At 65.7% G+C, this 100,904-nt stretch carries 96 protein-coding genes, 1 tRNA gene, 1 pseudogene and 1 riboswitch (1 of these 99 only partly in view); of the genes and pseudogenes, 59 read left to right on the top strand and 39 right to left on the bottom strand.

Annotation, left to right across the window (positions count from 1 at the left end):
- The 3 genes in view from E4K65_RS23550 to E4K65_RS23560 are tightly spaced (at most 12 nt apart) and all read left to right on the top strand, a layout consistent with a single transcriptional unit that may run on beyond the window.
- A protein-coding gene (locus E4K65_RS23550) for an OpgC domain-containing protein (RefSeq protein WP_135176183.1) crosses the window boundary here: on the top strand, window positions 1-779 show its 3' portion. It extends 469 nt beyond the left edge of the window; only the last 779 of its 1,248 coding nucleotides appear in the window; its start codon lies beyond the left edge, outside the window; it ends in the stop codon at window positions 777-779.
- Window positions 779-1,558, top strand: a complete 780-nt coding sequence (locus E4K65_RS23555) for an SGNH/GDSL hydrolase family protein (protein WP_135176184.1) — start codon at window positions 779-781, stop codon at window positions 1,556-1,558. Before E4K65_RS23550 ends, E4K65_RS23555 begins: the two co-directional genes overlap by 1 nt.
- A gap of 12 nt (window positions 1,559-1,570) precedes the next feature.
- Window positions 1,571-2,560 carry an SGNH/GDSL hydrolase family protein gene (locus E4K65_RS23560; RefSeq protein WP_135176185.1) on the top strand — a complete coding sequence of 330 codons (990 nt, stop codon included), beginning with the start codon at window positions 1,571-1,573 and terminating at the stop codon, window positions 2,558-2,560.
- 147 nt (window positions 2,561-2,707) lie between these two features.
- Here E4K65_RS23560 and E4K65_RS23565 read toward each other — a convergent pair whose 3' ends face one another.
- On the bottom strand, window positions 2,708-3,895 hold the full coding sequence (locus E4K65_RS23565; RefSeq protein WP_135176186.1) for an O-succinylhomoserine sulfhydrylase: 1,188 nt from the start codon (window positions 3,893-3,895) through the stop codon (window positions 2,708-2,710).
- A gap of 75 nt (window positions 3,896-3,970) precedes the next feature.
- Window positions 3,971-4,050, bottom strand: a riboswitch (SAM riboswitch).
- Between the two features lie 157 nt (window positions 4,051-4,207).
- Here E4K65_RS23565 and E4K65_RS23570 point away from each other — a divergent pair.
- From E4K65_RS23570 to E4K65_RS23585, 3 genes are all read left to right on the top strand, one after another.
- Window positions 4,208-5,266, top strand: coding sequence for a 2'-deoxycytidine 5'-triphosphate deaminase (locus tag E4K65_RS23570; protein WP_430649034.1), 1,059 nt, complete (start codon window positions 4,208-4,210; stop codon window positions 5,264-5,266).
- A 188-nt stretch (window positions 5,267-5,454) separates the two neighbouring features.
- Window positions 5,455-6,507, top strand: a complete 1,053-nt coding sequence (locus tag E4K65_RS23580; protein WP_135176187.1) for a hypothetical protein — start codon at window positions 5,455-5,457, stop codon at window positions 6,505-6,507.
- Between the two features lie 167 nt (window positions 6,508-6,674).
- On the top strand, window positions 6,675-8,120 hold the full coding sequence (locus tag E4K65_RS23585; RefSeq protein ID WP_135176188.1) for an MATE family efflux transporter: 1,446 nt from the start codon (window positions 6,675-6,677) through the stop codon (window positions 8,118-8,120).
- Here E4K65_RS23585 and E4K65_RS23590 read toward each other — a convergent pair.
- From E4K65_RS23590 to E4K65_RS23615, 6 genes are all read right to left on the bottom strand, one after another.
- A complete protein-coding gene (locus tag E4K65_RS23590; protein WP_167771072.1) occupies window positions 8,117-8,626 on the bottom strand; it encodes a hypothetical protein in 510 nt (169 codons plus the stop codon). The two genes, E4K65_RS23585 and E4K65_RS23590, sit on opposite strands and share 4 nt — an antisense overlap.
- Window positions 8,627-8,754: 128 nt before the next feature.
- Window positions 8,755-9,156: an SRPBCC family protein gene (locus E4K65_RS23595; RefSeq protein WP_135176190.1), complete on the bottom strand. Its 402-nt coding sequence runs from the start codon at window positions 9,154-9,156 to the stop codon at window positions 8,755-8,757.
- A gap of 148 nt (window positions 9,157-9,304) precedes the next feature.
- Window positions 9,305-9,664 (bottom strand): VOC family protein, encoded by a 360-nt coding sequence (locus E4K65_RS23600; RefSeq protein ID WP_167771073.1) that lies wholly within the window; start codon window positions 9,662-9,664, stop codon window positions 9,305-9,307.
- 103 nt (window positions 9,665-9,767) lie between these two features.
- Window positions 9,768-10,127, bottom strand: coding sequence for a hypothetical protein (locus E4K65_RS23605; RefSeq protein ID WP_135176192.1), 360 nt, complete (start codon window positions 10,125-10,127; stop codon window positions 9,768-9,770).
- Window positions 10,128-10,257: 130 nt separating this feature from the next.
- On the bottom strand, window positions 10,258-11,097 hold the full coding sequence (locus E4K65_RS23610) for a helix-turn-helix transcriptional regulator (protein ID WP_135176193.1): 840 nt from the start codon (window positions 11,095-11,097) through the stop codon (window positions 10,258-10,260).
- 9 nt (window positions 11,098-11,106) lie between these two features.
- Window positions 11,107-11,685, bottom strand: a complete 579-nt coding sequence (locus tag E4K65_RS23615; RefSeq protein WP_135176194.1) for a methylated-DNA--[protein]-cysteine S-methyltransferase — start codon at window positions 11,683-11,685, stop codon at window positions 11,107-11,109.
- A 173-nt stretch (window positions 11,686-11,858) separates the two neighbouring features.
- On the opposite strand from E4K65_RS23615, the gene E4K65_RS23620 reads away from it, so the two are divergent.
- A tRNA-Gly gene (locus E4K65_RS23620) sits at window positions 11,859-11,932 on the top strand.
- Window positions 11,933-12,021: 89 nt separating this feature from the next.
- Here the strand turns inward: E4K65_RS23620 and E4K65_RS23625 are convergent.
- Complete coding sequence (locus E4K65_RS23625) at window positions 12,022-13,014, bottom strand: alpha/beta fold hydrolase (protein ID WP_135176195.1); 993 nt, start codon at window positions 13,012-13,014, stop codon at window positions 12,022-12,024.
- A 173-nt stretch (window positions 13,015-13,187) separates the two neighbouring features.
- Here E4K65_RS23625 and E4K65_RS23630 point away from each other — a divergent pair, with 173 nt between their 5' ends.
- The 11 genes and pseudogenes from E4K65_RS23630 to E4K65_RS23680 all read left to right on the top strand — a co-directional run bounded on the left by E4K65_RS23630 (window position 13,188) and on the right by E4K65_RS23680 (window position 23,569).
- Window positions 13,188-13,769 (top strand): helix-turn-helix domain-containing protein, encoded by a 582-nt coding sequence (locus E4K65_RS23630; protein ID WP_167771074.1) that lies wholly within the window; start codon window positions 13,188-13,190, stop codon window positions 13,767-13,769.
- Window positions 13,769-14,281, top strand: coding sequence for a GNAT family N-acetyltransferase (locus E4K65_RS23635; protein WP_167771075.1), 513 nt, complete (start codon window positions 13,769-13,771; stop codon window positions 14,279-14,281). Before E4K65_RS23630 ends, E4K65_RS23635 begins: the two co-directional genes overlap by 1 nt.
- Window positions 14,282-14,283: 2 nt before the next feature.
- Window positions 14,284-14,746, top strand: a pseudogene (locus E4K65_RS23640) (GNAT family N-acetyltransferase).
- A gap of 103 nt (window positions 14,747-14,849) precedes the next feature.
- On the top strand, window positions 14,850-15,908 hold the full coding sequence (locus tag E4K65_RS23645; RefSeq protein ID WP_135176197.1) for a LacI family DNA-binding transcriptional regulator: 1,059 nt from the start codon (window positions 14,850-14,852) through the stop codon (window positions 15,906-15,908).
- Window positions 15,909-15,988: 80 nt separating this feature from the next.
- A complete protein-coding gene (xylB, locus tag E4K65_RS23650) occupies window positions 15,989-17,443 on the top strand; it encodes a xylulokinase (RefSeq protein WP_135176198.1) in 1,455 nt (484 codons plus the stop codon).
- Complete coding sequence (xylA, locus tag E4K65_RS23655; protein ID WP_135176199.1) at window positions 17,444-18,766, top strand: xylose isomerase; 1,323 nt, start codon at window positions 17,444-17,446, stop codon at window positions 18,764-18,766. It begins immediately after the preceding gene.
- Window positions 18,767-18,779: 13 nt separating this feature from the next.
- The gene (locus E4K65_RS23660) at window positions 18,780-19,538 is read left to right on the top strand and encodes an ATP-binding cassette domain-containing protein (RefSeq protein WP_135176200.1); all 759 of its coding nucleotides are present in this window, start codon (window positions 18,780-18,782) and stop codon (window positions 19,536-19,538) included.
- Window positions 19,538-20,620, top strand: a complete 1,083-nt coding sequence (locus E4K65_RS23665) for an ABC transporter permease (protein ID WP_027542337.1) — start codon at window positions 19,538-19,540, stop codon at window positions 20,618-20,620. The genes E4K65_RS23660 and E4K65_RS23665 overlap by 1 nt, the downstream gene beginning before the upstream one ends.
- A 94-nt stretch (window positions 20,621-20,714) precedes the next feature.
- Window positions 20,715-21,647: a sugar-binding protein gene (locus tag E4K65_RS23670; RefSeq protein WP_135176201.1), complete on the top strand. Its 933-nt coding sequence runs from the start codon at window positions 20,715-20,717 to the stop codon at window positions 21,645-21,647.
- Between the two features lie 92 nt (window positions 21,648-21,739).
- Window positions 21,740-22,717 carry an aldo/keto reductase gene (locus E4K65_RS23675; protein WP_135176202.1) on the top strand — a complete coding sequence of 326 codons (978 nt, stop codon included), beginning with the start codon at window positions 21,740-21,742 and terminating at the stop codon, window positions 22,715-22,717.
- Between the two features lie 3 nt (window positions 22,718-22,720).
- The gene (locus E4K65_RS23680) at window positions 22,721-23,569 is read left to right on the top strand and encodes an amidohydrolase family protein (protein ID WP_135176203.1); all 849 of its coding nucleotides are present in this window, start codon (window positions 22,721-22,723) and stop codon (window positions 23,567-23,569) included.
- 180 nt (window positions 23,570-23,749) lie between these two features.
- Here the strand turns inward: E4K65_RS23680 and E4K65_RS23690 are convergent, their stop codons facing one another.
- From E4K65_RS23690 to E4K65_RS23705, 4 genes are all read right to left on the bottom strand, one after another.
- On the bottom strand, window positions 23,750-24,115 hold the full coding sequence (locus E4K65_RS23690) for a nuclear transport factor 2 family protein (protein ID WP_167771076.1): 366 nt from the start codon (window positions 24,113-24,115) through the stop codon (window positions 23,750-23,752).
- Window positions 24,116-24,272: 157 nt separating this feature from the next.
- On the bottom strand, window positions 24,273-24,623 hold the full coding sequence (locus E4K65_RS23695; protein ID WP_135176206.1) for a RidA family protein: 351 nt from the start codon (window positions 24,621-24,623) through the stop codon (window positions 24,273-24,275).
- A 134-nt stretch (window positions 24,624-24,757) separates the two neighbouring features.
- Window positions 24,758-25,675, bottom strand: coding sequence for a CE1 family esterase (locus E4K65_RS23700; RefSeq protein ID WP_135176207.1), 918 nt, complete (start codon window positions 25,673-25,675; stop codon window positions 24,758-24,760).
- Between the two features lie 3 nt (window positions 25,676-25,678).
- The gene (locus tag E4K65_RS23705) at window positions 25,679-27,337 is read right to left on the bottom strand and encodes an FAD-binding dehydrogenase (protein ID WP_135176208.1); all 1,659 of its coding nucleotides are present in this window, start codon (window positions 27,335-27,337) and stop codon (window positions 25,679-25,681) included.
- A 249-nt stretch (window positions 27,338-27,586) separates the two neighbouring features.
- Here E4K65_RS23705 and E4K65_RS23710 point away from each other — a divergent pair, with 249 nt between their 5' ends.
- From E4K65_RS23710 to E4K65_RS23730, 5 genes are all read left to right on the top strand, one after another.
- Window positions 27,587-28,108 (top strand): hypothetical protein, encoded by a 522-nt coding sequence (locus E4K65_RS23710; RefSeq protein WP_027542345.1) that lies wholly within the window; start codon window positions 27,587-27,589, stop codon window positions 28,106-28,108.
- Between the two features lie 110 nt (window positions 28,109-28,218).
- On the top strand, window positions 28,219-28,413 hold the full coding sequence (locus E4K65_RS23715; RefSeq protein ID WP_135176209.1) for a hypothetical protein: 195 nt from the start codon (window positions 28,219-28,221) through the stop codon (window positions 28,411-28,413).
- A gap of 24 nt (window positions 28,414-28,437) precedes the next feature.
- Window positions 28,438-29,028 carry an SCO family protein gene (locus E4K65_RS23720; RefSeq protein WP_135176210.1) on the top strand — a complete coding sequence of 197 codons (591 nt, stop codon included), beginning with the start codon at window positions 28,438-28,440 and terminating at the stop codon, window positions 29,026-29,028.
- A gap of 116 nt (window positions 29,029-29,144) precedes the next feature.
- Window positions 29,145-30,080 carry an ABC transporter substrate-binding protein gene (locus E4K65_RS23725; protein WP_135176211.1) on the top strand — a complete coding sequence of 312 codons (936 nt, stop codon included), beginning with the start codon at window positions 29,145-29,147 and terminating at the stop codon, window positions 30,078-30,080.
- Window positions 30,081-30,296: 216 nt separating this feature from the next.
- Complete coding sequence (locus E4K65_RS23730) at window positions 30,297-31,940, top strand: lysine--tRNA ligase (protein WP_135176212.1); 1,644 nt, start codon at window positions 30,297-30,299, stop codon at window positions 31,938-31,940.
- 150 nt (window positions 31,941-32,090) lie between these two features.
- Here E4K65_RS23730 and E4K65_RS23735 read toward each other — a convergent pair whose 3' ends face one another.
- Together E4K65_RS23735 and E4K65_RS23740 are read right to left on the bottom strand one after the other, a co-directional pair.
- A complete protein-coding gene (locus E4K65_RS23735) occupies window positions 32,091-32,843 on the bottom strand; it encodes a carbonic anhydrase (protein WP_167771077.1) in 753 nt (250 codons plus the stop codon).
- A gap of 89 nt (window positions 32,844-32,932) precedes the next feature.
- Window positions 32,933-33,586 carry a S24 family peptidase gene (locus E4K65_RS23740; protein WP_135176214.1) on the bottom strand — a complete coding sequence of 218 codons (654 nt, stop codon included), beginning with the start codon at window positions 33,584-33,586 and terminating at the stop codon, window positions 32,933-32,935.
- Between the two features lie 304 nt (window positions 33,587-33,890).
- Between E4K65_RS23740 and E4K65_RS23745 the strand changes: the two genes are divergently transcribed.
- The gene (locus E4K65_RS23745; RefSeq protein ID WP_027542355.1) at window positions 33,891-34,235 is read left to right on the top strand and encodes a DUF952 domain-containing protein; all 345 of its coding nucleotides are present in this window, start codon (window positions 33,891-33,893) and stop codon (window positions 34,233-34,235) included.
- Entirely contained in the window at window positions 34,232-35,329 is a 1,098-nt protein-coding gene (locus tag E4K65_RS23750; RefSeq protein ID WP_135176215.1) for a quinone-dependent dihydroorotate dehydrogenase, read from the top strand. Before E4K65_RS23745 ends, E4K65_RS23750 begins: the two co-directional genes overlap by 4 nt.
- A gap of 119 nt (window positions 35,330-35,448) precedes the next feature.
- Here E4K65_RS23750 and E4K65_RS23755 read toward each other — a convergent pair whose 3' ends face one another.
- The 5 genes from E4K65_RS23755 to E4K65_RS23775 form a co-directional block, all read right to left on the bottom strand.
- Window positions 35,449-36,774 carry an MATE family efflux transporter gene (locus E4K65_RS23755; RefSeq protein WP_135176216.1) on the bottom strand — a complete coding sequence of 442 codons (1,326 nt, stop codon included), beginning with the start codon at window positions 36,772-36,774 and terminating at the stop codon, window positions 35,449-35,451.
- 1 nt (window position 36,775) lies between these two features.
- Window positions 36,776-37,510: an MBL fold metallo-hydrolase gene (locus E4K65_RS23760; RefSeq protein WP_135176217.1), complete on the bottom strand. Its 735-nt coding sequence runs from the start codon at window positions 37,508-37,510 to the stop codon at window positions 36,776-36,778.
- 31 nt (window positions 37,511-37,541) lie between these two features.
- A complete protein-coding gene (locus E4K65_RS23765) occupies window positions 37,542-37,844 on the bottom strand; it encodes a DUF6460 domain-containing protein (protein ID WP_027542359.1) in 303 nt (100 codons plus the stop codon).
- A gap of 114 nt (window positions 37,845-37,958) precedes the next feature.
- Entirely contained in the window at window positions 37,959-39,836 is a 1,878-nt protein-coding gene (locus tag E4K65_RS23770; RefSeq protein WP_135176218.1) for an ATP-dependent DNA ligase, read from the bottom strand.
- Window positions 39,833-40,870, bottom strand: coding sequence for a ligase-associated DNA damage response exonuclease (locus E4K65_RS23775; protein WP_135176219.1), 1,038 nt, complete (start codon window positions 40,868-40,870; stop codon window positions 39,833-39,835). The genes E4K65_RS23770 and E4K65_RS23775 overlap by 4 nt, the downstream gene beginning before the upstream one ends.
- Before the next feature lie 135 nt (window positions 40,871-41,005).
- Here E4K65_RS23775 and E4K65_RS23780 point away from each other — a divergent pair, with 135 nt between their 5' ends.
- The 4 genes from E4K65_RS23780 to pdeM all read left to right on the top strand — a co-directional run bounded on the left by E4K65_RS23780 (window position 41,006) and on the right by pdeM (window position 46,885).
- Complete coding sequence (locus tag E4K65_RS23780; protein ID WP_135176220.1) at window positions 41,006-41,932, top strand: class I SAM-dependent DNA methyltransferase; 927 nt, start codon at window positions 41,006-41,008, stop codon at window positions 41,930-41,932.
- A 115-nt stretch (window positions 41,933-42,047) separates the two neighbouring features.
- Window positions 42,048-43,277 (top strand): ABC transporter substrate-binding protein, encoded by a 1,230-nt coding sequence (locus tag E4K65_RS23785; RefSeq protein ID WP_135176221.1) that lies wholly within the window; start codon window positions 42,048-42,050, stop codon window positions 43,275-43,277.
- A gap of 173 nt (window positions 43,278-43,450) precedes the next feature.
- Window positions 43,451-46,027, top strand: a complete 2,577-nt coding sequence (locus E4K65_RS23790) for a ligase-associated DNA damage response DEXH box helicase (RefSeq protein ID WP_135176222.1) — start codon at window positions 43,451-43,453, stop codon at window positions 46,025-46,027.
- A 159-nt stretch (window positions 46,028-46,186) separates the two neighbouring features.
- Window positions 46,187-46,885 (top strand): ligase-associated DNA damage response endonuclease PdeM, encoded by a 699-nt coding sequence (pdeM, locus tag E4K65_RS23795; RefSeq protein ID WP_135176268.1) that lies wholly within the window; start codon window positions 46,187-46,189, stop codon window positions 46,883-46,885.
- A gap of 214 nt (window positions 46,886-47,099) precedes the next feature.
- Here pdeM and E4K65_RS23800 read toward each other — a convergent pair whose 3' ends face one another.
- The gene (locus E4K65_RS23800; protein ID WP_167771078.1) at window positions 47,100-47,963 is read right to left on the bottom strand and encodes a LysR family transcriptional regulator; all 864 of its coding nucleotides are present in this window, start codon (window positions 47,961-47,963) and stop codon (window positions 47,100-47,102) included.
- Window positions 47,964-48,061: 98 nt separating this feature from the next.
- On the opposite strand from E4K65_RS23800, the gene E4K65_RS23805 reads away from it, so the two are divergent.
- Entirely contained in the window at window positions 48,062-48,976 is a 915-nt protein-coding gene (locus tag E4K65_RS23805) for a DMT family transporter (protein ID WP_135176224.1), read from the top strand.
- A 12-nt stretch (window positions 48,977-48,988) separates the two neighbouring features.
- On the top strand, window positions 48,989-49,765 hold the full coding sequence (locus tag E4K65_RS23810) for an MBL fold metallo-hydrolase (protein ID WP_135176225.1): 777 nt from the start codon (window positions 48,989-48,991) through the stop codon (window positions 49,763-49,765).
- Window positions 49,766-49,898: 133 nt separating this feature from the next.
- On the opposite strand, the gene E4K65_RS23815 is transcribed toward E4K65_RS23810, so the two are convergent.
- The 4 genes from E4K65_RS23815 to E4K65_RS23835 all read right to left on the bottom strand — a co-directional run bounded on the left by E4K65_RS23815 (window position 49,899) and on the right by E4K65_RS23835 (window position 56,298).
- Window positions 49,899-50,669, bottom strand: coding sequence for a TIGR02186 family protein (locus E4K65_RS23815; protein ID WP_135176226.1), 771 nt, complete (start codon window positions 50,667-50,669; stop codon window positions 49,899-49,901).
- A complete protein-coding gene (locus E4K65_RS23820; RefSeq protein WP_135176227.1) occupies window positions 50,666-51,583 on the bottom strand; it encodes a sulfite exporter TauE/SafE family protein in 918 nt (305 codons plus the stop codon). Before E4K65_RS23820 ends, E4K65_RS23815 begins: the two co-directional genes overlap by 4 nt.
- Window positions 51,584-51,898: 315 nt before the next feature.
- Window positions 51,899-55,327 carry a tetratricopeptide repeat protein gene (locus tag E4K65_RS23830; protein WP_167771079.1) on the bottom strand — a complete coding sequence of 1,143 codons (3,429 nt, stop codon included), beginning with the start codon at window positions 55,325-55,327 and terminating at the stop codon, window positions 51,899-51,901.
- Window positions 55,328-55,707: 380 nt separating this feature from the next.
- Entirely contained in the window at window positions 55,708-56,298 is a 591-nt protein-coding gene (locus E4K65_RS23835; RefSeq protein ID WP_135176230.1) for a PadR family transcriptional regulator, read from the bottom strand.
- Between the two features lie 202 nt (window positions 56,299-56,500).
- Here E4K65_RS23835 and E4K65_RS23840 point away from each other — a divergent pair, with 202 nt between their 5' ends.
- The 4 genes from E4K65_RS23840 to E4K65_RS23855 all read left to right on the top strand — a co-directional run bounded on the left by E4K65_RS23840 (window position 56,501) and on the right by E4K65_RS23855 (window position 62,387).
- Window positions 56,501-56,896: a nuclear transport factor 2-like protein gene (locus E4K65_RS23840; protein WP_135176231.1), complete on the top strand. Its 396-nt coding sequence runs from the start codon at window positions 56,501-56,503 to the stop codon at window positions 56,894-56,896.
- Window positions 56,897-56,935: 39 nt separating this feature from the next.
- Window positions 56,936-58,726 (top strand): acyl-CoA dehydrogenase C-terminal domain-containing protein, encoded by a 1,791-nt coding sequence (locus E4K65_RS23845; protein WP_135176232.1) that lies wholly within the window; start codon window positions 56,936-56,938, stop codon window positions 58,724-58,726.
- 70 nt (window positions 58,727-58,796) lie between these two features.
- Entirely contained in the window at window positions 58,797-60,005 is a 1,209-nt protein-coding gene (locus tag E4K65_RS23850) for an acetyl-CoA C-acetyltransferase (RefSeq protein ID WP_027542375.1), read from the top strand.
- A gap of 168 nt (window positions 60,006-60,173) precedes the next feature.
- The gene (locus E4K65_RS23855; protein ID WP_135176233.1) at window positions 60,174-62,387 is read left to right on the top strand and encodes an FAD-dependent oxidoreductase; all 2,214 of its coding nucleotides are present in this window, start codon (window positions 60,174-60,176) and stop codon (window positions 62,385-62,387) included.
- 447 nt (window positions 62,388-62,834) lie between these two features.
- Here the strand turns inward: E4K65_RS23855 and E4K65_RS23865 are convergent, their stop codons facing one another.
- Complete coding sequence (locus E4K65_RS23865; RefSeq protein ID WP_167771080.1) at window positions 62,835-63,143, bottom strand: hypothetical protein; 309 nt, start codon at window positions 63,141-63,143, stop codon at window positions 62,835-62,837.
- 220 nt (window positions 63,144-63,363) lie between these two features.
- Window positions 63,364-63,978 (bottom strand): glutathione transferase GstA, encoded by a 615-nt coding sequence (gene gstA, locus E4K65_RS23870; protein WP_135176234.1) that lies wholly within the window; start codon window positions 63,976-63,978, stop codon window positions 63,364-63,366.
- A gap of 126 nt (window positions 63,979-64,104) precedes the next feature.
- Between gstA and E4K65_RS23875 the strand changes: the two genes are divergently transcribed.
- From E4K65_RS23875 to E4K65_RS23885, 3 genes are all read left to right on the top strand, one after another.
- Window positions 64,105-64,602: a MarR family winged helix-turn-helix transcriptional regulator gene (locus tag E4K65_RS23875; RefSeq protein WP_135176235.1), complete on the top strand. Its 498-nt coding sequence runs from the start codon at window positions 64,105-64,107 to the stop codon at window positions 64,600-64,602.
- 96 nt (window positions 64,603-64,698) lie between these two features.
- Window positions 64,699-66,069, top strand: coding sequence for a glutamate--cysteine ligase (locus tag E4K65_RS23880; protein ID WP_135176236.1), 1,371 nt, complete (start codon window positions 64,699-64,701; stop codon window positions 66,067-66,069).
- A 135-nt stretch (window positions 66,070-66,204) separates the two neighbouring features.
- On the top strand, window positions 66,205-66,777 hold the full coding sequence (locus E4K65_RS23885) for a PAN domain-containing protein (protein ID WP_135176237.1): 573 nt from the start codon (window positions 66,205-66,207) through the stop codon (window positions 66,775-66,777).
- A gap of 117 nt (window positions 66,778-66,894) precedes the next feature.
- On the opposite strand, the gene E4K65_RS23890 is transcribed toward E4K65_RS23885, so the two are convergent.
- The 4 genes from E4K65_RS23890 to E4K65_RS23905 all read right to left on the bottom strand — a co-directional run bounded on the left by E4K65_RS23890 (window position 66,895) and on the right by E4K65_RS23905 (window position 70,542).
- Complete coding sequence (locus E4K65_RS23890; protein WP_135176238.1) at window positions 66,895-67,461, bottom strand: nucleotidyltransferase family protein; 567 nt, start codon at window positions 67,459-67,461, stop codon at window positions 66,895-66,897.
- A 119-nt stretch (window positions 67,462-67,580) separates the two neighbouring features.
- Window positions 67,581-68,360: a signal peptidase I gene (lepB, locus tag E4K65_RS23895; RefSeq protein WP_135176239.1), complete on the bottom strand. Its 780-nt coding sequence runs from the start codon at window positions 68,358-68,360 to the stop codon at window positions 67,581-67,583.
- Window positions 68,357-69,784, bottom strand: a complete 1,428-nt coding sequence (gene tldD, locus E4K65_RS23900) for a metalloprotease TldD (protein WP_135176240.1) — start codon at window positions 69,782-69,784, stop codon at window positions 68,357-68,359. The genes lepB and tldD overlap by 4 nt, the downstream gene beginning before the upstream one ends.
- 224 nt (window positions 69,785-70,008) lie before the next feature.
- Window positions 70,009-70,542 (bottom strand): invasion associated locus B family protein, encoded by a 534-nt coding sequence (locus E4K65_RS23905; RefSeq protein WP_027542385.1) that lies wholly within the window; start codon window positions 70,540-70,542, stop codon window positions 70,009-70,011.
- Between the two features lie 447 nt (window positions 70,543-70,989).
- Here E4K65_RS23905 and coxB point away from each other — a divergent pair, with 447 nt between their 5' ends.
- The 9 genes from coxB to E4K65_RS23950 all read left to right on the top strand — a co-directional run bounded on the left by coxB (window position 70,990) and on the right by E4K65_RS23950 (window position 78,078).
- Window positions 70,990-71,829: a cytochrome c oxidase subunit II gene (gene coxB, locus E4K65_RS23910; protein ID WP_135176241.1), complete on the top strand. Its 840-nt coding sequence runs from the start codon at window positions 70,990-70,992 to the stop codon at window positions 71,827-71,829.
- Window positions 71,830-71,917: 88 nt separating this feature from the next.
- Window positions 71,918-73,543: a cytochrome c oxidase subunit I gene (gene ctaD / locus E4K65_RS23915; RefSeq protein WP_135176242.1), complete on the top strand. Its 1,626-nt coding sequence runs from the start codon at window positions 71,918-71,920 to the stop codon at window positions 73,541-73,543.
- A gap of 60 nt (window positions 73,544-73,603) precedes the next feature.
- Entirely contained in the window at window positions 73,604-74,548 is a 945-nt protein-coding gene (locus tag E4K65_RS23920; protein WP_135176243.1) for a heme o synthase, read from the top strand.
- Window positions 74,545-74,721 (top strand): CoxF protein, encoded by a 177-nt coding sequence (locus E4K65_RS23925; protein ID WP_167771081.1) that lies wholly within the window; start codon window positions 74,545-74,547, stop codon window positions 74,719-74,721. The genes E4K65_RS23920 and E4K65_RS23925 overlap by 4 nt, the downstream gene beginning before the upstream one ends.
- 5 nt (window positions 74,722-74,726) lie before the next feature.
- Window positions 74,727-75,371, top strand: coding sequence for a cytochrome c oxidase assembly protein (locus E4K65_RS23930; RefSeq protein WP_135176244.1), 645 nt, complete (start codon window positions 74,727-74,729; stop codon window positions 75,369-75,371).
- Between the two features lie 79 nt (window positions 75,372-75,450).
- Window positions 75,451-76,347, top strand: a complete 897-nt coding sequence (locus tag E4K65_RS23935) for a cytochrome c oxidase subunit 3 (protein ID WP_135176245.1) — start codon at window positions 75,451-75,453, stop codon at window positions 76,345-76,347.
- Window positions 76,348-76,444: 97 nt separating this feature from the next.
- Window positions 76,445-76,846, top strand: coding sequence for a DUF983 domain-containing protein (locus E4K65_RS23940; protein WP_135176246.1), 402 nt, complete (start codon window positions 76,445-76,447; stop codon window positions 76,844-76,846).
- Window positions 76,843-77,595, top strand: a complete 753-nt coding sequence (locus tag E4K65_RS23945) for an SURF1 family protein (RefSeq protein WP_135176247.1) — start codon at window positions 76,843-76,845, stop codon at window positions 77,593-77,595. Before E4K65_RS23940 ends, E4K65_RS23945 begins: the two co-directional genes overlap by 4 nt.
- A gap of 117 nt (window positions 77,596-77,712) precedes the next feature.
- Window positions 77,713-78,078, top strand: a complete 366-nt coding sequence (locus E4K65_RS23950; RefSeq protein WP_135176248.1) for a nuclear transport factor 2 family protein — start codon at window positions 77,713-77,715, stop codon at window positions 78,076-78,078.
- Here E4K65_RS23950 and E4K65_RS23955 read toward each other — a convergent pair.
- Complete coding sequence (locus tag E4K65_RS23955; RefSeq protein ID WP_135176249.1) at window positions 78,075-79,415, bottom strand: histidine kinase; 1,341 nt, start codon at window positions 79,413-79,415, stop codon at window positions 78,075-78,077. The genes E4K65_RS23950 and E4K65_RS23955 overlap by 4 nt on opposite strands.
- A gap of 86 nt (window positions 79,416-79,501) precedes the next feature.
- Between E4K65_RS23955 and E4K65_RS23960 the strand changes: the two genes are divergently transcribed.
- From E4K65_RS23960 to E4K65_RS23980, 5 genes are all read left to right on the top strand, one after another.
- Window positions 79,502-80,146: a response regulator transcription factor gene (locus tag E4K65_RS23960; protein ID WP_008139927.1), complete on the top strand. Its 645-nt coding sequence runs from the start codon at window positions 79,502-79,504 to the stop codon at window positions 80,144-80,146.
- Window positions 80,147-80,694: 548 nt separating this feature from the next.
- Entirely contained in the window at window positions 80,695-82,113 is a 1,419-nt protein-coding gene (gene thrC, locus E4K65_RS23965) for a threonine synthase (RefSeq protein WP_167771082.1), read from the top strand.
- On the top strand, window positions 82,110-83,399 hold the full coding sequence (locus E4K65_RS23970) for a M16 family metallopeptidase (protein ID WP_135176251.1): 1,290 nt from the start codon (window positions 82,110-82,112) through the stop codon (window positions 83,397-83,399). Before thrC ends, E4K65_RS23970 begins: the two co-directional genes overlap by 4 nt.
- Before the next feature lie 39 nt (window positions 83,400-83,438).
- Entirely contained in the window at window positions 83,439-84,026 is a 588-nt protein-coding gene (locus E4K65_RS23975) for a GNAT family N-acetyltransferase (protein WP_011084002.1), read from the top strand.
- 134 nt (window positions 84,027-84,160) lie between these two features.
- Window positions 84,161-84,814, top strand: a complete 654-nt coding sequence (locus tag E4K65_RS23980; RefSeq protein ID WP_135176252.1) for a hypothetical protein — start codon at window positions 84,161-84,163, stop codon at window positions 84,812-84,814.
- A 217-nt stretch (window positions 84,815-85,031) separates the two neighbouring features.
- On the opposite strand, the gene E4K65_RS23985 is transcribed toward E4K65_RS23980, so the two are convergent.
- The 5 genes from E4K65_RS23985 to E4K65_RS24005 form a co-directional block, all read right to left on the bottom strand.
- The gene (locus tag E4K65_RS23985; RefSeq protein WP_011084004.1) at window positions 85,032-85,517 is read right to left on the bottom strand and encodes a F0F1 ATP synthase subunit B family protein; all 486 of its coding nucleotides are present in this window, start codon (window positions 85,515-85,517) and stop codon (window positions 85,032-85,034) included.
- 5 nt (window positions 85,518-85,522) lie between these two features.
- Window positions 85,523-86,086, bottom strand: coding sequence for a F0F1 ATP synthase subunit B family protein (locus tag E4K65_RS23990; RefSeq protein ID WP_135176253.1), 564 nt, complete (start codon window positions 86,084-86,086; stop codon window positions 85,523-85,525).
- Window positions 86,087-86,148: 62 nt separating this feature from the next.
- A complete protein-coding gene (locus E4K65_RS23995; protein WP_007599451.1) occupies window positions 86,149-86,379 on the bottom strand; it encodes a F0F1 ATP synthase subunit C in 231 nt (76 codons plus the stop codon).
- Window positions 86,380-86,432: 53 nt separating this feature from the next.
- The gene (locus E4K65_RS24000; protein WP_135176254.1) at window positions 86,433-87,182 is read right to left on the bottom strand and encodes a F0F1 ATP synthase subunit A; all 750 of its coding nucleotides are present in this window, start codon (window positions 87,180-87,182) and stop codon (window positions 86,433-86,435) included.
- A gap of 112 nt (window positions 87,183-87,294) precedes the next feature.
- Window positions 87,295-87,669 (bottom strand): AtpZ/AtpI family protein, encoded by a 375-nt coding sequence (locus E4K65_RS24005; RefSeq protein WP_092186451.1) that lies wholly within the window; start codon window positions 87,667-87,669, stop codon window positions 87,295-87,297.
- 75 nt (window positions 87,670-87,744) lie between these two features.
- On the opposite strand from E4K65_RS24005, the gene E4K65_RS47425 reads away from it, so the two are divergent.
- The 3 genes from E4K65_RS47425 (at window position 87,745) to E4K65_RS24020 (ending at window position 89,184) form a co-directional block, all read left to right on the top strand.
- On the top strand, window positions 87,745-87,987 hold the full coding sequence (locus E4K65_RS47425; RefSeq protein ID WP_167771083.1) for a hypothetical protein: 243 nt from the start codon (window positions 87,745-87,747) through the stop codon (window positions 87,985-87,987).
- Window positions 87,988-88,028: 41 nt separating this feature from the next.
- A complete protein-coding gene (locus E4K65_RS24015; protein WP_167771084.1) occupies window positions 88,029-88,550 on the top strand; it encodes a hypothetical protein in 522 nt (173 codons plus the stop codon).
- Between the two features lie 160 nt (window positions 88,551-88,710).
- Window positions 88,711-89,184 (top strand): secondary thiamine-phosphate synthase enzyme YjbQ, encoded by a 474-nt coding sequence (locus E4K65_RS24020; protein WP_025575187.1) that lies wholly within the window; start codon window positions 88,711-88,713, stop codon window positions 89,182-89,184.
- A 65-nt stretch (window positions 89,185-89,249) separates the two neighbouring features.
- On the opposite strand, the gene E4K65_RS24025 is transcribed toward E4K65_RS24020, so the two are convergent.
- Entirely contained in the window at window positions 89,250-90,875 is a 1,626-nt protein-coding gene (locus E4K65_RS24025; protein WP_025575188.1) for an MFS transporter, read from the bottom strand.
- Between the two features lie 333 nt (window positions 90,876-91,208).
- Between E4K65_RS24025 and E4K65_RS24030 the strand changes: the two genes are divergently transcribed.
- Window positions 91,209-91,880, top strand: coding sequence for a response regulator (locus tag E4K65_RS24030; protein ID WP_025575190.1), 672 nt, complete (start codon window positions 91,209-91,211; stop codon window positions 91,878-91,880).
- A 6-nt stretch (window positions 91,881-91,886) separates the two neighbouring features.
- Here E4K65_RS24030 and E4K65_RS24035 read toward each other — a convergent pair whose 3' ends face one another.
- Window positions 91,887-94,727, bottom strand: coding sequence for an ATP-binding protein (locus E4K65_RS24035; protein ID WP_135176257.1), 2,841 nt, complete (start codon window positions 94,725-94,727; stop codon window positions 91,887-91,889).
- A gap of 198 nt (window positions 94,728-94,925) precedes the next feature.
- Between E4K65_RS24035 and E4K65_RS24040 the strand changes: the two genes are divergently transcribed.
- The 3 genes from E4K65_RS24040 to E4K65_RS24050 all read left to right on the top strand — a co-directional run bounded on the left by E4K65_RS24040 (window position 94,926) and on the right by E4K65_RS24050 (window position 97,036).
- Window positions 94,926-95,345, top strand: a complete 420-nt coding sequence (locus E4K65_RS24040) for an organic hydroperoxide resistance protein (protein ID WP_135176258.1) — start codon at window positions 94,926-94,928, stop codon at window positions 95,343-95,345.
- A gap of 35 nt (window positions 95,346-95,380) precedes the next feature.
- A complete protein-coding gene (locus E4K65_RS24045) occupies window positions 95,381-96,409 on the top strand; it encodes an alpha/beta fold hydrolase (protein ID WP_135176259.1) in 1,029 nt (342 codons plus the stop codon).
- A gap of 72 nt (window positions 96,410-96,481) precedes the next feature.
- Window positions 96,482-97,036: a cytochrome P460 family protein gene (locus E4K65_RS24050; protein WP_135176260.1), complete on the top strand. Its 555-nt coding sequence runs from the start codon at window positions 96,482-96,484 to the stop codon at window positions 97,034-97,036.
- A gap of 39 nt (window positions 97,037-97,075) precedes the next feature.
- Here E4K65_RS24050 and E4K65_RS24055 read toward each other — a convergent pair whose 3' ends face one another.
- Window positions 97,076-100,585 carry a PAS domain-containing hybrid sensor histidine kinase/response regulator gene (locus E4K65_RS24055; protein WP_135176261.1) on the bottom strand — a complete coding sequence of 1,170 codons (3,510 nt, stop codon included), beginning with the start codon at window positions 100,583-100,585 and terminating at the stop codon, window positions 97,076-97,078.
- Window positions 100,586-100,904 lie beyond the last annotated feature (319 nt).

A 100,904-nucleotide genomic window follows, 5' to 3' on the forward strand; every position in this document is an offset into this window, starting at 1 on the left:
CCATCGTGCAGGCGCTGCTGCTGCGCTTCCGTCCGGTCAACATGGACGTGCTGCCGCTCTACATCGTGCTGATGCTGGCGCTGCCCGTGATCCTGTGGTCGATGAAGTGGAAGCCCGACGTCACGCTCGGCCTCTCGGTCGTGCTCTACGTGGTCACCTGGCAATACGACCTCTACTTCTCCGCCTATCCGAACGGCTTCTGGGCGTTCAATCCGCTGGCCTGGCAATTGCTTTTCGTCTTCGGTGCATGGTGTGCGCTCGGAGGTGCGCGGCGCATGTCGCGTATTCTGGCTTCACCGGTGACGATGTGGATCGCGATCGCCTATATTGCGGCGGCGTTCTACGTGACGCTGACCTGGTACCTGCCGCAGCTCTCGCATCTGATGCCGAAGCGGCTCGAACAGTGGATGTATCCGATCGACAAGACCGATCTCGACGTGCTGCGCTTCACGCATTTCCTGGCGCTGGCCGCGCTCACCGTGCGCTTCCTGCCGCGCGACTGGCCGGGCCTGAAATCGCCCTGGCTGCGGCCGCTGATCCTGTGCGGCCAGCATTCCCTGGAGATCTTCTGCCTCGGCGTCTTCCTGGCCTTCGCCGGTCATTTCATCCTGGCCGAGGTCTCCGGCGGCGCGGTCATGCATGCGGTGATTAGTCTCTCCGGAATCCTGATCATGTGGGGCGTTGCCTGGGTGATTTCGTGGTACAAGCGCGTAGCTGACAAGAGCGGTGCGAAAACCAAAAACGCCGTCGGCAACGCCGATATGGCGGGAGGGGGCTGATGAAGGCGAAGGTTCTCCTGAGCCTGATCCTGCTATGCGGTGGCCTCGCCGCGCCGTCGGCGCGCGCGGAGGATGCTGCGCAGCCCGCTCCGGCCGCGCCCGCGGCCTGCGAATTACCCTCCTATCTGCTCAGCAGCGAAGCCCAGCTTCCCAAGGTCGCCGACGCCATCAAGGCCGGCAAACCGCTCGAAATCCTGGTCATCGGCAGCCGCTCGACCACGATTCCGGCCTCCGAGGACGCTTCCTATCCGGCGCGCATGCAGGCCATCTTGAAGGACAAGCTGCCGCCGTCGGAAGCGGTGCACGTCTCCGTAGAAATACAGAGCAAGAAGACGGCAGAGGAGGCGGCCGCCAGCTTCGTTAAGCTGATGGAAGCAAAAAGGCCTACTTTGGTCATCTGGCAGACCGGGACCGTGGATGCTATCCGAGCAATCGATCCCGACGATTTTCGCGGCGCGGTGACCGAAGGGGTTTCCGCATTGCAAAATGCAGGGGCTGACGTCGTGTTGATGAACTTGCAGTACAGCCCGCGGACCGAAACCATGATCTCGGTGCCGCCCTATCTCGACAACATGCGGGTGGTGGCACAGGAGCACGACATCCCGCTGTTCGATCGTTTCGCGATCATGCGGCAGTGGAACGATCAGGGTCAGTTCGACCTGTTCAGCCCGTCCCGCGGGCCTGAGCTGGCGAAACAGGTCCATGATTGCCTTGGCCGGGCGTTGGCACAATTCGTGATTGATGCTGCCCATCTGGGGCCGGCCCAGCAGCAAAATTGAGGTCTAGCGTTAATGAGTTCTCTCCGCCCTTTTGGCCTGACGGCATGGCTGGTTGCGCCCGCGGCGGCGGCGGCGCTGTTGGTGCTGACGCCTGCTTCGCAATCGCGCGCGCAGGCTCAAGCCGCGCAGGCGACGCCCGCGCAGACCGCTAGTCCCGCCCCCGCATCGCCCTCCCAGACCACCGTCGCCGCGACGTCCCCCGAACAGCGCGGCATCACCGCGCGCGCCATCGACAAGGTGAAGCAGGTCGCGAAATCCGCCGGCGACGTCTTCAACCGCGTTCCCTGCCTGCCGCCGAAGGGCGGCTCGAAGACGATGGGCTCGCTGCCGCATGTCGCGAACAAGCTCGTCGCCGGCAAGCCTGTCGTGATCGTCGCGTTCGGCTCGTCGTCGACCGCCGGCTATGGTGCGAGCTCGCCCGATTTCAACTATCCGAACCGTCTCGCCGCGCAGCTGCGCCGGCAATATCCGACCGCCGACATCACCGTCATCAATGCCGGCGTCGGCGGCGAGGACGCGCCCGAGATGATGAAGCGCCTCCAGAAGGAGGTGATCGACGTGCATCCGGATATGGTGATCTGGCAGGTCGGCACCAACGCCGTTCTGCGCAATCTCGATCCCGGCGACACCGCCAAGATGGTCGAGGACGGCATCTCGCGCATCCAGGCCGCCGGCGGCGCCGATATCGTGCTGGTCGATCCGCAATATTCGCCGGCCGTCAACCAGCGCAAGGAGAGCGCCGGCAAGATGGTGAAGCTGCTCGGCAAGGTCGCCGAGCTCCGTCACGTCGGCATCTTCCCGCGCTTCGAGGTGATGCGCGACTGGCACGAGAACCAATCGATCCCGGTCGAGAGCTTCGTCATCGCCGACGGCCTGCACATGAACGATTGGGGCTACGCCTGCTTCGCCCAGCTCCTCGGCGACGACATCATCCGCTCCGTCGGCCAGATCAAGCTCGGCGTCAACGTGCCCGGGGATGTGCGGGCGTACCGGCCGATGTAGGCTCGGCGTCGTAGGGTGGGTTAGGCGAAGCCGTAACCCACCATGCATCGACGATTGCGGAACGAAGTTGGTGGGTTACGCCGAGCAGATGCGCTTCGTGCATCTGCAGGGCTAACCCACCCTACGAGTGCGAGTGCTTGGCTCGCCTCACGCCTTCTCCAGCGCCGCCGTCAGATCCTCGATCAGATCGTCCGCATGCTCGAGCCCCGCGGAGAAGCGGATGAAGCCCTCGCTGATGCCGAGCGCGGCGCGGTCTTCCGGCTTCAGGCGCTGATGCGTCGTGGTTGCCGGATGCGTGACGAGGCTCTTGGCGTCGCCGAGATTGTTCGAAATCTTCGCAAGCTTCAGCTCGTTGAGCACGCGGAACGCGGCCGCCTTGCCGCCCTTGACCTCGAAGCCGACCAGCGTCGAGCCGCCGCGCATCTGCTTCTTCACCAGCGCCGCCTGCGGATGATCGGCGCGGCCGGGATAGATCAGCCGCGAGATCTTGGGATGGCTCGCCAGCACCTCGGCGACGCGGGTCGCGGTGTCGGTCTGCGCGCGCACGCGCACGGCCAGCGTCTCCAGGCCCTTGAGCAGAACCCAGGCGTTGAACGGCGAGATCGACGGCCCGGTCTGGCGCATGAAATTGTGGAGGTGCTCGGCGATGAAGGCTTCCGAGGACAGGATGATGCCGCCGAGGCAGCGGCCCTGGCCGTCGATGTGCTTGGTCGCGGAATAGACCACGACGTCGGCCCCGAGCGCGAGCGGGCTCTGCCAGATCGGGGTCGCGAACACGTTGTCGACGACGAGCCGCGCGCCGCCCTTGTGCGCGATCTCGGCGATGCCGGGGATGTCGAGCACGTCGAGCGTCGGATTGGTCGGGCTCTCCAGGAAGAACGTCTTGGTGTTCGGTCGCAAGGCCCGCTGCCACTGGTCGAGATCGAGGCCGTCGACCAGCGTGGTCTCGATGCCGTAGCGCGGCAACAGGTCCTGGATGACGTAGAGGCACGAGCCGAACAGCGCGCGGGAGGCGACCACGTGGTCGCCGGCCTTCAGCGGCGCCAGGATCGCGGTCGTCACCGCGGCCATGCCGGTCGCGGCCGAACGCGCCGCCTCGGCGCCCTCGAGCTCGATCATGCGGCGCTCGAACATCGCGATGGTGGGGTTGGAGTAGCGCGAATAGATGAAGCCGGGGTCCTCGCCCTTGAACCGCGCCTCGCACTCCTCGGCGCTGTTGTAGACGTAGCCTTGCGTCAGGAACAGCGCCTCCGACGTCTCGCCAAATTGCGAGCGCAGGGTGCCGGAATGGACCAGACGGGTTTCGGGACGGTAAGCAGCAGGCGACTTCGACATTAGGTACCTCCGACATGACCGTCTCGTCGAAAACGGTCACAAAAAAACCGGCCTGGATATATCCACGGGCCGGGATCACAGAGGTCCCCGGCCTGTTTAGCGACTTATTTAACGTGGCTGCAAGCCGGCCGGCTCAAATCACCACGGGATAAGTGATGCTCATATTCCGCAATGGCCTTTCCGTCAAGGCGTCCATCGGATAGCCGTAAAAGGCTAGTATTTCCCACATGTCCGGATGCGTTTGACCCCTGACGAGGACCCCGGTTGAGTTTCACGATTGCCGCCGACGCCAATGGTATCCTGCCCGACCGCATGATTGCGGCGATGGCGGAGGGCGGCCTCATCCTGCCCGCCTATGACTTCGTCGAAAGCCAGATCCAGCCGGCGAGCCTCGATTTGCGTCTCGGCGACATCGCCTATCGCGTCCGCGCCAGCTTCCTGCCCGGTCCCGGCGCCACGGTGGCCGAGCGCATCGACGAGTTGAAGCTGCACGAGTTCAGCCTTGCCGACGGCGCGGTGCTGGAAACCAACTGCGTCTACATCGTGCCGCTGCTGGAAAGCCTCGCGCTGCCGCCGGAGATCGTCGCGGCCGCGAACCCGAAGAGCTCGACGGGCCGGCTCGACGTCTTCACCCGCGTGATCGCCGACGGCACCCGCCGCTTCGACATGATCGGCGCCGGCTATCACGGCCCGCTCTATGCCGAGATCAGCCCGAAGACATTTCCGGTGCTGGTGCGCGAGGGCTCGCGCCTGTCGCAGGTGCGCTTCCGCACCGGTGATGCCATCCTCAATGCCGACGAGCTCGATGCGCTGCATGCGTCCGAGCGCCTCGTCGACATCGACGATGCCGATCTGTCCGGCGGCGTCGCCGTCTCCGTCGATCTCTCCGGCGAGAAGGCCAGCGGCTTCGTCGGCTACCGCGCCAAGCGCCACACCGGCGTGGTCGATGTCGATCGCCGCTCCGGCTATTCCGTCGAGGACTTCTGGGAGCCGATCTCGGCCCGTCCCGACGGCAGCCTGATCCTCGATCCCGGCGAGTTCTACATCCTCGCCTCGAAAGAGGCCGTGCAGGTGCCGCCCGACTTTGCCGCTGAGATGGTGCCGTTCGATCCGCTGGTCGGCGAATTCCGCGTGCACTATGCCGGCTTTTTCGATCCGGGCTTCGGCTATGCCGGCGCCGGCGGGCTGGGATCGCGCGCCGTGCTGGAGGTGCGCTCGCGCGAAGTGCCGTTCATCCTCGAGCACGGCCAGATCGTCGGCCGTCTCGTCTACGAGAAGATGCTGGCCCGCCCCGACGCGATGTACGGCCAGCGCATCGGCTCGAACTACCAGGCGCAGGGCCTGAAGCTCTCGAAGCATTTTCGGGTGTAGCCACATCCCCCGCCGTCATTCCCCGCGAAGGCGGGGAATCCAGTACGCCGCGGCGCATCGATTCAATCATTCCCGTCTCGGAATACTGGATCGCCCGCCTTCGCGGGCGATGACGCCGAGCCTGTGGCGTGTTGCGCCGCCCCAGCCGCGATGACACACTCCCGCAAAACAACAAGCCGGGAGCGAACATGACCGCCGCAGCCGACTCCGCGCAGGACGCCCAATGGAAGCGCTGGCGCGCGGTCGCCGATCTCTATCACGCCTATTTCACCGGCCTCATTCTCACAGTCGTCACGCGGCGCGGTACGGCGGATGCCGCGGAGTTCGTCTTCCGCGTGTTCCGTCGCCAGCAGCAGGAGCGTTTCCTGCCGGGGCTTGAGAAGCTCGGCCTCAGCCATCTGCCGCCGGCGGTCGCGGCTGCTCAATATCACTATCTCTCGAACTGGATCGGCGGCGTACATGTCGAATACATGTATGAGAGCGACGTTAAGGCCTGGATCCGCTATCCGCCGCCGCGCTGGATCTGGAAGGGCACCGCGATCTGCGGCGTGCCGGGCGAGGTCTCTCGCGCGATGCTGCGCGGCTGGCACGCCAACAACGGTGTCGCGCTCGGGGATCTGCGCCTCGGCTTCGTCTGCACCAAGCAGAGCGTCGACGGCCAGGACGGGCTCGAAGGCTATTACCATCAATACGACCATCCGCTCGAGCTCGACCAGCGACTGGTGTTCGCACGGCACCTCGAAGCGCCGCTGTTCGACGCGAATGCCGCGCCGGCGCTGCCGGTCGCGAGCTGGCCGAAGCCGCGGCTGGAAAAAGCCTATCGCAACTACGCGATGGAATATGTCCGCACCGCCGCGCCCGTGATGGTGCAGCTGTTCGGCCCGGAAGATGCCGGCTATCTGCTGCATCTCACCGGGAGGCTGATCGGGATGCAGTATTTCGACGAGGTCGCGGCGGCGCTCGCGATGAGCCGCGGCGGTGCGAGGGAATTCGCATCGTTCCTGAACGCGTTGTTCGCCGCGCAGGATGATGCCGCCGAGACGGCGCAGTCGGAGGGCACTTTCGAAATCCGTCAGCAGGGCTGGAAGCTGATGGACGACGTCGCTGATTATCACGTCGCCTGCGCCAAGGTGCTGGAGGGATTGTTCGAGGGATTGGCTGCCGGCTGTGGCCGGCATATCGGCGTCCACATGCGCCCGGCCGCAGGCGGCCGTCCGCCGCTGGTCTGGACGATCGAGTAATTCCACCCACTGAAATGCGCTGCCGCAGGGCACGCCTGCATCAGGCGCAGGAGGAATCGGCGCGTGCCGTGCTAACAAGCCCCTGGCCGCGCCTTTTGCGCGAAGAAATTTATTGGCACACCTAGTCATTGCCGCGCCGCAAATGGCGCTCGTGCCCGGGAGAGGACATGTCCGACATCGCCGAGATCCCGGTCGATGAACAAGAACGCCCGCTGCCGCCGCCCCCGCGTCCCGTGAAGAGCGCGCTGACCGACGGGCCGATCCTGCGCACGCTGCTCTCCCTCGCCTGGCCGAACGTGATCGCGCTGTCGGCCGGCACCTGTACGGTGATCGCCGAGACCTCCTACATCGGCCGGCTCGGCGTCGAGGCGCTCGCCGCGATGGCGCTGGTGTTTCCGACAGTGATCCTGACCATGACGATGTCGGGCGGCGCCATGGGCGGCGCGGTGGCCTCCGCCATTGCTCGGGCGCTCGGCGCCGGCGATCGCGAGCGTGCCGGCACGCTCGCCGCGCATGCGATGCTGATCGGCATCAGCTTCGGTCTCGTCTTCATGCTGGGCATGCTGATCTTCGGACCCAGGGTGCTCGAAATGCTCGGCGGCCGCGGCGATGTGCTCACGCATGCGATCGCCTACACACAGGTGTTTTTCGGCGGCGCCGTGCTGCCCTGGCTGCTCAACACCATGGCGGGCATCCTGCGCGGCACCGGCAACATGAAGCTTCCGTCGTTCCTCATCCTCAACTCCGCGGCCTGGCAGATTCTGCTCGGCGGCACGCTCGGCCTCGGGCTCGGGCCGGTGCCGCAGTTCGGCATGCGCGGCGTCGCGGCCGGCGCGCTGATCGCCTATTGCTTCAACATCTGCATCATGGGCTGGTACCTGTTCTCGGGACGCGCGCGGATCGCACCGAAGCTGCGCGGCTTGCGCATCCAGTGGGCGATGTTCTTCGACATCCTGAAGGTCGGCGCCATCGCCTGCTTCTCGCCGCTGCAATCGGTGCTGACGATCTCGATCTTCACCCACATGCTGGCGAAGTTCGGCACCGCGATCCTCGCCGGCTACGGCATCGGCGCGCGGCTGGAATTCCTGCTGACCTCGATCGCGTTCTCGTTCGGCATCGCATCGGTGCCGATGGTCGGCATGGCCATCGGCGCCGGCCGCATCGCGCGTGCCCGGCGCATTGCCTGGATCGCGGGCGCGAGCGCATTCGTCGCCGTCGGTGCGCCGGCGTGCCTGGTCGCGCTCTTCCCCGATCTCTGGGTCAACATCTTCACCGACAGCGCGACCGTGCGCGCGACCAGCCACCAATACCTGTCGACGGTGGCGCCGTTCTACGCCTTCATCGGGCTCGCCTCGACGATGTATTTCTCCTCGCAAGGCGCGGCCAAGGTGATCGGCCCGGTGCTGGCGCAGACCGTGCGGCTGATCTACATCTCGGCGACCGGCTGGTGGCTGTCGACGCATGACGCCAGCGCGCAGAGCTTCTTCTGGCTGGCCGCGAGCTCGATGGTCGTGCTGGGCCTGCTGTCGTGCTCCAGCGTGGTGCTGACCCGCTGGGGACCGCGCGAGAGCAAGCCCGCGATCAGGCCGGCTCTCTCAGGTGTTGCGGACTAGCGATGCTTGTGGCGGCGGTGGCCGCCACCGCCGCCGACATTGGCGAGCCGCATCAATTGCGGGATCATCGCCATCATGTCGCCGCCACCGGCGCCGCCGAGCATGCCCATGATGTCGCCGCCGCCGAGCCCCGTTGGCATATAGCCCCCACCGCCCATCGGGCTGTAGCCGCCATAATTGGGCGCACCAAAGCCGCCGCCGAGATTGCCGCCGCCGAGGCCACCGAGACTGCCGCCGCCCATCATGCCGCCGAAGCCGCCGCCACCATTCTCCATCATGCGGCTCATCATCGGTCCCATGGTCTGCATCAGCATGGCGAAGCGGCGCTTGCCCATCTTCGCCTTCATCATCTCCAGCATCGGCGCCATCTGGGTCATCATGTCCTCGCCGCCGGCACCTCCGCCGCCACCGAAGCCTGCAAGCTGCGCCTTCGCGGGCGTGCTCGCGACCGAGAACAGCAGCAGCACGGCGGCTGCCTGGCAGATCACCTTGTCCGCACCTCTCATGGCATGCTCCTCGCGTGCGTGGCTTCGCCGGGAGAGCAGAGCCAACCGGACGCACGCAGCCATGGTTACGGCCGAGGAGGGGAGAGCTCTGTGAGAAAAATCACAGAGCTACGGCGACTGGGCCGCCGTTAGGCTGCCGCTGGCGGAAACGCCTTGTGCAAGGCGATCACGGCATCCCTGGTTTGCTCCTGGACGTAAGCCGCAAGCTCGTTCGGCAGCATGTCGATGGTCCAGAGCAAGCGGCTCTTGCCATCGCCGTCGGCGATCACCTGCACCGAGGCGCTGTAGTGCTTCAGCCGCTCGTTGGCGATGGCATAGACGAGGCGCTGTCGCGCATCGTTGCAATCCACCAGCACCTCGCGCGCAACGGAACCGTTGGCGAAGGTGACGATACGTGCATCGCCATCGAGCGTGCAGGCCGTGACGAAGCCCGGCACCAGTCGCCGGTGCAGCGCGCCGAAATCCCGCACCGCGTCCCAGACGTCGCGCGCGGAGGCATTGAGGGGGACGTCGTTGTGGATGGAGGCCATGAGGTAGGTATCCTTGATTTCGATAGGTCGTCGCTACAGAAACCGTCATTGCGAGCGAAGCGAAGCAATCCAGAGATGTTTCCGCGGAAGCAGTCTGGATTGCTTCGTCGCAAGAGCTCCTCGCAATGACGGAGCTGGCGGCTAAAGCTCACACACAAACCGCCTCGACATTGTTGCCGTCCGGATCGATCAGAAACGCCGCGTAATAGGTCGGGCTGTAATCCTTGCGCGGGCCGGCGCCGCCATTGTCACGGCCGCCGCTGTTCAGGCCCTCGCTGTGGAACGCCTTGACCGCGTCATGAGTCGCGGCGCGAAACGCGATATGCGCACCGTCGGCCTTCCGCCCCTTGTTCAGGTGCAGCCACAGCGCCGGCTCGCCCTTCGGCCCGAAGCCGGCATAGCCGTCGCCGCTCGAGCACAGGACGTAGCCGAGCGGCGCCAGCACCGCGGTGTAGAAGCGCGTGGCGGCATCGAGATCGGCTACGCGAAGTCCGATGTGGTCGTACATGTTCGTCTCCATTGCAAAGCGCGCCGCGACTGGCGCACGCCGGAAACGAACCTAGTCAATTGAGGGCAGGCCGCTCTTGGAGAATCTTGCGACCGGCGTCCGGCTAGTTCGCCGGTGCCTCCGCTTGCCACCGGATTACCCGTCTCAGATGATAGACCTGAACCCACATGTTCGCTCCAATCACGCTGATCGTTGCCACGATCAGGGCTGTGAGCTTTTGCGGGGCATGAAGGGCGAGGACGAGCAGGAACACGGAAAGGGCCGCCGTGACGCCGAAGCTGAACCAGAGCCCAACGAGCCGTGGTGCAAACCAGGCCGGCTGACCGTCGCTGTCCCACTGCATCGGAATCCTGCGCGAGCTGATCTGACGGCCGTAATAGAGGGCACAACCCGCGATGAAGGCGAGGCCGACGACAAGCGCGATCAGCGTGGCCGCAATCACGTCACTCGAGGCACAGTTCATCTGCCGGTTCGCCGCGTTGAAGGGGCGCCAAGTCGCCCTTTAGTTGTAGTACCGCGCGATGTACCGCAAGCGCCAGCGCGTCACTCCTGTCTGGTCAACAGACTGTTACCTGCGATGCGGCCGACGTGTCTCAGTTGAGGACGAGGCGTTCCCCGAAGATCCTGCGCTCACCCTTCGACGCCTGCCGGAACTTCGTCGGCGACACGCCGGCGGCGCGATGGAAGGTGCGGACGAAATTGGAGAGATCGCCGAAGCCGACGTCATAGGCGACGTCGGTGACCGCGATGTCGTCCTCGGTGAGCAGGCGCGCGGCGTGTCGCAGCCGCGAGCGCACCAGATATTGATGCGGGGTGACGCCGAGCACCGCCGAGAACAGCCGCAGGAAATGGAACGGGCTCAGTCCCGCCTGCCGCGCGGCCTGTTCGAGGTCGACCTCTTCATGCGAGTTGGCGTCGATCCACAGCGCGGCTTCGACAGCGCGGCGGCGGTCGCGTGCGGTGGGTGTGGCCGGCTTGCGCGCCTTGCCCGAGACGACGTCAACGAAGCGGCCGGCGAGGATCTGGCCGATCTCGTCGAGGCCCAGATCGCTGTTGCCATCTGCCGCCGTCTGGGCGAGTTCGCCCAGCACCATCAGCTCGGGAAGCGGCGGTGTCGCGCCGACCTTCCATATCTCGTGCCGTCCTCCGAGGGCATCGACCAGGTCCTCGCTGAAGAAGAAGCCCAGGCAGACGTCGCCGCTGACATGCTCATGCGTGCAGGTGTATTCCTCGCCGGGCGCGCCGACCAGCATCGAGCCCGCCACCAGCTCGAAGAAGCCGGCGCGGCAATGGCAGCCGAAGCTGCCGGCGCGGACATAGGCGATGGAATGCCCGGTGCGGCACTCCGCAAACGGCGTGTCGTCCGGCCCGGCATCGCAGCGGAACTCGGAGACCGTGATCGAGCGTGTCGTCAGCAGCGTGGTTGCATCCATGCCACCTATCTAGGTGGAGGGCCTCGGCGGGGCAACGGGCAGCAACACCTCGAACAGCGTCTTGCTGGCGACCGGATGGGCGCCCTCGAGTGCCAGCAGCCGCCGCTTGGAGATCACCCCGCCATAGGGCGAGAGCCGGTCGGTGTAATTGCCGGCCTCCAGCGCGCGGTGGCAGGGCACGATCAGCAAGTAGGGATTTTTCGCAACCGCCTGCGCCACCGAATGCGCCGCGCCAGAGGCCCCCAGCGCCTTGGCGATCTCGTGATAGGTGCGCGTCTCTCCGCGCGGGATCGTGCAGGCGTACTCGTAGACCCGGCGGTTGAAGCCGGGCACGCCGCCGGCATCCAGGCTGACGTCGGAAAAGTCGGGATCGTTACCCTGCAGCAGGCCCACGATGCCCTCGATCGCAAGCTCGGCATTCAGCGGAGGCTGCTGCTCGCGCGCCTCGGGATGGACCGCGAAAATCCGGCGGCGGGTGTCGATCTCCCGCGCCTCCGGCAATTGCACGGCCACGACGCCGGTGCTGCTCCAGATGATGCCGCAGCGCCCGATTGCCGTGTCGAATATCGCGTAGCCACGCCCCACCATGCACACGCCCCACTCAGTGCACGTCTCTCCCCAGACACGAGATCATAACACCGCCACAATTCGGCGCACCTGGAATCTTGCTGAAACGTTAAGAAGCGTCCGGCCGGTCGCGCCAAACCGCTTGGCGGGACGCGCCGTCTCGGCTAATCAGGACGGGCGTGAGCATCGCATCCGCGGGCGTAGTTCAATGGTAGAACGGCAGCTTCCCAAGCTGCATACGAGGGTTCGATTCCCTTCGCCCGCTCCATCCTGCTTCGCGCGAAGGCGCTTCGCAGGATTTCTAGTCTTCGGCAACGCGATGCAGGATGCCCTTCGAAGCTTTAGCGGGGAAGGGTGCTAACTTGGCAGGCTTCGCAGAAACTCGACGATCGCTGCGTTCACCTCCGCCGGCCGCTCCTGCTGGGTCCAGTGTCCACAGCCCGGCAGCATCCTGATCTCGCGCAACTGCGGCACAAATTGCTTCATGTTCGCGAGGTGCTCGGCGGCGCCGGGGAAGGCGAGGACCATGTCGTGGTCGCCGGCGATGAAGAGCGAGGGCACCACCACCTTCACGCCCTCGAAAGCCCCCATCAGCTCCCAGTTGCGATCGATGTTGCGGTAGTAGTTGAGCGGCCCGCGGAAACCGCTGCGGGCAAACTCGCCGCCGTAATAATCGAGGTCGGCGGCGCTCAGCCATGACGGCAGCGGCACCGGCACTTTCGGCAACAAGCCGTCCTTGCGCGAGACCATGCCGACGCCGACGGTCCTGCCGGCGCGCTCGGCGTTGGCGCGGATTGCCACGGCTCCTTCGCCGGAGCCGCCAAACAACATGGCGCCGAGCGTTGCGCGCGGATCCCGTTCGAACTCCGCTTCGGCGACCCCCGGCTCCTGGAAGTACAGCTGATAGAACTGCGCATCCGCCGTCTGCGGCATGACACTCGTCGGCCGCGCCGGGCCGCGCTGCCGATAGGGCACGCTGAGGATGGCGGCAGCGCGGAAGCGATCGGGCCGCAGGCGCGCCGTGTGCCAGGCGATCGTCGCGCCCCAGTCATGCCCGACGATGACGGCGTTCTTCGCCTCGAAGGCGTCGAGCACGCCGACGAGATCGCCGACCATGTGGAGGATCGAGTACTGGTCGATCGCGTCGGGCCGGTCGCTCTTGCCGTAGCCGCGCATGTCGGGCGCGACCGCGTGGTAGCCGGCCGCCGCCAGCGCCTCGAGCTGGTGGCGCCAGGAGTACCAGCCTTCCGGAAAGCCGTGGCAGAGCAGCACCATTGGTCCCTTGCCCTGCTCGGCGACGTTGAGGCTGATACCGTTGGCCTTGATCGTCCGCTGCGTCGGCTCGCCCATCTCGTCGCCTCCCGATCATTTGTGGTTGGGGCGCATCCTAATCGGCCCTGCGCGCTCCGCAAAGATTCTAATATATTAGACTGCCGCTCGCGGCGTTCGCCTCCGTCCGCGCTAAGCTACCGCTCGCCCTGATAGGTGCGGTCCTCGTGTCGGGCAATGTTCGGATGAAGACCATGGACCAGCAGAAACTCGATCGCGCGATCGGTCGTCGCTTGAAGACCCTGAGGACGCAGGCGGGCATGACGTTGAACGAACTTGCAGCGCGCTCCGGCGTCAGCCGGGCCATGATCGGGCGGGTGGAGCGGGCGCAGAGCAGTGCGACGGCTTCGCTGCTCGGCAAGCTCTGCGCCGCGCTCGACGTGTCGCTCAGCGACGTGGTGGCGCTGGCCGAAAAGCCGCCGGAGCGCCTGGTGCGCCTTGCCGACCAGCCGCACTGGCGCGATCCCGAGAGCGGCTATCGAAGGCGGCACGCCTCGCCGACGGACGCAGCGAGCGGCCTCGAGATCATCGTCGTCGACCTGCCGGCCGGCGCGCGGGTGCCGTACAGCCCCTGGGGCCGCAATGCGTTTACCCAGCAGCTGCTGATGCTGGAGGGCGCGATCGCCGTGCACATCGACGCCAAGACGGTGCGCCTGCGCGAGGGCGATTGTCTCGATTTCGACGTGATGCGTGCGGTGACCTTCGAGAACGAGACCAGACAGGACGCGCGCTACGTCATCATCACGCGGCGCGGCACTTCTTATGGGAAAATGTGATGCCGATGATCGTGCGGGACGCCATGCTGGAGGATGCCGAAGATATTTTGGCCATCTACAACCATGCCGCAATCAACACCACGGCGGTCTGGACCGACGGCCCGGTTGATCTCGATTCGCGGCGCGCGTGGATCCGCGCGCGCCGGGAAGCCGGCTACCCCGTTCTGGTCGCGATGAAGGGCCGGGATGTGGTCGGCTTCGCGTCCTTCGGCGATTTCCGTCCCTGGCCCGGCTATCGCCACACGGTCGAGAATTCCGTCTATGTCGACGAGCGGCATCATCGCGCGGGCATCGGCCGCGGCCTGATGGTTGCCCTGATCGAGCGGGCCACGGCGTTGAACAAGCACACGATGGTCGCCGCAATCGAGGCCTCGAATTCCGCCTCGATTGCGCTGCACGCCTCGTTCGGCTTTGCCGAGGTTGGCCGCATGCCTGAGGTCGGCTGCAAGTTCGGCCGCTGGCTCGATATGGTCCTCATGCAGATGCGGCTTTCAAGCGGAGTGAGGCCGTGACGATGCAGATCCGGACCGGCGACACGTTCGATCCGCGCGTGATCGCGCTGCTCGACCATCATGTCACGGCAGCGCGGGCGCAGACCGCGCCGGGCAGCGCCCATGCGCTCGATCTGGTAGGCCTTCGCGCGAGCGACGTCGCGTTCTGGACCGGATGGGATGGCGAGACGCTGGTCGCCACCGGCGCGCTGAAGACACTTTCGGCCGCCCATGGCGAGGTGAAGTCGATGCATACGCTTCAGACCACGCGGCGGCGCGGCTTTGGCGGCCAGATGCTCCGCCACATCATCAGTGAAGCCCGCGCGCGACTTGACACGGCTCAGCCTCGAGACCGGCTCGTGGGACTATTTCAGGCCGGCTCACGCGCTGTACCGGGCGCACGGCTTCGTCCGCTGCGGCCCGTTCGAGGGCTATGTCGAGGATCCCAACAGCCTGTTCCTGACGCTGGATCTGAGCGGCAGCTGAGGCCGCCGACGAGGTGGGGCCCGGTGCAACCGGGGCTCGAAAAATCCGACACGCCCCTCAAAATGAGTTGCGTACCTCAAAACACATCTGCTAGCCTTCAGCCATGGCCCAAGAGAGCTACTCAGACACGCTCACTGCCACCGCGCTGACCCTGAAGGACATCGCGCGCGAGGCCGGCGTGAGCTTGGCGACCGTGGACCGGGTCCTGCATAATCGCCCGGGTGTGCGGCCGGACACGGTCCGGCGCGTCAAAGAGACCATCGAGCGCAACTCCTTCCAGCCGCATGTGGCCGCCGCAGAGCTCGCCCGCGGCCGCGCCCGCCGCTTTGCCTTCGTGATGCCGTCCGGACCGAACCCGTTCATGCAGCAGATCGAGGCCTATCTCGGCGAGATGTCGGCGTGGCTCTCGGCACGTCGCCTGAGTGTCGAGATGGTCGCAACCGACGTGTTCGATCCCTCCGTGCTCGCGGTTTCGCTGGAGACACTCTTCGGCGATTACGACGGCGTCGCCGTGGTGGCGCTGGATCATCCCGGCGTCCGCGCCGCGATCAACGATCTCGTCGACGCCGGCACCAAAGTGGTCACGCTGGTGTCGGACGTGCCGACGTCGCGGCGCCACCATTATGTCGGCATCGACAACATTGCCGCGGGGCGCACCGCCGGTGCGCTGGTCGGTCGGCTGGTCGGCGGCCGGTCCGGCAAGGTTGCCATCGTCGCCGGCTCGCAGGGCCTGCGCGATCACGCCGAGCGCATTTTCGGCTTCAACCAGGTGATGGCGTCGGAATTCCCTGGTCTCGCCGTGCTGCCGGTGCTGGAAGGGCGCGACGAGGACGAGCGTTCGGAGCAGCTGCTGGCCCGGCTGTTAGGCAGGCATTCTGACATTGTCGGCCTTTATAACGTCGGCGCCGGCACGCAAGGCGTCGCCAAAGCGTTGAGCGACGCCGGCCGCGACAAGCAGGTGGTGTTCGTCGGGCACGACGTCACGGCGCTGACGCGCCGGCTGCTGTTGCAGGGCGTGATGGATGCCGCGATCTCGCAGAACCCAGGACATGAGGCGCGCGCCGCCGTACGCGTGCTGCTTGCGCTCGCCCGCGGCGAGCCGATCTTGCGCGAACAGGAGAAGATCAGGATCGACATCGTGATGCGGGACAATCTGCCCTAGCGGCAGGCGATTTTCGAAATGGCCCGTGGCGGGGAAGGCGACGCAAGATCGCACGCTGCGAGGTGAATGGGAGGGATGGCGTGTATCTCGGAATGGACATCGGCACGTCCGGTGTGAAGGCGGTGCTCGTGAGCGAAGCCGGCGCGATTCTCGCGACGGCGGCGCGCGAGCTTGCGCTGTCGCATCCCGCGCCGCTGTGGTCCGAGCAGGATCCCGACGCCTGGGTCGACGCGGCGACCGGCGCGGTCGATGATCTCGCATCCCGCCATCCGCGTGAGGTCGCGCGGGTAGCCGGCATCGGACTATCCGGCCAGATGCATGGTGCGACGCTGCTGGGCGAGAACGGCCGCCCATTGCGCCCGGCGATCCTCTGGAACGACGGCCGCTCGCAGGCCGAATGCGCCGAGCTCGAGCGACGCTGTCCGTCACTGCACGCCATCGCCGGCAATCTCGCGATGCCCGGCTTCACCGCGCCAAAGCTGCTCTGGGTCGCGCGGCATGAGCCGGACATCTTCGAGCGCGTCGCAAAAGTGCTGCTGCCGAAGGCCTATGTCCGCTATCGCCTCACCGGCGAAATGGTCGAGGACATGTCGGATGCCGCCGGTACGCTGTGGCTCGACGTCGGCCAGCGCCGCTGGTCGGAGACTCTGCTGCAGGCCACCGGGCTCGATCTGCGCCACATGCCGCGCCTCGTCGAAGGCAGCGAAGTCAGTGCTGTGCTCGCGCCGGACCTGGCGCAGCGCTGGGGCATGGCGAAAGGTGTCGTGGTGGCCGGCGGCGCCGGCGACTGCGCGGCGAGCGCGATCGGGCTCGGCGCCATCGCACCCGGAGATGCGTTTCTGTCGCTGGGAACTTCAGGTGTGGTGTTCCGCGTCACCGATCGCTTTGCACCGGCGCCGGCTTCAGCCGTGCATGCCTTCTGTCACGCGCTGCCCGGGCTCTGGCACCAGATGGGCGTGATGCTGTCGGCGGCGGCCTCGCTCGCCTGGCTCTCCGGCGTGATGGAGACGCCGGCCGCAGCGCTGCTGGCGCCGCTCGGCGAGCGTGTCGATGGGCCGAGCCCGATCAAGTTCCTGCCTTATCTCGACGGCGAGCGCACGCCGCACAACGATGCCGCCGCCAGCGGCGCCTTCGTCGGTTTGCGCGGCGCGACCGGGCGCGGCGAGATCGTGCAGGCCGTGCTCGAAGGCGTCGCCTTCGCCGCGCGCGACAATCTGGCGGCACTGAGCGCGGCGAGCGCGCCGATCGTGGAAGTCGATCTGGTCGGCGGCGGCTCGCGCTCGCCGCTCTGGGCCCAGATCTGCGCCGACGTGCTCGGCATTTCCGTCCATCGCGTCGAGGAAGGCGAGGTGGGGGCCGCGCTCGGCGCCGCGCGGCTCGGGCGCCTTGCCGCCACCGGTGAAGATCCCGCCGAAGTTTGCACGCGCCCGCGCCGACTCGCGAGTTTCGCGCCCCGCGCATCCGTCACCGCCGCCTATGACGATGCCTATCGTCGCTGGCGCGCGCTTTATCCCGCGTTGAAGGAGTCCGCTTAAGTGAACGCGTCAGCCAAATTCTTCGAGGCAAGCACGCCTGTCGCCTTCGCCGGCCAGGATGCCGGACAGGCGCCCGCCTTCCGCTGGTACGACAAGGATCGCCTCGTCCATGGCCGCCGGCTCGAGGATCACCTGCGCTTTGCGGTCTGCTACTGGCACTCCTTCTGCTGGCCGGGCGGCGATCCCTTCGGCGGCGAGACGTTCATGCGGCCCTGGCATCACGGCACCGATGCGATGGCGCAGGCACGGGCCAAGGCCGACGTCGCCTTCGAGCTGTTCCGCCTGCTTGACGTGCCCTTCTTCACCTTCCACGACGTCGATGCGGCGCCCGAAGGTGCTTCGCTCGCGGAGTCCGTCGCCAACCTCAACGCGATCGCCGATCTGTTCGAAGCGAAGATGGCCTCCGCCAAAGTCCGGTTGCTGTGGGGAACCGCCAATCTGTTCACGCATCGCCGCTACATGGCGGGCGCCGCGACCAACCCGGACCCTGACATCTTCACCTATGCCGCCGGCCAGGTCCGTGCCGCGCTGGAGGTGACGCACCGGCTGGGTGGCCAGAACTATGTGCTGTGGGGCGGGCGCGAGGGCTACGAGACGCTGCTCAACACCGATCTCAAGCGCGAGCTCGACCAGCTCGGCCGCTTCGTCTCGCTGGTCGTCGAGCACAAGCACAAGATCGGCTTCAAGGGCCCGATCCTGATCGAGCCGAAGCCGAAGGAGCCGACCAAGCATCAATATGATTTCGACGTCGCCACCTGCTACGGCTTCCTCGCGCGCTACGATCTCCTCAAGGACGTCAAGCTCAACATCGAGCAGAACCACGCCATCCTCGCCGGCCATTCCTTCCATCACGAGGTCGCGCTCGCCGAGGCGCTCGGCGTGTTCGGCTCGCTCGACGTCAACCGTGGCGACGATCTGCTCGGCTGGGACACCGACCAGTTCGCGATGAACGTGCCGGAGCTTGCACTGGTGTTCCACGAGATCCTGAACCGCGGCGGCTTCACCTCCGGCGGGCTCAATTTCGACGCCAAGATCCGGCGTCAGTCGATCGACCCCGACGATCTGATCCACGCCCATGTCGGCTCGATGGACGCCTGCGCGCGCGCCCTCCTCGCCGCCGCCGACATGCTCGATGCGGGCGCCCTCTCCGCGCCGCTTACCAAGCGCTACGAAGGATGGGCGAGCCCCGAGGGCCGCGCCATTCTCGGCGGCCAGCGCTCGCTCGCCGATCTCGCCGATCGTGCGCTCGGCTCCGGCTTCGACCCGCAGCCGCGCTCGGGACGGCAGGAATATCTGGAATCCCTGGTCAACCGCTATGTCTGAGGAAGGCCCGCTGATGACAAATGCTGAAGCAGCGCCGGTGCTCCAACTCTCCGGCATCGGCAAGGAGTTCGGCGCGATTCGCGCGCTGCATGACGTCGACATGCAGGTCTTCCCTGGCGAGGTGGTCGGCCTGATGGGCGACAACGGCGCGGGCAAGTCGACGCTGGTCAAGATCATCGCCGGCAATTTCCGCCCCAGCCATGGCGAGATCCGCTTTGCCGGCAGCGCGGTCCATTTCAATCGGCCGATCGATGCCCGCACGGTCGGCATCGAGGTGGTCTATCAGGACCTTGCACTGGCCGACAATCTGACCGCGGCCGCCAACGTGTTTCTCGGCCGCGAGCTGAAGCGCAAGTTTGGCCCGCTTGCCTTGCTCGACCACAAGGCGATGGCGGCGCGTGCGCTGGAATTGTTCGGCGAGCTGCGATCGGAAACGCGGCCCTACGATCTCGTCAAGCAGATGTCGGGCGGCCAGCGCCAGGCGGTCGCGATCGCGCGGACGCGGCTCTCAAATGCGAGGCTGGTGATGATGGACGAGCCGACCGCTGCGATCTCGGTCCGCCAGGTCGAGCAGGTGCTGAGCCTGATTCACCGGCTGAAGGAGCAGGGCGTCGCGGTCATGTTGATCTCGCACCGCATGCCCGACGTGTTCGCGGTGTGCGACCGCGTGATCGTCATGCGCCGCGGCGAGAAGCGCGCCGACAAGGCGATCCATACGACGTCCCCCGAGGAAGTCACCGCCCTTATCACCGGCGCGAAGGAGGCGGCGTAATGGCCATGCAGTTGGAATCCCCGGTAAGCTTCTCGAATGTCGGCGAGATCAAATGGTGGCGGCGTGGCATCTTCGCCTCCCAGACCGGATACGTCCTGCTAGCGCTCCTGGTGCTGATGGTCGTGATGCATTTTGCCAGCCCCTATTTCTTCACCCAGGGCAATATGCAGAACGTGGCGAAGAACTTTTCCTTTATCGCCATTGCCACCCTGGGCGTCACCTTCGTCATCATTACCGGTGGTATCGATCTCTCAGTCGGCTCGCTGATGTGCTTCTCCGCCATGATCACATCGATGGTCATGTCGGGCCTCTCGACGCCAGGCATGCCCGGCGCGTCGCTGTTCGTGCACCTCGCGGCCGACGGCAAGACCGTGGTGGCGAATCTGCCGGGCCTGATCCTGGTCGTCTCGATCGTTGCGGGGCTCGCGGTCGCGTTTCTCGTCGGGCTCGTCAACGGCTTCTGCATCGCGGTGCTCGGGCTGTCGCCCTTCGTCACCACGCTTGGCATGCTCTCGATTGTGCGCGGCCTCGGTTATGTCGTCTCCAACGGCCGCGGCAGCTTTCCGGGCGGGCCGGACGCCGATTACTTCTATGCGCTCACCTCGGGCGACGTGCTTGGCGTGCCTGCGCCCTTCATCTATCTCGTGATCCTCGCGCTGACGATGGCGGTGGTGCTGCACCACACCTCGTTCGGCCGCCACGTCTTCGCACTCGGCGGCAACGAGAAGGCGGCTGAACTCACCGGCATCCCGGTGGTGCGTGTGAAGATCGAGGTCTATGTGATCTGCGCGCTCGCCGCAGGCCTCCAGGGCATCATCATCTCCGGCTGGCTCGGTTCGGCGCCGGCCAACATGGCCACCTCCTACGAGCTCAACGTGATAGCGGCCGCCGTGATCGGTGGCGCCAATCTGGCCGGCGGCATCGGCGGTCCGCTCGGTGCCATCGTCGGCTGTGTGTTGCTCGAAGTGATCCGTAACGGCCTCGTGCTCGCGCAGGTCAACTCCTATTGGCAGCAGACGCTGGTGGGCGTGATCATCATCCTTGCCGTGCTGGTCGACCGTATCCGCTCGCGCATGACTTAACGAGTTAATCCGGAAGGACAACGAAACATCGTCTATCCGCCTGCCGGACCATCGCATCACAAATGGATAGGCAACAAAGTGTGGAGGGAAAGTAATGAAGAAGCTTCTGTTGGCCGGCGTGACCATCGCGATGATGGCGACCCCGGCATTTGCCCAGACCTACAAGTTCGCCATCGTGCCCAAGGCGATGAACAATCCGTTCTTCGACGTGGCGCGCGACGGCTGCCTGAAGCGAGCCAAGGAACTCGGCAACGTTGAGTGCATCTACAAGGGACCGGTCGAACACGAGCCGGCGACGCAGGCGCAGATCATCCAGGACTTCGTCACGCAGAAGGTGGATGGGCTCGCGATCTCGGTTGCCGACGTCGCGGCCATGACCAAGTCGATCGAGGCAGCAACGGCGGCCGGCATTCCCGTCATCACCTTCGATGCGGACGCGCCGGGCTCCAAGCGCATCGCCTATATCGGCACCAACAACAAGGACTTCGGTCTGGCGCTCGGCAAGCAATTGGCCCAGCTCAAGCCCGAAGGCGGCAAGTATGCGATCGTATCCGGCGGTCCCGGCGCGAAGAACCTTGCCGAGCGTGTCGACGGCGTCCGTGAGTCGCTCAAGGGAACGAAGTGGGTCGAGGTCCAGGGCTCTCCGACCTTCTGCAACGACGATCCCGCGCTCGCGATCCAGCAGATGGCCGATTTGCGCACGGCGACGCCGGATCTCGGCGCCATCGTGCCGATCGGCGGCTGGCCGATGTTTGCACCCGAAGGTTACAAGGCCTTCGTCAACAAGAACAAGAAGGACATCGACGCCGGCAAGTTCACGCTCGTCGTCGCCGATACGCTGAAGATGCAGCTTGAGCTGCTGCGCGACGGCTACTCCAACGCCCTCACCGGCCAGCGCCCGTTCGAAATGGGCGAGAAGTCGATGGACACGCTGCTCGCCATCAAGAAGGGTGGGAAGGTGCCGGAGGTCATCTATACCGGCCTCGATCTCGTGACGAAGGACAACGTTGCGCAGATGCTGAAGTAGGAGCGCCACCAGCCCCGCGCTCCTGCGTGCCTCTCCCGCTTGCGGTTTCCGCAAGCGGGAGAGGTGATTTAGGCTACCGGAAGGAAATTGGGATGAAACGGTCGCGGCTCGGCCCCCTTGATGTCACGTCAATCGGCCTCGGCTCCGCCCCGCTCGGTGGATTGTTTGCACCGGTCAGCGATGCCGATGCGCAAGCGACGCTCGAACGGGGTTGGTCGGCCGGCATCCGCTTCTACGACACCGCGCCGCTCTACGGTTTTGGTCTCGCGGAACGTCGGCTCGGCGCATTCCTGCGGCAACAGCCGCGCGACTCCTACGTCATCTCGACCAAGGTCGGCCGCCTGCTGCGCGCGCCCGATGGCGCTGCCGGCGAGGACGATCACTACAAGAGCGGTCAGCGCGAGCGGCCGGTGTTCGACTTCTCTCATGACGGGGTGATGCGCTCGGTCGAGGAGAGCCTGCTGCGCCTCGGGCTCGACCGCGTCGATGTCCTGCTCGTGCATGATCCCGACGATCATTACGACGACGCCGTCGCCGGCGCCTTCCGCGCGCTCCAGCGCCTGCGCGCGGAGGGCACGGTCAAGGCGATCGGCGCCGGCATGAACCAGTCGGAGATGCTGGCCCGTTTTGCCGAAACCGTGCCGGTGGACTGCTTCCTGCTCGCCGGCCGCTACACGCTGCTCGACCAGGGCGCGCTGGATGCGCTGTTTCCTCTTTGTCAGGCCAAGAACATCGGCATCCTGCTCGGTGGCATCTACAACAGCGGCATTCTGGCCAACCCCCGCACCGGCGCGAAGTTCAACTATGAGGATGCCGACGCGGCGCTGGTCGCGAGGGCGCTCGAGCTCGACGCGCTCTGTCGCAAGCACGGGACCGAGCTGAAGGCCGCCGCGCTCCAGTTCTGCATGGCCCATCCGGCCGTGACGGTCGCCGTGCTGGGCGCGCGCAATGCCGCCGAGGTCGCCGACAACATCGCGATGTCGCAGGCGCCGGTGCCGCCGGCCTTCTGGCAGGAGTTGCGTGCGCGGAAACTCGTCGACGCGCGGGCGCCGCTGCCGGGTGGAGCGTGAGCCATGATCGTCGACGCCCACCAGCATTTCTGGGATCCGGCGCGTGCCGACTATCCCTGGATGGACGCGGCAGAACTCGCGCCGATCCGCCGGCCCTTCGGGCCCGCCGATCTCGCGCCACTTCTGAAAGCGAATGGCATCGATGCGAGCATCGTGGTGCAGTGCCGCTCCGCACTGGAGGAGACTGAGGAATTTTTGCGCATCGCGCATGCAACGCCCTTCGTCGTCGGCGTGGTCGGCTGGGTCGATCTGACCGATGCCGCGCTTGGTGACACGCTCGACCGGCTGCGCGCAGGGCCGGGCGGCGACAAGCTGGTCGGAATCCGCCACCAGGTCCATGACGAGGCCGATCCCGATTGGCTGCTCCGCGAGGACGTCCAGCGCGGGCTCACCGCATTGTTCGCCCGCGATCTCACTTACGATTTCCTCGTCCGCACCCGCGAATTGCCGGCGGCGATCGCAACCGCGCAGGCCTTTCCCAACGCGCGCTTCGTGCTCGACCATGCCGCCAAGCCGCCGATCGCTTCTGGCGGAAGCGCCGAATGGGCCGATCGCATCAAGGCGCTCGCCGCCTGCGGCAATGTCTGGTGCAAGATCTCCGGGCTCGCGACGGAGGCGAAGTGGAATGATTGGGATGCGGAGCGGCTGTTTCCGTTCGTCCAGCACGCCGCAAATTGCTTCGGTGAGGATCGCCTGATCTTCGGCTCCGACTGGCCGGTGTGCCTGCTTGCGGGCAGCTACGGCGAGATCAAGGGCGCGCTGGAGGCGTGTCTGGCGAAGCTAGGCTCCAGTGTGCGCGAGAAGGCGTTCGGCGTGAATGCGAAAGCTGCGTATCGGTTGACGGTTGCATGAGTGAAGCTCGTGCCGAACCAAAGGTGTCGTCCCGGCGCAGGCCGGGACCCATACCGCGTGATCTCTCGGGTTGCCCCAGGCAGCAGCACCGAACGACGAATCTTCGCCAAACCACGCCCTGGGGTTATGGGTCCCGGCCTGCGCCGGGACGACGACAGAGTTTGAGGGAACGCTCGCACCTCACGCGCCCGCGGGCACCTGGTCCAGAAATCCGGTGATGCTGCTGATGCGGCCGTCCTTCAGCACGGCGAAATCGGTGCCCTTGATCGGGCTGTCGACGCCGTCAGGGCCAAGGCCCCAGCTGAAGCGCAGTTGATCGCCGTAGCCGTTGGGCTCGCCGATCAGCTTGAACTTGAAATCGGGAAAGCGCTGTTGCACGCCCGCGATCAGCGCGTCGATGCCGTCCTGGCCGTCGCCCTTCATCAGCGGGTCGACATAGCTCGCATCCGCCGCCCAGTTCTCGCTGAGCAGTTCGCGCCGGCGGCTTGTCGTGCGCTCGTTCCAGAGCTCGATGTAGCGGCGGGCAATGGTGACGTGGTCGGTCATGGTACTCTCCTTCGGTGACGCCGTGTTCGGCTGCTCGTCACTATCGAAGGTTTGCGCGTGCTGATCGATTACCTCCAAGGTCATCGGCGTGCGCAAAAAAATGAAGCGCGATGATGGTCTCATCGCGCTCCATTGGCATGCGACTGGTTCGCGAAGATTACTTCGCCGCCGTCACCATGATCTCGACGGTGTATTGCGGCGCCGCCAGCTTGGCTTCGACGGTGGCGCGGGCCGGGGTGTTGCCGGGGGAGACCCAGGCGTCCCACACCGCGTTCATCTCGCCAAACGTCTTCATGTCGGTGATGTAGATCGTGGCCGAGAGCAGCTTCGACTTGTCGGTGCCGGCCTTGGCGAGATGGCCGTCGATCGTCGCCAGGATGTCCTGGGTCTGCTTCGTCACGCTTTCGCCGCCGGCCTTGTTGGCGACGACACCGGCGAGATAGACGGTGTTGCCGTGCACGACGACCTGGCTCATGCGCGGGCCGGCTTCAAAACGCTGAATGCTCATTTGGGATCTCCTGGTGGAATGGCGGCCCTGTCTAGCGCAGCCCCCCGCGCTCAGCCACCCCAGGCACGCATGCGTTGCCAGGCACGCATGCGTTGCCAGGCACGCATGCGTTGCCGGGCACGCATGCGCATTCCCTAAGGAAACTGACTGAAGAACGTCCAGATCGTCTCGGCGCCGTCGATGTCGCTGTTCTGTGGCCCGAGCAGGCTGGTTGCGACCTTGGGGAAGCGGGCGTCCGGAGCGAAGCCGGGCATGCGATGCCCGCCATGGTTGACGCGATAGAGCACGACGTCGTGCCCCCTGGGGCAGCGCGAGGCGATCCGCGTGACCGTGGACTGGTCCGCGGGCACCCTGTCGGGCATTTCGGTCACGGTGGCATCATCGGCCTCGCAGCCGTTGAGCTTGCGCCAGAATGCCAGCGTCTCCTCGGTCGACCAGAATCCGTCTGCGGCAAAATAGCCCGATCCGCGTCCGCCCTCGTAGGGCACCAGCGGGTCGGCCGTGCCGTTCATGATCAGCATCGGCAGCGGCCGCGACGGATGGCACGTGACCGCGGCTTCGTCGGTGAGGTTCATGATCACGCTCGCACCGGCCGTAAACAGATCGGCGCGCGCGCAGGCAAGCGTCATCGCCATGGCACCGCCATTGGAGATGCCGGCGACATAGACGCGGCCAGGGTCGGCCGTGCCGTTCGCCACCAGTTTCTCGACGAGCTTCGCGATGAAGGCGACGTCGTCGGTGCCCTCGGGCGGGCCACGGAGCGCTGGTCCCGCCTTCGTCCTCGCATCGGCCCAGGCATGGTTGAGCCCGTCCGGAAAGACCACCGCGAAACCTTCGCGCTTTGCGACCTGGGGCCACGCCGTCCGTGCAACCATGTCGGCGCCGCGCTGGGTCTTGCCATGCAGCACGACCACCAGCGGCACAAGTCGCTTCGCCGGCAGTTGCACGGTGTAGGACCGCATCACGCCGTTGACGTCGATGGTGTCGGCCGACGCCGCCGGGGCGGCGGCGAAGCCGGCGAGAAGCGCCCCGATATGCATCCACCGCCGCACGATCTACCCCACCGTCTTCGCCGCCGCGCGGCCCGCGTTGCGGCCCGAGAACAGGCAGCCGCCGAGGAAAGTGCCTTCGAGGGAGCGATAGCCGTGCACGCCGCCGCCGCCGAAGCCCGCTGCTTCGCCGACCGCGTAGAGGCCGGGAATGACGCTGCCCTCGCTGCCGAACACGCGCGAGTCGAGATCGGTCTCGAAGCCGCCGAGCGTCTTGCGGGTGAGGATGTTGAGCTTGACCGCGATCAGCGGTCCGTGTGCGGGATCGAGGATGCGGTGCGGGGAGGCGGTGCGGATCAGCTTGTCGCCGATATAGCGGCGCGCATTGTGGATGTTCATCACCTGCGCATCCTTGACGTAGGGATTGGCGATCTCGCGGTCGCGCGCCTCGATCTGCATCTTGATGTGCTCGAGCCTGAGGAGGTCACTGCCGGCGAGCTTGTTCATGGCCGCAACGAGATCGTCGATCTTGTCACGCACGATGAAGTCGACACCATGGCTTTTGAATGCTTCTACCGGCGCCGGCGCGCCCTTGTTGGTGGCGCGGCGCAGCGTCATGCGCCAGCTCTTGCCGGTGAGGTCAGGGTTCTGCTCCGAGCCCGACAGCGCGAACTCCTTCTTGATGATGCTCTGGGTCAGGATGAACCAGGAATAATCATAGCCCGTCGACATGATGTATTTGAGCTGGCCGAGCGTATCGGAGCCGGGGAACAGCGGCGCCGGCAGCCGCGTGCCCGTGGCGTCGAACCACATGGACGAGGGCCCCGGCAGGATGCGGATGCCGTGGCGTGGCCAGATCGGTGACCAGTTCTGGATGCCCTCGACATAATGCCACATGCGGTCGCGGTTGATCAGCCGCGCGCCCGCCTTCTCCGTGATGCCGATCATGCGGCCGTCGACATGTTCGGGCACGCCGGAGATCATGAATTTCGGCGGCTCGCCAAGTCGCTTGGGCCAGTTCTGCCGCACCAGCTCGTGATTGCCGCCGATGCCGCCGGAGGCGACGATCACGGCCTGCGCCTTCAGTGCAAACTCCCCGATGACATTGCGCGAGGAACTCTTGCCGCGCTCGACGTCGTCAGGCGCGAGAACGGCGCCGCCGACGCCATCCACCGTGCCATTGGTGATGGACAATGCGTCGACGCGGTGGCGGAATTTGAAGGTCAGGCGGCCGCTCTTCATCGCCTCGCGCGCGCGGCGCTCGAACGGCTCGACGATGCCGGGCCCGGTTCCCCAGGTGACGTGGAAGCGCGGCACCGAATTGCCGTGGCCCATCGCGTCATAGCCGCCGCGCTCGGCCCAGCCGACCACGGGGAATATGCGATGCCCCATCGCGCGCAGCCAGTCACGCTTCTTGCCGGCCGCGAACGCCACATAGGCCTCGGCCCATTTGCGCGGCCAGTGATCCTCGTCGCGGTCGAAGCCGGCGGTTCCAAGCCAGTCCTGCATCGCGAGCTCGAAGGAATCCTTGATGCCGAGCCGGCGCTGCTCCGGCGAATCGACCAGGAACAGCCCGCCGAACGACCAGAACGCCTGGCCACCGAGCGACTGCTCGCCTTCCTGGTCGACCACGATCACGCGCTTGCCGGCATCCGCGATCTCGGTTGCGGCCACGAGGCCGGATAGTCCGGCGCCGACAACGATGACGTCTGTCTGTTCAGCCATAAGTTCCCCCCTGTAGTTGCCCGGATTGAAGCCAGCGGTTGTTACTGAGATCAAGGGTGTGGCGCGTAAGACATCATTAACTTGTTCCACTTTGAGATAGAGCCCGGCCAAGTGCAGCGCGGACGCAACACTGGATTTGAATTTGTTTTGAGCGAGCCGGCCTGCCTAGACAAAACCTTGGTTACGACGGACGCTAGCCGTGCATCACCACCTGACGCGCAGATTCGAATTCGACTGGGGCGGGGGACAATGAAGTTTCTGACGGGGTTGCTGGCCGCGGTTGTGCTGATCGCTTGCATGGGGGCTTCTCACGCGGTGGTCCGGATCGCGGATGACCGCGGCGGCCGGATCGGAACCTACGTCGACAAATATCAGGACCTGCGGCAATCAGGCGAAACCGTCATCATCGACGGCCTCTGCGCCTCCGCCTGCACCATCGTCCTTGGCGCCATCCCGCGCGACCGCATCTGCGTGACCTCGAGCGCGACGCTGGGCTTCCACGCCGCCTGGGATTTCGGCGCCAATGGCCGCGCCGTCACCAATTCCGAAGCAACCCAGATGCTTTATGCGATGTACCCCTCGCAGGTGAGGCGCTGGATCAACCAGCGCGGCGGCCTGACCCCGCACATGCTTTTCCTGAGGGGCAAGCAGCTTCAGGCCATGTACAAGCCCTGCTACATGGACGCACAGGCCTCGACGATCAAGCCGACGCGCCGGTCTCTCCCGCAATCGGACGAGCTTGAGTCCGCCCGGGGCCAGCTCCTGCACTGACATCCTCGGCACGACGGGTTTGTTTCAGCCCGCCAGCGGCGCCTTGCCCGCAGGCGGGCTAAAGCTTATCTGAAAGCCTGGGAACCGGGGCCTTCGCCCCGATCATTGTCATGGCTCAACCAGTGCGCCCGGCCCATCCGCTACAGGACAATTCGTCCACTGCCGACCGGACGCCGTCCGTGCTGCTGTTGGCTGGCACAGGTGTCGGCGGTCTGGTCGTGATCGGCGCGCTGGCGCTGTGGTTCCACTACGGCACCCAGGTGTTCTTCGAAATGATCAGGACCGGCTTCATTGCCTGCTTCTGACCCCCGACAGGAAGTCGTCCGCCCATGAGCTCCGCCGCCCGCCCGCTGGTGATCGCGACCGCCTTCGCCGCAAGCCTTGTCGTCGGGCTGCTGATCATGTTCTGGGCCATGGGCGGGGTCAGCAAGGTGGCGCAGCCGGCTGCGATCGGCGGCCCGTTCCAGCTCACCGACCAGAACGGCAAGGCCGTCACCGACAAGAGCCTGAAGGGCAAGCCGACCCTGATCTTCTTCGGCTACACCCATTGCCCCGACGTCTGCCCGACCTCGCTGTTCGAGATCTCGGAAGTGCTGCGCGCGATGGGCAGGGACGCCGACAAGGTCAACGCCATCTTCATCTCGGTCGACCCCGAGCGGGACACGCCGGCGGCGATGAAGGACTATCTGTCGAGCTTCGATCCGCATCTCGAGGGCCTCAGCGGCGATCCCGCCGAGACCGCCAAGGTGATCACCTCCTACCGGGTCTATGCCAAGAAGGTCCCGACCAAGGACGGCGACTACACCATGGACCACACCGCGCTGATCTATCTGATGGACCGCGACGGCCGCTTCGTCTCGCCGTTCAACCTGAAACGGACGCCGGAAGAGGCCGCGGTCGAGCTGAAGCGGTATCTCTGATCTACCCTCCGCCAAAGACCGCCCGGCCTTCACCGTGCCTGCAATCGGCGCTCGCGTTCCCGGGCGGATGGTCTATAAGGCCTCCGATCCCAACGAAATTCGTTCATTTCCGGCCGATGGCTCCATCGCAACAGGCGAAATCGTCCAAATCTGCCCGTGGCTTGCTGACAGGGCTGGCCGTCGGCGCCTGCCTGTTCGCAGCCCTGCCCGGCGCGAAGGCGCAGGCCCCGGCCAAGCAGCCACCGGCGGCGCCTCAGGCCACCCCGCAGGTCGCGCCCCAGGCGGCCCCCCAGGCGGTGCCCGGCTTCTGGGACCCGCGGCGGCGTCCGGAGCGGCCGGACCTGTCGCGCCTGACCGTGATCCGTTTCTTGACCGAGACCGACTATCCGCCGTTCAACTACACCGGCGCCGACGGCAATCCGGCCGGCTTCAACGTCGATCTCGCCCGCGCGCTCTGCGAGGAGATCAAGGTCACCTGCACGGTGCAGATGCGCCGCTTCGAGACGCTGGTCGACGCGCTCACCTCGAACCGGGGCGATGCCATCATCGCCTCGATGGCGGTGAGCCCGCAGCTTCGTGCCCGCGTCGACTTCTCCGATCCCTATTACCGCGTGCCGGCGCGCTTCGCCTCGCGCAAGGATGCGGTGATGCCGGAGATCCGCCCGGAATATCTCGAGGGCAAGAAGGTGGGCGTGATCGGCGGCTCCGCGCATGAGGCCTATCTCAAGGCGATGTTCACCGACGCCGAGCTGCACCCCTATCCCAACGACGACGCGATGCGCGCCGCACTTCGCAAGGGCGAGGTCGACTTCATCTTCGGCGACGCCATCTCGCTCGCCTTCTGGATCAACGGCACGGATTCGGGCGATTGCTGCGCCTTCTCCGGCGGTCCCTTCGTCGAGAGCCGCTTCTTCGGCGAGGGCATCGGCATCGCCGTGCGCAAGGGCAACGACGTGCTGCGCCAGGCCCTGAACTGGGCCCTGTTCCGCGTCTGGGAAAAAGGCCGCTACACCGATCTGTGGCTGCGGTATTTTTCGGTGAGCCCGTTTTAGCTGCGTCGCTGCTCCCTCCGCCGTCATTGCGAGGAGCCCTTGCGACGAAGCAATCCAGACTGTTTCCGCAGTGACAGTCTGGATTGCTTCGCTTCCGCCTTCGCTCTTTGAGCTACGGCGGACAAGTCGCTCGCAATGACGGTGCGAGAGGCAATACCACCCACAAAATTGCATTCTGCCCGGAAATCGCTATTTTCCGCGGCCCGGAGGCCCCTGATGTCCGTTATCGATCTTGCCGCGAACCCGAGCGACCTGCGTGCGCTCGCCGAACAATCCAACGCCTGGCCGTTCGAGCAGGCGAAGGCCATTGTCGCGCGGCTGAAGAAAAGCCCGAAGGACGAGGTGCTGTTCGAGACCGGCTATGGGCCCTCGGGGCTGCCGCATATCGGCACGTTCGGCGAGGTCGCGCGCACCTCGATGGTGCGCCATGCCTTCCGCGTGCTGACCGAGGACAAGATCAAGACGCGCCTGCTCGCCTTCTCCGACGACATGGACGGGTTTCGGAAAGTGCCCGACAACGTGCCGAACAAGGATCTCTTGGCGCAATATCTGGGGCGGCCGCTCACGGCGGTGCCTGACCCGTTCTCGAACGAGCATCCGTCGTTCGGTGACGCCAACAATGCGCGCTTGCGCGCATTCCTGGATCATTTCGGTTTCGACTACGAGTTCGCAAGCTCGACCGTCTATTACAAGTCCGGCCGCTTCGACGCGACGTTGCTCAAGATGCTTGCCGCCTACGACAAGATCATGGACATCATCCTGCCGACGCTTGGGCCCGATCGCCGTGCGAGCTATTCGCCGTTCCTGCCGATCAGCAAGACGTCAGGCGTCGTCCTGCAAGTGCCGATGATCCGCCGCGACGTCGCCGCGGGCACGGTGACCTATGTCGATCCGGACAGCGGCGAAGAGGTCGAGACGCCCGTCACCGGCGGCAACGTCAAGTGCCAGTGGAAGGCCGACTGGGCGATGCGCTGGGTCGCGCTCGGCGTCGACTATGAGATGGCCGGCAAGGACCTGATCGATTCCGTGAAGCTGTCCGGCGCGATCGCCAGGGCGCTCGGCGCCACGCCGCCCGAGGGCTTCAACTACGAGCTCTTCCTCGACGAGAAGGGCCAGAAGATCTCGAAGTCGAAGGGCAACGGCCTCACCATCGACGAATGGCTGCGCTACGCTTCGCCGGAATCGCTGTCACTGTTCATGTACCGCGAGCCGAAGGCGGCGAAGCGGCTGTTTTTCGACGTCATCCCGCGCCAGGTCGACGACTATCAGCAATTCATTGATGGCTTTCCCAAGCAGGATGGCAAGCAGCAGCTTGGCAATCCGGTCTGGCACATCCATCACGGCAAGCCGCCACAGGGCGACATGCCCGTGACGTTCCAACTGCTGCTGACGCTGGTGTCGTCGTCGAATGCGGAGAACGCAGAGACCCTGTGGGGCTTCATCGGCCGCTATCGTCCCGGCGTGAGCCCGCAGACGCATCCGAAGCTCGACGCGATGGTCGGCTACGCCATCAACTATTACCGCGACTTCGTGGCGCCGACGAAGCAGTTCCGCGAGCCGACCGAGATCGAACGCGCGGCGCTCCAGGATCTGCGCGATGCGCTGTCGCAGTTGCCGCAGGATGCGTCGGCTGAGGACATCCAGAACGTCGTCTACGAGATCGGCCGCCGCGAGCCGTTCCTCGACCAGGTCAAGAAGGGCAAGGACGGCCGTCCGGGCGTCACGCTCGACTGGTTCAACATGCTCTACCAGGTGCTGCTCGGCCAGGAGAAGGGCCCGCGCTTCGGCTCCTTCGTCGCGGTGTACGGCGTGCAGAACGCGGTCAACATGATCGACGGCGCGCTGGCGCGGAGCGCGTAGCGCACCCTCGGTGTCATCGTCCGCGAAGGCGGACGATCCAGTATTCCAGAGGCTTTTGTTATAAGCCGAGAGGCCGCGGCGTATTGGCTTCCCCGCTTTCGCGGGGAATGACATTGCATAGTGCGGCGGGCTCGCAGAGTGACGCGCCGATCAGATCGAGCGCAGCACGTAGCGGCGGTTGTCCTTCTGCACCGGGCGCGCGTTCATCGGATAGAGCTTTGCGAAGGCGGCGACGTCGGCGGCCGCGACCTGGATCGGGGTGGCCAGCAGCAGCCATTCGACCACTTCCGAGCAGGGCGGTGTCGTCAGCGAACCGGGATAGCGGAAGTAGCTGAGCCTCGTTGGCAGCATGGCGTGGGGATCGATGCTCGCATCGGCTTTCACCGCGGGCCCTTCCGCCGCCGGCATGGTCTTGACGATCTTGCCAAAGGCCGCGTTCGGCTTGCCCTCGGCCATCAGCACGCCGACCACCGCGAGACCGCCGGCATCGTTGCGATGGACGAAATGCGCCTCCATCGGAAAATTCTTGCCGCCGATCATGTGCTCGCTCGGCCGGTGGAAGTGCACCTGGAGCAGCTTGTATTTGACGTCGCCGAGCGTGAGCGTGCTGCCTTCGGCGAAGTTGAGCTGGATCGTGTGCCCGTTGTTGACGATGGTGTCGGCGCTCATTCCCCAGTTCAGCTTCAACATCGGCAATTGCGACTTGATCGTCGCCTCGATGTCGATCGGCGATTGTTGCAGGCCGACCGCGCAGGCCTTGTTGGCCGCGTCGAGATCGCCCCATTTGGCGGGAGCACCGGCGCCTTCATAGCTCCAATGCACGCCTTCGGCGGCGAAGGCCGGCTTGCAGACCGGACAAAGCGCGAGGCCCGCGAGGGCCTTCAATGCGTGACGGCGATTCATCATATTCCCCCAAGATGAATTTGATTGGCGATGCGCGCGCAACCTAGGCGAGAGGCGCGGTGAGTCGCAACGGCGATCTCGCCGCGAACCTATTGGCGCGCCCACACGATCCGCGCGATCCAGCCGACGTCGCTCACCGCCATCGTCCGCTCGGCTTGCGAGGCATCGAGCGGCTGCAATTCCACCGCCTTTGCCGTGCGGCGCTTCAAGGTTGCGACCGTGACCTCGCCCGCCTTGGTCTTCACCACGACGCGATCCCCCTTGCGGATCGGTGTGCCGGGTGAGACCAGGATGATGTCGCCGTCGCGATAGGTCGGGGCAAGCGCATCGCCGGCAATCTCCAGCGCAAATGTTTGCCTGTCCTCGGCGATGGGAAGCGCGACCTCGGTCCAGCCCTTGCCGGATGGACGGCCGGCCTCGTCGAAAGCGCCGCTCGCGCCGGCCTGTGCGAAGCCGAGCAGCGGTACCGAGCGGGCGTCGCCCGCCTCGTCGTCGATCAGTCTTGCAAAGGTGTCGATCGAGGCGCCGGTCGCTGTCAGCGCTTTCGCGATCGATTCGGTCGAGGGCCAGCGCTCGCGGCCGTCCGAGGTGATCCGCTTGGACCTGTTGAAAGTGGTGGGGTCGAGCCCGGCCCGCTTGGCGAGGCCGGACGGAGACAGCCCGGCACGCGCCGCCAGCCGATCCAGCGCGACCCAGATCTGGTCGTGAGTTAGTATCCTCTGCGCTTTGGCCTGCCTGACCATGGAAGGTCCAGCCCGTCGCAACTCAGGAAAACTGTCCTCAAATCAACCGGTTTTCCGATTTTCGCGCAAGAGGCGGCGGCGAAAGCGTTTTCAAGCGAAGGTCGATGCCGGTTTGCGTCAAGAAACCGCGTCAAAACAAGAATTTAGACCCCGTTCCGATTTCATCGGAACGGAATAGGCTCTAAGTCTTGAGTTCGGAAGGGGCCGCCTTTACGGTCGCGCCGGGTTTTGAGACCCGCAAGAGACGAAAAACCCCAAGAGACTCAAAGAGCTGACTCAAAGAGCAAACAGGGCTCCACATCAGGTGGTCAAGATCTACAAAATCTGTCCGGCCTCGGCCTGGCGCGAGGCGGAACGGCAGGGCGTGTACCGCGGCAGCGCGGACGACGCGCGCGACGGTTTCATCCATTTCTCGACGGCCGCCCAGGTTCCCGAGACCTTGCGCAAGCATTATTTCGGGCAGCGCGCGCTGTTCCTGGTCGAGGTCGACGGCGATGCGCTCGGCAGCGAATTGCGCTGGGAGCGCTCGCGCAATGAGGAGCTGTTTCCGCATCTCTATGGCGAGCTCGATGTCGGCGCCGTCATCTCGGTGGCGAGCCTCAACATGCGCTCGGACGGCGGCCACGACGTGCCGGAGCTTGCCCCGTGATCCGCGCCTTCGATGCTCTTTCGCTGCCGGTGCTGCGCTGGCTCGATCCGGAGGACGCGCATCGCCTCGCGATCCAGGGCCTGCGCTTCCTGCCGCCGGTCAAGCCGCGCGCTGACGATCCGAAGCTCGCGGTGCGCGCCTTCGGGCTCAACTTTGCCAATCCGATCGGCATGGCCGCGGGCTTCGACAAGAGCGCGGAGGTGCCGGATGCGCTGCTGCGCCTCGGCTTCGGCTTCGTCGAGATCGGCTCGGTGACGCCGAAGCCGCAAAGCGGCAATCCACGGCCGCGGCTGTTCCGGCTCGAGCGCGACGAGGCCGTCATCAACCGCATGGGCTTCAACAATGACGGCGCGGATGTCGCGCTGCGCCGGCTCGCCGCGCGCGCGCAGCACGGTGGCATCGTCGGCGTCAATGTCGGCGCCAACAAGGATTCGCCGGACCGCGTTGCGGATTACGTCAAGCTGATCGAGGCCTTTGCGCCGGTCGCGAGCTATTTCACCATCAACGTCTCCTCGCCGAACACGCCGGGCCTGCGCAATCTGCAGGAAGGCGCGCTGCTCGACGACCTCCTCGCAAGGGTGATCGACGCGCGCGAGCGGGTGCGCCAGAAGGCCGGCGATACGCCGGTGCTGCTGAAGATCGCGCCGGATCTGAGCCTTGCCCAGCTCGATGACGTCGTGCAGGTCGCGCGCTCGCGCCGGGTCGACGGCATGATCGTGTCGAACACGACGATCGCGCGGCCGAGCACGCTGCGCGAGCAGATGCGGGCGAAGGAGCAGGGCGGCCTGTCGGGCCGGCCGCTGTTCCGACTGTCGACGCGCATGGTCGCGGAGACCTATGTGCGCGTCGAGGGCGCGTTCCCGCTGGTCGGCGTCGGCGGCGTCGATTCGGGTGGCGCCGCGCTGACGAAGATCCGCGCCGGTGCGAGCCTGATCCAGCTCTATTCGTCGCTGGTCTACAAGGGCCTCGGCCTCGTCGAGGAGATCAAGCGCGACCTCACCTCGACATTGCTGCGCACCGGCCGGGATTCGCTCTCCGACATCGTCGGCGCGGATGCCGCGACGCTGACGGCGGAAGACTGGCCGGGGATGTAGAGCAGTCTCGTGCCCCGGATGCAGCTGCGTAGCCCGGATGGAGCGTAGCGCAATCCGGGAATCTGTCCTCCGGATGCGAAGACCCCGGATTACGCTACGCTCCATCCGGGCTACGTCTTCTACGATTTCGGAAACGTCGCTCCATACAGCGCCGGATAACGCGCGCCCTGCAAGCCGCCGCGGGCGACATAGAACGCGATCAGTGCGCACCATAGCCCGGCATTGCCGAGGGATTGCAGCGCCCACCAGGTGATGAGGAAGATCGCCAGCGAGGCCAGCATGAGATTGCGCATCTCGCGCGCCCACGTCGCGCCGACATAGATGCCGTCGAAGCCGAAGGCGAACACGCCCGGCACCGGCGCCAGCACGATGAACGGCAGGAACTCGCGCGCGGCCCGCCGGACGTCTTCGCTCGCGGTCATCACATTGATCAGCGCCGTTCCGAACAATGCGAACAGCACCGCGACCACCAGCGCGAAGCCGAGCCCCCACGCGAGCACCAGCCGGGTCGAATCCGAAAAACCTCTTGCATCGCGCGCGCCAAAGGTGCGGCCGCAGAGCTGCTGGGCCGCGTTGGCAAGGCCGTCGAGGAAGAAGGCGCTGACCAGCAGGAAATTGTTGAGCACGGAGTTGGCGGCCAGCGTGACGTCGCCGGCGCGCGCGCCCTTGGCGGTGAAGAACAGGAACACGGCGATCAGCGCCGCGGTGCGGATCATGATGTCGGAGTTCACCGCCAGCAGCCGCATCAGTTTTGCCTGGTCGAACAGCGTGGCGAGGGGCACCGCAAAGCCGCCATCAGCATAGCGCCGGCAGACGATCACGCCGAGCAAGAAGCCAATCGTCTCCGAGAGCAGTGCGGCGACCGCCGCGCCTGCGATGCCGGTGTCGTAGACCAGCACCAGCAGGATCGTCGCAGCCATGTTGATGAGGTTGATGACGACCTGCAGCAGCAGCGCCGGATTGGCGCGGGCCTGTCCCACCAGCCAGCCGAGGATGACGTAGTTGGCGAAGGCCAGCGGCGACGACCAGATCCTGATCATGAAATAGGTCTTGGCGGCGCGCGTGACGCCCTCGCTGCCGCCCATCAGGTCGAACAGCACGGCCGCCAGCGGCAGTTGCAGCGCGATCAGCGCAGCCCCGATCAGGCCCGCGACGATGAAGCCGCGCATCAGGATGGCGGTCAGCTCGCGCGTCTCGCCGGCGCCCAGGGCCTGCGCGGTGAAGGCGAGCGTGCTCATGCGCAGGAAGCCGAACAGCCAGAACAGGCAGTCGAAGATGACGGAGGCCATCGCCACGCCGCCGAGCAGCGTGGCATCGTCCAGCCGCCCGATCGCCGTGGTCGAGACCACGCCGATCAGCGGCGTGGTGAGGTTCGCGACCATCGCGGGACCCGCGATGGCGAAGACCTGGCGGGATCCGATCTTGAGGGGAACGGGCGCGTGCATGTCAGAACACGAGCACCATGCCGTCTTCGGCGGCGAGATGCTCGATATCGACGAGGCGCGACAGCATGTCGTCGCTCATGTGGGTGAGGACGAGGCGTTTTGCGCCGATTGCCGGCAAATGCTGTTCCAAGGTCTTCAGGCTGAGATGGTTCTTGACCACCCTCTCGTACATATAGGCTTCCGCGATGAAAAGGTCCGCGCCATGCGCCAGCGGAATGAGCGTCTCCGTCCATTCGGTGTCGGCGCTGTAGGCGAGCGTGCGGCCCTCGGTCTCGATGCGGTAGGCCAGGAACGGGCCGCCGGATTCGCCGTGCACGACCGGGTAGGGCGTCACCGTCACCGCGCCGAACTTGCGGTTTTGCTCGGGCGCGAGTTCGACGACGGCGAGCTCGAAGCGCTGCCTGGTCTTCGAGGAATGCTCGAACAGAACCTCCATCACCTCCCGCAGTCGCGTCTCGATGCCTTGCGGGCCCGCGATCGTCAGCGGTCGCGTCCGCCGCGAGAACTGCGCATCGAGCAGGAAGAAGGGCAGGCCTGCAAAATGGTCGCCGTGGAAATGCGTGATCAGGATCAGATCGATGTCGTTCCGATCGATCTCGAGCCGCTTCAGCGCCGGCAAAGCCGACGCGCCGCAATCGATCAGGAAGTTGGCTTCGCGCCCTGCAACGTGGAAGCAGGTGTTGAGCCTGCCGCCCGAGCCGAAGGCGTCGCCGCAGCCGACAAAGCGTAGTTGCATCGGCTGCGGGCTCCCTGAGCTTGACCCGGACTTAGCGGCGCGGCGCGCCGAAGACGCGCGACAGCAGCCAGATCGGGATCACGATGACCGCGCCGAGCAGGAAGTAGCGCCATAGCCAGTTGATGGTATCGAAGCCGAGATCCCACAGCCGCTGGAACAGGAGGCGAATGCTGTGGATGATGTTCCAGGGATCGAAGCCGATCGCCGCCAGCACGACGCCGACCAGGATCGAGAGCAGGACCAGGCGAAATGCGACCGCCAGCGGCGAGCCGCCGAGAAAGCGGTTCAGCCCGTCGCTGCGGCCGGCCGGCAAATCTCTGACGTCTTGGACCATCTGGAAACTCCTCGGGGATTCGACCCCCATTATACGGCACCGCGAGGCACATGGGGAACCCGCAACGGGGCGTCAATCGGCTTACGGGATTTTAATCCCGGATCGGGCCCGGGTTCACGCCTCCACTTCGACTGCTTCCGCTTTCAACATCTTTTCCAGCGTTTCCAGCCGGTCGGCCTCCCGCGGCGGCTTGTCCCAGCGTAGGCGGCTGATGCGGGGGAAGCGCATGGCGACGCCGGATTTGTGCCGCGGCGAGCGTTGCAGGCCTTCGAACGCGACCTCCAGCACCAGCCCCTTGTCAGCCTCGTGCACGACATGGCGTACGGGGCCGAACTTTTCGGTGGTGTTGCGGCGGACGAAGCGGTCGATCTGCAAGAGCTCCTCGTCGGTGAAGCCGAAATAGGCCTTGCCGACCGGCACCAGCTCGTCGCCAGTCTCACCTTCGGTCCAGACGCCAAACGTGTAGTCGGAATAATAGGACGAGCGCTTGCCGTGGCCGCGCTGCGCATACATCAGCACGGCATCGATGATGTGCGGGTCGCGCTTCCACTTCCACCACTGCCCCTTCGGCCGTCCGGGCAAATAAGGCGCATCGCGCCGCTTCAGCATCACGCCCTCGACGGCGTCCGCGTCCTCGCCGGCGCCTGCGCTTGCGGGGTCGGCGCGCGCGGCGGTCAGCGCCTCCCAGCTTGCGAAGGGCACGGTGGGCGACAGATCGATGCGGGGATCGCCAAGTCTCCCGATGAAGGTCTCAAGTCGCTCGCGCCGCTCCGCGAACGGCAATTCGCGCAAATCGTTCGCATCGTCGCCGAGCAAATCGTAGGCGCGCAGATGGATCGGAAATTCCTTGATCAGCTTCGGCGAGACGACCTTGCGGTTGAGCCTCTGCTGGAGAACGTTGAAGCTCTGCACGCGGCCCTCGCGCAGGATCAGAAGCTCGCCGTCGATCGCGCCCGGCAGGCGCAACGACGGCACCAGATCCGGAAAGCTCCCCGTGATGTCCTCGCCGGTGCGCGAATAGAGTCGCGCCGTGATGTGGCCGCGGTCGTCGCGGCCTGCCACCGCCTGCACGCGGATGCCGTCCCATTTCCATTCGGCGACGTAGTCGGCGGGGTCGAGCGCGGCGAAATCGCTGTCCTCGATCGCATGCGCGAGCATCACCGGGCGGAACGGCGCGGGATCGCGATTGACCGGCTTGTCGCTGCGGCCTTCCAGCCAGGCGAACAGGTCGAGATAGGGCGGCGCGGGCCCCGGCCAGATCAGCTCGACCTCATGCGGGTCCTTGTCGCCGAGCGCCGCCGCGGCGGTCTTCGCCAGCCGCGCGGAAATGCCGATGCGAAGCGCGCCCGTGACGAGCTTCAGCAGCGCCCAGCGTCCGGTCTCGTCGAGCTCGTCGAGCCAGCGTTCGAGCTGCTTCGGCAGCTCGGTCTTGCCGAGCGTGCGCAGCGTGGTGACGACTTCGGTGAGGGTCGGCGGCGGCGGGTTGTTGTGGTTGCTTGGGTGGAGCGCATCGCTGGCATCTCGCCCGCGGTACCCCCCTCCCTGACCCTCCCCCGCAAGGGGGGAGGGAACGGAGAGGCTCGTGCCTCCATCACTTTGGGATTCGCTATTAGCTGTTGTGCTCGCTGACAGCGCCGCGTTCCGCCGCGCTCCCTCCCCCCTTGCGGGGGAGGGTGGGGGAGAGGGGTGGCCCGGAAAAGATTCGACATTGTTTGCGCTACGTCTCGGCCACATCAGCGCCACCGTCTCCGAGAGATCGCCGACATAATCGTAGCTCAGTCCAAACAGCACCTCATCGGTGCGCGACGCGATCAGGTCGCGGATCAGCGCCGGCTTGGCGTGCTTGAAGCTGAGCGCGCCGGTCAGTGCGGCCAGCGCATAGCCGCGGTCGGGATCGCCGACCTCGCGGAAATAGCCGGTGATCAGCCGCAGCTTGTTGTTGCGGCCGGGCTCGTAGGCGAGACGGTCCAGAAGTTCGGCGAAGCGGTTCATGCTTCGGCCTCGTCTTGAAGCGGCGTCTCGCTCTCCTCCTCGTCGCCATAGCCGACCAGATCGAGTGGCTGCGCCCGCAGACCGAGCGATTTGCACCAATGCACCAGCGCATCTTCCTGGCCGTGCGTGACCCAGATCTCGCCGGCGCCGGTGGCGGCGATCGTGGTGGTGAGGCCGTCCCAGTCGGCGTGGTCGGAAATCACCAGCGGCAATTCGACGCCGCGCTGCCGCGCCCGGGCGCGCACGCGCATCCATCCTGAGGCGAAGGCGGTGACCGGATCGGGAAAGCGGCGCGTCCAGAGATCGGATGTCGCCGACGGCGGCGCCAGCGTGATGGTGCCGGCGAGCGCCGCCTTCTTCACGCCCAGCACCGGCCTGAGCTCGCCGAGCGCGATCCCGCGGCTCTGATAGTACTCGGTGATCTTCTCCATGGCGCCATGCAGATAGATCGGCGCGTCATAGCCGGCCTGTCGCAGCAGCGCGATCACGCGCTGCGCCTTGCCGAGCGAATAGGCGCCGACGAGATGCGCGCGCTCGGGAAACAGCGCGACCGAGGCGAGCAGCTTCTTCACCTCATCGGCCGCATCGCCATGCCGGAACACCGGCAGGCCGAACGTCGCCTCGGTGATGAAGACGTCGCAGGGGACGAGCTCGAACGGCGTGCAGGTCGGATCTCGCGCGTCCTTGTAGTCGCCGGAGGCGACGATGCAGGTGTCCTTGCACGTTACCGCGATCTGGGCAGAGCCCAGCACATGGCCGGCCGGGTGGAATTTCACGCTGACATCGCCGAGCCGGATCTCCTCGCCATAGCGGATCGCCTGCGTCGAGCCGGCAAAATTCTCGCCATAGCGCAGCCGCATCATGTCCAGCGTTTCCTGCGTCGCCAGCACCGCGCCATGGCCGGCGCGGGCATGGTCGGAATGGCCGTGGGTGATCACGGCCCGCTCGACCGGGCGCACGGGATCGATGTGGAAGCCGCCGGGCTTGCAGCACAGGCCGGCAGCAGCTGGCAACAGGATGTCTTGCGGACGCATGTGCACCATATAGTCAGCGGACGCCTCAAATTAAGTCGTCATGCGCGGGCTTGACCCGCGCATCCATCGCCCTAAAGAGTTCCATTTTGATGGATTGCCGGGTCAAGCCCGGCAATGACGAACCTCGGTTTCCCAATGCCCCTGCGCCTTTTCCACTCTTCCGGCGATCTCATGGCCGACCGCCGCTTCGAGTTCGCGCGCGATCTCCAGCTCAAGGGCGATCTGCCTGCCGCCGCCGACCTGCTGGAGCAGGCGATCGAGCTCGCACCCAATTTTGCTTCCGCCTGGTTCACGCTCGGCGAGATTCGTCAGCAGCTCGGCGAGCGCGACAAGGCCATCGCGGCCTTTCGTAAATCGCGGGAGTGCGATCCGGAGGATCAGCATGGTGCCGGCCTGCATCTGATACGGCTCGGCGATGTGCAGATGACGGAGATGCCCAAGGCCTATGTGCAGGCCCTGTTCGACCAGTACGCGCCGCGGTTCGAGCACGTGCTGATCAACGATCTCGGCTATCGCGCCCCGGCGCTGATCTTCAAGGCGGTGCTGGCCGCGCGCGTCGCCGCGAAGAAGCCGGCTTTCTTCAAGCGCACCATCGATCTCGGTTGCGGCACCGGGCTTGCGGCCGCCGCCTTCGCCAGGCAGGTCGATCATTTCATCGGCATCGACCTGTCGTCCGGCATGATCAGGGAGGCGCGCGCGAGTGGTCTCTACGCCGAGCTCGAGGTCGCCGACATGATCGAGGGCCTGCGTGGCAAGGGCGACGCGAGCGCGAACCTCGTCGTGGCCGCGGATGCGTTCGTCTACCTCTCCGATCTCGCGCCGGTGCTGACCGAAGCCGTGCGCGTGCTTGCATCGGGCGGCGTGCTTGCCTTCACGCTGGAGACGCATGACGGCAGCGGCATCGTTCTCGGCGAAGGCCTGCGCTATGCCCATTCGGCGGAATATGTGCGCGACGCCATCGCGCAAGCCGGACTGAAGCTCCTCACCCTGGAGCCGGCCTCGCCGCGCAACGAGAACAACGAGCCGGTGCGCGGCCTCGTCGTCGTCGCCGAGAAAACTTGAGTCTAGGCGCTACCGCCCTGCGATTTGAGCGTCATTGCGTCGCAAAGCTGCGACTTCCCACTTGCGAGCCGAGCTGCGTTGCCAGCACAATGCGCGCGCTAGGGAGAAACAAATAATGACCAAGAATCCATCGCGGCGCGATTTCAGCGCCGCCGCGCTCGCCACCATCGCCGCATCCACCTTGCCCGCGCCGTATGTCTGGGCCGCGGAGAAGAAATACGATGCCGGTGCCAGCGACACCGAGATCAAGATCGGGCAGACCGTGCCGCATTCCGGCCCCGGCTCGCTCTACGGCGTGCTCGGGCGCGTCGGGGAAGCCTATTTCCAGATGCTGAACGAGAAGGGCGGCATCAACGGCCGCAAGGTCAAGTTCCTGACCATGGACGATGCCTACAGCGCGCCGAAATGCGTCGAGGCGACGCGGCGCCTGGTCGAGCAGGAGGAGGTGCTCGCGCTGTACGGCTCGCTCGGCACCGCGCCGCAGACCGCCGTGCACAAATACCTGAACTCGAAGGGCGTGCCGCAGCTGCTGCTCAACACCGGCGCGTCGAAGTGGAACAACCCGAAAGAGTTCAAATGGACGATGGCGGGCCTGCCGCTCTATCCGACCGAGGCGCGCATCCTGGCGCGGCACGTCCTCAGCGTGAAGCCGAACGCCAAGGTCGGCATTCTCTACCAGAACGACGATTTCGGCCGCGACTTCCTCGGTCCCTTCAAGAAGGTGCTGGCGGATGCCGGCGGCACTGCGCAGGTGATCATGGAGCAGACCTACGATCTGACCGATCCGACCGTCGACTCCCAGCTCATCAATCTCTCGAAATCGGGCGCCGACGTCTTCTACAACATCTCGACCGGCAAGGCGTCGTCGCAGTCGATCCGCAAGGTGGCCGAGCTCGGCTGGAAGCCGCTGCAGCTGCTGTCGGCCGGCTCGACCGGGAAGTCCATCCTCAGTGCGGCCGGCCTCGATAACGCCGCCGGGATCGTCGCGATCCGCTATTCCAAGGATGCCGGGCCCGGCCCCTGGGAAAATGACAAGGATGTGGTCGCATTCGATACGCTGCGCAAGAATTACCTGCCGAACATCGATCCCGACAACACCATCGCCTATGCCGGTTATGGTCAGGCGGTGACCATGGGCGAGATTCTGCGCCGCTGCGGCGACGAGCTCACGCGCGAGAACGTGCTGAAGCAGGCCGCGAACCTCAACGGCTTCCACTCGCCGTTCTTCCTCGACGGCGTCGACTACAACTACACGCCCAACGACTACACCCCAATGAAGACGTTGTTCATCTCGACGTTCGACGGCAAGGACTGGCGGGTCTCCGACAAGCCGGTGACGGAGTAGGGGGAGGTCTCACGAGAGGCCCTAGGGTGGGCAAAGGCGCACTTGCGCCGTGCCCACCATCTCTCCAGGTATCCTTGCGCGAAGGGTGGGCACGCTGCGCTTTGCCCACCCTACGAGACTGCGGAAGCCCACACCCCTCGACGAACCCGCCCCCACGGCTTACCTGTGATGCCGTGCCGCCCCGCATCCTCAAAATCCCGGCCGAGCCGGCCACGCTGCTGCCCGACCGCTTCCAGGCATGGTTCGCGGGGCGCGGCTGGTCGCCGCGCGCGCATCAATTGGCGCTGCTGGAGAAGGCGCGCGAGGACGCCAGCGCGCTGCTGATCGCGCCGACCGGCGCGGGCAAGACGCTGGCGGGATTTCTGCCGACGCTGGTGGAGCTTTCGACGCCGGCGATCGAACGCGATGCCAGCGCCAGGCAAAGCCTCGTCTCCACCGGCCGTTCCGTGCAGCGCGCCGGCGGCCTCCACACCCTCTACATCTCGCCGCTCAAGGCGCTCGCCGTCGACATCGCACGCAATCTCGAGCGTCCCATCGCCGAGATGGGTCTGCCGATCAAGGTCGAGACGCGCACCGGCGACACGCCGGTGTCGCGGCGTCAGCGACAGCGGCGCTATCCGCCGGATGTCTTGCTGACGACGCCCGAGCAGCTTGCGCTATTGCTCTCTTCCGACGACGCGCCGTTCCTGTTCTCCTCCTTGAAACGCATCGTGCTGGACGAGCTGCATGCGCTGGTGACGTCCAAGCGCGGCGATCTGCTGTCGCTCGGGCTGGCCCGGCTGTGGCGGCTCGCGCCGCAGATACGCGCGATCGGATTATCGGCGACCGTGGCCGAGCCGGATCAGCTCGCGCGCTTCCTGGTGCCGCAGCCTGATGGCAAGGAAGTGGCCGCCGACATCGTGATCGCCGGCGGCGCCGCGCCGCCGCTGGTCGAGATGCTCGATACGCGCGAGCGGCTACCCTGGGCCGGTCACGGCGCGCGTCACGCACTCGCCGAGGTCTATGAGCTGATCAAGCAGAACAAGACCACGCTGGTCTTCGTCAACACCCGCAGCCAGGCCGAGATGTTGTTCCAGGATCTCTGGCGCATGAACGACGACGGGCTCGCGATCGCGCTGCATCACGGCTCGCTCGACGTCGCCCAGCGCCGCAAGGTCGAGGACGCGATGTCGGCGGGACGCTTGCGCGGCGTGGTCTGCACCTCCTCGCTCGACCTCGGCGTCGACTGGGGGGACGTCGATCTCGTGGTCAATATCGGCGCGCCGAAGGGCTCCTCGCGCCTGATGCAGCGCATCGGCCGCGCCAATCACCGCCTCGACGAGGCCTCGCGCGCGGTGCTGGTGCCGGCCAACCGCTTCGAGGTGCTGGAGTGCCGCGCCGCCATCGACGCCATCGCCGAGAACGCGCAGGACACCCCGCCGTTGCGCACCGGTGCGCTCGACGTGCTGGCCCAGCACGTGCTCGGCCGTGCCTGCGGCGAGCCATTCTTCAGCGATGACCTCTATGACGAGGTACGCACCGCCGCGCCCTATGCGGGCCTCGCGCGCGGCGATTTCGACGACGTCGTCGATTTCGTCGCGACCGGCGGCTATGCGCTGAAGACCTACGAGCGCTTCGCCCGCATCAAGCAGGACAAGCAGGGGCGCTGGCGTGTCGCCAATCCAAAGGTGCGGCAGAGCTATCGTCTCAATGTCGGCACCATCGTCGAGGAGCCGATGCTCAAGGTGCGGCTGGTGCGCTCCCGCTCCACCGGCAGCGGTTCGACCGGCGCGATCGCGCGCGGCGGCCGCGTGCTCGGCGAAATCGAGGAATATTTCATCGAGGGGCTGACCGCCGGCGACACCTTCGTGTTCGGCGGCGAGGTCGTGCGCTACGAGGCCCTGGCCGAAGATCAGGTCTACGTCTCTCGCGCCAACGACAAGGATCCGAAGGTGCCGTCCTATATGGGCGGCAAATTTCCGCTCTCGACCTATCTTGCCGAACGTGTGCGCCGCCTGCTCGACGACAGGCGCGCGTGGAACGGTCTGCCGGAGCAGGTGCGCGACTGGCTGTCGCTCCAGAAGGACGTCTCGCGCGTGCCGGGTGTCCGCGAGCTCCTAGTCGAAACCTTTCCGCGCGGCAGCAAGCATTACCTCATCTGCTATCCCTTCGAGGGGCGGCTGGCGCATCAGACGCTCGGCATGCTGCTGACGCGGCGGCTGGAACGCGGCCGCGCCCGGCCGCTCGGCTTCGTCGCCAATGAATATGCGGTGGCGATCTGGGGCCTGGGCGATGCCTCCTTCATGATCCGCAACGGTGAGCTCGATCTCGACGCGCTGTTCAACCCCGACATGCTGGGGGACGATCTCGAAGCGTGGCTGGCCGAATCCGCGCTGATGAAGCGCACGTTTCGTAATTGTGCCTTGATCAGCGGCCTGATCGAGCGTCGCTTCACCAGCGAGGACAAGAGCCGCCGCCAGGTGCTGTTCTCGACCGATCTGGTCTACGACGTGCTGCGTAAGCACCAGGCCGACCACGTCCTGCTGCGCGCCGCCCGCGCCGATGCCGCCACCGGCCTGCTCGACCTGCGCCGTCTCGGCGGCATGCTGGCCCGCATCCAGGGCCGCATCACGCACCGGGAACTCGATCACGTCTCCCCGCTCGCCGTCCCCGTGATGCTGGAAATCGGCCGCGAGTCAGTTTATGGCGAAGCTGCAGACGAGTTGTTGGCCGAGGCCGCCGATGAGCTGGTCAAAGAGGCGATGTCGTAGACTGTTCGCGCGAATGAATTTTTGGGGCACGACTCTTTCCACATCGTCATGCCCGGGCTTGACCCGGGCATCCACGTCTTTGTCTCCGTGGCAAGCGCGTGGATGGCCGGGCATAGGCGAGCGGAAGCGACGCCGTTCTTCGAACGGCTACGCCCGGCCATGACGGAGCAGGCGGCACTATCGATTACTTCAACGCTTGCGCTGGATATTGCCGGTGCATCGTTCGCCGCCGATCTCTCCGGCGCCCTGTTCTGGGAAGCGCAGCGCCTGCTCGTCGTCTCCGACCTGCATCTGGAAAAGGGCTCGAGCTTCGCCACCCGCGGCGTGCTGCTGCCGCCTTACGATACCATCGCGACGCTCGGCCGGCTTGCTGCTGTCATCTCCCGCCATGATCCGCGCACCGTCATCGCGCTCGGCGACAGTTTTCACGATCGCACCGCGCATGAGCGCCTCTCCGCGGAGGATCGCGACGCCGTCGCCGTACTCCAATCCGGCCGCGACTGGATCTGGATCTCGGGTAATCACGATCCGATGCTGCCGCGCGATCTCGGCGGCACCATCGCCGACGAAGTCGCGATCGGCCCGATCACCTTCCGCCACGAGCCGACCGGCGCGTGCGGCGAGATCGCCGGCCATCTCCATCCCAAGGCCCGCGTCTCCGCGCGCGGCCGTTCGATGGAGCGTCGCTGCTTCGCCAGCGACGGGTTGCGCGCCGTGATGCCCGCCTTCGGCGCCTATGCCGGCGGCCTCAGCATCCGCGATGCGGCGTTTGCAAAGATCTTCCCGGAGAACGGTTTTGTCGCCCATCTCCTCGGCGACCGCCGCGTCCACGCCATCGCCGCGTCGCGGTGTTATTGAGGACACGCTCGTCCCTTGTGAGTTGAACACTCTCGCGACAGGCACACTGCACTCCCTCCCCCCTTGCGGGGGAGGGCAGGGAGGGGGGTAGCTCAGGAAAAGGTGTGTGTTTGGCGGTCGCACAAACGTCTATCGAGAGAGTCCCCGTGTGGACCCCCCTCCCTAGCCCTCCCCCGCAAGGGGGGAGGGAACGCACCTTCAGCGTCGCTGCAGTTCAGGCCGCCTTCGCCTGCACGTTATCGCAGAACTCCGCGAGCCGATCGGCGAGCCGCAGCGTCGCCGGGCTCGCATCCGGTGACGCCATCAGCGCCATTTCGGTCTTGTTGATCGGCGCAAAGCCGTCCTTTGCTGTCAGCACGCGATGATCGGCCTGGATCGACATTTCGGACAGGATGCTCAGCCCCATGCCGGCGGCGACCGCGGCCTGGATGCCGGCGAGGCTCGATGACGTGTAGGCCATGTGCCAGGTGCGGCCGGCGCTCTCCAGCGCGTGGATGGCGCCGGCGCGATAGAGGCAGCCCAGCGGAAAGCCGATCAGCGGCACCGACGGCGTGCCCGCGTCGATCGGATGGCTCTTGCTGGTGACCCAGTGCACCCGCTCCGGCCACACCGCGATGGCGCCCTTCTCGCCGGCCTCGCGCTTGTAAAGCGCCAGATCAAGTTCGCCGCGTTCCAGATCGCGGGCGAGGTTCTTGCTCTGGTCGGCGCGGACGTCGAGCCGCAGGCCGGGATGCGAGCGCGAGAATGTTGCCAGCAATTTCGCCAGGCGATAGGCCGCAAAATCCTCGGGAATGCCGAGCCGGATCGCGCCTTCGCTGTCGGGCTGGCTCAGCACGTCGCGCGCCTCCTCCGCAAGCGAGAGCAGCCGCCGCGCATAGGACAGCAGCCGCTCGCCGGCCTCGGTGGGACGCACGTCCTTGCCGTCGCGGTGCAGGAGCACCTGGCCGACATCCTCCTCCAGCCGCTTGATCTGCTGGCTGACGGTCGACTGCGTGCGGTGGACGCGCTCGCCGGCGCGGGTGAAGCCGCCGGCCTCCACGACCGAGACGAAGCTGCGCAGAAGCTCGAGATCGAGCATGGGCGCCTCCATTCGAAAATCCACTGATCGGAAGTTAATCATTTAATTTCCAAATGGCAAGCGGGCTCCCTAGATCGAGGGCTCAGGAGAATGCCCCCATGTCGCTCGCCCCCTCGATTCCCGTTCCCCGCAGCCGCTTCAACACGCTGCCCCTCGCTATCGGACTGTTCTGCCTGCTCTGGAGCTATGCCTTCGTCGCCGGCAAGATCGGCGTCACCCATTGCCCGCCGCTGATCCTGCTCGCCGCGCGCTTCTCGCTCGCCGGCATCTTGATCCTCGGTGCGACGCTGATCCGCGGCGACGACTGGTCATTGTCCTGGCGCGATGTCGCGATCTTCGCCGTGCTCGGCATCGCCAACAACGCGCTCTATCTCGGGCTCGGCTACACCGGCCTGCAATCGGTCTCGGCCGGGCTCGGCGGCCTGATCGTGTCGGCCAATCCGGTGTTCACCGCGGCGCTCGCCGCATTGCTCCTTGGCGAAGGCATGACCTGGCGCAAGGCGAGCGGTCTTTTGCTCGGTGTCATCGGCGTGACGGCGATCGTCTGGCACCGCCTGTCGGTTGGCACCGATTCGCTGCACGGCATCGTGTTCACGCTGGCCTCGCTCGCCTCCATCGTCCTCGGCACGATCCTCTTCAAGCTGCTCGCGCCGAAGGGGTCCTTGTGGATCGGCAACGGCGTGCAGAATCTCGCCGCCGGCATCGTGCTGACGCCGGTTGCGCTCACCTTCGCCGACGTCCATGCGATCGATTTCACCGCGAGCCTGGTCGGCGCCTTCGCCTTCCTCGTGCTCGGCGGCTCCATCCTGGCCTACTGGCTCTGGTTTCATCTCCTGAAAGTGTGTGGCGCCACGGCTGCCAGCGCCTATCATTTCCTGATGCCGCCGCTCGGCATGCTGTTCGCTTTCCTCGTGCTCGGCGAGCATGTCGAGGCGAGAGACCTGCTCGGCATCATCCCGGTCGCGCTCGGCATCTATCTGGTGACGCGGCCGGCCGCGAAGCCTGTGTCGTAGAAGGAGTTATTCATGCCCATCTCCATCACCCTGATCGGCGGCCCGACCGCGCTGATCGAGATCGACGGCTTCCGCCTGCTCACCGATCCGACCTTCGACGATGCGCACTCCGCCTATCAGCTGCCGCATGTGACGCTGGAGAAGACCATCGGCCCCGCGATGAAGGCCGATGCGATCGGCCCGGTCGACGCGGTGCTGCTCAGCCACGACCAGCATTCGGACAATCTCGACAATTCCGGCCGCGAGTTTCTCAAACATGCGAAGCGCGTGCTGACGACAGAGGCCGGCGCCAGGCGCCTCGGCGGCCATGCCGAAGGCCTTGCGCCCTGGGCGACCTCGCATGTGAAGGATCGTGACGGCAATTCACTGACGATCACCGCGACACCAGCGCGCCACGGTCCGGCCGGCATCGAGCCGCTGTCGGGCGATGTCATCGGTTTCGTGGTGTCCTCAAACCGCAAGGACACAAGCGCGGTCTATATCAGCGGCGACACCACCTGGTTCGACGGTGTTGCCGAGGTCGCGCGGCGTTTCAAATGCCGCGTGGTGCTGCCGTTCGCGGGCGCTGCGCAGACGCGCGGGCCGTTTCATCTCACCATGGACACCAACGACACCATCGAGACCGCACGCGCCTTTCCCGACGCGGTGATCGTGCCGCTGCATACCGAAGGCTGGGCGCATTTCCGCCAGAACGGCGAGGATCTGCGCAAGACGTTCGACATGCTCGGCTTCGGGACGCGATTGCGATTGCTGGAGCCGGGCGTGCCGACGGTGATCGAGGCGCCGTAGTCTCAATTGTCATGCGCGGGGCATCCAGTACGTCGCGGCGATTGTTGTGAGAGCGAGATGCCTGACGCCGGCCTCTGGAATACTGGGTCGCCCGGTCAAGCCGGGCGACGAAGAGAGGGGAGGTGGCGTTACCTCAATCCTTCCGGAAAACGATCGACGCCATCCACCCCGTCATCAGCGCCATGGCCGCGGTGGCGAGGCCGTAGATCAGGCCGTTCTGTCGCGCGGTCGTCGCGACGAACTGTTCGAAACCGACCTTGACGATCTCGAAGGCGGTCTCGGTCTTGCCGATGAATGCGCCGCCCGCGAACAGCTTGATCTCGACCTCGTAGGTGCCGATCGGTACCTCCGCCGGCAGCGGAATGCCGGTGCGGAACAGCGTCGGTGTCAGGAACGTCACGGCGCTCGTATCCTCGCGGTAGAGGCCGCGCTGGGTGCGCAGGCGGATGAAGGCGGAGCGGAATGCGTCGTTCGGCACCACGTCGGCATAATCGCCGCTGACTCGTTGGGTCAGCAGCACGTTGTTCAGCCCGATCTGCTGCCGCCGTGCGATGTCGGGCGAGGTGATGACGTCGAACGGGCGGTTGGCGAACAGCGCCAGATAGCTCGGCACCTGCAGGAACTGCCGGTAGTCGGTGTTGATCCAGATGCCGAAAGTGCGCTCCTTGCGCCGTGTCACCATGTCGGCGCGCGGGCCCATCACGGTGACCACGAGGTCGTAAGCCGTGCGATCCGCGGGCGTCGTGGCGTCCTTCTCGACCGAGCCGAACAGCACCAGCTCCTCGCCGGAATAATTCGGCGTCACGGTGACGCGGTGGTTGGAGACCGACACGATCAGCCGCTCGGCCCGCGCGGCGCTGCCGAGCAACAGGACGAGCACGACTGCGAGAAGCGCGCGTGTCATCCGCTCACCCCCAGCTCACGGATGGTGAAGAGATCCTCCGGCCGGATCACCAGCTCGATCACAAAGCGGACGCCGACCGAGAGGATCAACAGGCCCAGCAGCAGCCGCAGCTGCTCGCCGCGGATCTTCTGGCCGGCCCGCGCGCCGAACTGCGCGCCGGTGACGCCGCCGACCATCAGGATCAGCGCCAGCACGGCATCGACGAGGTGATTGGTCACCGCATGCAGCATGGTCGCGAGCAGCATGGTGGCCACGGTCAGGACCATCGAGGTCCCGATCACCGTCGAGGTCGGCACCCGCAGCAGGTAGATCATGATCGGCACCAGGATGAAGCCGCCGCCGATGCCCATGATGGCGCCGATAAAGCCGATCATGATGCCGACGATGACCACGGGGATCACCGAGAGATAGATCTTCGAGCGCTTGAACCGCATCTTCAGCGGCAGGCCATGGATCCAGTTGTGCGTGCGTCGCGGCGGCACCGCGCCGCGCCGGGTCCGCATCAGGGCGCGCAGGCCTTCGGAGAACATCAGGCTGCCGACGGTGGTGAGCAGCACGACATAGGACAGTGCGATCATCAGGTCGAGCTGGCCGAGTGCGCGAAGCTGCGTGAAGGTCCATACCCCCAGCGCGGTGCCGGTTACACCGCCGCAGAGCAGCACGCTCGCCAGCGCCGGATCGATCGCGCGCCGCCGCCAGTAGGAGATCGCGCCGGAAAAGGAGGAGGCCGCGATGTGGCTCGCGACCGAGGCGACCGCGACCGCCGGCGTGATGCCGATGAAGATCAGCAGCGGCGTCATCAGGAAGCCGCCGCCGATCCCGAACATGCCGGAGACGAAGCCGACCGCCGCGCCCATCGCCAGCACCAGGAAGACGTTGACCGGAAGATCGGCGATCGGGAGATAGAGCTGCATTGAACGACGCACCGGCGAGACGGATCGACGAGCGCGGAATGCTCGCGGGAAGATCGGAACGATTGCCGCGTCCCTCAATAGCCGAATTCGCCGGCGGAGGGATCAGGAATCTTGGGCGTTGCGAATGGGCTAAGAGGGATCAGATCACTGCTTCGCTGCGAGCGGAGGATTCCGCCACATTCTCCGCCGTCATGCCCCGGCTTGACCGGGGCATCCAGTACGCCGCAGCTTCTCCGCATCCAACCGGCGTCTTTGGAATACTCGGTCGCCCGGTCAAGCCGGGCGCCGACAAGAGGAGAAAGCGTACTCAACCGCTCAATGCGCCGCGGACGCCGAGCGCTTGGTCGCGACCGGTTTCGGCGCGGGCTTGGCGTTCGCCTGCGGCGCGCTGTCCCAGCCGCCGTTCGGGGCCGGGACGTTGACGGCGTCGTCGGGCTGCGGTTCGGCGCTGAAGGTCTGGATCGCGAGCTTGGCGGCGGCGAGCGATTGCGGGTCGAGGCGCTTCGCCACGTCGTCGCGCTTGCCCGCCGCGTCCGCATCGCCCTGGGCGGCTGCGAGGCTGAACCACTTGTAGGACTCGGCGAGGTTCTGCTCGACGCCGATGCCGCGGGCATAGAGGATGCCGAGATTGAACTGGCTGTCGGCGACGCCGCGGTCGGCCGCCTTGCGGAACCACTGCGCCGCGCGATTGTAATTGGCACCGCGTCCGCCGCCGTCGGCATCGAGCACCGCGAGATTGTGCATCGCCTTGGCGCTGCCGCGCTCGGCGGCCTGCGTGTAGTAGCGGCGGGCGATGTCGGCGTCCTTCTTCACCCCGAGGCCCTTCTCGTAGAGCGTGCCGAGGCGGAAGGTTGCGGGCACCACGCCGGCCTGCGCCGCGCGGTCGTACCATTTCGCAGCTTCGTCGTAGTTTGCAGCGACGCCCTTGCCTTCGGCAAAGCGCATGCCGATTTCGTAGGCGGCGGTCGCATCGCCCTTCATCGCGGCGGTGCGCAAGGCCGGGCCGCCGATACCGTCAGGCAGCTTTTCGCTCGGCGGCACCTGGATGAGACCGAGCCGCGCGCGGCTGGCGCCCGAGAGCGCGCCGGTGACGTCGCTGGCGGCAGGCGGCACGGGAGCAGGAGCGGGCGGGATTTCGACCGAGGCCGAGCTGCCGGAATTGGGCGTGGGCGCCGGCGCGGCATTGTTCTGGGATTGCCGTCCGATCGGCGTCGGTGAGGTCATCGAGGGCGTGACCTGCTCGGGCGTGGCGGGCTTGGTCTCGACCGGGGGCGGCGGGGCCTGCGGCGCGGGCTGGCTGGACGTGTTCTCCATCGCCTGCGGCGCCGGCGGCGCACTGCCACCATCGAGCAAGTTCATCGCCATCTTGAAGGTGCCGAGCACGATCACGACCACGCTCGCGCCGACCAGCAGCGAGCGAATCTTCGAGGTGATGGTCGAAGCGCCTTCCTGGCCCTTGTCCTTGGCGCGGGCGATTGCGGCCTTGGCGCCACGGGCCGGCTTCTCAGGCGGCTGCGCGGCGGCGGCCTGGGCGGCGCGGCGCGCGGCCGCGATGAAGCTCGACGACGACACCGGCTCCTTCGGAGCAGTGGGAACTCCGCTGATCGCGCTTTCGGACGCGGCAATGCGCTCCGACGGCGTGGCGACGCGCCCACCCGGCCGTGTGCCCGGCTCGAGCGGATGGTCCGGCGGCAATTCCGGCGCGAGCGCACCGCGCGCGGGCGCGGTATGCGGCTCCAGGATTTCGCTGATCGCGCGCGGCGGCAAGGGTGGTGCGGCTTGCGGCGCCGTCGTCGCCATCGGGACCGGCGGCGGAGCGGCCGGTGCCGCGGCGGCGTGGAATTCGCGCGGCGCGGCCACGAAGGCGGAATGCGCCGGCTGCTGCATGGCGGCCGGATTCGGCAGCTCAGGCTTCGGATCGTATTTCGGCTGCTGTTGCTGCGGCCGAGCTTCGCGCGCCATCGGCGCGGGCTCCATGGGCGCAGCCATCGGCATCGGCATCGGCTGCGGTGCAGGGGCCGGCGGCGCGGTGCGCACCGCGCGCAGATCGCCCTCGATCATCGAGAGGCGATCGACGACGTGGCCGAGCGCGCTGTGGACGGCTTCGAGCGAGTCCTGGGTGCTGCGGTTGGTCTCGGCCTGGCTGAAGCGGATGTCGGAGAGCTCGCGCTTGACGAGATCGACCATGCCGGAATCGGGGGCCGGCGCCGAATTGCGGCTCTCGGCGAGCGCGGAATAGGTCGCCTGCTGCCGCTCCAGGTGGCGCAGGATGTCGTGCAGCCCGTCCTCGACGCGGCTCAGATTGCCGTTGCGCGGATCGGAGGCGGCTTCGATCCGCTCCAGCAGATAGGAGACGCGCTGTTCGAGATGCGCAAAGGTCGAGGCCGAATCGTTGCCGACCTGCATGCGATCGAAACGATCCGACAGCGCACGGATCGCGGCTTCCAGATGTTCGGTGCTCTCGGCAGGCTGAGGCCGCTCGCGCGTTTCCAGCGCGGCGGTGAGTGCCGCGATGCGCTGCTCGAGCACGGCAAAGCTGTCGCCGGGGCCGGACGAGCGTGTGATCTGGTCGACCTTGGACGACAACAGCTGCACGTCCTCGGAAAGCCGTGCCAGCGCTTCGTTGGAGGCGACGTTGGAGACGATGCCGCGCAGCGCCGAGATCGCGCCTTCGAGCTGGCGCACCGTGGACGGATCGTCATTGGCGCGCAGGATCAGATCGAGCTTGGCGCCGAGATTGCGGATCGCCTCGTCATAGCCGGTGAGCTGCTCGGCTGGCGTCAGCGTGCGCAGCACCTGCTTGATGTCGGACAGCGCGTGCTCGATGCCTGACAGGACCTGGCCGTCGGTGCCGGACGAGCGGGTCTCGTCGATGCGACGGTGCAGCGAGCGGATTTCGTTTTCGATCGACTCGATCGCGCGGCGCGGCATCGCCTCGGTGATGGCGTGGCGGATCTCCGCAAGCTCGCTACGGAAGGCGTTGATCGCCTGCTCGGTATTGTCAGGGCGCTGGAGCGATTCGATCTGGCTCGTGATCTTGAGCAGATGGCGCTCGAGCGCCGAGAAATCCGGCTGCGGTGGTGGCGGAGCGTAGGCAGGCTGGGGCGGCGCCATGGGCGGGGCGTAGGGAGCTGCCGTGGGTGCAATCGACGGCGCGGCGCGCGGCGGCATCTGCCTGGGCGTAAAGCCGTCGAGCTCGCTCTGCCGCGCCGTGATCTCGGCGACGGCGACGTCGAACGAGGCGGGGCTCAGTGGCGGCGAGTTGCGATAGACCTGTGCGGCCGCGCGCTCGACCGCATCGGCCTGGCGCTGGCGCGTCTCGGCGGGTGCGGGCCGCGGAGGCTGCGGTTGAAGCTGCTGCGGCTTTGAGATTTGCGACAGGCGCGCGTCGAGCCGCGAGATCGCATCGTTGAGCTGGCGTGCGACGCCCTGCTCGCGCGAGACCTCTTGTCGTGAAGAGTCCTGGCGCGGGGTGGGCTTTGAGATCCGTTCGATCTGCTGGGTGATCGCGTCGAGCCGCTGGTGGATGTCGGCGACTTCGCGGCTCTCCGGACTCGGTACGTGATTCGGCATGTGTTGCGGACGCTGCTCGTAAGGTCCGCGAAAGTTCGGCGGGGCAGTTTCGCCGAGCGTGGAGTTCAGCCAATCGTTGAGTGACATGCCGGCTCTGCGCGCAGCAGCTTCGGCCCGCTCCCGGACGGAGGGATCGATGCCGTCAACACTCCACGATACGCGCGAATTCATGACTCTGTCCGGTTCCGACTCCGGCGCCCCACCCGGCACCTCCAGCCTCCCCACGCGTGCCGGTTGTAAAGACAATCGGATTTGGCGCGGGTCGTCTGCCTCGAAAACCGACTTTTTCCTGTTACGGTAAATAACGGGTTAAGGAACGCGTTGCCGATGTCTTAAAGTTGGGCGAGGGGAACCCGGGGGGTCCCCTCGTGGTGGCTGCGCGACCTGCTGCCCCTACACATTCCGTCGTCATCGCCCGCGAAGGCGGGCGATCCAGTACGCCGCGGCAGCTCGATTCCAGCCGCGCGGCCTCGGAGTACTGGATGCCCCGCCTTCGCGGGGCATGACACCGGTGGTGTGGTGACGGTCTCCTGTAACGTCGGGCCAGCCCCTCAGCCCTTCCCCTCGCGCTTGCCGTCTTCCAGCGGCACCACCGTGCCCTTGCCGCTCATCGTCGACAGCGCCGCGAGTGCCTCTTCGCAAAAATCGGCCACCATCTGCTCGTGGCGGGCGCCGAGGCGAAGCAGGAGCAGGTTGCCGAGATCGAGCCGGCCCTCCGCCGTGCCGTCCGGAAAACGCTTTTTGAGGATCCGCTCGTAATTCTCGTGCCGGTCGCGGTGGTGCTCCAGCCGGGCCATCAGATCGGTGCGCATGGGCTCGATGTCGATGCTGTCGAGCGCATGCAGCCGCACCAGGAGGTCGTCCTTGATCGAGGGCGGCGTGCTCGGCCGCGCGGCCCAGTGCCGCAGCGCTGTTCGGCCCTCGGGAGTCAGCGTATAAATCAGCTTGTTGGGCTTGCCGGATTGCACGACTTCGCGGCCCTGGATGTAGCCGCGGTCGCGCAGCTTGGAGAGCTCGCGATAAATCTGCTGGTGGTCGGCCTTCCAGAAGAAGCCAATCGAGGAATCGAACGTCTTGGCGAGCTCGTAACCAGTCATCGGACGTTCCGTCAGGCATGCGAGGATTGCGTCGCCCAGTGCCATGACTGGCCTCCTTCGTCTTCGATCTTGACCAACCAGCTTGACTTTATGCGCATCTGCGCATATGCGTCAATGTGCATATGGGACGGCTTCGGAGCGGGCCACAAGACCCACCCCGAAGATCCAGCAAAATCAACCTCTTCGCTACTGTGCATGGGGTTGTTTTCGCGTTTTTTTGCCCAGGCCTTTAGGGAGGCACCTGAGAATGACCGGCCTCGACTCGTGGTACGGCTACATGAAGTCCCAAGATCGCGCTGAAGCCCGCAAAGCGCTCTGGGACCTGCTCCATCCCGATGCGGTCTTCGAAAGCCCTGTGGTGCATTCGCCCCAGCGCGGCCGCGACATCACCTTCAAATATCTGTCGAGCGCCGAGAAGGTCCTCGGCGGTCCCGGCTTCACCTATGTCGGCGAGTGGCGAAGCGAGAGCGGCGCCGTGCTCGAATTCAAGAACGTGATCGACGGCATCGAGATCAACGGCGTCGACATCATCAGCTTCGATCCCGAGGGACGCATCACGAATTTCAAGGTGATGGTGCGTCCGCTCAAGGCCATCAACATGCTGCACCGCCTGATGGCGGAGCAGCTTGCCGCCCAATCATAGCGAATCCCACCATTTCAACGGCCATGCCGGGAGACCACCATGCCGATCTATAAAGCCCCCGTCGAAGACGTGAATTTCTTGCTCAACGACGTCTTCCAGATCGATCGTTACGACAATCTGCCCGGCTTCTCCGATGCGTCCAGCGACGTGCGCGAGGCGATCCTGGGCGAAGCCGCCAAGCTCGCCGAAGAGGTGCTCCAGCCGCTCAACCGCGTCGGCGATCTCGAAGGCTGCAAGCGCGCCGATGACGGCAGCGTCACGACGCCGAAGGGTTTCAAGGACGCCTTCAAGCAGGTCGCTGAAGGCGGCTGGCTTGGTCTGTCGGCTCCGACCGAGTTCGGTGGGCAGGGCCTGCCGGTGACGCTCTCCCAGGCCGTCAACGAATTCCAGATCTCCGCCAACATGGCGTTCTCGATGTATGGCGGCCTCACCATGGGCGCGACCGCAGCCCTGATCGTGCACGGCTCGCCCGAGCAGAAGCAGACCTACGTGCCGAAGATGGTGGCCGGCGAATGGACCGGCACCATGAACCTGACCGAGCCGCATTGCGGCACCGATCTCGGCATGCTCCGCACCAAGGCGGTGCGCCAGCCCGACGGCAGCTTCAAGATCACGGGCACCAAGATCTTCATCTCGGCCGGCGAGCATGACTTGGCCTCCAACATCATCCACCTCGTGCTCGCCCGCATCGAGGGCGCGCCTGGCGGCATCAAGGGCGTGTCGCTGTTCGTGGTGCCGAAATTCCTGGTGAATGCCGACGGTTCGGTCGGCGCCCGCAACGGCGTGGTCTGCGGCTCGATCGAGCACAAGATGGGCATCCACGGCAATTCCACCTGCGTGATGAACTACGACAGCGCCACCGGCTGGCTGATCGGCGAAGAGAACAAGGGCATGCAGGGCATGTTCGTGATGATGAACGAGGCCCGGCTCGGCGTCGCCGTGCAGGGGCTCGCGCAGTCCGAGGTCGCCTATCAGAACGCCGTCGCCTATGCCCGCGAGCGCATCCAGGGCCGTTCGCTGACCGGCACCAAGGCGCCGGACAAGCCGGCCGATCCGATCATCGTGCATCCCGACGTGCGCCGCACGCTGCTCTCGATCCGCGCCTTCAACGAGGCCGCGCGCGCCTTCGTGATCTGGACCGCGCTGAAGAGCGACGTCGCCCACCGCTCGGAGGATCCCAAGGACCGCCAGGCCGCCGACGACCACATGGGCCTGATGACGCCGGTGCTGAAGGGCTTCCTCACCGATTACGGCTTCGCCAACGCGGTGCAGGCGCAGCAGATGTATGGCGGTCACGGCTACATCGCCGAGCAGGGCATGGAGCAGTTCGTGCGCGATGCCCGCATCGCCATGATCTATGAAGGCGCCAACGGCATCCAGGCCCTCGACCTCGTCGGCCGCAAGCTGCCGCGCGACGGCGGCCGCGCCATCATGGCCTTCTTCGGCGAGGTCATGGCCTTCGCCAAGGAGAACGGCGGCGACGAGGCGCTGAAACCCTTCATCACCCCGCTCTCGGCTTCGCTCGGCCATCTCCAGCAGGCCACCACCTGGCTGATGCAGAACGCGATGATGAAGCCCGATAATGCGGGAGCTGCCGCAACCGATTACCTGCATCTCTTCGGCTTCGTCGCGCTCGGCTACATGTGGGCGAAGATGGCCAAGGTGACCAATGCCAAGATTGCCGAGAGCGGGGCGACGCCCTATCTCTCGACCAAGCTCGTCACCGGCCGCTTCTTCATGGAGCGGATGTTGCCGGAGACCGCGGCCAATCTCGCGCGCATCCAGTCGGGCTGCGCCACCATCATGGAACTGCCGGCAGAAGCGTTCTGAATATTTTCGCTTCACCCATAGTCCCGGCCGCGTCGCGGTCGTAACCGATAGCTGCAATCAGGAGGCTCCCATGGCAGATGCCTATATCTACGACCACGTCCGAACCCCGCGCGGCCGCGGCAAGGCCGACGGCGCGCTGCACGAAGTCACCGCGCTCGCGCTCGCCACGGTGCCGTTGAAGGCGCTGAAGGACCGCAACAATTTGCCGGAAGATTCCGTCGACGACGTCGTGCTCGGCGTGGTCGATCCGGTCGGCGAGGCGGGCTCCGACATCGCGCGTTTTGCCGCGCTGAAGGCGGGCCTCGGCGAAGCCGTGCCCGGCGTGCAGATCAGCCGCTTCTGCGCCTCCGGCCTGGATGCCGTGAACTTTGCCGCTGCCCAGGTGATGAGCGGCCAGCATGATCTCGTCATCGGCGGCGGTGCCGAATCGATGAGCCGTGTCGGCATCGGCGCCTCCGGCGGCGCCTGGCCGATGGATCCGTCGATGGCGGTGCCCGCCTATTTCATGCCGCAGGGCGTCTCGGCCGATCTGATCGCGACGAAGTACGGCTTCTCGCGCGATGACGTCGACGCTTACGCGGTGCAGAGCCAGCAGCGTGCCGGCAAGGCCTGGGACGAGGGCCGCTTCAACAGGTCGGTCGTGCCGGTGAAGGACATCAACGGCCTCACCATCCTCGCCAAGGACGAGCATATGCGTCCCTCGACGACGATGCAGTCGCTGGCGCAGCTGCAGCCCTCGTTCACGATGATGGCGCAGATGGGCGGTTTCGACGGCGTCGCCGTGCAGTCGCATCCGGAGATCGAGCGCGTCAATTACGTGCACCACGCCGGCAACTCCTCGGGCATCGTCGACGGCGCCGGCGCCGTGCTGCTCGGCAGCAAGGAGGCGGGCAGCAAATACGGCCTGAAGCCGCGGGCAAAAATCCGCGCGTTTGCGAACATCGGCTCCGAGCCAGCGATGATGCTGACCGGTCCGGTCGACGTCACCGAAAAGCTGTTCGCGCGCTCCGGCATGAAGAAGTCGGACATCGACCTGTTCGAGCTCAACGAGGCCTTTGCCTCGGTGGTGCTGCGCTACATCCAGGCCTTCGACATCGACAATGCCAAGATCAACGTCAACGGCGGCGCCATTGCGCTCGGCCATCCGCTTGGGGCGACCGGCGCGATGATCCTCGGCACCGTGCTCGACGAGCTCGAGCGTACCAACAAGTCCACCGCGCTGGTGACGTTGTGCATCGGCGGCGGCATGGGCACCGCCACCATCATCGAGAGGGTGTAACTGCGTAGGGTGGGTTAGCCCTGCAGATGCGCGAAGCGCATCTGCTTGGCGTAACCCACCACTTCTTTCCCCGCGGACTGGTGGATTACGCCTTCGGCTAATCCACCCTACGAGATCACCGTCAACCGCCGCGCCTGAGATCGGCTGCGGCACCGAGGAGCAACCAACATGGCTTACAAGAATTTCAAGGTTGAGACCGACGCCGACGGCATCGCGCTCGTCACCTGGGACATCCCGGGCCGTTCGATGAACGTGCTCGACGAGACCTCGACCAGCGAGCTCGATGCGATCGTCAAGGAAACCACGGCCGACGCCGCGGTGAAGGGCGTCGTCATCACCTCGGCCAAGGAGGCGTTCTGCGCCGGCGCCGATCTGTCGATGCTGGAAGGCATGAACCAGGCCTACGCCAAGGTCTTCAGCGAGCAAGGCGAGACGGCGGCGAACCAGATGCTGTTCGACCAGAGCCGGCGCTTCTCGCAGGTGCTGCGCTCGATCGAAACCTCCGGCAAGCCGTGGGCGGCCGCGATCAACGGCCTCGCGCTCGGCGGCGGCTTCGAGATCACGCTGTGCTGTCACTACCGTGTGGCGGCTGAGAATCCCAAGACGCGCCTCGGCCTGCCCGAGGTCAAGGTCGGCCTGTTCCCCGGCGCCGGCGGCACGCAGCGCGTGCCGCGCCTGGTGCCGCCGCAGGACGCGATGACCATCCTGCTCAAGGGCGATCCGGTCACGATCGACAAGGCCAAGGCGCTGAATCTGATCCACGCCATCGTTCCGGCCTCCGATCTCATCAAGGCCGCGAAGGACTGGATCAAGGGCGGCGGCAAGGCCGTCGCGCCCTGGGACGAGAAGGGCTTCAAGCTGCCCGGCGGCCCGGTGTTCTCCAAGGCCGGCATGATGATGTTCCCGGCCGGCAACGCGATCTATCGCCGCGAGACCTACGACAACTATCCGGCCGCGCGCGCGATCATGAGCTGCGTCTATGAAGGCCTGCAGTTGCCGATCGACGCCGCGCTGCGCGTGGAGTCGCGCTACTTCACCTCGGTGCTGCGCTCCAAGGAAGCGGCCGCGATGATTCGCAGCCTGTTCCTGTCGATGCAGGAGCTCAACAAGGGCGCGCGTCGTCCGAAGGACGTGCCCGCAACCAAGGTGAAGAAGATCGCCGTGATCGGCGCCGGCTTCATGGGGGCGAGCGTCGGCTACGTCTCCGCGCGTGCCGGCCTCGATGTCGTCCTGATCGACCGCGATCAGGAGAGCGCGGACAAGGGCAAGGCGCATGCGCAGAAGGTGATCGAGGAGCAGATCAAGAAGGGCCGCGCCAAGCCCGCGGATGCCGAAGCTCTGCTCGCGCGCATCACGCCGACCGCGGACTACGCGGCGCTGAAGGACGTCGACCTCGTCATCGAGGCCGTGTTCGAGGACCGCAAGGTCAAGGCGGAGACCTTTGCCAAGGCGCAGGAATATCTGAAGCCGGACGTGGTCTTCGCGTCGAACACCTCGACGCTGCCGATCACCTCGCTTGCGGAAGCCTTCAAGGACCAGGGCAAGTTCGTCGGCATCCACTTCTTCTCGCCGGTCGAGAAGATGATGCTGGTCGAGATCATCCTCGGCAAGAACACCGGCGATGTCGCGCTCGCGACCGCGCTCGACTATGTCCGGCAGATCGGCAAGACGCCGATCGTGGTCAACGACAGCCGCGGCTTCTTCGCCAACCGCTGCGTCGGCCGCTACGTCGCCGAAGGCAACGAGATGTTCCTGGAAGGCGTGCCGCCGGCGATGATCGAGAACTGCGCCAAGATGGCCGGCATGCCGGTCGGCCCGCTCTCGCTGTCGGACGAAGTCGCGCTCGACCTCGGCCTCAAGATCATGAAGGCGACGGAAGCCGACCTCGGCCCGAACGCCATCAACCCCGATCAGAAGAAGCTGATGGTGGAGATGGTCGAGAAGCAGGGCCGTCTCGGCCGCAAGAACAGCAAGGGCTTCTACGACTATCCCGAGAAGGGCAAGGGTCAGAAGAGCCTGTGGCCGGGCCTCTCGGCGTTGCAGCCGAAGCAGCTCGACCCCGACACGCTCGACGTCGAGGAGCTGAAGCAGCGCTTCCTGGTGGTGCAGGCGGTCGAGGCCGCGCGCACGGTGGAGGATCACGTCATCACCGATCCGCGCGAGGCGGATGTCGGCTCGATCCTCGGCTTCGGCTTCGCGCCGTTCACCGGCGGCACACTGTCCTACATCGACTTCATGGGCACGAAGAAGTTCGTCGAGCTCTGCCACAAGCTGGAAGCGAAATACGGCTCGCGCTTCACGCCGCCGAAGCTGCTCGAGGAGATGGCGGCGAAGGGCGAAACTTTCTACGGCCGATTCGCGCCGAAGAAGGCGGCGGCCTGATTCGCCCCAAGGTTATTTGAAGACAAAGGCCGGATCATCGATCCGGCCTTTTTGTTTGGGCGATGTCATCACGGTTGCGTCAGGAGGTTCCCGATCTGTGGAACCGGTCACAGAATTCGCGTAGGAACCGTGCCAGAGTCCCGCTGCCGCGGTGTCGCGCAATTGTCATAGGCGCGTCAAAGCGGCGCCGTTCTTTTGCTCGGCCCTGGCACTAGTCTTGCTGTGGGACAGGGGCATGAACCCGTTGGGACGCTTGCCGATCCATCGGCAAGTTGCAGACGAAATAAGAAAGTGTCCTTGATGAACTCTTTGGTGCTGCGGAAGACCGCGCTCGGCCGCGATCTCACCGCGAAATACGCTGTTGCATCCACAAATGGCCGTCTCTGGCTGCAACAGAAGCCGGCACGCCTGCGCCGCAAGGGGCCTGTGCTTTGGGCAGCCCTGGCGTTACTTGTGCTGGCGGCGGATTTTCTGCTCGGGTGTCTCGCTTGGCTCGCCGTCGATTTCGTCATCGGATGAGACGTTGCGCGCGTGCAGCACATAGGCTGCCAAGAGATAGGCGAGCTGGCTGACGACAAGACAGATGGCAATGACGATCACGCCCGCCATCATCCCGAATTCGTAAACGCGCAGAATTATCGCCGAGAAAACTGCGATGAGCGGCGAGGTCAAGACCAGCGCCCAGATCTTGTAGACGTAACCTGTCGCTAATCCCACCAGCGCACTTGCGACGATCAGGACGAAGACAATCGTCAAGTTCAACTCCGATGAGAGTCCAAATAATCTTCAACAATTCCGCCACGCTCGCCCGCTTTGCGGGTGCTGACAAGACAGCACTACTTACATTTGGTGAACAGCAGGTCATAAGTCTAATTAAGGTACGATGATCCGGCGAAATGGGTTCGCTCCGCCGGGCAGCAAATTAGGAAAGGCCGGATCGTCGGTCCGGCCTTTCGCTTTTGCGTCTTGCGAGCGCTTACTTCGTCTGGGCCAGCCCTTCCTTCCTCAGCGCCTCCTGCACCTGCGGCCGCGCTGCGACGCGGGTCTGGTAGGCAGTGAGGTTGGGCATCGCCGAAAGGTCGAACTTCATCCGCTCGCCCCAGGTCAGCATCGTGAAGAGATAGCCGTCGGCAACCGTGAACTGCTTGCCCATCAGGTAGTCGCGGCCGGCGAGCTGGCTGTCGATGTATTTCAGCTTGCCCATGACGCGGTCCTTGAAGAACGCCTTGGCCTCGTCGTTCAGCGCCGGTGCGAACAGCGGACCGAAGCTCTTGTGCACCTCCGAGGTGAGGAAGTTCAGCCATTCGAGCAGTTTGTAGCGCTCGGCACTGCCGTGGGCGGGCGCCAGCGCCTTGGCAGTAGCCTGATCGGCGATCATCTGGACAATCACCGGGCCTTCGGTCACGATCTCACCGCTGTCGAGGCCCAGCGCAGGGACCTGGCCCTTGGGGTTCAGCTTCAGATAATCCTCACCATTTTCGAGCTTCTTGGCCCGGATATCGACCTTGACCAGCTCGTAGGGCAGGCCGGCCTCGAGGAGCGCGATGTGGGGGGACAGGGAGCAGGCGCCGGGCGAGTAATAGAGTTTCATGGAATTTCCTCCTCTTGTTGCTTGGCTTGGGCGAATGAACGCCTACATGCACCTGCATGCAATAGTCAAGATTGATGCAGGTGCATCGAGTGGGGTAAGAGACGGGCGACGAGTTTGAGTGGGATCATGAAACGCAAACCATCGACCGAGGCAACCGCCGCCTGGATCCGCCTGATGCGGGTGCAGAGCCGCGTCCTCGACTGCGTCGAGCAGGACCTGAAGAAGTCGGGGTTCCCGCCGCTGGCCTGGTATGACGCGCTGCTCGAACTGTCGCGCGCGCCCTCCGGCGAGTTGCGGCCTGTGGAACTCGAACGGCAGATGCTGATCCCGCAATACTCCACCTCGCGCCTGATCGACCGCCTGGTCGACGAGGGGCTCGCCTCGCGGCGCGAATGCAAGATCGACAAGCGCGGACAGTTCGTCGAGATCACCGAAGCCGGCCGCGAGTTGCAGAAGCGGATGTGGAGTGCCTATTCCGCTGCGATCGAGAAATATGTCGGTTCGAAATTGTCCGATGCCGATGCCGTCAAGCTCAGCGGCCTGCTCGACCGGCTGGGCTGCTCGTGTGGCGAGATGAAGCTGCCGCCCGCCGCCAACGTCAACGAAAGCACGCCGTCGCGATGATCGCGCGGCAAACCAGCACGTCTGCGCGCCCGGTGGGTTCGCGGACCATCCCGTCACCCGCGCATTCGGTCGAAGCGCTTTTGATTAGAGTTTGATATGGCGCGAGACCAGATCGATATGACGCCGTTGCAGTCGCGCGACGAGCTCGTTGCGTGGTTCGAGGAGGGCTGCAAGAACCCGTCCGAATTCCGCTTGGGCACCGAGCACGAGAAGACGCCGTTCACGCTCGAAGGGCACCGTCCGGTGCCTTACGAAGGCGCGCGCGGCATTGGCGCGCTGCTCGAGGGCATGAAGCTCCTGCTCGGCTGGGAGCCGATCATGGAGAAGGGCAACATCATCGGCCTCTACGACGTCACCGGCGGCGGCGCGATCTCGCTCGAGCCGGGCGGACAGTTCGAGCTTTCCGGTGCGCCGGTCGAGAACGTGCACCAGACCCAGAGCGAGCTGATGGCGCATCTGGCGCAGGTGCGCGAGATCGCAACGCCGCTCGGCATTGGCTTCCTCGGGCTCGGCATGACGCCGTCCTGGTCGCGCGCCGACATTCCGGTGATGCCCAAGGGGCGCTACAAGATCATGACCAACTACATGCCGAAGGTCGGCCAGTACGGCCTCGACATGATGTACCGGACCTGCACGGTGCAGACCAATCTCGACTTCTCCTCCGAAGCCGACATGGTCAAGAAGCTGCGCGTGTCGCTCGCGCTCCAGCCGGTCGCAACCGCGCTGTTCGCAAATTCGCCGTTCACCGAAGGCAAGCCGAACGGCTTCCTCTCCTTCCGCTCCGAGATCTGGCGCGACACGGACAATGCGCGCGCGGGCATGATGCCCTGGGCGTTCGAGGACGGCATGGGCTTCGAGCGCTATGTCGACTACGCGCTCGACGTGCCCATGTATTTCGTCAAGCGCGGCGAAGAGTACATCGACGTCTCGGGCTCCTCGTTCCGCGCCTTCTTCGACGGCCGCAACAACAATCTTCCCGGCGAGCGGCCGACATTGTCGGACTGGGCCAACCATCTCTCGACGATCTTCCCGGAAGTGCGGCTGAAGCGCTATCTCGAGATGCGCGGCTCCGATGGCGGACCGTGGGGCCGTCTGCCAGCGCTGCCGGCGTTCTGGGTCGGGCTGCTCTATGACGATGTGTCGCTCGATGCCGCCTGGGACATGGTGAAGCACTGGACCGCGCATGAGCGCCAGGCCCTGCGCGACGACGTGCCGCGCTTCGGCTTCAAGGCGCGGATCAGGGACCGCTATCTGTTCGAGATCGCCAAGGAATGCCTCGTTCTGGCACATGCCGGCCTGCGCCGGCGCGGCCGGATCGACCAGCTCGGCCGCGACGAGACGCGGCATCTGGAGCCGCTCGACCGCATTATCGATTCCGGCCGCACGCCGGCCGAGGAAATGCTGGAGAAGTTCAACGGCCCCTGGAAGGGCTCCGTGGAACCGGCCTACGCGGAATACGCGTTCTAGCTGCGCGAAGTACGCGTTCTAGACCAACAGGCCGACGACCAGGACTTGAGCCGTTCATCGCCCATACAGGTTTGCGGCGATCAAATGACCGGCTGAAAAAACCTGAGCGTCGCCAATAACTCGAAAGCTGTTCTGATGGGGAAGGGCCGCCTGTCCGTCATGGCAAGGGTCTTGGCAAGCGTCGTGGCATGCGCCGCGCTGCTTTCGCTCGCGGTTGCGAGCTGGCCTGCAAGCGCCCAGACGGCATTCGACCGGCCCGGCGGCGACTATTTCAGCACGCCGGTCACATCGGGCGACCCCGAGGATTGCGCGCTGCTGTGCGAGCGTGACCGCCGTTGCCGCTCCTGGAGCTTCAACTATCCCGACGTCGAGGGCGGCTCAGCGGTGTGCTGGCTGAAGAACACGGTGCCGGCACGCGTGCCGGGCAGTTGCTGCATCTCCGGCGTCCGCGGCGCCGGCGTGATCGAGCCGCGCGTCGAAGGCGTGGAGACCTCGATCGACCGCCCCGGTGGCGATTTGCGCAATTTCGAGCTCAAGGACGGTGAAGGCGAGGAGGCCTGCAAGGCCGCTTGCACCGCCGACAACAAGTGCCGCGCCTTCACCTATGCCCGCCCCGGCTACACCGGCCGCGAGGCGCGCTGCTTCCTGAAAAAGGAAATCAAGCCGCCGCGCCGCAAGGCGGGGTTCACGTCGGGCGTGGTGCGGTAGCACGCAGCTCTCACCGCCGTCATTGCGAGCGTAGCGAAGCAATCCAGGCTGCCGCCGCGGAAGGATTCTCGATTGCTTCGCTGCGCTCGCAATGACGAGGAGGACGAAGCGGACATCTCACTCCGCCGCGATTACCGTGAGCTCCGGCCACAGCGCCTTCCATCGCGCGGTCTTCACCGCGTAACTTGCCGCGGAAAAATTCGGGCCCGGATTGGGCCGCGCAATCAATCCCGCGACATCGCCAAAGCCATGCGGCGCGTAGACCTCGTAGCCGTCGCCTGCGCGCCTGCCCCCGACTTGCGTGTTCTGCGTGAGGAAGCGGTCGATGCCATCCGTCGAGCACGTCAGGGGCGGATAGGGCAGGCCGTGCTTGCCCGGATACCACAGATGCACACGCGCCTGGTTGCGGATCTCGACCTTGACGCCGAGATGCCCGAGTCTCGCCTCCAGCTCGCGGATTACCGCGTCCTCCGCCTCCCATGAGGTATCGGAGTCGAAATAGAAGACGTCGTAGTCGGCGATGCCGTGATCGACTGCGCGATCCGTGAGCACGTTCCACGCCGTCTGCACCAGGCATCCCGACACCAGCCAGGCATCGGGCAGGGCAAGACGCGCGAGCTCGTCGATGATCGCCGCGTTGATCGGATTGCGCAGGGCGAGAGCGAGAAATTCGTCGCGGGTCATCGGAAATCGTAGGGTGGGCAAAGGCGCGCTCTTCGCGCGTCGTGCCCACCATCTCTCCACGTTGCGACAGACGTGGTGGGCACGCTTCCGCTTTGCCCACCCTACGATCTACGTTCCGCTCAATGCACCGCGGTGAAGAACCGCGCCAGGCGGAAACCGGACAGCCAGGTCCACACCGGCTGGCCGCGCATGCCGAGATCCCAGGAGCCGAGCACGGCATCCGCACGTCCGACCAGATTGTCGATCGGCAGCATGCCGACGCCGCCGGAGCGCAGCGGCACGCGGCTGTCGGCGGAGTTGTCGCGGTTGTCGCCGAGCACGAAGAGATGTCCTGCCGGCACCGTCACCTCGGGCGTGTTGTCGAGCGGACCGTTGTCGCGCATCTTGAAGATCAGGTGCGAGACGCCGTTGGGCAGCGTCTCGACGTATCGGTAGGCGGGCTCGCTGCCGCCATTGTCGTCCTCGGCGGCGCCGACGCCGTCGGGCTTGAGCTCGGCGGGCCGGTCGTTGATGAAGAGCTGGCCCTGCCGCATCTGGATGCGGTCGCCGGGCAGACCCACGACGCGCTTCACCCAGGCCTGCGAGCGATCGCCGGGCCAGCGGAACACGACGACGTCGCCCTGCTTCGGCGTCTCCGCGAACACGCGGCCGCTCTCGGGCAGGTTGATCTGGATCGGCAGCGACGAGGTGCCGTAGCCATAGGGGAATTTCGAGGCGAGCAACGCATCGCCGATCAGCAGCGTCGGCTCCATCGAGCCCGACGGCACGTAGAACGGCTCGGCAAGCGCGCCCTTGGCGATGAACACCGCGACGACGATGCCGGCGAGTTGCACCAGCTGCCCGCCCCAGCCGCTGCTCTTCCGCTTGGTGGCGGTCGCAGTCACCTTCTCGACACTCATGCGCCCGTTCCACCCACCGTAATGCGTTCCATCAAAAGCGACGGCTGGCCGACGCCAACCGGCACGCCCTGGCCGTTCTTGCCGCAGGTGCCGATGCCGGTATCGAGCGCGAGATCGTTGCCGATCATGCGGATGCGATGCAGGTCAGTCGGCCCGTTGCCGATCAGCATGGCGCCCTTCAGCGGGGCGCCGATCTTGCCGTTCTCGATCTTGTAGGCCTCGGTGCATTGGAACACGTATTTGCCCGAGGTGATGTCGACCTGGCCGCCGCCGAAATTCGCGGCGAAGACGCCGTTCTTCACCGACGCCAGGATCTCGGCCGGATCGCGGTCGCCCGCGAGCATGTAGGTGTTGGTCATGCGCGGCATCGGCACATGGGCATAGCCCTGGCGGCGGCCGTTGCCGGTCGGCTTCATGTTCATCAGGCGCGCGTTCTGGCGGTCCTGCATGTAGCCGACCAGGATGCCGTCCTCGATCAGCACGGTGCGGTTGGTCGGCGTGCCCTCGTCGTCGATCGACAGCGAGCCGCGGCGCGAAGCAATGGTGCCGTCGTCGACCACGGTGACGCCCTTGGCCGCGACCTGCTGGCCCATCAGGCCGGCAAACGCCGAGGTCTTCTTGCGGTTGAAGTCGCCTTCGAGGCCGTGGCCGACCGCTTCATGCAGCATCACGCCGGGCCAGCCTGCGCCGAGCACGACGTCCATCTCGCCGGCGGGGGCGGGAACGGACTCCAGATTGACCAGAGCCTCGCGCAGCGCGCCGTCGGCGGCGTCGCGCCAGTTCTTGCTCTCGATGAATTCGGCATAGCCGGCGCGGCCGCCATAGCCCTTGCTGCCGCTCTCCTGGCGGTCACCCTGGCCGGCGACGACGGAGACGTTGACGCGCACCAGCGGGCGGATGTCGCGATAGCTCTCGCCGTCGGGCCGCAGGATTTCGACGACCTGCCAGGTCGCGCCCAGGCTGACGCTGACCTGCCGCACCCGCGGATCCTTGTCGCGCAGATAGGCGTCGATCTCGGCGAGCAGCTTGACCTTGGTCTCGAAACCCGGCGCGTCCAGCGGATTGTCGTCGCCATAGAGCCGCACATTGGTGTGCGGAGGCGGCGCCGCGAAGCTGCCCGAATAGCCGCCACGCACGGCGGCAACCGCATCGGCGGCGCGAATCAGCGCCGGCAGCGAGACGTCGGAGGAGTGGGCGTAGCCGACGGCGTCGTCCTTGACGGCGCGCAGGCCAAAACCCTGCGAGGTGTCGTAGGTCGCCTGCTTCAGCCGCCCATTGTCGAACATCAGCGCTTCGGTCTGGCTGTACTCCAGGAACAGCTCGCCGTCGTCGGCGCCGGCAAGCCCGCGCGCGACCTCGTGGCGAACCTGGTCGCGATCGAGATTGGCGCGGTCGAGCAGGGAGCTTGTGGCGGGATTGGTCATGTGTCCGTCCATTATCTGGAGATGTGGGGCAAGATAATGGTTTCGGACCGGTTCCGCGAGGGGGCCGGGCGTCACATTACGGAAACGATAGGATTGGCGAGGGCATTGTCCAAAGCGCCGGCCGCGCGCAGCAATCCATCACCGTCATCCTGAGGCGCTCGCCTTGCAACGCAAGGCGAGCCTCGAAGGATGACGGAAGTGGCAACGGCCTGTCGGGCGGAGCCCTACGGCAGCTTGTCGTATCCCTCGCCGAGCCCGTTCAGACTGAGCGGGAAGCCGATGCCTTCTTCAGGCGTCTCGAAGATGATGAAGGTGGCGGTCTTGGCGGTGCGGAGCTGGCCAAGCAGCTTGTCGTCCATGACGACTTCGGCGACGCAGCCATTGGGCAGGCAGCGGACGAAGCCGGCGCGGCCGACGTCCTGGTTGTCGAGCTTCAGCCCGAGGCCGGAGGGCAGCAGCACACCCAGGGGGGCGACCACGCGCATCAGGCGGCTCTTCTGGTCGGCGGTCTTGAGCACGATCACGGTCAGGCCGGCATTGGAGCGGTCTTCGGCCACCACGCTCTGGATCAGGGCGCATTGCTCGGTCTGGGCGCCCGGCGGGGTGTCGCAGCGGATCTGCCAGTCGCCATGGACGGAGCGCACCGCGCCCTGCGCATGGGCGAGACCGGGCAAAGCAAGGAGAAGGGCGGCGGCCAGAAGGCCGATCAGCGCGTTGAGGCTGTTATCCGGCCTGGCCATGCATCTCGAAAGCCCCATCGGGGTCGGTCCCTCTGCTCGCTTGGGTCGCTTGCGCGGGTGGACTGATACGGAAATGACGGCGTCTTGAAGGCAATTCCCAAGCAAATTCCGCGCCGCCGAGGCCGCCGTCGCCGGCACGAATCAGGTTCCTGTGCGGCCGTCCGCCAGTGCCTACAACGGGCAATTCCGCTGTCAAGCCACAGCGTCCCGGGAAACGGTATTTTTGTCTGATGTTACTAGGAAATATCTTGCGGGTGATCGCTGGCAGGTGGGGCTCAAGACTGCATTGCGATAGATCAAGAATTATGGTTTGAGAAGCTTGATTTCGGCGTTCTAGCGATCTGGCCCCAATTCCTCTTAGAGGTATTCTTGAGTGGCGGTTTGTCAGACGGACGGATCGAATAAGCGTTTCCCAAAAATAGGGGAACGCACTTGGGGTGATTTCGTAAGGGGAGCGCGAACGGCATGAGGATGTCGATGGGCCGGGTAGGCCGGCATTTGCTGGGATTGGCCGTAGCTGGTCTGACACTGGCGACGGGCGGCGCGGCATTTGCCGAGCTTGGGCAGCCGGCGCCATGGGAGTGGACGCTCCAGCAGTCCGGCTCGCCGGTGATGGACAATATCGTCTGGTTCCACAACTTCCTGTTTGTGCTCATCACGCTGATTACGCTGTTCGTTCTGGCGCTGCTGGTGGTCGTGGTCATCAAGTTCAACGCGAAGGCCAATCCGGTGCCCTCGCGGACCACCCACAACACGCTGATCGAGGTGGCCTGGACGCTGGTTCCGGTGCTGATCCTGGTCGGCATCTCGGTGCCGTCGTTCCGCCTGCTGTTTCTGGAGCTCGACGTGCCGAAGGCGGACCTGACCATCAAGGCGACCGGCAAGCAGTGGTATTGGTCCTACGCCTATCCTGACAACGGCAAGTTCGAGTTCGACTCGCTGATGGCCCAGGACAAGCAGCCCCGCCTGCTCGGCGTCGACAACGAGATGGTGGTGCCCGTCAACAAGGTGGTTCGTGTCCAGGTGACCGGCGCAGACGTCATCCACGCCTTCGCGCTGCCGGCTTTCGGCGTCAAGATCGACGCCATCCCGGGGCGGCTGAACGAGACCTGGTTCAAGGCCACCAAGACCGGCATGTTCTATGGCCAGTGCTCGGAGCTCTGCGGCAAGGATCACGCCTTCATGCCGATCGCGATTCGCGTCGTGGAAGACAAGGAGTTCGCCTCCTGGGTCGAAACGGCGAAGAAGAAATATGCGAGCGGCGGCACCAGCACCTACGCCTCCGCGGCCGGCCCGACGCAGTAAGCGCCGGGTGAGGGCTCGAGGGGACTGAAAGCGACATAAAGGGCGGGACCGCATAAGGTCCGCATGGGACGCAAGGCAGGATTTGAAAATGGCAACGAGCGCAGCGGCACACGGCGATCACGCGCAAGACCACGGACATGACGAGCACGCCCATCCGACCGGATGGCGGCGCTACGTCTATTCGACCAACCACAAGGACATCGGCACGATGTACCTGATTTTCGCGGTCATCGCCGGCGTCATCGGTGCCGCGATGTCGGTCGCGATCCGTGCCGAGCTGATGTATCCGGGCGTGCAGATCTTCCACGAGACGCACACCTACAACGTCTTCGTGACCTCCCACGGCCTGATCATGATCTTCTTCATGGTCATGCCGGCGATGATCGGCGGCTTCGGCAACTGGTTCGTGCCGCTGATGATCGGCGCGCCCGACATGGCGTTCCCGCGCATGAACAACATCTCGTTCTGGCTGCTGCCGGCCTCGTTCGGGCTGCTGCTGATGTCGACCTTCGTCGAGGGCGAGCCGGGCGCCAACGGCGTCGGCGCCGGCTGGACCATGTATGTGCCGCTGTCGAGCTCCGGCCATCCCGGTCCGGCCGTCGATTTCGCGATCCTGTCGCTGCATCTGGCGGGTGCCTCGTCGATCCTCGGCGCCATCAACTTCATCACCACGATCTTCAACATGCGCGCGCCGGGCATGACCCTGCACAAGATGCCGCTGTTCGTGTGGTCGATCCTGGTGACGGTGTTCCTGCTGCTGCTGTCGCTGCCGGTGCTCGCCGGTGCGATCACGATGCTGCTCACCGACCGCAATTTCGGCACGACCTTCTTCGCGCCCGACGGCGGCGGCGATCCCGTGCTGTTCCAGCACCTGTTCTGGTTCTTCGGCCATCCCGAGGTGTACATCCTGATCCTGCCCGCCTTCGGCATGATCAGCCAGATCGTCTCCACCTTCTCGCGCAAGCCCGTGTTCGGCTATCTCGGCATGGCCTACGCCATGGTCGCGATCGGCGGCATCGGCTTCGTGGTGTGGGCGCATCACATGTACACGGTCGGCATGTCCAGCGCGACGCAGGCCTATTTCGTCGCGGCGACGATGGTGATCGCGGTTCCGACCGGCGTGAAGATCTTCTCGTGGATCGCCACGATGTGGGGCGGCTCGATCGAATTCCGCGCCCCGATGATCTGGGCGGTCGGCTTCATCTTCCTGTTCACAGTCGGTGGCGTCACCGGCGTCGTGCTGGCGAATGCCGGCGTCGATCGCGTGCTCCAGGAGACCTACTACGTCGTCGCGCACTTCCACTACGTGCTGTCGCTCGGTGCGGTGTTCGGGATCTTCGCCGGCTGGTACTACTGGTTCCCGAAGATGTCGGGCTACATGTACAACGAGACGCTGGCCAAGGCGCACTTCTGGGTCACCTTCATCGGCGTCAACCTGGTGTTCTTCCCGCAGCACTTCCTCGGCCTGTCGGGCATGCCACGCCGTTACGTCGATTATCCCGACGCGTTCGCTGGCTGGAACCTGGTCTCCTCGGTCGGCTCCTACATCTCCGGCTTCGGCGTGCTGATCTTCCTCTACTGCGTGTTCGACGCCTTCATGAAGAAGGTGCCGGCTGGCGACAATCCGTGGGGTGCGGGCGCGACCACGCTGGAGTGGACGCTGCCCTCGCCGCCGCCCTTCCATCAGTTCGAAGTGCTGCCCCGCGTGCAGTAAGCGATCGCCCGCGGCGCCCGTGTCGGGCGCCGCGGCTCCATAACGAAGCGAGTTGATTTAGTGTCCGTCCTCGACCACAACGCCGTCGATATCAATCCCCGCATCTCCGAAGCGGAGGTGGGCGACTACATTGCGCTGCTCAAGCCGCGGGTGATGTCGCTGGTGATCTTCACCGCACTGGTCGGAATGGCGATGGCGCCCGGGCATTTCCACCCGGTGCTGGCGATCACCTCGCTGCTCTGCATCGCCGTCGGCGCCGGCGCCTCCGGGGCGCTCAACATGGCGCTCGAAGGCGACATCGACGCCAAGATGTCGCGCACGGCGAACCGGCCGATTCCGCGTGGCCGCATCACCCGTCCCGAGGCGATGACATTCGGCATGACGCTCGCCTTCTTCTCGGTGATGACGCTCGGCATCCTCGTCAACTGGATCGCCGGTGCGCTGCTCGCCTTCACCATCTTCTTTTACGTCGTGATCTACACGATGTGGCTGAAGCGCTGGACCGCGCAGAACATCGTGATCGGCGGCGCCGCCGGCGCATTGCCGCCGGTGGTGGCCTGGGCTGCGGTCACAGGCACGGTCGACGTCGAGCCGCTGCTTCTCTTCGCCATCATCTTCTTCTGGACCCCGCCGCATTTCTGGGCGCTGGCGCTGTTCCGCTCGGACGATTACGCCCGCGCCGGCATTCCGATGCTGCCCAACGTGGCCGGTCCCGACGCGACGCGTCTCCAGATCCTGCTCTACACCATCGTGCTGATCGCGGTCGCCGCCGCGCCCTGGGCGCTCGGCTATTTCGACGCGATCTATGGCGTGGTCTCGCTGATCCTCGGCGCCGGCATGCTGGTGCTCGCGATCAACGTTTATATGCGCCGCGAGCGTAGCCAGTCGCTGCGCGCGACCCGCAAGCTGTTTGCTTTCTCCATCCTTTATCTGTTCGCGCTGTTTGCGACCTTGCTGGCCGAGGTCGTGTTCCGGGCGCTTGCTCCGATGGTAGGGGGCGCATGATCGCGGCGATGGCGGACAAACCTCAGCCAGATGGAATCGTCCTCACCGAGGCGCAGAAGAAGAGCCGTCGTCAGCGCTCCATTGCCATTGCTTGGACGCTCGGCGTGCTCGTGGTGCTGTTCTTCGCTGTCACCCTGGTGAAGGGACCGGCAGTTCTAGTCCGGCCGATGTAGGGAAGATGGATCACGAGCCGACCATATCGCGGGATCAGAGCCGGGCGGCCACCAAGGGCCGTTCCAGTGGGCTTGGCCGCGACGTGCTGGTCGCCTCGATTTGCGGCGGCGTGGTGGCGCTGATGGTCGGCGCCTCCTACGCGGCGGTGCCGTTCTACAACTGGTTCTGCCGCGCCACCGGCTTCAACGGCACGACCCAGGTCGCGACTGCCGCGCCGGCCTCGGGTCCGATCGCGCGGAAGATCGCGGTGCGCTTCGATTCCAACGTCGCGCCCGGCCTGCCCTGGAAGTTCGAGCCGGAGCAGAGCGAGATCGAGGTCAATATCGGCCAGGTCGTGACCGTCTTCTACACCGTGACCAACCAGGCCGCGCGCACCACCGCGGGCCAGGCCGCCTACAACGTCGCGCCGCTGACGGTCGGGTCCTACTTCCAGAAGATCAACTGCTTCTGCTTCACCGAGCAGACCATGGCGCCCGGCGAGAAGCGCGAGATGCCGGTCGTGTTCTACGTCGATCCGTCGATCGCCGACGACCACGAGAACGACGGGCTCAACACGATCACGCTGTCCTACACGTTCTACCCGGTGAAGGATCCGGTGGTGAAGCCGCTCGCATCCGGCGAAGCTGACAAACGCAAGGGAAATCTCTGACCGCCGGGCTCAGGTTCGGCAGGTCGGAAACAAGGGGATAAGTGCCGGACAGGCACGGGATTGAGGAGAGAGACCGCAAATGGCAACGGCGCACACCAAGCATCACGACTATCACCTGGTCGATCCCTCTCCCTGGCCGGCCGTCGGTTCGCTCTCGGCCTTCATCATGGCGGTCGGCGCGATCGCCTGGATGCATCACATGTTCTCGGCCGCGCCGATCGTGTTCGGCGTCGGCACCGTCGGCGTGCTCTACACCATGGCGAGCTGGTGGAGCGACGTGATCAAGGAAGCCCAGTACAAGGGCGACCATACCCGCGTCGTGCAGCTCCATCACCGCTACGGCATGATCCTGTTCATCGCCTCCGAGGTGATGTTCTTCGTCGCCTGGTTCTGGGCCTATTTCAACGCGGCGCTGTTTCCGGCCGACGCTGTCCACGCCACCCGCGACGCCGTGTTCGGCTGCGGCCTCGGCACCCAGGCCGGCGCCTGCGCCGTGCCGGGCACCTGGCCGCCCCACGGCATCGAGACCTTCGATCCCTGGCACCTGCCGCTCCTGAACACGCTGATCCTGCTCACGTCGGGCACCACGGTGACCTGGGCGCACCATGCGCTGCTCGAGAACGATCGCCAGGGCCTGAAATACGGCCTGATCCTCACCGTCGTGCTCGGCGCGCTGTTCACCTGCGTGCAGGCCTATGAGTACGGCCACGCGGCGTTCTCGTTCGCCGGCAACGTCTACGGCGCGACCTTCTTCATGGCGACCGGCTTCCATGGCTTCCATGTGCTGGTCGGCACCATCTTCCTGATCGTGTGCCTCGCCCGTGCCTATGCCGGACACTTCACGCCGAAGCAGCACCTCGGCTTCGAATTCGCCGCCTGGTACTGGCACTTCGTCGACGTGGTCTGGCTGTTCCTGTTCCTCGCCATCTACGTCTGGGGACGTGGCGCCGAGGCCATGGCCCACGGCGCGCACTGAGCAGCCTTGGATCGATCAGAAAGGGCGGCCGAGCGGCCGCCCTTTCGCTTTTGCGCCGCCGGAAGTTTCCGCGGAAACTGTGATAAGGTCCGCCCTTATGAACGACACCGCCGGTCCACCTGAGCCCGCAACCACCGTCCTGCAAAGCGCGATGCGCGGGCTGGCCTGCAAATGTCCGCGCTGCGGCAAGGGCAAGCTCTATGCGGGCTTCCTGACGCTCGCACCTCGCTGCGAGCGCTGCGGCCTCGACTATGCCTTCATCGACACCGGCGATGGTCCGGCGATTTTCATCATCATGCTGGCCGGAGGGATTGTCGTTGCGTGCGCGCTGATCGTCGAGGTCAAGTACCAGCCGCCGTACTGGCTGCATGCCGTGCTGTGGCTGCCGCTGATCCTCGCCACCACGCTGCTGCCTCTGCGCGCGATGAAGTCGCTGCTGATCGCACTGCAATTCCACCACAAGGCAGCTCCGGGCCGGCTGGTCGACCGCGCGAAATGAACGAGACTGCGCGCAAGCCTCGCGTGGCCGGCTTTGCGCTGTTCACGCTTCTCCTGACGGCCGCCTTCGTCGCCCTCGGCGTCTGGCAATTGCAGCGCCGGACCGCCAAGCACGAGCTGATCGCAGCACTCACCGAGCGTCTGGCGACGGCACCCATCGCGCTGCCGCCGCCCGCGCAATGGGCTGCACTGAATCCCGCGCGCGACGAATTCCGCCGCGTCAGCTTCACCGCGACCTACGCCGCCTCGCCCGATGCGATGGTCTATTCGTCCGGCTCGGCGGTGCGCAAGGACGCCTCCGGTCCCGGCACCTGGGCCTTCCTGCCGGCGCGACTTCCGAGCGGCGAGATGGTCGTGATCGATGCCGGCTTCGTCGAGAACACGATGCAGGATCGCAGCGTCGAGGATCGTGCGGTGAAGAAGCTCGTGACCGGGCAGCCGGTCGCGCTCACCGGCTATCTGCGCTTTCCCGAACCGTCGGGCTGGCTGACGCCGGCACAGAACCGCGACAAGCGGCTCTGGTTCGTGCGCGATCATGTGGCGATCGCGAGCGCGCTCGGCTGGGGCGCGGTTGCACCGTTCTACATCGACCTGGAACAGCCAGCGCCCGCGAATGGCATCCCGCGTCCGGGTCCGCTCGACGTGCATCTGAAGGACGATCACCTGCAATACGCCATCACCTGGTTCGCGCTCGCAGGCGCGGTGCTGATCGCATTCGGCGTCTGGGTGAGGGGACGTCGGCCGGGCTGAATATTCCCGTAGGTTCCCGGAAGGAACCCGGTATCACCCGGGGTTTACCATTAAGCGCACATTCACGAGTGTGGTCCTAAGCCGCATGCAATTTTTCGCGGCAGACAGGATTGCGGCGTGAGCGATTTCGATCAGATGGGAATTGTCGTCGATTGGGTGGATGCCTGCCGGAAGGGCGACCTCGCGACGCTGCTCGACCTCTATGCCGACGACGCCCAGGTCGAATGCATGTGCAACGGCACCCAGCGTTATCGCGGCCGAGGCGAGCTCGAAACCTACTGGGGGCCGCGGCTCAGCGCATTCTCGTCGGCCGGTTTCGGTCTCGAGGAGATCCATCCCGTGCCTGATGGCGTCGATCTCGAATATTCCGTCGCAGGCGCGCTGCGCATTCACGCCTCGTTTCGCTTCAGTGCGGAAGGCAAGATCTACAGCACGCTGTGCGCGCCGGCGCGACAGAACGCGCATCACGGCTGCGCCTGCTAGCTTTGCGCCGGCTCGTCCCGCGTCGTCTCCACGGGCAGACGGCAGCGCACATAGGTTCTTTCATCCGCGCGCAGCAATGACAGCGATCCACTGAGCGCGCGCACGCGCTCATGCATGCCGGTCAGGCCCCGGCCGAAGACGTTGCCTTCGGGAAATCCGCCGCCGTCGTCGGAGATCTCGATGATGAGCGTCTCACCGGCGAGGATCGCCTGCACATGGGCATTGCGTGCTGCGGCATGGCGCAGCACGTTGGTCAGCGCCTCCTGGACTACGCGATAGATGGTCTGGGCCAGCGGCCCGTCGATCCCGTTGAGATCAGGATCGACCGTGGCGGTCAGGCCGATATGCGGGGCCTGCTTGCGAAAGTTCCGGAGCAGCGTTTGCACGCTGGCCTCCAGCCCCAATTCCTCGATGTAGAGCGGCCGCAGCCGGTCGAGGATGCGGCGGTTGGTCTGCTGGAGCGCCTCGACCGATTGCAGCACTTCCTGCGCCGCATTGCCGAGATGTCCCACCGGCGGCGAAGCCTCGATCAGTGCGATCGTGCCGGCGCGGATGCTGAACAGCAGCGGGCCGAGCTCGTCATGCAGCTCGCGGGCGAGATCGCGCCGCTCGTCGTCCTGGAGCGAGACCAGGCGGTGCAACAGGTCGCGATTGTCCTGGCTCAATTGCGCGAGCGTTGCAGCCAGCGCATTGGCCTCCTCGCAGCTTTGCCGAATTTCCGGCGGTCCGCCGACCGGGATCGGCACGGTGTAGTCGCCGCGCCGCATCCGCGTGAGCCCCTGGCCGAGATATTGCAACGGGCGCAGGGCCGATCCCGCGAAGACATAGGCGATGGTGCCGGTGATCGCCATCAGCACGACGACCAGGCTGGTCAGCGCGAGGAAGCCGATCCACTTCTCGAACAGATCGGCCGATAGGTCCGGCAGGAAGACGAGATCGCCGACATGCTTGCCGTCGATCGTCACCGGAGATGTCGCGTCCATGTTCGGGACGGCGAGCAGATCGACGAACCATTGCGGCACGCCATGCGGCTTGCGCAGGCCGTCCGTCGGGGAGGATGCGGGACCCGCCTGCACCGCGCGGAATTGGATATCGGAGGAGGTGTCCAAAGAATGGGCAAAGGCGTCGAGCGTCTGCCGCGGGTTGTCCGAGGCGCGCAGGGTGTTGTTGAGCGCCGCGGCGACCGCTCGGGTCGAATGTCGCCCCGATTCGTTCTCGTCGGCCAGCTGGCCGGTCGCAAAGCTCTGGAGCAGCACGCCGCCCATGACCAGCGCGGCGAGGAAGCTCACCCCGAGCGGAAGAAACAGTTGGGTTCTGAACGACAGATGTTGCCACATTAGGTCAATTCTAACGTGTCCTGGCGGATTTCTCTCTTTCCATTTGTTCCCGCCGGTCTATGAGTCGAAAAACCAGAGAGCGCGCGATGCAAGATACCGCCAAGCCGGCGACCAGGGTTCTGATCGTCGACGACCACCCCGTGGTGCTGTCGGGGTGCCGCACCCTTTTCGCATCCGACCATTCGATCCGCATCGACGAGGCGACGGACGCCAAATCCGGCCATCGCGCCTATATCAGCAAGCGGCCCGACGTCACCGTGATCGACATCAGCCTGCCCGATGTCTCCGGCTTCGAGCTGATGCGGCGGATCCGCAAGGACGATCCCGACGCCAAGATCATCATGTTCAGCATGAACGACGATCCGGCCTTTGTGGTGCGGGCGGTCGAGCTGGGGGCGCAGGGCTATGTTTCCAAGGGCGACGATCCCAGGATCCTGCTGAAAGCGGTGCGCAAGGTGGTCGCGGGCGACAATTTCATCTCGCCGCAGCTGGCGGAGGCCGTGACGTTTTCCGGCGCCGCGATCAAGGCCAATCCGGCCTCGCAGATGACGCCGCGGGAGCTCGAGATTCTCCGCCTGCTCGGGCGCGGCGACAAGATCGTCGAGGTCGCCGAGGCGCTTGGGATCTCCTACAAGACGGTCGCCAACACCACTTCCCTGCTCAAGCAGAAGCTGGGGGCCAAGAACCATTCCGACCTGATCCGGATTGCGGTGGAAATCGGCATGAACTGACGTCCCGCCAGCGACCGAACCGGCTGCTCCAGGGGCAGCGGTTCGGTCAACGGATCCGCGACTCCGCCGGCCGGGCAATGCGTGGCCGACGGCGGACGCCATCCGCCGACATAATGGACTGCGCCTGCCTTCGTTCCTGTCGTGATCAGGACATCCGGAAAAAACGGCAAAGCCGATCCTTGCCGCCAGATCAAAGACGGGATGCAGCGTTTCATTCGCATCGGGAAAAATAGGAACATCTTCCCGGGGTCGTCGTTTTCGCCCTTGACGATGCCGTGACGGCCAACGAAAGGTTGCGCGACCAATTTTAGCGGGCTGGCGTCCCGGACGAGCCAAATCGGTCTGCACATATCAACGACAGACCTTCCAAGAGAGGGCTGCGGCATTGCCGCAGCCCTTTTCGTTGGAATGGGTGCGGGCGGGAAGCGGTTTCCCGATGCCGCAAAACACTTTATGGTGGCCCAAAGCCTCTGGCTGTTAACCAGGAACATCGTGAAATCAAAGGCTTACGGATCGAGCCCAGGCTCGACCGGCCTTTGGAGGGCAGTTTGACTCGTTATATCTCGACCCGGGGCGAGGCCCCCGAACTCGGCTTCTGCGACGTGATGCTGACCGGGCTTGCCCGCGACGGCGGCCTGTACGTGCCGGCCATCTGGCCGCAGCTCTCGGCTGACACGATCGCCGGCTTCTTCGGCCGTCCCTATTGGGAGGTCGCGGTCGACGTGATCCGTCCCTTCGCCGGCGGCGAGATCGCGGACGCCGAGCTCGGTCGCATGGCCAACGAGGCCTACGCCACCTTCCGCCATCCGGCGGTGGTGCCGCTGCGCCAGATGTCGCCGCACCAGTTCGTGCTGGAGCTGTTCCACGGTCCGACGCTCGCCTTCAAGGACGTGGCGATGCAGCTGATCTCCCGGCTGATGGACCATGTGCTCGCCAAGCGCGGCCAGCGCACCACCATCGTGGTCGCGACCTCCGGCGACACTGGCGGCGCTGCGGTCGAAGCCTTCGCGGGGCTCGAGAACGTCGACCTCATCGTGCTGTTCCCGCACGGCCGCATCTCCGAGGTGCAGCGGCGGATGATGACGACGACGGGCGCGGCCAACGTGCATGCGCTCGCCATCGAAGGCACGTTCGACGACTGTCAGGCCCTCGTGAAGGCGATGTTCAACAACCATCGCTTCCGCGATGCGACCTCGCTGTCCGGCGTCAATTCCATCAACTGGGCGCGTATCGTCGCTCAGGTGGTCTATTACTTCACCTCCGCCGTCGCCGCCGGCGCGCCGGCGCGCGCGGTGGACTTCGTCGTGCCGACCGGCAATTTCGGCGACATCTTTGCCGGCTACGTCGCCAAGCGCATGGGCCTGCCGGTGCGCACCCTGCGCATCGCCGCCAACGTCAACGACATCCTCGCCCGTACGCTGAAGACCGGCATCTACGAGGTGCGCGAGGTGCACGCCACGGCGTCGCCGTCGATGGACATCCAGATCTCCTCGAACTTCGAGCGGCTGCTGTTCGAAGCCGGCCGGCACGATGCGGCCGGTGTGCGCCGTCTCATGGAGTCGCTGAAGCAGTCCGGGCGCTTCGTGCTGCCCGACGCGACGCTGGCCGCGATCCGCGAGGAGTTCGACGCAGGGCGCGCCGACGAGACCGAAACCGCGGCTGCGATCCGCGCCGCCTGGCGTGAGGCGGGCGAGCTGGTCGATCCCCATACTGCGGTCGCACTCGCGGTCGCCGACCGCGATACCACCGACACCACGGTGCCCAGCATCGTGCTCTCCACCGCGCATCCGGCCAAATTCCCCGACGCGGTCGAGGCGGCCTGCGGCCAGCGGCCGCAATTGCCGGCCTGGCTCGACGGCCTCATGACCAAATCCGAACACATGAAGGTGATGAAGAACGATCAGGGTGAGGTCGAGCGGTTCGTGCTGTCGGTCAGCCGCGCCGCAAAACAGGGAGTTGCCGGATGAGCGTCGAGATTTCCAAGCTTGCGTCCGGCCTTACCGTCGTCACCGACAAGATGCCCCATCTCGAGACTGCGGCGCTCGGGGTCTGGGCCGGCGTCGGTGGACGCGACGAGAAGCCCAACGAGCACGGCATCTCGCATCTGCTGGAGCATATGGCGTTCAAGGGCACGACGAAGCGCTCCTCGCGCGAGATCGTCGAGGAGATCGAGGCGGTCGGCGGCGACCTCAATGCCGGCACCTCGACCGAGACCACGTCCTATTATGCGCGGGTGCTGAAGGCCGACGTGCCGCTGGCGCTCGACGTGCTCGCCGACATCCTGGCCAATCCCGCCTTCGAGCCCGACGAGCTGGAGCGCGAGAAGAACGTCATCGTGCAGGAGATCGGTGCCGCGCAGGACACGCCCGACGACGTCGTGTTCGAGCATCTCAACGAGCTCTGCTATCCCGACCAGCCGATGGGCCGCTCGCTGCTCGGCACCGCCAAGACGCTGCGCGCCTTCAACCGCGACATGCTGCGCGGCTATCTGTCGACCCATTATCGCGGGCCCGACATGGTGGTGGCCGCCGCCGGCGCGGTCGATCACAAGCAGGTGGTCGCCGAGGCCGAGAAGCGCTTTGCGAGTTTTGAGGGCACGCCGGGCCCGAAGCCGCAGGCCGCCCAGTTCGGCAAGGGCGGTGCCAAGGTCGTGCATCGCGAGCTCGAGCAGGCGCATCTGACGCTGGCGCTGGAAGGCGTGCCGCAGAACGACCTGTCGCTGTTCTCGCTCCAGGTCTTCACCAACATCCTCGGCGGCGGAATGTCGTCGCGGCTGTTCCAGGAGGTGCGCGAGAAGCGCGGCCTCTGCTACTCGATCTACAGTTTCCACGCGCCCTATACCGATACCGGCTTCTTCGGCCTCTACACCGGCACCGATCCCGCCGACGCGCCGGAGATGATGGAGGTCGTGGTCGACATCATGAATGATTCGGTGGAGACCCTGACCGAGGCCGAGATTGCGAGGGCCAAGGCGCAGATGAAGGCGGGGCTCCTGATGGCGCTGGAGAGCTGCTCGTCCCGTGCCGAGCAGCTCGCCCGCCACGTGCTGGCCTATGGCCGGCCGCAGACGGTGCAGGAGCTGGTGGCCCGGATCGACGCCGTCAGCGTCGAATCGACCCGCGATGCGGCGCGTGCACTGCTTTCGCGCAGCCGCCCTGCGGTTGTCGCATTAGGCAGTGGCAGGGGTCTGGACACGGCGGTGTCTTTTGCGGAAGGATTGACCCGGGCACGCGCCAAGGCGCGGCTGCATTAGGAGCCGCGCACGGGCTGACCCGCCCCGGGAAGCATCACCATGGCCCTCTTTCGCCTGCCATCCAGTGGACCCGCCGCCCTCGCGCCGCGCGGCAACGGGCTTTTGCTGCGCGCACCGCAGATGTCGGACTTCCTGCAGTGGGCTCACTTGCGCGAGTCCAGCCGCGACTACCTCACGCCCTGGGAGCCGATCTGGCCGTCGGACGACCTGACGCGCTCCGGTTTTCGCCGCCGCCTGCGCCGCTATTCCGAGGATATCGCCGCGGACCGCTCCTACCCCTTTCTGATCTTCCGGGAGCTCGACGGTGCCATGGTCGGCGGCATCACGCTCGCCAATGTCCGGCGCGGCATCGTCCAGGCCGGCACCATCGGCTATTGGGTCGGCCAGCCCCATGCCCATCGCGGCTACATGACGGCCGCGCTGCGGGTGCTGCTGCCGACGCTGTTCGGCGAGCTCAACCTGCACCGGGTCGAGGCCGCCTGCATCCCCACCAATGCACCCTCGATCCGGGTGCTGGAGAAGTGCGGCTTCTCCCGGGAGGGGTTGGCGCGCCGCTATCTCTGCATCAACGGGGTCTGGCAGGACCATCTGTTGTTCGGCCTGCTGCACGAGGATTTCCGCGGCTGAGCCAGTCGGTTCGTACGGCCAAAGTCTCTGGCGTCCTGCCTTTTTTGCTGCCTTGGGTTCGCCGATTTTGGCGATATAACGCGGCGGGGAAGGCTGGCGATCGGCCGGGTTGTTGTCATGGAGTATGGGCGTTGATGGTGCACGAGCTTGGGTCATCGCGGAATGCGTTGCGGCGGGGGACAGCGGTCGCGCTGGCGTTGTCGGTTGCGTTCGCCTCCGTCTCGCCGGTGGCGGCCCAGTCGTTCAGCGACCGCTTCAAGAGCCTGTTCGGCGGCAAGTCCGACGAGGATCCGGCCCAGCCCAAGCCGGCGCCGGGCCAGCCTGCGGCCGACGACGATCTCGATTGCCCGCAGGTCACGGTGCGCGCCGGAGCCTCTACCTATGCGGTCGGTGCCACCGGCAAGCCGGCCGTCGGCAATGAGGTCCGCTTCCAGGCCACCATCACCAAGATGGCGCGTGAATGCGTCCGCAACGGCGGCGACATCACGGCCCGGATCGGCATCCAGGGCCGCGTCATCGCCGGTCCCGCCGGTGCGCCTGCCTCGGTCGATGTGCCCTTGCGCTTCGCCGTGGTGCAGGGCGGCGTCGGCGAGAAGGTGATCGCCTCGAAGGCCTACCGGACCACGGTCGGGATGTCGGAAGGCGGCAGCGTGCCCTTCACCTTCGTCGCCGAGGATCTGTCCTATCCGGTGCCGTCGGCCGCGACCGCCGATTCCTACATCTTCTATGTCGGCTTCGACCCGCAGGCGCTCTCGCCCGAGCCGAAGGCAAGGCCGAAGAAGAAGTAGGTGGCCGCCAATTCAGCTGTCATGCCCCGCCAACGGGTCTCGCCTTCGGCGAGCCCGATGCAGTGCGCCGCGGCTTCTCCGTGCCTCATTGCTGTCTCTGGAATATTGGATCACCCGCCTTCGCGGGTGATGACATCCAATTTGCAGCCACAGCGTCCGACAAACAAAAAAGCCGGCGCTCATCGCGCCGGCTTTTTGATTGATGAGAGCAAACCCCTCAGTTCAGCTTCTGCCGAACCTCGCTGATGCTCTTGGCGAGCAGGTCGTCGGCGACTTGGCCCTTGACCGACTGCGACAGGATCGTGGAGGCGGCCTGGACGGCGGCTTCCGCGGCTGCGGCGCGGACATCGGCCACCGCCTGGGCCTCGGCGAGCGCGATCTTGCTCTCCGCGGTCTTGGTTCTGCGGGCGACGAAGTCTTCCATCTTCGCCTTGGCCTCGGTTGCGATGCGCTCGGCTTCGACCTTGGCGTTGGCGATGATGTCGGCGGCCTCGCGCTCGGCGGTGGCGCTGCGCGCCTTGTAGTCGGCGAGCACCTTGGCCGCCTCCTGCTTGAGGCGCGTCGCGTCGTCGAGCTCGGCCTTGATGCGCGCGGCGCGATGGTCGAGCGCGGTCATCGCAGACTTGAACACCCCGAGATAGCCGAACACGACCATCAGGATCACGAAGGCGATGGCGACCCAGGTTTCAGGATCGAAGAACATCTCGACTAACCTTTCAGGGACGCGTCGACCGCGGCATTCACTGACGCGGCATCGGGAACGACGCCGGTGAGCTGCTGCACGATCTGGCCTGCCGCATCGGCCGCGATGCCGCGGACGTTGCTCATGGCCGCCGTGCGGGTCGAGGCGATGGTCTTCTCCGCCCCGGCGAGCTTGGCCGCCAGCTGCTCTTCCAGGGCCTTGCGCTCGGCTTCCGCCTGCGCATTCGCCTTGTCGCGGGATTCGTTGCCGATCGCCTGCGCCCGCGAACGCGCCGAAGCGAGTTCGCTTTCATAGGCCTTCAGGGCCGCGTCGGACTGGTCCCTCAGCTTCTGCGCCTCAGCGAGGTCACCCTCGATCTTGTTCTGACGCGCTTCGATCGCCCCGCCGACCTTCGGCAGAGCGAGCTTGGACACGATCACGTAAAGCACGACGAAGAAGATCGCGAGCGACACCAGCTGCGAAGCATAAGTGCTGCTCTCGAACGGCGGAAAGCCACCACCGTGACCGCCTTCGGCCCCGGTGTGGGCGCCCGCCGCTGGACCCTTCGCCCCGCCATGACTCTCAGCCATGGAGTTCTCCTGTTGCTGTCATGCGCGCCGCTTCGGTCGAAGCGGCGCGAAGAACGTCGTCCTCAGAGCGGAACGAACAGCAGCAGCAGCGCGATCAGCAGCGAGAAAATGCCGAGCGCTTCGGTCACGGCGAAGCCGAAGATCAGGTTGCCGAACTGGCCCTGAGCGGCCGACGGATTGCGAACGGCTGCGGCGAGGTAGTTGCCGAAGATCACGCCGACGCCGACGCCCGCGCCGCCCATGCCGATGCATGCGATGCCCGCGCCGATAAGTTTTGCTGCTGCCGGATCCATTTTAGACTCCTTGGAAGAAAGATTGGGTTGTGGGTGGAAATTCCCCGGACCGCTCAGTGTCCCGGATGAATGGCGTCGTTGAGGTAGATGCAGGTCAGGATCGCAAACACATAGGCTTGCAGGAACGCGACCAGAATCTCGAGGGCGTACAGCGCGACCGTGAGCGCCAGCGGCAGCACGCCGCCGACCCAGCCCAGGGCGCCGAGCGAGAAGCCGAGCATGGCGACGAAGCCCGCGAACACCTTCAGCGCGATGTGGCCGGCCAGCATGTTGGCGAACAAACGGACGCTGTGGGAGACCGGCCGCAGGAAGAACGACAGGATCTCGATGAACATCACCAGCGGCAGGATGTAACCGGGGACGCCGTGGGGCACGAAGATCGAGAAGAATTTCAGGCCGTTCTTGGCAACGCCGTAGATCAGGACCGTGAAGAAGACCAGCAGCGCCAGGGCTGCCGTCACGATCAGATGGCTCGAGATCGTGAAGGTATAGGGAATGATGCCGATCAGGTTCGAGACGCAGATGAACATGAACAGCGAGAAGATCAGCGGGAAGAACTTCATGCCTTCCGCGCCGGCGGTCGAACGGATGGTCGAGGCGACGAACTCGTAGGAGATCTCGGCGACCGACTGAAGGCGCCCGGGAACCAGCTGCGCGCCACTGGCAAGCATCAGCAGCGAGATGATCGCCACGGCGATCAGCATGTAGAGCGATGAATTGGTGAAGGCGATCGTCTGATGGCCGATATGGCCGATCGTGAAGAGAGGCTCGATGTTGAACTGGTGGATCGGGTCGATTTTCATCAGCGCGGCATCTCTTGGTCTGCCGGGCAATGCCGGCGGGTCTCGGTCTGCCGGCCGGGCCGGCCCGTACCGGCGAAGCCGGCACGATCATTCCTCTCCTGGTGCGGATCGCTTAAGAACCACCGCGCCTGTTTTGCCCCGCGCCCGCCGTTCTCACCACGTTCACCACGCCGGCGACGAAGCCCAGCAGCAGGAACACGATAAATCCGAAAGGCGACGTCGACAGCAAGCGGTCGAACCCCCAGCCAATCCCCGCCCCGACAACGACGCCGGCGACCAACTCCGAAGATAACCGAAAACCAAGCGCCATAGCCGAAGCTCTGGCCGCTCTGTCTTCACCGTCACCTGCGGGTTGCTCGGTCTTGACGTGGCGGTCGCGAAACTCGGACAACCGCTGGTCAAGATTTCCGAGCCGTTCGGAAAGCGCAGCTTCCTCGGGCGATCTATCGCGATCTCCATTCTCGCCGTGCCCCGTGCCCTGTGTCATGCAACGAAGACCCGAAACGCCGCGGCTGAATGGAAATTACGCCCGCCACCCTCAAAAGCCGCGCGGACCATACTGATGGCCCATAATCAAGTCAAGCCAAGTCACGATTGCGTCGCTTTCCGTTATGTATCTGATTTGTTTGATGATATCGGCCTGCGCGGCAGCGCTGCACACAGCGTGACGCCGCACCGCAGCAGCTCTCCTCATGATCGGTGGACGCGGCCGCCATTTCGCCGGGCTGCCGGGATCAAACGGGCCGCCGGGATCGTTGATTCAGGGCGAGTGTTTTTGGCGGCGGATGGCCTCGCCGGGGTGTAGAATTGGAGATGTGCCACCTGCGCGTCGTGGCGGAGAGTGCGATGAGACCAGCGACGTCCTCCACAACATCATGGTTTGCGGCAGCGGCGCTTGCCGCGGTGATGGCAACCAGCGGCGGTCTCGTTGTCGCCCAATCTGCCCCCGACAGCGAAAACGGCCGCTACAGCATGACACCGATCCCCGAGGGCGTGCTGCGGCTCGACACCCGCACCGGTACGGTGTCGACCTGCAGCAAGAACGGCGCCGGCTGGGCCTGCTACGCGGTGCCCGACGAACGGACCGCGCTCGACGCCGAGATCGGCAGGCTCCAGGCCGAAGTCGAGAAGCTGAAGGGACAGATCGCGGCGGGACCGACCGTGTCGGGCAAGATCGACGAAGCGCTGCCGAAATCCGACCCGCTCAAGAAAGCGGATCCGAAGGTCGCCGAGGGCGACCGCAAGATCGAGATCCCGCTGCCGAGCGACCAGGACTTGGATCGTGTGATGTCGTTCCTGGAAAAGGCCTGGCGTCGGCTGATCGACATGGCCAACCGCGTGCAGAAGGACGTGTCAGGGAAGATTTGAGGACCCTTTCGCGCTATCCACGCGTTGAGCTGTCGTAGGGTGGGCAAAGGCGTTCTTGCGCCGTGCCCACCATGTCTCCACGATGCTGAGAAAAGACGTGGGCACGTCGCTTCGCGCCTTTGCCCACCCTACGGCAGTGTTCGATCAATCGAGATATTTGATGACATCAGCCAAATCCATCACGCGCTCGGCGCCATCCTCGGTGCAAGCCACCAGCATCGCATCGTCGCTGCTCACCGTGCAGACGCCGGGTCGCGGCTTCACCGATCTCACCAGCGAAGCTGCGAAATTCATCAATGAGGCCCGCGCGCGCGACGGCGCGCTGACGCTGTTCATCCGTCACACGTCGGCGTCGCTGACGATCCAGGAGAACGCCGATCCCTCCGTGCTGGTCGATCTCACCACCGCGCTATCCAGGCTCGCGCCGGAGAATGCCGGGTGGACCCACGACACCGAGGGGCCCGACGACATGCCCGGACATATCAAGACGATGCTGACGCAGACCTCGCTTCAGGTCCCGGTCCTGAACGGCAGGCTCGCGCTTGGCACCTGGCAGGCGATCTATCTGATCGAGCATCGCACCCGCCCGCACCGGCGCGAGGTGGTGCTGCAATTCATCGGCAGCAATCAGTAAGGGCTGAAAACAAAACCGGCCGCGGAGACCGCGGCCGGTTGGTGTTGGCTGGTCGCTGCTGTCGATCAGGTCGCCTTGATGTCGACGTCCTTGGTCTCGGGCAGGAAGAAGAAGCCGATCACGACGGTAATCGATGCGAAGATGACCGGATACCAGAGACCCGCATAGATATCGCCGGTCGAGGCCACGATGGCGAAGGCGGTCGCGGGCAGCAGGCCGCCGAACCAGCCGTTGCCGATGTGGTAGGGCAGCGACATCGAGGTGTAGCGGATGCGGGTCGGGAACAATTCGACCAGCATCGCGGCGATCGGGCCGTACACCATGGTGACGAAGATCACGAGGATGAACAGCAGTCCGATGGTCGCCGCCACCTGCGGACGGAAGATGTCGAACGGATGCGCCATCTTCACGATGCCAGCGTCGCCGGTCTTCGGATAGCCGGCGGCCTGCACGGCGGCGAGCACCGCCGGATTGCTGTCCTTGGCGTTGGCGTAGGCAACTTCCTTGCCGTTGACCATCACCTTCACGCCGGAGCCGGCCGCACCCGATGTCGTCGAGTACTTGACCGACGACTGGGCGAGGAAGGCGCGTGCGGTGTCGCAAGGCGCGGTGAAGACGCGGGTACCGACCGGGTTGAACAAGTCGCCGCAACCTGCGGGATCGGCCACCACCTCGATCTTGGCCTGTTCGATGGCCTTTTCCAGCGCCGGGTTGGCGTTGGAGGTGATCATCTTGAAGATCGGGAAGAAGGTCAGTGCCGCGATCAGGCAGCCGCCGAGGATGATCGGCTTGCGGCCGATCTTGTCGGAGAGCACGCCGAACACGATGAAGAAGCCGGTGCCGAGCAGCAGCGACCAGGCGATCAGGAGGTTCGCGGTGTAGCCGTCGACCTTCAGGATCGATTGCAGGAAGAACAGCGCGTAGAACTGGCCGGTGTACCAGACCACGCCCTGGCCCATCACGCCGCCGAGCAGCGCGAGCAGCACGAGCTTGCCGTTCTGCCAGTTGCCGAAGGCTTCCGTCAGCGGCGCCTTGGAGCTCTTCCCCTCGTCCTTCATCTTCTGGAAGATCGGCGATTCGTTGAGGCGGAGCCGGATCCAGACCGAGACGCCGAGCAGCAGCACCGAGACCAGGAACGGAATGCGCCAGCCCCAGGCGGCGAAGTCGGCTTCGCCGAGGGCGGAGCGTGTGAACAGGATCACCAGCAGCGACAGGAACAGGCCGAGCGTGGCGGTCGTCTGAATGAAGGAGGTGTAGTAGCCGCGCTTGCCGTTGGGAGCATGCTCCGCGACGTAGGTCGCTGCACCGCCATATTCACCGCCGAGCGCGAGACCCTGGGCGAGGCGCAGCGCGATCAGGATGATCGGGGCCGCGATGCCGATCGTCGCCGCATTCGGCAGCAGGCCGACGATGAAGGTCGACAGACCCATGATCAGGATGGTGACGAGGAAGGTGTATTTGCGGCCGACGATATCGCCGACGCGGCCGAACACGATCGCGCCGAAAGGGCGGACCAGGAAGCCGGCGGCAAACGCCAGCAGCGCGAAGATGTCGCGGGTGGCCGGCGGATAGGCCGAGAAGAACTGCGCGCCGATGATGCTGGCCAGCGAGCCGTAAAGGTAAAAATCGTACCACTCGAAGACGGTACCCAGCGAGGAGGCGAGAATGACGAACCGTTCGTCCTTCGTCATACCTCCCGCGCCAGCTTGAGACACAGCCATTGTCGACATGTTGAGTCGCTCCCCGAAAATGCGTTTCCTCGCGCCCCAGATGCCCGGTCATGCCGGACCAACCCAGGTCTTGGCTCCAAGGTAACATCGGCGTGAAACCCGCCCCAATACGACTTTCGGCCTTGCACACTGACGCGCGCCTGACCGGGCGGCAGTGCGCAGCCGCGAAGCTGCCGGATTAACCCCTTTGCAGCAAAGGGATAATGTGCACTTGCATGCCACGGCCGGTCAGGGAAGAATTGACCGGCCGTGGCATCGACTCGCCGGCCCGGCGCGAACGACAGCAAGAGAACGATGAACGCTCCCTCGACCCATCTCGTCATTGCCGATGATCATCCCCTGTTCCGCGATGCGCTGCGGCAGGCGGTGGCGAGCGTCCTGACCTCGGCCAGAATCGACGAGGCCGGATCGTTCGAGGATCTGACCAAGCTGCTGGAACAGACCTCCGACGTCGACCTGATCCTGCTCGACCTCTCGATGCCCGGGATCTCCGGCTTTTCCGGCCTGATCTATCTGCGCGCGCAATATCCGGCGATCCCGGTGGTGATCGTCTCGGCTTCCGACGACAGCGCCACGATCCGCCGCTCGCTCGATTTCGGCGCTTCCGGCTTCATCCCGAAGCGTTTCGGCGTCGAGACGCTGCGCGACGCCATCCTCAAGGTGATGGAGGGGGACGTCTGGGTTCCCGCCGACACCGACCTGTCGGCCGCCTCGGACCCCGACATGACGCGCCTGCGCGACCGCCTGGTGACGCTGACGCCGCAGCAGGTCCGGGTCCTGATGATGCTGTCGGAGGGGCTGCTCAACAAGCAGATCGCCTACGAGCTTGGCGTCTCCGAGGCCACCATCAAGGCGCATGTCTCGGCGATCCTGCAAAAGCTCGGCGTCGAGAGCCGGACGCAGGCGGTGATTGCCGCTGCGAAGATCGCCGGTGGTCAGTGGCGCCAGGGCACGCCGACGGGCTGAGAGCCGTTACAGCGTCTTCAGGCGCGCGCTGGCAGCCCTGATATCAGCCGTTTCCGAGCCTTCGGCGAAGCCGTCGAGCGCCGATTGCAGCAACAGCTTTGCTTCCTTGCGGCGGTGCTGGTCGGCAAGAAGCTCCGCGAGATCGATCGCCGCTCGCAACACCCAGGCCTTCGCGCCGTTGCGACGGCTCAGCTCCAGCGATCGCATGAGGTGGGTCTCTGCTTCCCCGATCTTCGGCTGCGGGAAGGACAGCAATACCCTTGCCTTCATCCGCAGCAGCTCCGGCATGTAGAGATGATCGCCCACTTGATCGACGAGGCGGATCGCCTCGTCGATCAAGTGGGCGCTCTGCTCGACCTGCCCCAGTGCCAACAAGCCTTGCACCAGCGCAATGTTGAACGTCGTGGTGAGAAGCTCATAGCCGGAATCATGGAGCTCGCGCAGGCAGGCCCTTATCGTCTCGACGCCGCCTGCGGCGTCGCCGCGCCGGATGGCCAGCTCGCCTTTGACGCCGCGGCCGACCGAGAGATAAGGGCCCATCGAACGCGAGGTGGCATGCGCGATGAAGTGGTCGATGCTCGCTTCCGCATCGTCGAGCTGTCCGCTCCAGAGATCGATCGAGACCAGCCAAATCAGCGCGATGCAGAGCGTGATCGGATGGTCCATCTGCGCGGCCTCGGTGACGGTCTGTCGCGCCAGCTGCCGCGCATCCAAGGGCCGGCCCTGCAGCCAGAGCTCTCGCGCGAGCGAGATGCCGGCCCGGTTGCGGTGATCGAAGCCATGGACCGTGCTGATCCGTTCCGTACCCGGACCCTGCCAGGCCGCCTCCAGCATGTTCAGCGCGTCGCGATGCTCGCCGGCCAGATGCAGCGAGACACCCAGGAGCGAGTGGGCGAGCCCGATGGACGCGGCATCGCCCAGCGTCTCGGCGACTGTGAGGCTCTGCCGTGCGTAACCAAGCGCGGCATCGAACTGTCCCATCCGCTCGTGGAAGATATGCATGCGGCCGAGCAGCTGAAGCTGGTTCGGCGCGTCGCCGCGCGCCTGCGCGATCGCAAGGCTTCTGCTCAATGCGCCGCGCGCCGCTTCGCTGCCGCCGCGCGTGAACATCAGGGTCAGTCCGAGGGCGGCCTGGATGTGCATTTCTTCGGCGCCGCCGTGCGTGGAAGGATCGATCGCAAGCAGCGCCCGTTCCGACCAGCGCCGGCATTCGATCAGCAATGACATCGCGAGAAAGATGGGAGCTGCCGCGGCCGCGAGCGCAATACCGATGCCCGCATCGCCGTTCGCGCCAAAGCACCAGTCCAGCGCGGCGCGCACGTTGTGAAGCGCGGAGAAGTGGATCGCGCGCTCGTCGGCGCTCGGCACCGTCGCCCATGTCGTACCGGCCTGTTCCAGCCACCGCCGGTAGTAGGTCGCGTGACGGGCCGCGAGCGCCGCGTCATCAGGCTCGATCTCGAGCAGGTAGGCGCGCGTCGTGTCGAGCAGCCGGTAGCGCATCATCGCGCCGATCGGTCGCGGTGCGACCATCGACTTGGCGACGAGGCTGTCGATGGCGTCGAACAGGCGGGCGCGGTCGACACGGTCGTCCGGCACGACCTCGAGCGCGGCGTCGATGGTGAAATGGCCGGCGAAGACCGCGAGCCGGCGCAGCACGAGGCGCTCGATGTCGGACAGGAGCCCGTAGCTCCAGTCCAGCGTCGCCTGCAGTGTCTTCTGCCGCGGCGGCGCGGTGCGCTGCCCCTGCCACAGCAGATTGAGGCGTTCGTCGAGCAGCGCCGCCGTCTGCTCCAGGCCGTAGGCCTCGACTCGGCCGGCGGCGAGCTCGATCGCCAGGGCCATGCCGTCGAGCCTGCGGCAGATGCCGGCGACGATCGCAGCATTGCCATCGCCGAGCGCGATCTGCGCGCCGCCGGCAATCGCCCGTTCGAGGAACAGCTGAAGCGCGGGATAGGTCTGTGCGGCGGCCGCCGTCAGTCCGGCACCGTCAGGCGGAACGGCAAGCGGCGCCAACCGATAGACCTGCTCGCCCTCGACTCGCAGCGCTTCGCGGCTCGTGGCCAGGATATGGACATGCGGCGCGGCGTGGAAGATCTCCGCCGCCAGTGGCGCTGCGGCGGCGATGACGTGCTCGCAATTGTCGAGGATGAGCAGCATCCTCTTGTCCCGGAGATGCGCGAGTAGCGCGGGCATCGGGTCGTCGTTCTGGGCCGGCAGACCCAGCATCAGCAGGATCGAGGTGATCACGAGATCGGGATCGCTCAGAGCAGCAAGGTCAACAAAGTGTGCGGCGTCGGCGAAGGTCTCGAGCAGATCGTGAGCGACCGCCACCGCAACGGCGGTCTTGCCGACGCCGCCCGGGCCGACGATCGTGATGAAACGCGAGGCGATGAGCCTGTCCGAGATGGCCGCGACCACTTCGTCGCGTCCGACCATCCGTTGCAGCCGGTTCGGCAGTTTCACGGGCGGCAGTTCCATCCGCGGTGCGGGGCGCCGCTCTGCCGGAATGTCCGTTTGGGAGATCGGCGCCACGAAGCAATAGCCGCGGCCGGAGAGCGTGGTGATGTAGCGGGCGCCGTCCTTGCCGTCGCCGAGGACTTTACGAAGCGCTGCGACATGAAAGCGCAGATTGGCCTCCTCGACGGCCATGCCGGGCCACACCAGCGCCATCAGATCCCACTTGCTGACGACCTCGTTCGGCCGCGACATCAGCGCGATCAGCGTGTCGAAGGCCTTCGTGCCGAGTGGCAGCGCGACGCCGTCGCGCGTCACCAGCCTTTCGCGCGGCGTCACGGTGAATGGCCCGAACGACAGGGGTCCTGCCGTAGGCGCAGCCGGCTCAGTCATGGCGAGATCTTGGTCCTTGTGAACGGACCGGATAGCCAGATGATCGCGATCCGGCAAGGCCGCTCCTGCATCGGCATCAGACCGCGCATGCAGGCCTCATGAGCCGCGCAGGCGGAGATCTCACAACTTCTCACAAGTCCAAACGGGTGCCCCGCGACAGCCGCTGCTAGTCAGTTGCGCGACGGCAAGGAGACCTTCATGACGCAAGCGGCAAAACTGCTCTACACGGCCCGAACCCACACCAGCGGCGGGCGGCAGGACGGCATGTCCCGCAGCTCGGACGGCCGCCTCGATGTGCGGCTCTCTCCGCCGGGCGGCGCCGGCATCGGCACCAATCCCGAACAGTTGTTCGCGGCCGGCTGGTCGGCCTGCTTCGAAGGCGCCATGGAGATCGCGGCGCGCAGGCGGAAGATCACGCTTCCCAGGAAATGCGCGATCGACGCGGAGATCGACCTCCTTCTCGATGAAGGCGCTTACTCCCTCCGGGCCCGCCTCAACGTCAGCCTGCCGGGCCTCGATCGCGAGGTCGCACGCGACATCGTCGATGAGGCGCACCAGACCTGTCCCTATTCCAAGGCCGTCCGCGGCAACATCGACGTCGCGGTCGCGCTGATCTGACCAGCGTCCCCGACCATCAACAAGGTAGCACCATCATGAAACAGCTCATCGACCAGCATCGCCGCAAGTTTTTTGGCATCGCCGCGGGAACCGTTGCCGCGGGTCTCGGCGTGATCGACCTCGCCCGCGCCGAATCGGAAGCGCCGCGATCCTCCGCATCGAATGCGTCCTTCGGCACGATCAAGCAGATCGATGCCGGCGTCCTCAATGTCGGCTATGCCGAGGCAGGTCCGTCGAACGGTCCCGTCGCGATCCTGCTGCACGGCTGGCCCTACGACATTCACGCCTTCGTCGATGTCGCGCCGATCCTGGCAAAGGCCGGCTATCGCGTCATCATTCCTCATCTGCGCGGATACGGCACGACGCAGTTTCTCTCCGGCGAGACGCTGCGCAACGGCGAGCCGGCAGCGCTCGCCGTCGACATCATCGCGCTGATGGACGCACTCGACATCAAGAAGGCGGCCATCGCCGGCTTCGACTGGGGCGCGCGCACCGCCGACATCATCGCCGCGCTGTGGCCGGAGCGCTGCCGCGCGCTGGTGTCGGTCAGCGGCTACCTGATATCGAGCCAGGCCGCTGGAAGCGCCCCGTTGCCACCGGCAGCTGAGTTGCAATGGTGGTACCAGTTCTATTTCGCGACCGAGCGCGGCCGCGCCGGATACGAGAAGTACACGCACGATTTCGCAAAACTGATCTGGAAGCTCGCCTCGCCGCAGTGGAAGTTCGACGACGCCACCTTCAACCGGAGCGCGGCGTCGCTCGACAACAAGGATCATGTCGCGATCTCGATCCACAATTACCGCTGGCGGCTCGGGCTCGCCCAGGGCGAAGCGAAATACGAGGAGATCGAAAAGAAGCTCGCGGCGGCCCCGCTGATCAGCGTGCCGACGATCACGATGGAGGGCGACGCCAACGGTGCGCCGCACCCCGACCCCAGCGTCTATGCCAAGAAATTCTCCGGCCGGTACGACTATCGCCTGATCACCGGCGGCATCGGCCACAATCTGCCGCAGGAGGCACCGCAAGCCTTTGCCAAGGCCGTCATCGACGCCGACGGCGCCTGAGGATCCGCCGGCACCTCGGTCCAGCCGGGCTGGACCGGGGCCCATCCTTTGATCCCAGCTTGATGAAACCTCATGACGCCAACTGAACCTGCCAAGAAAAGATTCTCCTTCACTACGGTGATGGTGCTCGCCGCGCTTCTTCTGGTCGTTCTCCTGACCTGCGTGCCCTACCTCGTCTCGATCGCGCTGGCGGAGGGCCCCGCGACAGCCGATGCCTCGCCGATCTTCGGCGTCACGATTCCCGCGGGCTACAAGCAGTGGGAGCTGATCGCGCCGGCCGAAGAGGCCGCACCGCTCGACGAGCTTCGCGCGGTCGTCGGCAACCAGGTGGCAATCGACGCCTATCAGGCCGGAAAGCTTCCGTTCCCGGACGGCATTATTCTGGTCAAGCGCGCCTGGAAGCGGAAACAGTCACCGGAATTCGCGTCGGCAACGATTCCCGGCGCGGCTACCACGGTCCAGGTGATGGTCAAGGATTCCAGGAAATATGCCTCCACCGGCGGCTGGGGTTTTGGCCGCTTCGTCAACGGCAAGCCGGTCGACGAAGCGCAGCACCGCACCTGCTTCGCCTGCCACGAGGCTCGCGCGAAGGGCCGCGATTACGTCTTCACCCGTCTCGCGCGCTGAGTTGCGAAAGCGGGGCCGGGCGCTCGCCAACAGGCCGTCTTACTCCGCCGCCACCATCTGCTGCGTGCGCCACTGGCCGAGCAGGGCGCGCAGCGAGGCCGGCTTCACCGGCTTGTTCAGCACGGCGATCTTCTCCTCGCGCGCGGCCAGCTGCACGGCGGGGCTGCGGTCGGCGGTGATCAGGATCGCAGGGATGGCGTCGCCGAAGCGGCGGCGGATGTCGCGGATCGCGGCGATGCCGTTGCCGCGGTCGAGGTGATAGTCGACCAGCAGCCCGGTGACGCGCTTGCCCGCAGCTTCGATCGCGGCGATCGCGCCTTCGGGATCGGCGACCGCGATCACCTCGGCGTCCCAGGCTTTCAACAGCGTGCGCATGCCGTCGAGGATCGCCGCATCGTTCTCGATGCAGACGATCAGCGCGCCCGCGATCGGCGCGCGCGCCAGCGGCGTCGCGCTGGTCACGGCGGCGGTGAGGGTGATCGCCTTCGCCGTCGGCACCGTCACCGAGAAGACCGAGCCGCCGCCCACATTGGAGTCGATGGCGATGCCGTGGTTGAGCACGCGCGCCAGCCGTTCGACGATCGAGAGGCCAAGGCCGAGACCGCGCGCGATCCGCGCGCCCTGCTCGAGGCGGTGGAACTCCTTGAAGATCTCGCCGCGCTTGACCGTGGGGATGCCGACGCCGGTGTCGTAGACGCAGATCTTGAGCGAGGCGCCGCGGCGGCGGCAGCCGACCAGCACACGGCCGCGCGGGGTGTATTTGATCGCGTTGGAGATCAGGTTCTGGAGCAGGCGCCGCAGCAGGAGACGGTCCGACTCCACCGGCAGCGAGCAGGGCACGAAGGTGAGATCGAGGCCCTTGGCGCGCGCGATCGGAGCGAATTCGATCTCCAGCGAGCGCATCAGATCGGCCATCTTGAAGCTCGAGATCGAGGTCGCCATCGCGCCGGCGTCCAGCCGCGATATGTCGAGCAGCGCGCCGAGGATTTCCTCGATGGCCTGGAGCGATTCGTCGATGTTCTCGACCAGCCGCGTCTCCTCGCCGCTGTGCTGGCGTTCGACCAGGCTGGTGACATACAGCCGCGCCGCATTCAGCGGCTGGAGAATGTCGTGACTGGCGGCGGCGAGGAACCGCGTCTTGGAGATGCTGGCGTCTTCCGCCGTGCTCTTGGCCAGCGCCAGCTCGGAGTTCAGCCGGGTCAGCTCCTCGGTGCGGTCGCGCACGCGCTTTTCCAGCGTCGCGTTGGCGCGCTCCAGCGCTTCGGCGGCCTCGAAGGTGGGCGTGACGTCGGTGAAGGTGATGACGAAGCCGCTGCCGGGCATGCGGTTGGTGAGCACCTCGATCACCATGTGGCGGTCCGGCAGGCGCTCGAGATAGGGCTCGCTGTCGATGGTATACGCGGCAAGCCGCCGCTCCAGCATGGCCTCGCGCTCGACCGGGTCGGCCGGATTGCTCACGTCCATGAATTCCAGGATTTCGCGAAGCGGCGTGCCGAACTGGATGAAATGCGGTGGCACGTTGAGGAGATCGCCGAATTGCCGGTTGGAGCAGATCAGTTGCAGGTCGTCGTCGAACACCGCGATGCCCTGGCGCACATGGTTGAGCGCGGTCTGGAGGATCTCGCGGTTGAAATGCAGCGCCGCATGGGAATCGTCGAGCAGTTTCAGCGCGGCTTTGGCGGAGACCGTCCGCTTGCGCAGCAGCAGCGACATCACGAGGCGCGAGGACGCAGCTCCAATCGAGGAGGCGATCAGGTGCTCGGCGTGCTGCAGCAGCTCGAAATCGGCGGGCGCTGCCGGCTCGAGCCGCATATTGCGCCGCGCCGAGAAGGCCTCGAACGAATGCCGGGCGCGGTCCGGGCCGAGATATTGCGCCACCGTGGTCTGGATGTCCTGCACGGTGACGGTGGTGCGCCAGCGGCGGAAATTCGGGGAGATCGGCGCGAGCGTGTTGGGCACGAACAGATCGGCCTGCACCAGCTCGATGGACGAAGGCCGCCGTGCCAGCGACAGCAGCACATAGGTGAGGATGTTGAGCGACAGCGACCAGATGACGCCGTGCATCAGCGGCGGCAGGTCGGCGCCGAACAGCGCCTGCGGCCGCAGCGCCTCGATGCCGAACGGGCCGTGCTGGAGCAGCAGGATGCCTGCGGTCGAGGAATCCATGAAGCTCGGAATGAACAGCGTGTAGAGCCACACCACGAAGCCGACCAGCATGCCGCCGATCGCGCCGCGCGCGGTCGCCCGCCGCCACAATAGCCCGCCGAAGAAGCTCGGCGCGAGCTGGGCGATTGCGGCAAAGGACAAGAGGCCGATCGCGACAAGCTGGGTGTTGCCGAGCGCGCGGTAGTAGAAATAGGCCATCACCATGATGGCGAAGATCGCGAGCCGGCGCGAGCGCAGCAGGAAGTCGCTGAAATCGGCGCCGCCGGTGCGTCCCTCCGGCCGCCGTTGCAGCACCAGGGGCACCACGAGGTCGTTCGAGACCATGATGGAGAGCGCGACGCATTCGACGATCACCATCGCGGTTGCCGCCGACAGGCCGCCGACGAAGATGGCGACGCTGAGCAGATCCGCGCCGCCCTCTATCGGCAGCGCCAGCACGTACATGTCGGGGTCGGCCGTGCCGAAGGGAAAGCTGACGAGGCCGGCGATCGCGATCGGGATCACGAACAGGTTGATGGCGACGAGATAGAGCGGAAACAGCCAGCGCGCGCGGCCGACCTCGGCATCGGAGGAATTCTCCACCACGCTGACATGGAACTGGCGCGGCAGCAGCATGACCGCGCACAGCGACAGCAGCGTCATGGTCAGGAAGTTGCCGATCGACGGCGAGTAGTTGATGGCGCGCACCGCCTCCGGCGTCTTCATCGCGCGCTCGATCAGTTCATGCGGCGAGAACATCCAGAAGGTGACGAAGATGCCGGCGGCGAGGAAGGCGACCAGCTTGACGATGGATTCGGTCGCGACCGCCAGCATCAGGCCGTGCTGATGCTCGGTGGCGTCGGTCTGCCGCGTGCCGAACAGCACGGCGAAGGCCGCCATCGCCAGCGTCACCATCAGCGCCATGTCGCCGAGGATCGGGATGTGGGAGAAGGCCTGATCCTCGCTCAGGATCGTCTCCAGCGAGGAGGCGACCGCCTTGAGCTGGAGCGCGATGTAGGGCACCGAGCCGATGATCGCGATCAGCGCCACGGTCGCCGCCACCGCCTGGCTCTTGCCGTAGCGGGCGCCGATGAAGTCGGCGATCGAGGTGATGTTGTGGGCCTTGGCGAGCTGGATCACGCGGCGGAGTACGCCGGCGCCGAGCCCGATCATCAGGATCGGGCCGACATAGATGGCGAGGAAGTCGGTGGACGTGCGGGTGGCAAAACCGACCGAGCCGAAGAAGGTCCAGGAGGTGCAGTAGATCGCCAGCGACAGCGGATAGATCAGCCCGGAGGCACGTCGGGGCCCGGCCTGCGCGCGGCGGTCGCCATGGCTCGCCACCAGGAACAGGAAGCCGATATAGCCAAAGGCGGCGGCAATCACGCCCCAGTCGTGCAGCATGGCGAGCGTGCTTCTCCCTGGGCGCGGCGGCGCCCGATCTCATTTTCCCTGCAAATCTAGCGCGTTGGGTGGGCGCAAGCGACAGCGAAATGCCGGGCCCGGGGCGGGAACTGGGGTTGTCGTTAAGTTGGTCGCTTGAGGCTCACCGAGAGAGTCCCCGTGTGGCACCCCCCCTCCCTGACCCTCCCCCGCAAGGGGGGAGGGAATGGAGAGAACGTCGCTTGTTGCGACAAAGGCGACACCAACACGGCGTCGAGCAGTTGCGCTTAATCAATGTGAGGCAGCCACAACCGTCTCGCTCCCTCCCCCCTTGCGGGGG

The organism is Bradyrhizobium niftali, from assembly GCF_004571025.1.
GTDB lineage: Bacteria > Pseudomonadota > Alphaproteobacteria > Rhizobiales > Xanthobacteraceae > Bradyrhizobium > Bradyrhizobium niftali.

Excerpts from the sequence above, each read along its gene's own strand:
- E4K65_RS23555 (WP_135176184.1), top strand. The coding sequence starts at position 779 with ATGAAGGCGAAGGTTCTCCTGAGCCTGATCCTGCTATGCGGTGGCCTC.
- E4K65_RS23560 (WP_135176185.1), top strand. The coding sequence starts at position 1,571 with ATGAGTTCTCTCCGCCCTTTTGGCCTGACGGCATGGCTGGTTGCGCCC.
- E4K65_RS23565 (WP_135176186.1), bottom strand. The coding sequence starts at position 3,895 with ATGTCGAAGTCGCCTGCTGCTTACCGTCCCGAAACCCGTCTGGTCCAT.
- E4K65_RS23570 (WP_430649034.1), top strand. The coding sequence starts at position 4,208 with ATGATTGCGGCGATGGCGGAGGGCGGCCTCATCCTGCCCGCCTATGAC.
- E4K65_RS23580 (WP_135176187.1), top strand. The coding sequence starts at position 5,455 with ATGACCGCCGCAGCCGACTCCGCGCAGGACGCCCAATGGAAGCGCTGG.
- E4K65_RS23585 (WP_135176188.1), top strand. The coding sequence starts at position 6,675 with ATGTCCGACATCGCCGAGATCCCGGTCGATGAACAAGAACGCCCGCTG.
- E4K65_RS23590 (WP_167771072.1), bottom strand. The coding sequence starts at position 8,626 with ATGAGAGGTGCGGACAAGGTGATCTGCCAGGCAGCCGCCGTGCTGCTG.
- E4K65_RS23595 (WP_135176190.1), bottom strand. The coding sequence starts at position 9,156 with ATGGCCTCCATCCACAACGACGTCCCCCTCAATGCCTCCGCGCGCGAC.
- E4K65_RS23600 (WP_167771073.1), bottom strand. The coding sequence starts at position 9,664 with ATGTACGACCACATCGGACTTCGCGTAGCCGATCTCGATGCCGCCACG.
- E4K65_RS23605 (WP_135176192.1), bottom strand. The coding sequence starts at position 10,127 with ATGAACTGTGCCTCGAGTGACGTGATTGCGGCCACGCTGATCGCGCTT.
- E4K65_RS23610 (WP_135176193.1), bottom strand. The coding sequence starts at position 11,097 with ATGGATGCAACCACGCTGCTGACGACACGCTCGATCACGGTCTCCGAG.
- E4K65_RS23615 (WP_135176194.1), bottom strand. The coding sequence starts at position 11,685 with ATGGTGGGGCGTGGCTACGCGATATTCGACACGGCAATCGGGCGCTGC.
- E4K65_RS23625 (WP_135176195.1), bottom strand. The coding sequence starts at position 13,014 with ATGGGCGAGCCGACGCAGCGGACGATCAAGGCCAACGGTATCAGCCTC.
- E4K65_RS23630 (WP_167771074.1), top strand. The coding sequence starts at position 13,188 with ATGGACCAGCAGAAACTCGATCGCGCGATCGGTCGTCGCTTGAAGACC.
- E4K65_RS23635 (WP_167771075.1), top strand. The coding sequence starts at position 13,769 with ATGCCGATGATCGTGCGGGACGCCATGCTGGAGGATGCCGAAGATATT.
- E4K65_RS23645 (WP_135176197.1), top strand. The coding sequence starts at position 14,850 with ATGGCCCAAGAGAGCTACTCAGACACGCTCACTGCCACCGCGCTGACC.
- E4K65_RS23660 (WP_135176200.1), top strand. The coding sequence starts at position 18,780 with ATGACAAATGCTGAAGCAGCGCCGGTGCTCCAACTCTCCGGCATCGGC.
- E4K65_RS23665 (WP_027542337.1), top strand. The coding sequence starts at position 19,538 with ATGGCCATGCAGTTGGAATCCCCGGTAAGCTTCTCGAATGTCGGCGAG.
- E4K65_RS23670 (WP_135176201.1), top strand. The coding sequence starts at position 20,715 with ATGAAGAAGCTTCTGTTGGCCGGCGTGACCATCGCGATGATGGCGACC.
- E4K65_RS23675 (WP_135176202.1), top strand. The coding sequence starts at position 21,740 with ATGAAACGGTCGCGGCTCGGCCCCCTTGATGTCACGTCAATCGGCCTC.
- E4K65_RS23680 (WP_135176203.1), top strand. The coding sequence starts at position 22,721 with ATGATCGTCGACGCCCACCAGCATTTCTGGGATCCGGCGCGTGCCGAC.
- E4K65_RS23690 (WP_167771076.1), bottom strand. The coding sequence starts at position 24,115 with ATGACCGACCACGTCACCATTGCCCGCCGCTACATCGAGCTCTGGAAC.
- E4K65_RS23695 (WP_135176206.1), bottom strand. The coding sequence starts at position 24,623 with ATGAGCATTCAGCGTTTTGAAGCCGGCCCGCGCATGAGCCAGGTCGTC.
- E4K65_RS23705 (WP_135176208.1), bottom strand. The coding sequence starts at position 27,337 with ATGGCTGAACAGACAGACGTCATCGTTGTCGGCGCCGGACTATCCGGC.
- E4K65_RS23710 (WP_027542345.1), top strand. The coding sequence starts at position 27,587 with ATGAAGTTTCTGACGGGGTTGCTGGCCGCGGTTGTGCTGATCGCTTGC.
- E4K65_RS23715 (WP_135176209.1), top strand. The coding sequence starts at position 28,219 with ATGGCTCAACCAGTGCGCCCGGCCCATCCGCTACAGGACAATTCGTCC.
- E4K65_RS23720 (WP_135176210.1), top strand. The coding sequence starts at position 28,438 with ATGAGCTCCGCCGCCCGCCCGCTGGTGATCGCGACCGCCTTCGCCGCA.
- E4K65_RS23725 (WP_135176211.1), top strand. The coding sequence starts at position 29,145 with ATGGCTCCATCGCAACAGGCGAAATCGTCCAAATCTGCCCGTGGCTTG.
- E4K65_RS23730 (WP_135176212.1), top strand. The coding sequence starts at position 30,297 with ATGTCCGTTATCGATCTTGCCGCGAACCCGAGCGACCTGCGTGCGCTC.
- E4K65_RS23735 (WP_167771077.1), bottom strand. The coding sequence starts at position 32,843 with ATGAATCGCCGTCACGCATTGAAGGCCCTCGCGGGCCTCGCGCTTTGT.
- E4K65_RS23740 (WP_135176214.1), bottom strand. The coding sequence starts at position 33,586 with ATGGTCAGGCAGGCCAAAGCGCAGAGGATACTAACTCACGACCAGATC.
- E4K65_RS23755 (WP_135176216.1), bottom strand. The coding sequence starts at position 36,774 with ATGCACGCGCCCGTTCCCCTCAAGATCGGATCCCGCCAGGTCTTCGCC.
- E4K65_RS23760 (WP_135176217.1), bottom strand. The coding sequence starts at position 37,510 with ATGCAACTACGCTTTGTCGGCTGCGGCGACGCCTTCGGCTCGGGCGGC.
- E4K65_RS23765 (WP_027542359.1), bottom strand. The coding sequence starts at position 37,844 with ATGGTCCAAGACGTCAGAGATTTGCCGGCCGGCCGCAGCGACGGGCTG.
- E4K65_RS23770 (WP_135176218.1), bottom strand. The coding sequence starts at position 39,836 with ATGAACCGCTTCGCCGAACTTCTGGACCGTCTCGCCTACGAGCCCGGC.
- E4K65_RS23775 (WP_135176219.1), bottom strand. The coding sequence starts at position 40,870 with ATGCGTCCGCAAGACATCCTGTTGCCAGCTGCTGCCGGCCTGTGCTGC.
- E4K65_RS23780 (WP_135176220.1), top strand. The coding sequence starts at position 41,006 with ATGCCCCTGCGCCTTTTCCACTCTTCCGGCGATCTCATGGCCGACCGC.
- E4K65_RS23785 (WP_135176221.1), top strand. The coding sequence starts at position 42,048 with ATGACCAAGAATCCATCGCGGCGCGATTTCAGCGCCGCCGCGCTCGCC.
- pdeM (WP_135176268.1), top strand. The coding sequence starts at position 46,187 with ATGACGGAGCAGGCGGCACTATCGATTACTTCAACGCTTGCGCTGGAT.
- E4K65_RS23800 (WP_167771078.1), bottom strand. The coding sequence starts at position 47,963 with ATGCTCGATCTCGAGCTTCTGCGCAGCTTCGTCTCGGTCGTGGAGGCC.
- E4K65_RS23805 (WP_135176224.1), top strand. The coding sequence starts at position 48,062 with ATGTCGCTCGCCCCCTCGATTCCCGTTCCCCGCAGCCGCTTCAACACG.
- E4K65_RS23810 (WP_135176225.1), top strand. The coding sequence starts at position 48,989 with ATGCCCATCTCCATCACCCTGATCGGCGGCCCGACCGCGCTGATCGAG.
- E4K65_RS23815 (WP_135176226.1), bottom strand. The coding sequence starts at position 50,669 with ATGACACGCGCGCTTCTCGCAGTCGTGCTCGTCCTGTTGCTCGGCAGC.
- E4K65_RS23820 (WP_135176227.1), bottom strand. The coding sequence starts at position 51,583 with ATGCAGCTCTATCTCCCGATCGCCGATCTTCCGGTCAACGTCTTCCTG.
- E4K65_RS23830 (WP_167771079.1), bottom strand. The coding sequence starts at position 55,327 with ATGAATTCGCGCGTATCGTGGAGTGTTGACGGCATCGATCCCTCCGTC.
- E4K65_RS23835 (WP_135176230.1), bottom strand. The coding sequence starts at position 56,298 with ATGGCACTGGGCGACGCAATCCTCGCATGCCTGACGGAACGTCCGATG.
- E4K65_RS23840 (WP_135176231.1), top strand. The coding sequence starts at position 56,501 with ATGACCGGCCTCGACTCGTGGTACGGCTACATGAAGTCCCAAGATCGC.
- E4K65_RS23845 (WP_135176232.1), top strand. The coding sequence starts at position 56,936 with ATGCCGATCTATAAAGCCCCCGTCGAAGACGTGAATTTCTTGCTCAAC.
- E4K65_RS23850 (WP_027542375.1), top strand. The coding sequence starts at position 58,797 with ATGGCAGATGCCTATATCTACGACCACGTCCGAACCCCGCGCGGCCGC.
- E4K65_RS23855 (WP_135176233.1), top strand. The coding sequence starts at position 60,174 with ATGGCTTACAAGAATTTCAAGGTTGAGACCGACGCCGACGGCATCGCG.
- gstA (WP_135176234.1), bottom strand. The coding sequence starts at position 63,978 with ATGAAACTCTATTACTCGCCCGGCGCCTGCTCCCTGTCCCCCCACATC.
- E4K65_RS23875 (WP_135176235.1), top strand. The coding sequence starts at position 64,105 with ATGAAACGCAAACCATCGACCGAGGCAACCGCCGCCTGGATCCGCCTG.
- E4K65_RS23880 (WP_135176236.1), top strand. The coding sequence starts at position 64,699 with ATGGCGCGAGACCAGATCGATATGACGCCGTTGCAGTCGCGCGACGAG.
- E4K65_RS23885 (WP_135176237.1), top strand. The coding sequence starts at position 66,205 with ATGGGGAAGGGCCGCCTGTCCGTCATGGCAAGGGTCTTGGCAAGCGTC.
- E4K65_RS23890 (WP_135176238.1), bottom strand. The coding sequence starts at position 67,461 with ATGACCCGCGACGAATTTCTCGCTCTCGCCCTGCGCAATCCGATCAAC.
- lepB (WP_135176239.1), bottom strand. The coding sequence starts at position 68,360 with ATGAGTGTCGAGAAGGTGACTGCGACCGCCACCAAGCGGAAGAGCAGC.
- tldD (WP_135176240.1), bottom strand. The coding sequence starts at position 69,784 with ATGACCAATCCCGCCACAAGCTCCCTGCTCGACCGCGCCAATCTCGAT.
- E4K65_RS23905 (WP_027542385.1), bottom strand. The coding sequence starts at position 70,542 with ATGGGGCTTTCGAGATGCATGGCCAGGCCGGATAACAGCCTCAACGCG.
- coxB (WP_135176241.1), top strand. The coding sequence starts at position 70,990 with ATGAGGATGTCGATGGGCCGGGTAGGCCGGCATTTGCTGGGATTGGCC.
- ctaD (WP_135176242.1), top strand. The coding sequence starts at position 71,918 with ATGGCAACGAGCGCAGCGGCACACGGCGATCACGCGCAAGACCACGGA.
- E4K65_RS23925 (WP_167771081.1), top strand. The coding sequence starts at position 74,545 with ATGATCGCGGCGATGGCGGACAAACCTCAGCCAGATGGAATCGTCCTC.
- E4K65_RS23930 (WP_135176244.1), top strand. The coding sequence starts at position 74,727 with ATGGATCACGAGCCGACCATATCGCGGGATCAGAGCCGGGCGGCCACC.
- E4K65_RS23935 (WP_135176245.1), top strand. The coding sequence starts at position 75,451 with ATGGCAACGGCGCACACCAAGCATCACGACTATCACCTGGTCGATCCC.
- E4K65_RS23940 (WP_135176246.1), top strand. The coding sequence starts at position 76,445 with ATGAACGACACCGCCGGTCCACCTGAGCCCGCAACCACCGTCCTGCAA.
- E4K65_RS23945 (WP_135176247.1), top strand. The coding sequence starts at position 76,843 with ATGAACGAGACTGCGCGCAAGCCTCGCGTGGCCGGCTTTGCGCTGTTC.
- E4K65_RS23955 (WP_135176249.1), bottom strand. The coding sequence starts at position 79,415 with ATGTGGCAACATCTGTCGTTCAGAACCCAACTGTTTCTTCCGCTCGGG.
- E4K65_RS23960 (WP_008139927.1), top strand. The coding sequence starts at position 79,502 with ATGCAAGATACCGCCAAGCCGGCGACCAGGGTTCTGATCGTCGACGAC.
- E4K65_RS23970 (WP_135176251.1), top strand. The coding sequence starts at position 82,110 with ATGAGCGTCGAGATTTCCAAGCTTGCGTCCGGCCTTACCGTCGTCACC.
- E4K65_RS23975 (WP_011084002.1), top strand. The coding sequence starts at position 83,439 with ATGGCCCTCTTTCGCCTGCCATCCAGTGGACCCGCCGCCCTCGCGCCG.
- E4K65_RS23980 (WP_135176252.1), top strand. The coding sequence starts at position 84,161 with ATGGTGCACGAGCTTGGGTCATCGCGGAATGCGTTGCGGCGGGGGACA.
- E4K65_RS23985 (WP_011084004.1), bottom strand. The coding sequence starts at position 85,517 with ATGTTCTTCGATCCTGAAACCTGGGTCGCCATCGCCTTCGTGATCCTG.
- E4K65_RS23990 (WP_135176253.1), bottom strand. The coding sequence starts at position 86,086 with ATGGCTGAGAGTCATGGCGGGGCGAAGGGTCCAGCGGCGGGCGCCCAC.
- E4K65_RS23995 (WP_007599451.1), bottom strand. The coding sequence starts at position 86,379 with ATGGATCCGGCAGCAGCAAAACTTATCGGCGCGGGCATCGCATGCATC.
- E4K65_RS24000 (WP_135176254.1), bottom strand. The coding sequence starts at position 87,182 with ATGAAAATCGACCCGATCCACCAGTTCAACATCGAGCCTCTCTTCACG.
- E4K65_RS24005 (WP_092186451.1), bottom strand. The coding sequence starts at position 87,669 with ATGACACAGGGCACGGGGCACGGCGAGAATGGAGATCGCGATAGATCG.
- E4K65_RS47425 (WP_167771083.1), top strand. The coding sequence starts at position 87,745 with ATGGCCCATAATCAAGTCAAGCCAAGTCACGATTGCGTCGCTTTCCGT.
- E4K65_RS24015 (WP_167771084.1), top strand. The coding sequence starts at position 88,029 with ATGAGACCAGCGACGTCCTCCACAACATCATGGTTTGCGGCAGCGGCG.
- E4K65_RS24020 (WP_025575187.1), top strand. The coding sequence starts at position 88,711 with ATGACATCAGCCAAATCCATCACGCGCTCGGCGCCATCCTCGGTGCAA.
- E4K65_RS24025 (WP_025575188.1), bottom strand. The coding sequence starts at position 90,875 with ATGACGAAGGACGAACGGTTCGTCATTCTCGCCTCCTCGCTGGGTACC.
- E4K65_RS24030 (WP_025575190.1), top strand. The coding sequence starts at position 91,209 with ATGAACGCTCCCTCGACCCATCTCGTCATTGCCGATGATCATCCCCTG.
- E4K65_RS24035 (WP_135176257.1), bottom strand. The coding sequence starts at position 94,727 with ATGACTGAGCCGGCTGCGCCTACGGCAGGACCCCTGTCGTTCGGGCCA.
- E4K65_RS24040 (WP_135176258.1), top strand. The coding sequence starts at position 94,926 with ATGACGCAAGCGGCAAAACTGCTCTACACGGCCCGAACCCACACCAGC.
- E4K65_RS24045 (WP_135176259.1), top strand. The coding sequence starts at position 95,381 with ATGAAACAGCTCATCGACCAGCATCGCCGCAAGTTTTTTGGCATCGCC.
- E4K65_RS24050 (WP_135176260.1), top strand. The coding sequence starts at position 96,482 with ATGACGCCAACTGAACCTGCCAAGAAAAGATTCTCCTTCACTACGGTG.
- E4K65_RS24055 (WP_135176261.1), bottom strand. The coding sequence starts at position 100,585 with ATGCTGCACGACTGGGGCGTGATTGCCGCCGCCTTTGGCTATATCGGC.